The following is a 113941-nucleotide window of genomic DNA, read 5'->3' on the forward strand; positions in this document are numbered from 1 at the left end:
TTGTATTCCGATTTCGGACCCGCTGTGCACTTTTCTGACAGTGGTCTCGGCTGTGAGCTGATATCACTGGCGGAAGAGTTGTTCATGGAGAATTTCGGCCCCAAAGGGGTTGAATACAGTATTCGCATGGCCGGTAGACCTGCCTGATTCGACTGTAAGTGGGGGGCGACAGTGCCCGATGAGTACGATGCCATCCGGCGGCGATTGACCAACTATGAAAAGGGCCTGTACTTCGAACTGGGACGAGCGCAGATCCGGGGCGAGACTCGCGAACGCGGCTGGGTCCGTCAATTCGCAATCAGAATCGGAAAGAGTGTTCGCGTACTAGATTCCGCACGCACTCAGGGCAGGGGCGCAAACGGTGTCGAACGGAAATCGGGACGCGTCAACGAGCGAGAAACGCTCAGGCAACTGAAGACTGAACGCACGGCACTTCAGGCAGGAATACTTACCCAAAGCCGATGGGAGACTGTTTCTGGGGAACAGGTGCCACGCTCCGTCCTCGAATACATGCGCGAAATAGCCCAGGAGTTCCCGGGCAGGTTTCAGCACGAAGTAGTTTCGAGGTCGGATGCACTTCGCGCGATGCAGCTCGGGCAGTCGCTGGTATCTCAACAATTGGAACTGATCCGGCCGTACGAGCTGCAACGGGCCGATCGGGCGCGGGAACGGCTGGCGAAGATTCGCCAGATCGTGCGGGCGCAAGAACGAGCCGAAAAATTCCGGAAGATCCAGCAATTCCGCGAAGCTGCCGCGCGTGGCCGGGCGGATGCCCCGCATCAGGTCGAACGCGACCGGCAAGCCCGTGTAGAGGCCGAGCGATCCCGGCAGGCACGCCAGACGCCGGAAACCGAGCGGGCACGCATCGAACGAGAAGCCGCCGAACGGGTGGCGCAGGAATTCCCGGTACCCAGCCAGTACCAGGAACGCGAAACCGCCGACACCGCAGAACAAGCGGCCCGCGAAGCGGCCGACGCCGCCACGGTGGAGCGCGAAGCGGCCGAGGCACGCGCGGCAGCAGCCGAGAAGGAACGCGAAGCGGCGTTCAAGGCGCTGGACGAGGCGAGGAACGCCGCGTTCAAGGAGCTGGACGAGAAAGGCCGTCTGTCGGAGGTCGAACGACTTCTGTGGTTGGGACAGGCGCAGCACCCACAAGCGGCGGTGCGGCAGCCGCCCGGTCACGCGCCGGGCGTGGCGCGTGGCGGCACCGGACACGGACAAGACCGCGCACGCGGAATAACTCGTGACCGATAACGTGGGCAGACCGATGCCCGACGTGCGCCGAACCTGGCGGGGTACGCCTGACCACCGCCACGCCGACCCACGCACCCCGGCAGAACTCGGCCTGCTCTGGCGGCCCATCCGGAAAGCCATCATCGAATCAATGCGACGCGAACGGGTTCCCGCCCGTGACGGGGTTCGGTCCGGTCAGATCATTTCCCGGGAAATGGCCGCGACCAAACCGCCATCGATGATCAGATCCTGCCCGTTGACGTAGGACGCCTCGGCGGACGCGAGGAATGCCACGGCGTCGGCCACGTCCTCGGCGGTGCCGAGTCGGCGGCTCGCCACTTCGGCGAGCACGGCGGTGTGCGCGTCGGGGCTGACGTTGTCGTGGAACATCGGAGTCTCGATATAGCCGGGGCTCACCGAGTTCACCCGGATCCCTCGGGGGCCCAGCTCCGCCGCGAGGCTGCGGGCCAGGTTGTGCACGGCCGCCTTGGTGGCCGCGTACAGCGACGCGCCAGGCAGGCCGCGGTGCAGGGTCCACGACGCGTTGATGACGATCGCCGCGTGCACCGAAAGCAGCGGCAGCGCCTTCTGGACGGTGAAGAACACGCCCTTGAAGTTGATGTCCACGACGCGCGCGAACTCGTCTTCGCTGATCTCGGCGTTCGGCCGGAAGGACGCGACGCCCGCGTTGGCGAACACGACGTCCAATCGGCCGTGCCGGTCGCGGACGGCGGCGGTGAGCGCGTCGAGATCGGCCGAGCGCGCCGCGTCGGCCTGGACCGCGAGCACCCGGTCGCCGCCGCGCAGTGCGTCGACCGCCGCGTCCAGTCTGGCCTTGTCCCGGCCGGTGATGACCACCTGTGCGCCTTCGGCGAGCAGCCGTCGTGCGGTGGCCAGCCCCATGCCGCTCGAGCCGCCGGTGACGAGTGCGATCTTGCCGCCGAATCGGGAGATGTTGTGCGTCATGGGAATCAGCGTGCCGAAGGTCCGGGCGGGCGAACAGTGTCCAGTCCACCTAGGTGTGGCGCCACCAGGCTGCGGTCACCCTGGGGCGGTGAGCGCGACGCGCATCAGATCCTCCACCCGCTCCGCGCTCTCCGGCTGCGGGTTGTAGAGCACCAGGAACCAGCCGGGGTGGTCGGCCACCGCGAGGGTGGTCGTGTCGAACACCAGGTCGCCGGCGTCGGGATGGCGTACCGCCTTCACGGCCTGGACGGCGGCGTCCACGTCGTGGCGGGCCCACAACCGGGCGAATTCTGGGCTCGCGGCGCTGAGTTCGCCGACCACCCGGCCGAATTCCGGATCGTCGGGAGCGTAGGCGGCGTCGGCGCGGAAAGCGGCCACGACGGCGGGCGCGATCGCGGTCCAAGCCACGTGCATGCCGCGATACCGGGGGTTGCGGAAGAAGGAGACCAGGCAGTTGTGGTCGGCGGCGGTGAATCCGAAGACGGTGCGCGCCATGTCGTTGACCGCGAGCAGATTCCAGTAGCGGTCCCGCAGCACGGCGGGCCGCGCTCCCCAAGCGTCGAGCAGTCGGCGCAACTGTGGGGTGACCTCGGCGTCACGCGCCGGGCCCGGCGGCGGCGGATTGAGACCGGCGAGCAGATACAGATGCCGTCGCTCCGGGCCCGACAGGCGCAGCGCCGCGCCGACGGCGTCCAGCACCTCCGCCGACACCGTGATGTCGCGTCCCTGCTCCAGCCACGTGTACCAGGAGACGCCGACCCCGGCGAGCATCGCGACCTCCTCCCGCCGCAGGCCGGGCGTCCGCCGCTTGCCCACGGTCGGCAGACCGACGTCGCGCGGCGTGAGCCTGGCTCTGCGGGTGCGGAGGAAGTCGCGCAGCTGCGCGCGCCGGTGCGGCGCCGGGGAATCACTGGCCATGGGCACGGTAACAACCCGTGCGCCGAATCAGTTCCCCAGATACACCGGGAACGCTTCGAGGTCGTTCTGGGTGAGCACCGGCAGGTTGCGGATCTGTTCGACCGGCACGGCGAAGCGCAGGCCGGGGAAGCGGGCGAACAAGGCGGGCAGCGCGATGCCCGCTTCCATGCGGGCGAGCGCGGCGCCGGGGCAGATATGCGGGCCGTAGCCGAAAGCCAAGTGCCGGTTGGCCGTCGGGCGGGAGATGTCGAAGTCGTCGGCGTCGTCGCCGTGCACGGCGAAGTCCCGGCCGATCGCACGGTAGGACATGACCACACCCTCGCCCTTTTCGATGACGGTGTCGCCGACGGCGATGTCCTCGGTGGCGAAACGCATGAGCAGATGGGTCACCGGGCTGTCCCAGCGCAGGGTCTCCTCCACCGCGGCGTCCCAGGTGTGGTCACCGGCGTGGACGGCGCTCAACTGCTCCGGCCGCGCCAGCATGGCGCGCACGGTGTTGAGGATGAGGCCGATCGTGGTCTCGTGCCCGGCGGCCACCAGCGCCTTCAGGTTGCCGACCACTTCCTCTTCGGTCAACGGCTCGGTGTCGTCGCCGCCGACGATGAAGGCGCTGGTCAGGTCGTCGGTCGGGTCGGCGGTCTTCTTGCGCACCAATTCGGTGAAATACAGGTCCAATTCGTCGATCACCCGCAGCCGCTCGTCCTGCGGCGTCAGCAGCGAGAAGAACGCTTTGTACCAGTCGAGCAGCATCGGATGGTCGGCGCGGTCCACGCCCATCAGCTCACTGATGACCCGCATCGGCAGCGGATAGGCGAACACCGTCTTGAGGTCGACCGCCGCGCCGTCGCGTCCGGCCTCGGCCAGGTCGTCGAGCAGTTCGGCGGTCATCCGCTCGACCGCGGGACGCAGCGCGTCGAGCCTGCGCTTGGTCAGCGCCTGGGTGGTCTTGATCCGCAGCCTGCGGTGCTCGGGACCGTCGACGGTGAACATGGAACGGCCCGCGTCGACCATACCGATCAGCGGCCACTGCCTGGTCACCGCGCCGGACTGCCACAGCGACCAGGCGTTGATGTCCTTGACCAGCCTGGTGTCCACGAGCAGCTGCCTGGCCAGCGCGTGCCGGGTGACGGTCCAAGCGGGCACGCCGAGCAACTCGATCCGGGTGAGCGGACCCGCGGCGCGCAACCTGCTGGTCTCTCCGCCCAGGTCGCCGACCATCGGATCGATGACAAGGGCTGCTGCGTGTGGGCATTCTCTGCTCACGGGGTACCTCCGACGGCGCGAACGGGTGTGAAGCGGACGGGCAGGGATGTCATGCCGCGCAGGAAGGCCGACGGTCGCCGGACCAGGTTCTGGGCGGGCACCGCGAGATCGAGGTCGGGCAGCCGGTCGAGCAGCACCTCGATGCCGGTGCGCGCGACGACCTCGGCGATCTCCTGGGCGGGAAACGGGCAGCGGTATTCGCCGTAGCTGAACGCGAAGTGCGCGCTGTTGCCCGAGTGCGCCGGCTCGGCGCCGTCGGAAACATGCTGGCGCACATGGGGATCGGCGTTGGCCGCGGCCAGGCCGAGCAGCAGCATGTCACCGGCCCGGATGACCTTGTCGCCGAGCCGCGTGTCGCGGGCTGCCCACCGTCCGGCGAGGATCTGGGTCGGCGTGTCCTCCCACAGCACTTCGTTCATCGCCTGTCCCACGCTGTGTCGCCCGCCGCCGAGCGCCGCGGCGAACCGGTCGTCGGTGAGCATCAGCCGCACCGAGTTCCCGATCCAGTCGGCCGTGGGCAGGTATCCGGCGGCGGTGATCGCCATCAGGTCCAGGACGTATTCCTCGTCGGAGAACGGACCGGGATGCGCCAGCATCCAGGACACCAAATCGGCGCCTCGCGCGACTTTCTTGGTCGCGAGCAACCGCCCCATGTGCTCGGCGAACTGCTGATGCGCGGCTTGGGCGTCGGCCCCGCCGTCGGCGAGCGTCTTCATCGTCCACGCCAGCCGCGGTCCGTCCGCGTCGGGGAAGCCGAGGATCCGCGCCAGGGCCAGCACCGGCAGCGGTTCGGCGAAATCGGCGACCAGCTCCGCTTCGCCCCTGCCGCAGAACGCGTCGATCAGGCGGTCGGCCAGGTCCTCGCAGGTGCGGCGCAATTCGAAGGTGTCGACCGTCTCCAACGCCGGTTCCACCATCGCCACGTGCCTGCGGTGCTCCGCGCCCGCGGTGAAATAGATCGACGGCATCGGCTGCCCGACCATCGGCAGCAAGGGCCAGTCCGGCGGGATGTTCGGCCACTGGTTCCACCGCCCGACATCGCGGGGGAACAACTCGGGATCGTTGGTCACCTGATGCAATTCGCGGTAGCCGATGACCAGCCACGCGGGGACGCCGCCGGGCAGCTCCACGGCGACCACCGGTCCGTGCTCCCGGCGCATCTCGTGATAGAGCTGATGCGGGTCGGTATGGAAACGCGGGCCGCTCAACGTGACCGGTGCGGTGCCGACGGGGCAGCTGTCGGTGGAACTCGGCGCGGGCGTGGTCATGACGCGGCCTCCGGAGTCGGGAACAAGGGGCGCCGGGCCGCCGGGGACGGCGCGCGGGAATAGAGGTGCTCGACGAGGGTGATGAGGACGCCCTTGCCGGACTCGCGGGAGCGGGCGTCGCAGTCGATCACCGGCACGTACCGATCCAGGTCGAGCGCGTCGCGGACCTCGTCGGGGCGGTGGCCCTCGCCGAAGTCGTTGCAGGCGACGACGAACGGCGTCTTCTGGTGTTCCAGCCGGTCGACCGCGTACCAGGAATCCGCGATCCGGTGCGGGTCGACCAGCACGATCGCGCCGAGCGCGCCGGTGAACAGCCGATCCCAGAGGAACCGGAACCGCTGTTGTCCCGGTGCGCCGAACAGGTACAGCACGTGCTCGTCGTCGATGGTGATGCGCCCGAAGTCGAAGGCGACGGTCGTCGTCGATTTGCCCGGCGCGCCACTGGGATCGTCGATCTCCAGCCCCTCGTCGGTCATGATCGCCTCGGTATCGAGCGGCCGGATCTCGCTGACCGCGCGGACCATCGTCGTCTTGCCGACGCCGAAACCGCCGACGATGACGACCTTCAGTCCCCGCGTGGTCGCACGGTGCAGGGGCGCGTCCGCGCGGGCGGGACGCGGATCAGAGCTTGCGGAGTCCAACGAGCACCTTCTCGAGCGTCGTGGTGTCGGGCAGGCAGTGCCATGGCGAGTCGGACGGACCGGCCTGCGGAGGACGCACGGTGATCTTGCCCGCGTGCAGCAGGTCCGACAGCAGGATGGTCGCGATGCCGACCGGAATCCGCAGCTCGGCCGCGATTTCGACGACGGCGGTCGGAGCTCGGCACAGGTCGAGGATCGCCACGTGCTCGGACTGCATGCCCGGCGTCGGCGCGCACTCGCTGACCACCAGGGTGACCAGATCGAAGGTGTCGGAGTCCGGTTTGCTGCGCCCGCCGGTCAGCGTGTAGAGCCGATCGGGGTCGTCGTCGCGGCCTGGTCTGCTCACGACACGCCCGCTCCCGGGAAGCGCGGCGTGGCCGCCAAGTGTTCGCCGAGCTGTTCCACCAGCTCCCGCATATTGTGGCCGACCAGCCCGGCGTCCGCGTCCTCTGCGGCGACGACCGCGATGTGCGCGCCGAGCCCGGCTTCGACGATGAACAGGATGCCGCCGTAGAACTCCGTCATCGACTGGCGCACCCCGGGCCGGCCGTCGCCGAATTCCACCGACGCGCCGTGCGAGAGGCTCTGAATGCCCGCCGAGATGGCGGCGAGCTGGTCGGCCCCGTCCACGGTGAGTTCGGGCGTGTGGCAGATCTTCAACCCGTCGCTGGACAGCAGCAGAGCGTGCCTGGTGCGCGGTGTGCGGGTGAGCAGCTGTTCCAATAGCCAGCTCAGCTGGGCGGTCTCGGAGGTCGTCATCGTTCGTTCTCCATGGAGACGGAAGGGGCAGGGGGAGTGGTGGTGGCGCTGCCGGTGGTGGGCCCGGACACCGCGCGCTGGAACGCGCCGAGCGAGTCCGGTCGTGCCGGAGGAGGAGTCGGTGCGGCGGCCTCCGGCGCGCCGATGCCCTCGGGATGGACAGCGGCCAGGGTGCTGCCGCGACGCCGCTTGGGCAGCGCTCGGGGCGCGACGGCGGGAGCGTCCAGCGCGGGCGACGGACGCACGGCCTCCCGATCGGCGGATTCGTGGTCGAGCGGCGCGGCCGCGCGAGACCGCTCCCGCGCGACGGGCAGCGTGCCCGTGGTGGTGGACGGCTGCGGCCGTTCCGCGCGGGTGGTGAGGTCTCGCGGGATCACCACGACCACGGCGGTGCCGCCGATGGCGGAAGGCCGATAGGAGACGGTGAGCCCGTGCTTGCGCGCCAGATTGCCCACCACGGCGAGGCCGAGCCTGGTCCCGGTCAGCGAGGACAGGTCGGCTCCGGCCCCACGGGCGTCCGGCGTGCCTGCCGAGACCGCCGCCTCGGCCCGGCGCAGCGCCGACTCGCTCATGACCAATCCGCTGTCCTCGATGGTGATGATCACGCCCGCCGGAACCTCGGCGGCGTAGACGTGCACCTCGGTGGTTGGCGGGGAGAAGTTGCAGGCGTTGTCGAGGAGTTCCGCGAGCGCGTGCATGACGCCTTCCGCGGCGTGACCGGAGACCGCGATGTCGGCGATCGCGCGCAACCGGACTCGCTGATAGCCCGCCACACGTCCCATCGCGCCACGCAGAATCGATTCCATCGCAATGGGTTTGGCCCAGCGGCGGCCGGATCGCGCGCCGCTGAGCACGGCGATGCTGTCGGCGAGCCTGCCCGCCTGGGCGGTGCGGTGATCGAGCTGCAGCAGATCGGCGAGCACGGTGGGGTCGCCGTGGCGGTGCTCCATCTCGCGCAGCTCCGCGAGCATGCTGGTGGTCATCGCCTGCATGCGGCCCGCCGCGCCCGCGAAGGCCGCCATGGCCGCGGCGCGACGACTGTCACTGCTCTTCGCGCGCGCTTCGTATTCGGCGACCGCCGCGCTCGCGGCGGTGACCTCGGCCTCCGCGCCGCTGGCGACGAGCGCTCGGTCGTCCCTGGCCCGGGCCGCGTCCCGCCGGGCGTGCCGGGCCTGCCGACGGAAGTGGACGGCCGCCGTGGTGGCGGCGCACAGGGCGACGGCGGCGGCGGTGGCGCCTGCCGCGAGTGGGATCCGGAATTCGGCGGGCGCGTAGTACACCGCCGCCGTGACGACGGCAGCGGTCGCGACAACGCAGGCCCACAATGTCGCGTACGGCGGTTTCGGATGCCGGACGGCGTCTTCGCCGGGCTCATTCACCGCCGGATTCAACAACTCTGACAAGTTCCGTACTTCCGCACTCGCGCTTGCCGCCGGGAAACGGCACAGCTGCCCCCTTCTGCGTGCCTCGGCATCCCAAATATGCAGACCGACAAGCAGTTTCGAAATATCGCGGCCCGAGCATAGCGGGGTGTGCGGTGCGGCGCCACTCGGGCGTATTTCACGGGAAAGCGGCGCGGGCGGATATTCCGCTGCCGTGTCGATGCTCGGATTACGCTGACGACGCGCCGAAAAGTGCTACACGGCGACGCGCTCGGTGCGAAATGGGGAAATTAACGTTTGCCTAGAATTCACTATCGGTATGCCGGGGCGTCCTGTGTGCGGCCGTATTACCGATGCGATATTGCAAGCTTGGATTATCGACGCGTCATGCGATCGTGTCCGCGAGTGGCGGTGTGGCCGGCCCGCCGGGCTTCCCGGGGGCCGTAGCCGAGCCGCTGTCGTTCGATCAGAGTTGTGCGGTTTGCTCGCACGGGGGCAAGCCGTCGGCCTGGCGGAGCACTTCGGCGACGGACTCCAGGTACAGCAGGGTGCGCAGCGATACGCCGTTCACGGCCTGTCCGAGGCGGCGCAGGGCCGAATTGTCCAGGTGTGCGATCACTTCGGCGTCGCATGCCCGGTCGGGACCGGGATCGAACACGAAATAGTTGGGGTCGAGCCCGAACACGTGGGCCAGCCCGGCGCGGGTCTGCTCCGGGAGCGTGGCGACCTGACCGCGTCGAACTTTCGTCAGGTGACCTGGTTCCAGGTCGTACCCGGCTGCGGTCACCCATGTCTCGACCGTATCGTCGGCGAGCGGGCGCCCGTGCGCACGCTCCCACATCTCGAACGCTAGGTTCAGCCGGGCAGTGATATCGATTTCCACAACCGCCTCCACCTTCTGACGACATAGCCTCTTGACGGGTCACACATTGACTCGACCGTAGCGTGGTAGTAGTCGATCGCCGTGATTTCACGGCAAATGTCCGGTTGCATAGGGGGCGGAACATACTCGATCCCCGATTTCCGGGGACGGCGAGCTCGAGGAGGCGGGTGTGCGGCTGAGTTCCGAGGAGGCGCGCAAACGATTCGCGACCAGTCCGGTCGCACGGTTGGCAACGGTTTCGCCGCAACTGCGCCCGCATTTGGTGCCCATAGTCTTCGCAGTGGCGGGGGAGGTCGTCTACACCAGCGTCGACGCGAAACCGAAGACGACCACGGCGCTGCGCCGCCTGGACAATATCGCGGCCAACCCCGCGGTCGCCGTGCTCGTCGACCGCTACGGCGACGACTGGACCCAGCTGTGGTGGGCTCGCGCCGACGGTGCGGCCCGCATCGCGGACGGCGCCGAGGCGCAGGCGGCGATCGGTCACCTGACCGCGCGTTACTCCCAGTACGAACAGCAACCGCCACCGGGCCCGGTGATAGCCATCGATGTGGCGCGGTGGTCGGGGTGGTCCGCCCGCTGAGCGAGCCGCGCCGATTCGGGTACAGTCCGATTCGTGATCTCCCGTTGCGGGGGTCGTCGAGCCGAACCACCCGTCGAGCCGATCGTGAGGATCGTATGCCCTCGAATTTCGCGCTGAAGACCATGAATACGGCGCATCGCGTCCTACTGAAGATCAGCTTCGGGAAACTGGGCAACGACTTCTCCGGCATGCCGTCGCTCGAGCTCACCACCACCGGCCGCAAATCGGGCCGGCCGCACGCGGTGATGCTCACGGCGCCGATCGTCGACGGTGACACCTATGTCGTGGTCGCTTCGCGGGGCGGCGACCCCGTCCACCCGGCGTGGTTCCTGAACCTGCGCGACAACCCGGACGTCGTCGTGTCGGTGCGCAACGGGCCGAAGGTGCCGATGACGGCTCGGGTGGCCACCGGCGAGGAGCGGGCGGCGTTGTGGCCCCGGGTCACCTCCGCGCAGTCGGTCTACGCCGGTTATCAGACAAAGACCACGCGCGAGATTCCGCTCGTCCTGTTGACGCCGAAGGGTTGAGAGCGGCGCGGCGGATCGGTGACCGTCAGGCGCGATAGTCGCGCAGCACCGGGCCGAGGCATCCGGCCGCCGCGAGCGCGCCCGCACCGAACATCGCCGGATAGCCGAGACCGAACGTGTCGTGCAGGAACGAAAGCAGGGCCGGGGTCCCGAATCCCAGGTAGCTCGCGGAGTAGAACACGGCTGTCAGCCCGGCCAGATCGTCCGGGCGGGCGATGCGTTCGATCTCCTGCAGCCCGGCCACCAGACCGATGCCGTAACCGGCTCCCAGCACCACGGCGGCGGCCACCGTCGCCCACAGGGTCAACAGACCGGAAGCCGTCGCGGCGAGCGCCATCCCGATCGTGACCGCGATCAGTGCCACCGCCGCCGCCCGCGCTGTGCCGGGCCGGTCGATCCGGCGCGCGACGGACTGGACGGCGAACCCGCAGCCGAGGGTGATGACACAGATCATGGCGGAGAACGCGATCGGCGCCGCGCCGACCCGAGGCGCCATCAGCGCGGGCAGCACCGCGTAGGCCGCCGCCGCGGAGGTGAACAGCCACAACGCGGCAGGCAATGCCACCGTGCGGAAGCGCCGGTGCCCCGCCGCGGGAATGCGCAGGTCGTCGCGGAGGCTCCCCGGATTTCGCCGCCCGGAGACGGTTTCCGGGGTACGCCGGACCCACACGGCGGCGATCAGGCACAGGCCTACGTTGATCAGATACGCCAAGGTGTTCGGCCACGGCGCCCATTGCGCGAGTACACCGGCGCAGCAAGCGCCGATGGCGAAGCCCGCGGTGAGGCTCATCGCGGAGCGGCGCGCGCCCGTGCCCGCGGGTAGCTGCGGACTATAGGGCGGTTGTGCCAGCTCTTTGAGCCAGCTGCCGCCGACCGCCATCGCCAGCCCGAGCGCGATGCCGCACAGCACCCGTCCCGCCGACAGGAGCGGCACCGAAGCGGACCCGAACGCGAGCAGCAGTGAACCTGCCGCGGCGATCAGCGGCGCCGGCCGCAGCAGGGCCCGGCGGCCGTGGCGATCCGACAGCGGGCCGCCGATCAGCAACGCGGGCACGATGCCGAGCACGTAATAGAAAAGCAGCAGGTCGACGGTCGTGGCCGCCAGCCCGTCGCTCTTGTACATCACCAGCAGCGGTGTGAATTCATTTCCGCCCCAAGCGATCGCGAACATCGCGGCGGCGACGCCCGGCCATCGGCTCGAGACGACCCGGTCGCGGGGCGCGGTGACGGTGAGTGTCGCCATCACCGGCCTCGTAGTTCCAGTTGGTGCACGCCGGACAGGTGCTCGACCAGCGCGTCGGCGAACCCGTCGACGTCCGAGGACGCGACGAGGTCGGCCAGCCGCGCGTGCTGCTCGATGATCCGGGTGATGTCGACCGGGCCGCGGTGCAGGGCGACGCTGTTCATCCGGCGCTGGCGTTCCCGCAGCGAGTCGTAGAAACCCGACAGCAGCGGATTGCCACCGGCCAGGACGTAGGTGCGGTGGAAGTCGGTGTCGGCGACCGCGAATCCGTCGAGATCGCCCGCGGCGGCCAGCTCGCGCTGCCGCCGGATCGAGGAACGCAACGCCTCGACCAGCATGCCGGGGTCGTTCGCGGTGGCGCTGCGGACCGCGGCGGTCTCCACCACGTACCTGGCGTGCGCGACGTGCTCGGCCTCGTCGGGCGGGATCGGCGCCACCAGCGCGCCGCGCTTCGGGTACAGCTTCATCCACCCCTCGGTCTCCAGCCGCAGGAACGCCTCGCGCACCGGCGTGCGGGAGGTGCCCAGGTCGGCGGCGATCTCACCCTCGCTGATCAGCTCCCCGCCCGCGAGCGCGCCGGACAGGATGCGCTCCTTCACGGCGCGATAGGCCTGCTCAGCGGATGAATACGTCTTAGACACAAGTTGTATCTTAGCCTCGCGTTCGCCAGGAGTTCGCGAGGGGTGGACCGACCGGCCGCGTCCTACCAAGCAGCGATCGCGGAAGGTCCGTGGCGAGCATTGGCATGGCGTACCCGGGCACTGACCGCCCCACGTGCGGTCGGACGAGCAGGACGCGGCGGCCCCCGCGACAGGTGGCTCCGCTCACCGACCGGGGTGGTGCGGCGGATGTCACGTTCGGACCGGACCGCGCATTCGGGCGCGCCGACGCTGCTGCCGGGAACGGTGGGCCTTCCGGCTCTGGCGACGCCGTGCAGGCTAGCGGTGCGAAAGGGCGACCGGGCGGGGATGCGGGCGTGCCTGCTCGAGTTGCGCGGCGACCGGAAGAATCGTCGTCTCGCCGTTCGTGGGGCCCACCAGCTGCACCGACAGCGGAAGCCCGTCGTCGCCTACGCCCGCGGGCAGCGAGGCGGCGGGGTGACCGGTGACGTTCCACAGCTCGGTGTAGGCGACCATCGGAATCGAGGCGAGCTGGGCTCGTACCGTGTTCGCCCCGTCGAGCACGCCGAGCCGCGGCGGGCGGATAGCGATGGTGGGAGTCAGCAGCAGATCACATTCGGTGAAGACGCGGTCCATCTTGCGCGTCAACGCCTCACCGCGCCGGATCGCCCATTCGACGACCGGCCTGCGCGCCCAGGCGCCGACTGCCATCGTCTGCTTGGTGCGGCGTTCGAGCAGTTCCGGATGATCGATCTCGGCCAGTTCCGCGCGCACGCCGCCGAAGAACTGCGGGAAGAACGCGTGCATGGATTCGGGATAGTGCGGGTCGACCTCGGCCACCGTGTGGCCCAGTTCGGTGAGCAATTTCGCGGTGTCGCGGACGGCGCGCACATACTGCGGATCGAGTTTCACCATCAGGGCGTGCGGTTTGGTGCTGTAGCCGATGCGCAACGGACGGGCCGGTTCGCGCGCCGCCGCCTCGAACGAGGTCGGCGGTTCGGGAGCCCGGAATCGGTCGGTGGGGGTGCTGCCGCGGATGACGTCGTAGACGACGGCGGAGTCCAGCACGCCGCGGGTCAGCGGCCCGGCGGCACCCAACGCCCACCACAGGTGCTCGTTCGGGGACATCGGCACACGCCCGCGTTGCGGCTTGAGACCGAATAATCCGCAGCATGCCGCCGGGATCCGGATCGACCCGCCGCCGTCGCCTGCGAGTGCGACGGGCACCAGCCCGGCCGCCACCGCGGCGGCCGACCCGCCGCTCGATCCGCCTGGAGAGCGGCTCGGGTCCCACGGATTGCGGGTGACGCCGAACGTGCTGGACTCGGTGAACGGCCACTGCCCGAATTCCGGCATCGCGGTCTTGCCGACGATGATCGCCCCGGCCGCGCGCAGCCTGCGCACGGCTTCGGCGTCCGCCACGGCGGGCGTGGCATTCGCCCTGGTGCCGAAGGTGGTCACCACACCGGCGACATCGAACTCGTCTTTCACCGCGACCGGCACCCCGTGCAACGGGCCGACCGGCTCGCCCGCCGCGCGCTCGCGATCCCGCTCGACGGCCGCCGCCTTGGCCTCATCCCGCAGGACATGGGTGAACGCGCCGAGATCCGCCGCGGCATCGATTTCGTCGAGCGTCGCCTCGACCAGTTGCTCCGCCGAAAGCGCGCCCTGGGCCAGTAACTCGCGCTGTTCGAGCACACCCGCCGACACGGCCTCGCGCAGGTCCATCCGCCACCGCTCCTTCCGAGCCGCGCGACGTCGCGGCTGTCGCCGATGCCGACGTTTTCGACCGTAAGCAGTCGAGCGACCTTTCCGCAATGGTGTACCCGCCGACGGCCCGCGTGGTCAGGAAGTCGCCGGGCCTTCCGCCGCGGCGGGCCGGGGCCGCTCGAGCCTGGAATGGGTGCGCGAGTAGGTGAAGTAGACGATCAGGCCGACGACCAGCCAGATCACGAAACGCGCCCAGGTCTCCCACGGCAGCGACCAGATCAGATACACCGAGAACCCGATGCCGATCAGCGGCACGACCGGCATGAACGGCAGGCGGAACTCGCGCGGCTCGTCGGGGCGGGTGCGCCGCAGCACGATCACGGCTACGGACACCACGATGAACGCCATCAGGATGCCGATATTGGTCAGTTCGGCCACCACGGTGATGTCCAGCAGACCGGCCATCAGCGCGGCTCCGATCCCGACGATCCAGGTCACTCTGGTGGGCACCTTCCGGACCGGATGGGTCTTGGCGAACCATTCCGGCAGCAGGCCGTCGCGGCTCATGGCGAACCACACGCGGGTGACGCCGAGCATGAAGGTGAGCACCACGGTGACGATGCCGATGATGGCGCCGATCGCGATGATGTTCGCGACACCCGGCTGCCCGACCGATTCGAACGCGGTGGAGAACCCGCTGGTCGGGCTGATCTCGGTGTACTTCTGCATGCCGGTGAGCACCAGGGTTGCCAGGACGTAGAGGACCATGGCGATGGCCAGTGAATAGATGATCGCCTTCGGCAGATGCTTCTTGCCCTCGGTGGACTCCTCGGCGGCGGTGCTCATCGCGTCGTAGCCGAACACGGCGAAGAAGACGGTGGCCGCGCCCGTCCACACCGCGCCCGTGCCGAACGGGAAGTAGGGGGTGTAGTTCGAGCTGTCGATGTGGAACACGCCGAGCGCGATGATCAGCACGACGAGGGCCACCTTGATGCCGACGGCGACGGTCTCGAACCGGCCGACGCTGCGGATGCCGCGCGAGAGCAGCCAGGCCGTACCGAGGCAGAACAGCATGGCGAACACGTCGACGACGTGGCCGTCACCCGTTCCCGCCGCGCCCAGCATCCAATCCGGCACTGCGATGTCGACCTGTTCCAGCAGGAATTTGAAGTAGCCGGAGACGCCGATGGCCACCACCGCCGCGACCGCGACGTACTCCAGCAGCAGATCCCAGCCGATGAACCAGCCCGCGATCTCGCCGAGCGACACGTATCCGTAGGTGTAGGCGGACCCGGCCTTGGGCACCATCCCGGCGAACTCGGCGTAACACAGCGCGGCGGCGGCGCTGGCCACACCCGCGATGAGGAACGAGATCAACACCGAAGGCCCGGTGACCGAGTGCGCCACCGCGCCCGCCAAGGTGAAGATGCCCGCGCCGATGATGCCGCCGACACCGATCGCGGTGAGCTGCCACAGGCCGAGCGACCGCGACAACTGCTCGTCGGCCGCGGCGGCTTCGTCGTCGACCTCGCCGAGCGGCTTTCGGCGCGTCATCTGGGCGCGTAGGTGAGCGAGGACCATGCTGTTCCTTAAAGCTGTGTTCGTTTTCTCCAGCGCCGACGGCACGTACTCGGTCGAAACCGTGTGTTCCGCCAGTATGGTCGCGTGGCGCCGCAAGTGGCGGCGAAAAGCGTGCCAGTGCTGGTGACTCGGTTCAGTGGGCTTCGTCCGTCCGCGCTCCCGCTCAGCGGTCGCGGAAGGAGCGCAAAAAGAACGCGATGTTGGCGGGGCGCTCGGCCAGCCTGCGCATGAAGTAGCCGTACCACTGGTCTCCGTAGGGCACGTAGACGCGCAGTGTGTGGCCCACTCCGGCCAGGCGCCGCTGTTCGGTGTCGCGGATGCCGTGCAGCATCTGGAACTCGAAATCGCCTGATTTCCGGCCGCTTTCCCGCACGTGGCGCAGCGCGGTATCGATCAGCGCAGGGTCGTGCGTGGCGATCATCGGATAGCCCTTGCCTTCCATCAGAACCCGCAGGCACCGGAGATAGGACTCGTCCACGGCGGAACGGCTCTGATAGGCCACCGACGCGGGTTCGCGATAGGCGCCCTTGCACAAGCGGATCCGCGATCCCGGGCCCGCGAAGGTGCGGCAGTCCTCCTCGGTGCGTTTGAGATAGGCCTGCAAGACCGTGCCGAGCCATGGGAAGTCCAAACGCAGCTCGCGCACGATCGCCAGCGTCGCGTCGGTAGTGGTGTGGTCTTCGGCGTCGACGGTCACCCAGACCCCGGCGGACTTCGCCGCCGTGCAGATCTCGTAGGCGTGCTCCCGGGCGATCGCGTATCCGTTCTGCGGGAGCGCCTGGCCCAGCGCGGAAAGCTTGAGCGACACTTCCAGCTGCGGCACCGGAGCATCGTTCACGGCCCGCAGTTCCGCCAGCGCCGACAGCAGCCGCAGGTAGTGCACGACGGTGCCGCGGGCGCTGTCGAGATCGGTGGTGTCCTCGCCGAGGTAGTCGATGGTGACCGAGCGGCCGGAGCCGAGCAGCGCCGAGGTCGCGGCGACCGCGTCGCCCTCGGTCTCGCCCGCGATGAAACGGTCGACCACCTTCTTGGTGGCCGGGATGCGGGTGATCGCGCGCTCCACGCGCGGGGAGCGGGAGGCCGCCAGCACGGCGGGCCGCAGCAGTCCGGAGAAGGCCATCACAACTCCTGGTGCGGGTAGCGGTGGTCGGTCGCGGGGACGAAGGTTTCCTTGATCGTGCGAGCGGAGGTCCAGCGCAGCAGGTTCTGTGCCGAGCCTGCCTTGTCGTTGGTGCCGGACGCGCGCGACCCGCCGAACGGCTGCTGGCCGACGACCGCGCCGGTGGGTTTGTCGTTGATGTAGAAGTTGCCTGCCGCGAAGCGCAACCGGTCGGCGGCCGTGGCGATCGCCGTGCGATCCCGGGCGATGACCGAGCCGGTCAGGCCGTAGGGCGAACCACGGTCGATCAGGTCGAGCACGGACTCGAACGAGCCACGGACCGAATCGTCGTACACGTGCACGGCCAGGATCGGGCCGAAGTACTCGGTGCGGAACGCCTCGTCGGCCGGGTCGTCGCCGAGCAGGACGGTCGGCTCGACGAAATAGCCGATGCTGTCGTCGGCGTGGCCGCCCGCGGCGATGGTCAGGCTCGGGGTCGCCTTGGCGCGCGCGAGGGCTTCGGTGTTCTTGTCGAAAGCCCGCCGATCGATGAGGGCGCCGCCGAAGTGACCGAAATCGGTGATGTCGCCGTAGCTGAGCCCGGCCACCCGGTCGATGAACTCGCGGCCCATCCGGTCCCACACCGATCGTGGCAGGAAAGCGCGCGAGGCGGCCGAGCACTTCTGGCCCTGGTAGTCGAACGCGCCGCGGATCAGGGCCGTACTCAGTACGTCCGGATCGGCGGAGCTGTGCGCGACGACGAAGTCTTTGCCGCCGGTCTCGCCGACCATGCGCGGGTAGGAGTCGTAGCGGTCGAGATGCGCCGTGACGGTGCGCCAGAGGTGGCGGAAGGTCGCGGAGGATCCGGTGAAGTGGATGCCGGCGAGCCGGTGGTCGGCCAGTGCCACCTCCGACACCTCGGGGCCCGCGCCGTGCACCATGTTGATCACGCCTGGCGGCAGCCCCGCCGCCTCTAGCAGCTTCATCGTCCAGTACGCCGCCACCGATTGGGTGAGAGCCGGTTTCCACACCACGGTGTTGCCCATCAGCGCGGGTGCGGTGGGCAGGTTGCCCGCGATGGCGGAGAAGTTGAACGGCGTGATCGCGTAGACGAATCCCTCGAGCGGCCGGTAGTCCATCCGATTCCACACTCCGGGCGCCGAGATCGGCTGATCCGCCAGGATCCGTTGAGCGAAGTGCACATTGAAACGCCAGAAGTCCACCAGCTCGCAGGGGGTGTCGATCTCGGCCTGGTAGGCCGTCTTCGACTGGCCCAGCATCGTTGCGGCGGCGATGGTTTCGCGCCACGGCCCGGCCAGCAGGTCCGCGGCGCGCAGGAAGATCGCGGCGCGCTCGGCGAACGGCAGCGCACGCCACCCCGGTGCCGCGGCGGCGGCCGCCGCGATGGCGTCGCGAACCTCGCCGGGCCCGGCCGTGGTGAGCGTGCCGAGCACGGCGGCGTGCCGGTGCGGCTGCGTCACCGTGACGCGTTCGCCCGAGCCGTGCCGATGCACACCGCCGATGACGTGGGTGACCTCCGTCGGGGTCGCGGCCAGATCGGCCAGCTTCGTCCGCAGGCGCTCGCGTTCCGCCGTGCCCGGCGCGAAGCTGCCCACCGGCTCGTTGACCGGCGGGGGCGGGGACACGACGGCGTCCATGGAACCTCCAGTTGTCAGATGAATTTTTGGTAATGGGAAGTCAACACCGGAAAACTGTCCGGACAATGAGCCGATTGGACAAAGATGAGGCAAATGCGTTGTCGAGTTGGCCGAAGGACGGGAACGTGGGCGGGGATGGTGAGGAAGTCGCCGCGGACATCGACCTGTTCGCGCTGGCGCAGATGATCGCGGACCACGCGGGCGGGATGGTGTCGATCGAGGACCCGCAGTCGCATGTGCTCGCGTACTCGGCGTCCGACGAGACCGCCGACGAGTTGCGTGTGCGATCGATCCTCGGCCGGGAAGGACCGCCGGAGTACCTGAGCCTGCTGCGGCAGTGGGGCGTGCTCGATCGGCTGCGCGACACAGACGAGATCGTCGACGTGCCCGCCCACGACGAGTTGAACATCAAGCGCAGGCTGGCGATCGGGATACGCCGACCCACCGACGCGCGGGCACGCGCTCCGCGCGTGCTCGGCGCGATCTGGCTGCAGCAGGGGGATCGGCCGTTCCACCCGGACGCGGCGGAGATCCTGCGCGGCGCGGCGGCCGTCGCGGGACGCCTGATCTCCCGGAGCCTGGACGCGCCCACCACCGAGGCGCTGCTGATCCGCCGGCTGTTCGGCGCGGGTGCGGCGGTCGACGCCGCGGCAGTGGCGAACGCGCTGCATCTGCCGTCGACCGGTCCGGCCGCGGTGATCGGCTTCGCGCTCGCGTCGGGCGAGCACGCGTCCGGCGCCGACCGGGCCGCGCTGGGTGGCGTACTCCGGTTGCGTGCCAGTTCCTTTCGCGGTGACTCGGTGACCACCGCGATCGGTGACCGCGTCTACGTGCTGCTGCCGGGCTACCGATCCGAGCAGGCGGTGACGGCCTGGACACGTCAGTTGATCGAGCACTTCGACGCGAAGGGGTCGCTGTCGCTGCGGGCCGCGATCGCTTGCCCGGTGCCCGATCTCGGCCGGGTGGCCGACGCGCGCGCCGAGGTCGATCGGGTCCTCGACCGCACCGCCGCGTCGCCCGCGAGCCGGGTGACCACCCTCGCCGAGGCGCGCACCGCGGTGCTGCTCGGCGAGGTGCTCGATCTGGTGGCAGCGCGGGCGGAACTGCGCGATCCGCGGCTCGGCGCACTGTTCGACTACGACCGCAAGCATTCCGCGAACCTGCGCGACAGCGTCGAGACCTATCTGCGCGAACACGGCGACGTGCGCGACGCCGCCGCGGCACTGTGCGTGCATCCGAACACGCTGCGCTACCGGCTGCGCCGGGTCGAGGACATCCTCGGCATGAATCTCGACGACCCCGCCGACCGCCTGCTGCTGGAGATCCAGCTCGCCCTGCACCGCCGCCCGCGTAAGCCAGAGGCATCCGGTTGACGACGGCTGCCGGTGGCGACCACCGCGACGGGTTCGCGTCGTCGCGATGATCGCCACGACCGTGGCGGCAACCGGCATCGGTTCGCGGCATTGGAGGCCCCACCGCGCTGGGACCTGCGCTGATGGCTTCCGGCCGCTGACCGGCCCGCTGTGCGATACGTCCGCCGAAGGGGTTCGCCGGGCTCTACAGTTGAGCGCGGGAAGCCGGGGCACGACCCCCGGAAGTCCGGGTCCCCGTCACGGAGGACGAGATGACGACGCGACGTCAGACGCTCGAGGTGGGGTCGCGATTCGGGCCGTATCGCCTGGATCGCCTCATCGGTCGTGGCGGCATGGGGGAAGTGTTCGAGGCCTATGACACCGTCAAGGATCGCGTCATCGCGCTGAAGGTGTTGCCGGAGCGGTTGCACGACGACCCGGTGTTCCGGGAACGATTCCGGCGCGAATCGCACGTCGCGGCGCGGCTGCAGGAACCGCACATCATCCCGATCCACGACTACGGCGAGATCGACGGCCGGCTCTACATCGACATGCGCTTGGTCGGCGGCGACAGCTTGCGCGCGCTGTTGAAGGCGCAGGGGCCGCTGGAGCCGGAGCGGGCGGTCGCGATCATCCGGCAGATCGCCGCAGCGCTGGACGCCGCGCACGCCGACGGCCTGGTGCACCGCGACGTCAAACCGGACAACATCCTGCTCACCCCCGACGGCTTCGCCTATCTCGTGGACTTCGGGATCGCGCAGTCGGCGACCGGGGAAAGTCTCACCGGCACCGGCTCGGCGATCGGGTCGTTCCACTACATGGCGCCCGAGCGGTTCCACTCTCGCACGGTCACCCCCGCCGCCGACATCTATGCCCTGACCTGCGTGCTGTACGAGTGCCTGACCGGTTCGCGGCCGTACCCCCGCGACACCGAAGCGCAGATCATCTCCGCGCACCTGTTCGAGCCGCCGCCGCAGCCGCACTCGCACCGTCCCGGCCTGCCCCTCCGGCTGGACGACGTCGTCGCGCGCGGCATGGCCAAAGATCCGCAGGCGCGGTACGGCACCGCGGGTGATCTGGGGGCGGCGGCGCAGGCGGCGGTCGTGGCGGGCCCGGCTACGGGCCCGTCGGAGTCGCTGGAGACCGCGGACGCGCCTGCCGGTGCGGGTAGTCCGGAGGACCGGTCGAGCGCGGCGGGCCGCGGTCACCGCCCGAGGCGGCCACACCGCCGTCGGTTGTTGCGTGTGCTCGCCCTGCTGGGCGTCGTGCTGCTCGCCGCCACGCTCGGCTTCCTGGGCTGGGAGCTGGTCCGGCCTACCTCCGGCACCGCCGTGCCCGACGCGAGCGCGCCGAACGGCGCGGACGTCGAACTGCTCTCGCTGGTCGGCCCCTCCGGCTACAAACGCGCGAATTGTGTGCACGAGACTCCCGACGCTCCCACGGTCGCCGTCGTGTTCTGCGCCGCGAATCCGGCGGCGAGCGACCCCGTGGCGCGATTCCTGCGGTTTCGCACCGTCGACCAACTGCGCGGCTACACGTCGTCGTTGCTGACCGCGCTGCACGGACACAACTGCCCGGGAGATCCGCCGGGGCCGGACGGGCCGATGCTGCGCGACGGCGTGGAAGTCGGCCGCAAGTCGTGTTTCGAGAGCAAGATGGACGATCCCGCCGCGCCGCGGCCCGCGCTGCTGCTCACGGACGAGCGGGCTTCGGCGGCCGCGGTGTACATCTGGAACCCCGACGAGCAGCCGTACCGCGACTATGCCGCCGTGCGTAACCGCCTCGGGTTCCGCACCTCCGACGTCGCCCGCGATCCCGACTATTTCACGCAGGCCGATCATGCGGTGCTGAACCATCTGGCCGGTGATTTCGGGCCGGCCAACTGCCGCCACGCCGACCCGCCGCCCGGTCCGGTGGCCGCGGCGCTGGCCTGCGGGACGAAGGCCGGATTTCCGGCCGCGGAGTTCTTCGGCCTCTTGAACCCGGAGTCCGCGACGGCACTGTACGAGGCCGACCGCGCGCAGTTCTCCGGCCATGTCTGCGGTCGCGGCGACCAAGGTGACGATGTCTGGCGACAGGACGGCAAAGTCCTCGGCCGTTATTTCTGCTATCCGAACACCGACGCGGCGCTCGGCCCGAACTGTCTGCTGGTGATCCATCAGAAGTACGCGGTCATCGGGAATTTCTGCACGCTGCGCGCCGATCACCCGGAACCGGGGCCGAAGAGCGAAGCCGACCTGACGGCGTGGTTCCACCAGTATTTCGGCTAGTGCCCCGGCCCGCGCCGCGGTGGCAGCGCGGTTGCCCCACACCGAGTTTCCGTCTTTCGAGTTGCCCTCCGGCGGGGTTTCGGGGAAGCTGGATGGTCACGGGCGCGAGTAGCACACCCTCTCCTCCCTTCGGCGGCAGTTCACCGATCGGCTACGATTTCGGTGTCGTTCGTCCGATCTCGGTTCATCCTCGGTTACTTGGTGGCGCTACCGTTTCCGGTACGCGGAAAAAGGAGCCGGCGGCATGGAGTTCCGACATCTGGTTTCGTTCATCACGATTGCCGAAGAGCTGCATTTCGGCCGCGCAGCGCAGCGCTTGCATCTCACGCAGCCCAGTCTCAGTGCCCAGCTGCAGAAGCTGGAGAAATCGCTCGGCGTGCAACTGGTCGCACGCAACTCGCATGAGGTCAAACTGACCCCGGCGGGCCGGGAGTTCGAGAGTCAGGCCCGGCTCATCGTGGCGCAGATGGACCGCGCGGCCCAGGCCGCGAAGGCGACCGCCGAAGGGCGGGCGGGCACCCTCAACATCGGGTACAACCTTCCGGCCAGCAGACACGTGCTGCCGGAGGCGCTCACCAGGATGACGGAGCGACATCCCGACATCGTGGTGTCGCTGTGGGAGAAGCGCACGGGCCCGCAGTTGGCGGCGCTCTCCGACGGGTCGCTGGACCTCGCCCTCGTGTACGGCCATCCCAGTACGACCGACTTCCGGTACCGGCGGTTGCTGCACCGGGTGCCACTGGTCGCGGTGGTCGGGCGCAGGCATCGGTGGGCCGACCGGCCCGGCGTTCCCTTCGCCGAACTGGAGGGCCAGGAATGTGTGCTCTTCGCCAGGGAACAGTGTCCGGCCATGTACGACTCGATCTTCCGGGCGGCGGCGGATTCCAGGATCTCCCTCGCCGTGGCGCAGACCGCCGACGACCCGGGTGCGACGGCGCACATGGTCTCGGTGCGCCCGCTGGTGGGCTTCGCCTCGCTGCCGCGGGCGATTTCGATGGGCATGGGCGGACCGGGAACGGCTTCGGTCGCGGTGAAACTGTTCGATCCGGTGCCGACGCTCGATTTGTACGCGGTGTGGCGTGCGGACGAGCCGAATCCGGCGGTCGGCTTTTTCCTGGATTGCATCGATTCTCCGGAACCGGCGCAAATCGATATTGCCCGCGCGGTATCGGCCTGACCACGTCGATAGGTGATGACATTCGCGCGGTAGGAACCGCGATGTCGGCGGCGCGGTAATTCCGTGCCGCCGACCATAATTCGACATTGTGAACACAGTGTCTGTCATCGCAGTGTCGGTCGGTGAGAATGGTTTCGATCTGCCGGACTCGGCGAGTTTGTACTCGGTGATTTCCGGCGCGGCTGCCGAGCACCCGGACCGGCTTTCGCTGTGCGACGCCGACGGAACGCGGCTCACCAGCGCCGAGGTGGACCGCAGGGCCCGTGCCCTGGCCTCGGCTCTGGCCGAGCGCGGCGTCGCGGCGGGTGATCGGGTCGCGGTGCTCGGCCGCACGAATCTGTCCTGGGTGCTGCTGGATTGCGCGCTGCTGGCCCTGGGCGCGGTGGTGGTGCCGGTCTACCCCACCTCGTCACCGAGCCAGATCGAGCACATCCTGAGCGACAGCGGAAGCGCGTATTTCGCCGCCGAGAGCGCCGAGGACGCCGAGCGGCTGCGCGCGGCCGGCGCGGGTGAGGTCTGGGCCTTCGAGCAGATCGCGGACTGGACCACCGGCGCGGTCGATCCGGGCCTGGCCGCGCGCATCGCCGCGGTCCGGCCGGACGACCTGGCGATGATCGTCTACACCAGCGGCACCACCGGCGTGTCGAAGGGCTGCCTGATCACCCATCGCAACATGTTCGTGTCCTCGTCGAACACCGTGCGCCGCACCGGTGCCATGTTCGACGGGACCACCGTGCTGGCCCTGCCGCTGTCGCACGTCTTCGGCCAGACCATCCTGTTCGCCTGCCTGTTCGGCGGCAGCCGCACGCATCTGCTGCCCGGCATTCCGGACCTGGTGCCCACGTTGCCCGCCGTGCGGCCGACCTTCCTCGCGATGATTCCCTACGGCTTGGAGAAGATTCGGAAGTATTGCCGCACCCTGCTCACCGAGACCGAGGAGCGGGAGGCGGTGGAGCGCGGTCTCGACCTGATGCGGGCGCGAGCCACGCCGGAGCCGTCGACGCACCCGGTGGCGGCAGCGCTCGGCGGTGAGCTGCGCTACGTCATCTCCGGCGGCGCCTCGCTGGACGATTCGACGGTCGGGTTCTACGCGGCCTTCGGCGTGGAGCTGCTCAACTGCTACGGCCTCACCGAAGCCGCCACCGCCGTGACGGTGAGCGCCCCCGAGACCAACCGGCTCGGCACGGTCGGCAGGCCGATCCCGGGGACCTCGGTGGCCATCGCCGCAGACGACGGCGAGGTGCTGGTCGGCGGACCGCACGTGTCGCCGGGGTACTGGGGCGCGGCGGCGAGCCAGTCGCCGGTGGACCCGGAGGGCTGGCTGCACACCGGCGACCTCGGCGAAATCGACGACGACGGATTCCTGCGGATCACCGGGCGTAAGAAGGAGATCCTGGTGACCTCCGGCGGCAAGAACGTGGCGCCCACGCCGCTGGAAGACCGGATCCGGCTGCATCCGCTGGTGTCCAACTGCATGGTGCTCGGCGACGGCCGCGATTTCGTGACCGCCCTGGTGACTCTGGATCAGGCGCAGGTGCGGCGCTGGCGCGCCACCGCGCCGGACGGCGATCTCACCGCCTCCGTGCAATCGGCGGTCGACGACGCGAATTCGCTCGTCTCGCGCGCGGAATCGATTCGGGCATTTCGGATCGTGGACGGAGATTTCACCGTCGAGGACGGATTGTCGACTTCGTCACGAAAACTGCGCCGCGCCGCGATCGCCGAAGTCTACGCGGCGGATATCGAACTGCTGTATTCCGCGCCGCGGCCCACACGATAGCCGCGGCCGATCGGCCGATGAATCAGGGCCCGGCGCGGTGGTCGAGCGCCAGGCACGGCCACAGACTCGAATCGGAATTCGACTACCGGAAAGTGATGCGAAACATGTACGACGTCATCGTTGTCGGAACCCGGGTCGCGGGCGCCCCGCTGGCCATGTTGCTGGCCAGGAAGGGCTACCGGGTGCTCGCCGTCGACCGCGCGAGTTTCCCCAGCGACACCCCCTCGACCCACTACATCCACCAGGCCGGGCTCGGCTTCCTGAAGTCGTGGGGCCTGCTGGACGAGGTCGTCGCCACCGGCGTTCCGGCGATCCGCCACCTGAACTTCTCCTACACCGACATCGTGATCAAGGGCTTCGCCGATACCGCCGCCGACGGCATCGACGCCGTCTACTGCCCGCGCCGCACGGTGCTGGACAAGATCCTGGTCGAGGCCGCGGGCAACTCCGGCGTCGAGGTGATCCAGGGCTTCACCGTCTCCGAACTGGTCTTCGAAGGTGACCGCGTGGCCGGCATCCGCGGGGCGATCGGCGACGGCGCCGAGCAAGAGTTCCGCGCCGAGCTGGTGATCGGCGCCGACGGCTCGAACTCGCTGGTGGCCAAGGCCGTCGGCGCACAGGAGTACGAGGGCTCGCCGGCGGCGTGCTTCGTCTACTACTCCTACTACGAGGGCGTCGACTGGGGGATGCAGCACCGCACCGGATTCGGCGAGCAGCAGTTCGCGTCCTGGCCGACCAACGACGATCTGGCCTTGGTCGCGGTCATGCGCAAGCGGGACCGGTTCCGCGAGTTCCGCGCCGACCCCGACGCCGGCGTGCAGGAGATCGTCGACCAGGTCGACCCGGAGATCGGCGCTCGCCTGCGCGACACCGGCAAGCGGGTGGAGCAGTTCCGCCCGATGCTGTACCCGGACAACTACCGCCGCGCGTCGCACGGCCCCGGCTGGGCGTTGGTCGGCGACGCCGCCTACCACAAGGATCCGTTCACCGGCTGGGGCATCACCGACGCGTTCAAGTACGCGCAGTTGCTCGCCGACCACGTGGACGAAGGCCTGTCCGGTTCGCGTCCGATGGACGAGGCGCTGGCGGAGTATCAGCGCGAGCGCGACGCGCAGAGCGCCAGCACCTACGAACTGACGCTGAGCATCTCGGAGCTGTCGCTGACCCCGTACTACGACTCGGTGTTCCGCGCGACGTCGCTGGACGCGGACTACACCAAGCACTTCTTCGGGCTGATCGCGGGAATCTACTCGCCGGACAAGTACTTCGGCGAGCAGGAGCTGGCCGCACTGTACGAGAAGGTGGACTTCCCGGCGGCGGCCAGGCACGTCAGCAAGGACGGAGTGACCGCATGAGCGCGCCCGTGCTGACCGCGCTTGGTGACAGCTTCGTCGAAGGGCGCGGCGACGCCGCGCCCGGGGGCGGCTACCGTGGCTGGGTTCCGCGTCTCGGCGGCCAGCTCGGGCTGCGGCCCGCGGCGGTGCGCAATCTCGGCGAGCACGGCGCGACGACCGCTGTCGTGCTGGAACGTCAATTGCGCGTGGCGCTTTCGGGCCGTTCCGGCCTGTTCGGCGTCGTGGTCGGCGTGAACGACCTGGTAAGCGATTTCGCCGAAGACCGCTTCGCCCGCAACCTCGCCGAGCTGTTCGGCGGCCTGCGGGCAGGCGGCGCGACCGTGTTCACGGCCAGCTACCCGGACATCCCGGCCCGGCTGCCCGTGCCCGACGGCTTCCGCGCGCTGCTGCGCGAGCGGTTCGCCTTCGCCAACGCGGTGCTCGCGGACGTCACCGCCGACACCGGCACGCTGCTGCTGGACATCGCCACCCAACCCGAATGGGAGCGGCCGGAGATGTGGACCGCCGACGGTCTGCACCCCAGTTCGCTGGGCCACCACCGGTTCGCCGCGAGCGTCGCCGAACTCGTCGCGTCGCGCACCGCGACGACCGTGGCCGCCTGACCATCCACCCGGTTCGAGAGGAATTTCCGTGACAGACGACAGACGCCTGGCGCGCAACCCGATCGCCATCGTCGGGATGTCCGGGCTGCTGCCCAACGCCCACAATCATCGAGAGTACTGGCAGAACATCGTCGACGGCGTCGACTGCACCACCGAGGTCCCCGGGTCGCGCTGGAGCCTCGACGACTACTTCGATCCCGACCCCGCGACGCCGGACAAGACCTACTCGCGCCGGGGCGCGTTCCTGCCCGACATCGAGTTCGACCCCTTGGAATTCGGTCTGCCGCCCAACCAGCTCGAAGTGACCAGCACCATGCAGACCCTCAGCCTCGGCGTCGCGCGTGACCTGCTGCGCGACGCGGGCGCGGTGGACTCCGCCTGGTACGACGCCGGCCGCACCGGCGTGGTCCTCGGCACCACCGGCCCGGTGCCGCTGATGCACCCGCTGGCCGCGCGGCTGTCCACGCCGGTGCTGAAGGAGGCGGCGCGCTCGGTCGGTCTGTCCGACGCGGACGCCGACGCCATCGCCGATCGGTTCGTCGCGGCTTTCGCGCCGTGGGAGGCGAATTCGTTCCCCGGCCTGCTGGCCAACATCACCGCGGGCCGGGTGGCCAACCGGCTCGGCCTCGGCGGCATCAACTGCACCGTGGACGCGGCGTGCGCGGCCTCGCTGGCCGCCTTGCGCACCGCCATCGCCGAACTGCAGGACGGCCGCGCGGACATGATGATCACCGGCGGCGTGGACACCGAGAACACCATCTTCATCTACCTGTGCTTCAGCAAGGTCGGGGCGCTGTCGTCCAGCGGGCAGATCAGTCCCTTCTCCGCCGACGCCAACGGCACGCTGCTCGGCGAGGGCATCACCATGCTCGCGCTGCGCAGACTGGAGGACGCGCGCCGCGACGGCAACCGGATCTACGCCGTCATCCGCGGACTCGGCTCCTCCAGCGACGGCCGCGCCAAGAGCATCTACGCCCCGCGCGCGGGCGGCCAGCGCGTCGCGCTGGACCGGGCCTACGCCGACGCCGAGATCTCGCCCGCCGATGTCGCGCTCATCGAAGCGCACGCCACCGGCACGCCCGTCGGCGACAAGACCGAGCTCACCGCGCTGAAGGAGCTGCTGACCGACGCGACGCCGGAGCGGGCCTTCGCCGCCCTCGGCAGCGTGAAGTCGCAGATCGGGCACACCAAGGGCGCCGCGGGCACCGCCAGCGTGATGAAACTGGCGCTGGCGCTGCACCAGAAGGTGCTGCCCGGCACCATCAACGTCTCGGCGCCCAACGCCGAGATCGCCGCCGTCGACGCGCCGTACTACGTGAACACCCGCACGCGTCCGTGGATCCGTGACCCGCAGCGCCCGGTGCGCCGCGCGGCTGCTTCGGCATTCGGCTTCGGCGGCACCAACTTCCACGTCGTGCTCGAGGAGGCGGACGCCGACCGCGCCGCGCACCCGGTGCTGCACCGCACTGCCCGCGCGCACCTGTGGCACGCGCCCGACGTGTCCGGACTGATCGATGCGGTGCGCAGCGTCGCGCCGTCCGACGGGGGCGAGATCCCGGAGGATCACGCGCGCATCGGGTTCGTCTCGGTGGACGAGGAGAACGCCGCGCATCTGCGTTCGCTCGCGGTGGACGAACTGGTCCGCAACCCCGACGCCGCCGACTGGGAGCACCCCGAGGGCGTGTACTTCCGCGCCGCCGCACTGCCGGATCGCAAGGCGGGCGCGCTGTTCGCCGGGCAGGGCAGCCAGTACGTCGACATGGGGCTGGACGCGGCGGTGAACAATCCCGCGGTCGGCGCGGCGTTCGACGCGGCCAACGAGGTGTTCGCGGGCGCGCCGGTGCGGTTGTCGTCGGTGGTCTTCCCGCCGCCCGCGTTCGACGACGACGTGGCGGCGGAGCAGGAAAGCGTCTTGCGCGGAACGGAATTCGCGCAGCCAGCGATCGGCGCGCTGTCCGCAGGACAGTTCACGGCGCTGTCGGACTACGGCTTCCACGCCGACGGGTACCTCGGGCACAGCTTCGGTGAGCTGACCGCGCTGTGGGCCTCGGGTGCGCTCAGCACGGCCGATTTCTTCGCGCTGGCTCGCGCTCGCGGCGTGGCCATGACGCCTGAGCCGGGTGTCGAGGCGGGCACCATGGTGGCGCTCGGTGCGTCCCGGCAGACCGCCGAGGAACTGCTCGACGGTGTCGAGGACGTCTGGATCTGCAATCACAACGCGCCCGACCAGGTCGTGGTCGGCGGCGGTGCGGAGGGGATCGCGGCCGTCGTCGCGCGCTGCGGTGAGCGTGGCGTGGCGACCCGTTCGCTGCCGGTGTCCGGTGCGTTCCACACGCCCTATGTCGCTCACGCCACCGCGGCGTTCGCCGCCGCGATCACCGAGGTGCACATCGGCGCGCCGGACGCTCCGGTCTTCGCCAACACGCCGGACGCCCGCTACGGCGACGACGTGGCGGCCAACCGGGCCGTGCTGACCGAACAGCTCGGCAAGCCGGTCGAATTCGTGGCCGCGCTCACCGCGATGCGCGACGCGGGCTGCACCGTGTTCGTGGAGTTCGGGCCGAAGCAGGTGCTGACCTCGCTGGTGCGGCGCACCCTCGGCGACGACGTGGTCGTCATCGCGACCGACTCCGGCCCGATCGGCAACAGCGATCTCGCGCTGACCCGCGCGGCGGTGCGCCTGGCCGTGCTCGGGTTCGGCCTGCACGGCATCAACCGCCACACCGCGCCGGAGCCGGAGGCGGCGGTCACCGGTCGCACCATGACGGTGACGATGTCGGCGCCGGAATACGTGCCCGACACCCGGCGCAAGTCCTACGCCGCCGCGCTCGACGCCGAATACCGGCTCAGCGTGCTCGCGGCGGCTCCCGCTCCGGTCGACAGCGTGGTCGATCACCAGCCCGCCGAGCAGCGGGCCGTGCCCACCGCTTCCACCGCAGCAACGGAGACACCCGTGTACCCCACACCGCAGCCCGCCGACACCGGTTCGGACGCGCTGGAGAGCGCGCTCGTCCAGCACCTGCACACGCACCGCCAGTTCCTGGACGGCCAGCTGGACATGGCCCGCGATCTGGCCGGCGCGCTCGGTGACGGCAGGCTCGACGCCGCCACCGTCCGGGCCATCGAAGCGGTCAAGGAACACGGTGTCGCGATCAGCCACAGCCACGCGCGGGCCAGCGAGGTGCTCGCTCAGCTGGTCGAGCTGGGGAGCGGCTTCGCGCCGGTGTCACGGTCATCGACGCAGGTCACGCGCCCCGCGCCCGCCCCGCGCGCGGCGATCGAGCCCGCGCCGGTACGACGGCCGCTGGCCACCGCCATGGTCGTGGACGAACACCGCGCTCCCGCCCCGGAACCCGGCGCGGCGCCCGCTCCGGCGACGAACGGGCACGCTGCTCCCGCCGACCAGGTGACCGGCGACGCGTTGCGCAGCGCGCTGCGTGAGGTGGTCGCGGAGAAGACGGGCTATCCGGTGGAGATGGTGGATCCGTCGATGGATCTGGAAGCCGATCTGGGTGTGGATTCGATCAAGCGGGTGCAGGTGATCGGCGCTCTGCAGGAACGCTTCCCGCAACTGCCGAACCTCGGCCCCGAGCAATTGGGCACGGTGCGAACGCTGGATCAGATCGCCGAGCTGCTCGGCGCCACCGGCGCGCCGACCCCGGCCGCGCCGTCGGCGACATCGAACGGCACCGCTCACGTGGTCACCGACGACCAGGTCTCGGGTGCGGCGTTGCGGCGCGCGCTGCGTGAGGTGGTCGCGGAGAAGACCGGTTATCCGGTGGAGATGGTGGATCCGTCGATGGATCTGGAAGCCGATCTGGGTGTGGATTCGATCAAGCGGGTGCAGGTGATCGGCGCTCTGCAGGAACGCTTTCCGCAGTTGCCGAGTCTGGGCCCGGAGCAGTTGGGCACGCTTCGCACGCTGGATCAGATCGCCGAGCTGCTCGGAGCGCAGGACGCCGGAACGTCGGCGAACGGCACGGTCGCCCCGGCCGACGCTGAAGTGACGGACGAGGCGTTGCGGCGCGCGCTGCGCGAGGTGGTCGCGGAGAAGACCGGTTATCCGGTGGAGATGGTGGATCCGTCGATGGATCTGGAAGCCGATCTGGGTGTGGATTCGATCAAGCGGGTGCAGGTGATCGGCGCGTTGCAAGAACGGTTTCCGAATCTACCGAGTCTGGGCCCGGAGCAGTTGGGCACGCTCCGCACGCTGGATCAGATCGTGGTGGAACTCGCCGGGACGGCGGGAGGTGATGTCCACCCAAAAGCTGAGGCCGCGGCGGGAACGTCGCGGCACGCCGTCGAACTGGTCGCGCTGCCCGCTCCGGATCGGGCGGTAGCGCCCTACCGGGACGGGGCGCGGGCGGTGCTCGTCGACCTGACCGGCGAAGCGGACTCCGGATCGGACGCGCTCGCGGCAGCGTTGAGCGGGCTCGGTTGGACTGTGCGACAGACGGATTCGGCAGACGGGTTGGACGGCGAGCCGCTCGACCTCTGCCTCGTCCTGCTGGGCGGCACCGCCGACTGGGCGTCGGCGCAACGCCGCCTGACCGACGGCATCCTCCTGGCCGGCCGTACTGTGCCGCTGCTGCGCGGCGGATCGGACCGAGCGGCCTTCGTGACGGTGACGCGGCTGGACGGCGCACTCGGTTTCCACGGCACCGCGCAGCCCGAGCACGCGCTGCTCGGCGGCATCGGCGGCGTGGTGAAAACGTTGACCGCCGAACAGCCGGAGCTGTTCTGCCGGGCGCTCGACGTCGACCCGGCCTGCTCCGCAAGGCAACTGGCCGAGTTCGTGACCGCCGAGCTGTTCGATCCGGCTCGCGACACGCTCGAGGTCGGCATCGACACCACGGCGCGACGATGGACTCCGGTGCCGAGCGGGCACGCGCCCGCACGCACCGTTCTCCCGGTGCGCACGGGCACGGAGCAGGATGCCACCGTGCTCACCGCCGAGGACGTCCTGTTGGTCACCGGCGGCGCGCGCGGCGTCACGGCAACCTGCGTGCTGGCGCTGGCCGCGCGCAGCGAGGCACGCTTCGTGCTGCTCGGCCGTTCCGAACCGGCCGCCGAACCGGATTGGGCGGCAGGGGTTTCCGATGCCGATCTCAAGGCCGCCGCAGTACGCGCGCTGGCCGGTTCCGGCGCGAAGCCGCGCGATATCGAGCGTGCCGTGTCCGGAATCCGCGCAACACGCGAGATCCGGGAGACGCTGACCGCCCTCAGTTCCCGCGCCGAGTACCTCGCGGTCGACGCCACGGACGAGCAGGCGGTCGCCGCCGCGCTCGCGCCGTGGCGGGACTCGATCACCGGCGTCGTGCACGGAGCGGGAGTGCTGGCCGACTCCCTGATCACGGACAAGACCGCCGAATCGGTCGCGCGCGTGCTCGATCCCAAGATCGCCGGACTGGCGTCGGTGCTCGGCGCGCTCGGCGACCTGCGTCATCTGGTGCTGTTCACCTCCGTGGCCGGGCTGTTCGGCAATGCCGGTCAGGCCGATTACGCGGCAGCGAACGAGGCGCTCTCCCGATTCGCGGTGAGCCTGCGGGCGCATCGGCCGAATTGCCATGTCACCGCGATCGACTGGGGTGCGTGGGACGGCGGCATGGTGACTCCCGCCTTGCGGGAACACTTCCGGACGCGCGGTGTCGAATTGCTCGACCCGCAGGTGGGCGCGGCGGCGTTCACCGAGCAGTTCACCGAGGCGCGCTCCGCGGACACGGTCGTGCTCATCGGACCCGCGAAGTCGTTGTCGGACACCACGTCCGCCACCGGCACAGTCCGGGCGCGGCGGACGATCACCGGGATCACCGCGGACCCGATCATCGCGGCGCACCGGATCGGTGAGCACATCGTGCTGCCCGCGACCTTCGGGCTCGGCGCGATGATCAACTTCGCCGAACGCGGCCTGCCGGGCCGCGCGGTGGTCGGCGTCCGGGACTTCGAAGTGCTCAAAGGCATCGTCTTCGAACGGCCGCTCGACGAGTTGGAACTGGAAATCGCGCCGGAAGAGGGCGCGTCCACTGTGCGGGCGATGGTGCGCGGTGAGAATGCCGTCCACTTCCGCGCGACCCTCGTGCTCGCCGAAACGCCGGATCGGCCACCGCGCAAGCCGGTGCCGGGTGGTTCTGTCGGCGAGGCGACCATCTATCGCGACGCCGTCCAGTTCCACGCGCCCGCGTTGCAGGGACTGCGCCGGGTCCGGGCGGTCTCGGACGACGCGATCGTCTTCGACTGCGAACTGCCCCCCGCGACCGTGGCGGGCGGAGCCTACGCCGGGCGGCTGCACGATCCGGTCCTGGCCGACCTGATCCTGCAGGGGCCGCCCGTGCTGGGCCACCGGCTGCTCGGCAGCGCCTGTCTGCCGCTCGGCGCCGGGCGGATCGACTACTTCCGGCCACTGCCCGCGAGCGAGCCGTTCGTGCTCACCGTGGACAACCCGCGCGCCGGTCGTGTCGACGCCCGGATCGACGCCACCGCCACAACGGCGGATGGCACTGTACTGCAACGTTTCTCGGACGTCACCGTGGTGACGACACCCGATCTGACGGAGAAGTTCCAGACCTCGGTGAGGCGGTGGATGGCATGACAACCCTGGAATTCGACGGGATTCCGTTCGATCCGGTGACGGCGCTCGCGGAAACGGGGGAGGGCGTCGACGAGGCGCCGACGCTTCGGCCGGGCTCCGACGACACGGTCACGCCGGCGAGCCCGTTCGCCGGGTACGCGGAGACGGCCCCGGCCGCCGGTCTCGCGGTGACCGGAACACAACCCGAGGCGCGGGCGGCGCATGCCGACGGCTCCGCCTCGCGTGCGGCCGGTCCGCTCGCCGAAATCCGCACCGGCGTCGTCGCCGCGCACCGGGCGGCGTTGAGCGCGCAGCTGGCCATGCAACGGGCGGTGTGGCAGCGAGCGCTGCGCCGTTCGTCGGTCACGGCCGAGGCGGCCGGTCACGTCCACGAAGGACTGGAGGCGTCCGGCGTCCGGGGCGAATTCACCGCCGCCGAGTCCGCCTTCAAGCCGCCTGCTCGCACCGACCGCACGCGCCTGGATCGAGCGGACCTGCTCCGTCTCGCCGAAGGTGAGCTGAGCGTCTTCGGCTCCGCGTACCGGCGCCCCGGCACTGTGGCGGCGGCCCGGCTGGGCGGTTCGACCCGGCTCGCGCTCACCGAGGTGACCCGCATCGAGTTGTACGGCGGCTCCGGCAAGGGCAGCGTCGAAGCACGATTCGAGGGCGACCCGCACGCGGCGGCGACGCAGGTCGCGGAGGTGTTCGCGCTGTATCTGGGCCTGCCGCTGGTGCTGTCGGGCAGCTCCCTGGTCGCCGAACGCACGGGTACGGTCGCGGTTGCCGCGTCCGGCACGATCACGCTGACGGTGACCGCGCTCGACTTGGTGCCCCGGCCGTACGTCACCGGCACCGTCCGCGTCGCGGGCGCGGAAGGCGCGCTCGACGTCACGGTCACGGTGGTGGAGCGTCCGGGCAGCGGGGTCGGCCCCGGCCAGGTTTCGGAAAGCCTGCTGCTCAACGAGTTCCACATGGCCCACCTCGCCCGGGGTGACCAAGGAATCGCCATGGGACCGGAATTCGCGGAGTACACCGGGGTGCGGGCGACCCGTCTGCCGACCGGCGGCCTGCTGCTGGTCGACCGGGTGCTCGACTTCGACGGCAAGCGCGGGAACCTGGACGGCGCGTCCTACACCACCGAATACGACTCACCCGCCGACTCCTGGTACTACGGCGACACCGCGAACGACTCCATGCCGCACTTCGTCTACATGGAGACCTCGTTGCAGGCGGCGCTGCTGATGGGCTATTACGCGGGTCCCACGCTCACCCAGCCCGGCACCACCCTGAGCCTGCGCAACCTGGGCGGCACCGCCACCGTGCTGCGGCAGCTCGATTTGCGGGACAAGACGATCCGCCAGTCCTCTCGGCTGCTGTCCACCACCATCCTGCCCGGTTCGTCGCTGCAAACCTTCGACTACACGCTCAGCGTGGACGGCGAGCCGTTCTACACCGGCGAGACCATGTTCGGCTACTTCAGCGACGAGGCCTTGGCCAACCAGACCGGACTCGACGCGGGACGCCCCGCGCCGAGCTGGCTGGCGGAGAACCCGGGCGCACGGGTGCGCACCATCGATGTCGCCGCCCGCCGCGCGAACCCGGCCGCCCGCCTGTGCTCGAGGCGCACCCTGGCGCTGATCGACCGGGTCGAGGTGGTCGACGGCGGCGGCAGCTTCGACTCCGGATATCTGCATTCGCTGCGCGAGATCGATCCGTCCGACTGGTATTTCGCCCGGCACTTCCACCTCGACCCGGTGATCCCTGGCTCGCTCGGTGTGGAATCGGTGATCCACGCGATCCAAGAGTGGATGATCGACGCCGGATTCGCCGACACGATCGGCGATCCGGTCTTCCGCATCCCCGCAGGCCGGACGTTCAGCTGGCGCTACCGCGGGCAGTTCCTGCCCACCGACGGCACCGTAGAACTCGAGGCCCACATCAAGGAGATCCACCGCGGCCCGCGCGGGGTCACCGTCGTCGCCGACGGTTCGCTGTGGAAGCCGGGGCTGCGCATCTACGAGCTGACCGATCTCGCGGTCGAACTCGTCGAGCGGGAGGAGCGCTGATGACCACGTCCCGGGCCGGTACTCTCGCCGACACCGCCGACGGCATCACCGCCGTCCTGTCCGACCTGACGCGCCCGTGCTGGATCGTGCGCCACGACGGCCGGGTGGGCGCGACGTCCGACGAGCGCACCGCGGCACACGCGGAGGTGCTCGCGGCGGTGGCTCCGCTGCCGCCCGAGCAGCTCGGTGATCGGCGATTCGCCGCCGCCCACGGCGTGCGAGCGGCCTACGCGGCAGGCGCGATGGCGAACGGCATCGCCTCGCCCGCTCTGGTTTCGGCGATGGCGCGGGCGGGATACCTCGCCTCCTACGGCGCGGCGGGCGTTCCACCCGCCGCGGTGGACGCGGCACTGGCCGAGCTGAGCCGCACGCTGGTCGGAAAACCGTTCGCGTGCAATCTCATCCACAGCCCCTCCGAGCCCGCCTTGGAGCGCGCGATCGTCGACGCCTGCCTGCGGTACCAGGTTCGCTGCGTGGAGGCGTCGGCGTTCATGGGCCTCACCGGTGAGGTCGTGCGTTACCGGGCGGCGGGGCTGGCCGTCGACCGGCGAGGACGCGTCGAGGTGCGCCACCGCCTGATCGCGAAGGTCTCCCGGGTGGAGGTGGCCGAGCCGTTCCTGCGTCCGGCTCCCGCACGGCTGCTGCGCGCGCTGGTCGAAGCCGGTGACCTGACGCCCGAGCAGGCGCGGCTCGCCGAACAGGTGCCGATGGCCGACGACATCACGGCCGAAGCCGACTCCGGCGGTCACACCGACCGCAGACCACTGCTGGTACTGCTGCCCGAGCTCATCGCGGCACGGGATCGACTGGCCCGCACCGTGCCCGCCGCCGCGGCCGTCCGCGTCGGCGCGGCGGGCGGCATCGGCACCCCCGCAGCCGCGGCCGCCGCCTTCGCGCTGGGCGCCGCTTACGTGGTGACCGGTTCGGTGAATCAGGCCACCGTGGAAGCCGCCCAGTGCGACACCACCAAACAGCTGCTCACTCAGGCGGATTTCGCCGACTGCGCCATGGCGCCGTCCTCGGACATGTTCGAGCTCGGCGTCCAGGTGCAGGTGCTGCGCCGCGGCACCATGTTCGCCACCCGCGCGCAGCGGCTCTACGACACCTACCGCGCCTATGACGGCATCGACGCGTTCCCGGCCGAGCTGCGCCGCGAGCTCGAGGCCACGCTGTTCCAGCGGCCCCTCGACGCCGTGTGGGAGGACTGCGTCAGCTACTTCACCGAACGCGATCCGGCCCAGCTGGCCGGCGCGGACGCGGACCCGAAACGCAAGATGGCGCTGGTGTTCCGGTGGTATCTGGGGCTGTCGTCGGGGTGGAGCATTCGCGGCGAGGCCGGTCGCGTCGCCGATTACCAGATCTGGTGCGGGCCCGCGATGGGCGGGTTCAACAACTGGGCGGCCGGAAGTTATCTGGCGGCGCTGCGCAACCGGCACGTCGCCGACATCGCCGACCAGATGATGCTGGGCGCGGCCTACCTCACCCGCGTCGCCCAGCTGCGCACCGCGGGCGTGCGGCTACCCGCCGACTGCGCCCGCTTCGTACCCCGACCGAGGGAGGAACGATGACCGCACTGGAGACGGGTCCGGACACCCGGACCTCCTGGATGGTGTGCCCGTCCTGCGCCGCCATGCTCTACGCCAAACGCTACGAGCGCGCGGGCCGGGTCTGCCCGGATTGCGACGGGCACGGCATGCTGACCGCGGACCAGCGCATCGAGGCGCTGCTCGACCCGGGATCGGCGCGGCACATCCAGCCGTCCGCCACCGCGGTCGATCCGCTCGGCTTCACCGACTCCCGGCCCTATCCCGAGCGGCATGCCGAGGCGAGCCGTCGCACCGGGCTGCCCGACGCCATCCGTTGCGTGCGCGGCACGATCGGCGGCGCACCGCTGGTGCTGGCGGTCATGGACTTCCGCTTCCTCGGCGGCAGTCTCGGCGCGGCCGTCGGCGAAGCGGTCACCGGCGCTGCCGAGACCGCGCTCGCGGCGCGGGTGCCGCTGGTGCTGGTCACCGCGTCCGGCGGCGCCCGCATGCAGGAGGGCATCCTCGCGCTGATGCAGATGGCCAAGACCAGCCAGGCGCTGCGCGAACTCGACGACGAGGGCGTGCTGACCATCTCGGTGATCACCGATCCCACCTACGGGGGCGTGGCGGCGTCTTACGCCACGTCCACCGACATCATCATCGCCGAACCCGGCGCGCGTCTCGGCTTCGCCGGACCGCGGGTGATCCAGCAGACCATCGGCGAGACGCTGCCCGCGGGCTTCCAGACCGCGGAATTCCTGCTCGAACACGGTGTGGTGGACATGATCTGCCACCGCTCGGCCCTGCGGGACCGGCTGGCGCGCCTGCTCGCGCTGGCCGCCGACAGCAAGCGTCCCGTCGAGTTCGCCGACGACGAGAATCCGGTCCGCGCCGACGCGACCCAGCTCGCCCCGCGCGACGCCTGGCAGAGTGTGCGCGCCGCGCGCGAACTCGCCAGGCCGACCACGCTGGACTACTTGGCCGCGTCGTTCGACGAATTCGTGGAGCTACACGGCGACCGTTTGTCGGCCGACTGCCCGGCCATGATCACCGCGCTGGCCCGCCTCGACGGCGCGCCGGTCGTGGTTATCGGCACCCAAAAGGGTCACACCGCAACCGAATTGGCGCAGCGCAATTACGGCATGCCCACCCCGGCCGGATACCGGAAGTCGGCCCGCGTGCTGCGCCTGGCCGCCAAGCTGGGCATTCCGGTGATCACCCTGGTCGACACCGCAGGCGCCTACCCCGGTGTGACCGCCGAGGAACAGGGGCAGGCCGTCGCCATCGCGGAATCACTCAAACTGCTCGCCGGGCTACCCGTGCCGGTGGTCACCGTGGTCACCGGCGAGGGCGGCAGCGGGGGAGCGCTCGCGCTGGCGGTGGCCGATCGAGTGATCGTCTGCGAGAACGCGGTCTATTCGGTGATCAGCCCGGAAGGGTGCGCCTCAATCCTGTGGAAGGACGCTACCGCCGCACCCCGCGCCGCAGCCGCCTTGCGGGTGGACTCGACCTCCTTGCTCGAACTCGGCGTCGCGGACGGCGTACTGCCCGAGCCGCCGGGCGGCGCACACCGCGATCCCGCCGCGGCCGCCACCGCCCTGCGTCAGGCGCTGCGCCACGCCGTGTCCGATCTGGCGCGACTCCAGGCGGCGCAACTGCTCGACCGGCGCCACCACCGTTTCCGTGTCTTCGGACTGTCCACGAACGATCAGGAGAAGTGATGACCGAGTCCGTGACCACCGAGCCCGCGGGCCGCGCGCTGAATCCGGTCGACGCCGACCAGGCGCTGACCGTGCTGTCGCGGCACGCGCTGTCCGTGCGGGCCGAGACCGCGCCGACCTCGGTGACCGTCGCCAACGGCCCGCTGGTGCTGCGGATCAGCTGGGATGGGCACAACGGCACCAGTGGGCCGGTCGCCGTCGCACCCACGGCGGCCGCCCCGGTCCCCGCGGCGCCCGCAGAGTCCGCGCCGCAGGACACTCGTTCGGACGCGGATACTTTCACGCTGACGGCGGAAACCGTCGGCGTGTTCTATCGCGCGCCCGAACCCGGCGCGGCGCCGTTCGTCGCCGAGGGCGACCCGGTGCGGGCCGGTCAGCAGGTCGGCATCGTCGAGGCGATGAAGCTGATGATCCCGGTGACCGCGACCAGGGAGGGCCGGGTGGCGGAATTCCTGGTGGAGAACGGGGAAGCGGTCGAGCACGGCGCGCCGCTGCTGGTGCTCGAGGTGGTGCGATGACCGTGCGGCCGATCCGCAAGGTGCTCGTCGCCAATCGCGGCGAGATCGCCGTGCGGGTCATCCGCACCTGCGCCGAACTCGGGATCGCCACCGTCGCGGTGTATTCCGCGGCCGACGCCGACTCGGCCGCCGTCCGGCTCGCCGACCAGGCGTTCCGGATCGGTCCCGGGCCCGCGAAGCGCAGCTACTCCTACATTCCCGCGATCATCGAGGCCGCCAGGGCCACCGGCGCCGACGCCATCCACCCCGGATACGGATTCCTCTCCGAGGACCCGGATTTCGCCGAGGTGTGTGAGGCGGAGGGGTTCGTGTTCGTCGGCACCCCCGCCGCGATCATGGCCGATCTCGGCGACAAGTCGACGGCACGGTCACTGATGGCCGCGGCGGGGCTGCCGCTGCTGCCGGGCAGCCGTGAGCCGCTCGACACGGTGGACGAGGCGCACGCCCTCGCCGACGACATCGGCTACCCGGTGATCATCAAAGCGGTCGCGGGGGGCGGCGGCCGCGGGATGCGGGTCGTGCGTGACTCGGCGGACTTCGCCGCGGCCTGGCAGGAGACCCGCGCCAACGCCACCGCCGTGTTCGGCGACGGCCGCCTGTACGTGGAGCGCTACCTCGACTCGGCGCGGCACATCGAAGTCCAGATCCTGGCCGATCGGCACGGCACGGTGCGGCATCTCGGCGCGCGCGACTGCTCCTTGCAGCGGCGGCACCAGAAACTCGTCGAGGAGTCGCCCGCGCCGGGGTTGTCCGAGGAACTCGTCGCCCGGATCGGGGCAGCGGCCGTGCGCGGCGCCGAAGCCGTCGGCTACGTCGGGGCGGGAACCTTCGAATTCCTGTTGGATCAGCGGGGCGATTTCTACTTCATGGAGGTCAACTGCCGGCTACAGGTCGAGCATCCGGTCACCGAGATGGTCACCGGCATCGACCTCGTCGCCGAGCAGTTGCGCATCGCCTCCGGGCTGCCGCTGGCGTTGTCCGCCGACGTCGCCACGCCGCGCGGTGTGTCCATCGAATGCCGGATCAACGCCGAGGATCCGGAGCGCGAATTCGCGCCCGCCCCAGGCACGCTCACCGAATGCACGCTACCCGGCGGACCGTTCGTCCGGATCGACACCCATGTCGGCCCCGGCTATGCCATTCCGCCGCACTACGATTCGCTGCTCGCCAAGATCATCGTGTGGGCTCCCGACCGTCCCGCGGCCATCGCGCGGATGCGCCGGGCTCTGGCCGAGACCAGAATCCATGGCAGGGGCGTGGCCACCACGACCGAATTCCTGCACGACATCCTCGATCACCCCCGATTCCGCGCCGCGGATCACGACACCGCCCTCATCGGGACCCTCACCACGGTGTCGCGCGTCGCCTCATGAAGCCGCCGCCATCGGACGCGGTGACGGCCCGCGTCCGATGGCGGCGCACTTGCCTCCGTCGCGTGAGAAACAGACACGGCCGCTCGTTCGATGAGACCATTGTGCTGCTCGGTGGGCCCAGGAGGAGGCGAGCATGATCGACGGAATGGCGATTGCCGCTTATTTGGCCGCAGCGGTAGGGGGAGCGAGCGGAAGGTGGCTGAACACCCAACTGGACGAGGCGTTCAGTGCCCTGACCGCGACAGTGACGCGGAGGCTCGGACGTCAGCCCGTCGAGATCCTTTCCCAGAACCCGGACAGCATCCAGGCGCGCCGCCGCGTCGCCACCGCGATCGAGCGCGAAGCCCTGATCGACGAGCAATTCGCCCGGGAACTGTCCGAAATACGCGCTCGGCTGGATCAGCTGGACGCGCCGAGTGTGGTGGCGCAGCTCGAACAGGGCGGTCAGGTCGTGGTGAACAACCGGGGCCAGGTGGTCGGGCGCGACTACATCAGCACCAACACCAACATCGACGTTCCCCGCCCTGATGACCTCTCGAGAGCCCCTGCTTGGGCGAAAGCGTGCATCTGGATCGGCGGGGCGATCGCGGCCGTCGGTTTCGCGCTCTTCATGTCGGCGCTCTTCCAGCACAACGCGGAACCCGGGACAGAGTTCGCGATCTTCGCGATCGGAGGCGGTGTCATGGCCGTCGGCCAGCTCGGCGCGAACACATCGACTCCCCGGCCGCGGCGTTGATCGGCGACCACCACCAGCAGTGCCCGTCCGGATGATGGGAATACCCGGTCGACGGCGGCATCGCCGACCGGGGTTCTCGAAGTTATCCGACCTCGAAAACCCCGTCGACGATCTATTTCAACCCCGACCGCACGAACGCGTTGACGATGTGCCGTTGCAGCAGTAGGTACATCAGCAGCACCGGCAGGCAGGCGAGGCTGGCCACCGCCATCATCGGACCCCACTGATCGCCCTCGGTGCCCATGAAACTGCGCAGACCGAGCTGCAACACGCTGTTGGACTGGCGCAGCACCACCGCGGGCCAGAAGTACTCGTTCCACGCGTTGATGAAAAGCAGGATTCCCAAGGCCGCCAGCGCGGGGCGCAGATTCGGCACGACCACCGTCCACAGGATCGACCAGGAGGAGCGGCCGTCGATCTTCGCCGCCGCCACCAGCTCCTTCGGGAAGCTCGCCATGTGCTGGCGCAGCAGCAGCACCGCGAGCGCCGAGCACAACGTCGGCAGCACCACGCCGACCAGGGAGTTGATCAGCCCGAGTTTGGTCAGCAGGACGTAGTTGGGCAGCATCGTCACCTGGAACGGCACCAGCCAGGTGCCGACGAACGCCAGGTACAGCACCTTCTGGAACGGGAAGGTGTACATCGCGAACGCGTAGGACGCCAGCAGCGCGATGAGCAGTTGCCCCGCCGCCGAGAGCGCCGCGACGAAGAAGGTATTGCCGATCAGGGCCACCACGTCGACTTTGTCGGCCGCGTCGGCATAGTTGGCGAACGAGATCGGCCAGGGGATCGGCGACAGCGAGGTGACGTCCTCCGGCCGCCGCAGCGACGTCGCGAACAGCCAGTAGATCGGGAACGCGCACAGCACCGCGGTGACGGCCAGCAGCAGATGGCTGCCCGCGGTGCGCAATCGGTCAATCGTCATGGAAGGAACCCTTTTCCGAGACCCACACCAGCACACCCGCGATCACGCCGAATCCGGCGAACAGCAGCACACCGGCGGCGGCGCTGAGTCCGGCGTCGAAGCTGTGGAAGGCGTAGTCCCACAGAAGGTAGTAGATATTGGTGGTCGCTTGCGCCGGACCGCCCTGCGTCATCGAGTCGATGAGCGGGAAAGTCAATGTCGGACTGAGCAATACCGTGGTCAGCACCAGGAACAGCAGTGTGGGCGACAGCAGGGGCAGGGTGATCCACCGTCGGATCTGCCGGGCGCTCGCCCCGTCCACCCGGGCGGCCTCGTCGTAGTCACCGCTGATACCCGCCAGCCCGGCCCAGATCACCAGGACGGCGAAGCCGAGCAACTGCCATCCGGTGATCAGGATGATCACCCCGTGCGCGGTGTCCACGTCGTAGACCCAGTTGCGATTCGAGCGCAGAACCTGATCGACGAAGCCGCTGCCGGGATGCAGCAGCCAGCGCCACACCGCCGCCGCCGCGACCGGCGCGACGAGGAACGGCGCGAAGACGAACGCGTGGTAGACCGTCCGCGCCCGGCCGTGCACCCGTCGGCTGGCCAGCGCGATGAGCAGCGGGAGCAGCACCGTGAACGGCAGCATGCCCACGATCAGCACCCCGGTGCGGCCCACCGAATCCCAGAAGGCCGGGAGATCCAGCAGCCGTTCGTAATTGCCGGTGCCGACCGGCTTCATCGGTGAGGTCGGCAGCAGGTTCCACGAATACGTGGACAGCTCGACCGCCTGGACCAGCGGCCGGTAGATCCACACGACCAGCAACGCCAGCGCGGGCGCCAGATACAGGTACGGCACGGCGAACCGCCCCGCCCGGCGGAACCGGGCGGGGCGATGCGACGGGTTGACCGTTTCGGCCGCTTCCGTGGCAGGCAGCGGCGATTCGACGACGAACATCGAGTTACCCGGCCTCCGCGGCCAGCGCGGCGAGTTGATCGAGCACGTCCTGCTCGGGCCGGTCGTAGAGGGTCTCGGCGGGCGTCGCCTCGATCGCCGTGGCGACCATCGTCGAACCGAGCAGATCGATGCGGCTGTAGCCGAAGCCGATCAGTCCCCGATGACGTCCCGCCGGTGCGATCGTATCGATCCGGTAAGCCAGCGCCGGACCGATCCAGACCGGAATGCCCGCCAGCGCCGCCGCCCCGGTGAGATGGTTGTGCCCGCAGACGATCAACCGCACATCCGAACCGGCCAGCACCTCGGCCAGCAGCTCCGGCCGTTCCAGCCGCAGGTACTCGGTGGCCGCGACGGGCGAGGGGATCGGCGGGTGGTGCAGCACCAGCAGCGTGCCGCGCGCCGCCGGTTCGCGCAGTTGCTCGGCCAGCCAGTCCAGCTGGTGCTCCTCGAGCCGTCCGTCGTGCCGTCGCGGCGTCGTGCTGTCCAGCGCGATCACCCGCAGACCCGCCACGTCGGCCACCTGGTCGTGGGTGGTGTCCGGGTCCAGCGCGGCGGGGTCGGCCCCGAGCAATTCGGTGGCGAAGGCGGTGCGCTCGTCGTGATTGCCCATGACGTACACCGTCTGCGCGCCGAGTTCCTCGGCCACCGGCTCGACCGCGCCGCGCAGCCGCCGGTAGGCCTCGGGCGACCCGGTGTCGGTCAGATCGCCCGAGAGCACCAGCGCGTCGATGCGCTGCCGTGAGGCACGCAACTGCTGCAGCACGTGCGTGAGATTGGCGTAGGTGTCCACCATCCCGTGCACCCGTTCCCCGGCGGGCCGGATGTGGGTGTCGGTCAGCTGGACGATCGTCACCTCGCTCATGACGTCGGCAGGAGTTTGGCGCCCTGATCGCGGGCGGCGGTGAGAGTGGACTGCGGGTCCTTGCCCTGGAACACGATCGCCTCGACGGCGTCCATCATGCCGTCGCGGATCTGCAGGTAGTTGGTGCCGGGCATGGAGATCCACGGTTCCATGTTCGCCAGCTGGGCGACGTTCGGCCCCAGCAGCGGATTCTCCTTCGACCAGGTCTGCAACCCCTGTGGGTCGTCCATGAGGCCGGTGCGCAGCGGCAGGTAGCCGATGCCCTGCGAGATCTTGGTGTAGGCGGATTCGCTGGTGAGGAACTTGATCAGCTCCCACGCGGCGCGCTGCTTGGCCGGGTCGTTGGACAGGATGTGCAGCGAAGCGCCGGAATTCGTCGGCACGGTCGGCTTGCCCGCGAAGCTGGGCATCGGCGCCGAGCGCAGGTCCCACTTGTCCTTCGCGCCGGTCACGAAGGTGCCCTGGATCGCGCTCGTCTCCAGGATCATGCCGATCTCACCGCGGGCGAAGGCCTCGTAGCCCTGTTTCTGGTTGAGCTTCGGCATGCCGCCGGAGTTGACCAGTTGCCGGCTCATCGCGGCGACCTCGACCGCGGGAGCGTCGGCGAAGGTGAGCTTGGTGCGGTCCTCGGAGATCACCCGGCCGCCGTTGGAACGCACCATCGACTGGAAGCACCAGTCCTTGGCGGTCTTGGTCAGGCAGTCGACGTAGATGCCGCCCTTGCCGGTCTTCCCGGTGATCGCCGTCGCGGCCTCGGCGACCTGCTGCCAGGTGGCGGGCGGCTTCGCGGGATCCAGGCCGGCGTCGGCGAACAGCGAAGCGTTGTAATACAGCACGGGCGTGGAGAACACGAACGGCACGCCGTAGGTGTGACCGTCCCAGTCGGCGAGTGTGCGGGCCTTCGGCGCGAAGGGGTGCTGGGCCCCGTCGAAGTTGTGCTGCACTTCCTGCTTGCCGACCAACGTGTCCAGCGGCTTGGCGCCGAGCTGGTGGATGGTGAAGTCCAGGTCGCTGAAGCCGAGCTGGGCGACGTCCGGCGGCGAGCCCGCGACCATCTGATTCTGGATGCTGGAGATGGTGTCCGTGGCCGGGTTCGGGCTGTTGCCCTGCGGCTTCTGCGCGGTCACCGTGATGTTCGGGAACTTCTTGCGGAAATCGGCGATCAAGGAGTTGAAGGTGTCGGTCCAGGCGCCGGCCAGTCCGTAGTTGTAGGACTCGAACACGATCGACACCTGCTGGTCCGGCTTCAGTTCCGGGATCCGCGCGCTGTCGGCGTTCGAGTCGGTGGTGGTGCTCCCGAGTCCGCCGCAAGCGCTGAGCGCGACGGTGGTTGCGAACACCAGGCCCAGAATGGGCGCGGTGCGTTTCACGGTATTTCTCCTCATCGAGTAGGGGTGTTCGGGTTCAGGCGACGGCGACGGGTTCGCCCGCGCTGTCGGCGGCGGCGTCCTGCCGCGTCTCCTGCCAGGTCAGACGCAGCCCGGAGGTGGCATGGAACAGGTGGATGTGCGCCGGGTCGACGCGCAACGCGATGTTGTCGTCGACCGCGACGCCCGCGGGCCGCGGCGCTCGGGCGCACAGGACGCGATCACCGGTGGTGAAGTGGATCAGTTCCTCGCTGCCGAGGTTCTCCACCATCGTCACCCGGCCGCGGATGTCGGCGCCGGTCGGATCCAAGCGCAGCTGTTCGGGGCGGATGCCCGCGACCACTTCCAGGTCGTCATCGAAATCCGCGGCGCCGATCGCCAATTCGGTATCGATCCCATCGGCCACCACGCGCAGCGAGCCGTCGCGCTCGGTGACTACGGCGGGGAACAGGTTCATCGGCGGCGCGCCGAGGAATCCGGCGACGAAAGTGGAACGCGGACGATCGTAGAGTTCGGTCGGTGTGCCGACCTGCTCCACCCGTCCCTCGTTGAGTAGCGCGATCCGATCGGCCATGGTCATCGCCTCGACCTGGTCATGGGTCACGTACAGGAACGTCGCGCCCAGCCGCTGATGCAGCCCGATCAATTCGGCGCGCGTCGCGCTGCGCAGCTTCGCGTCCAGGTTCGACAGCGGCTCGTCCATCAGGAACGCGCCGGGATCGCGCACCATGGCGCGCGCCAGGGCCACGCGTTGCCGCTGCCCGCCCGACAGCGCGGACGGCCTGCGGCGCAGCAACTCGGTCAGCCCGAGCACCCCGGCGACCTCCGACACCCGCTCGGCGATCCTCGCGCGCGGTGTGCGCCGGGCGCGCAGCGGGAATCCGATGTTCTTGGCGACGGTCAGGTGCGGATAGAGCGCGTAACTCTGGAACACCATGGCCAAGTCCCGCTGTTGCGGCGCGTGATGGGTGATGTCCTTGTCGTCCAGCAGGATTCGCCCGTCGGACGGATCCTCCAGACCGGCGATCATGCGCAGCAGCGTGGATTTGCCGCAGCCGCTCGGGCCGAGCAGCACCATGAACTCGCCGTCGGCGATGTCGAGGCTCACCTCGCGCACCGCGTTGGCGGTGCCGAATCGCTTCGACACCGCTTCGATTCGCAGTCGTGCCACCGTCGCCCCTCAGCCCGGCAGCTCGCCCGCGACGATCCAGGTCGCCACCCGGGCCGCGATCGCGGGGGAGTCCTTGATCCACAGGAAGTGGTCGCGATTGGCCACCGGGGCGTTCTCGTCGATGTGCCAGTGGGTCACCCGGGCGTTCGGCATCCGGGAGACCAGGAAGTCGACGTTGGACTTCGGGCCGAGCACGTCGTCGGACAGCGAGATCGCCAGTACCGGCGCGGTCAGGTTCCGCAGCAGGGTGTTGTATCGGCGCTTGCTGCCCTTGGGGCGGTAGTAGCTGGTCAGCGAGTGCATCGACCAGTCACGCATGACGCCGCCCGGCATCGGGGCCGGGATGAGCACACCACCGGGCCAGTGACCCTTCCACCGCGAGACCAGGCCGATCCACTGGATCTGGCTCAGCGCCTCCCACCAGCGGCGCGCGCCGAAGGCCCACCAGAAGACCGTGCCGGTGCCGATGACGGTGACGCCCGCGATCCGCTCCGGCTCCGCTGCGGTGAACAGCAACGCGAGCTGGCCGCCCAGGCTGTGCCCGAACAGGTGGAGCGGCGCCTCGGGGAACCGCGCCCGCACCGCCGCGACGAGGGCGGGCAGGTCGGTCTCGATCATCTCGCGGTAGCCGAAGTCGCGGTGCAGCCCGAGTCCGGGCTCGGCCTCGCCGTGCGCCCGCAGGTCGGTCAACGCCACCGAAAGCCCTTGCGAATGCAGCTCTTTCGCGAGAAACAGATAGTTCTTCGCCTTCATCGCCATGGCGGGCAGGATCAGCACGACCGGTGCACCCGGCTTCTTCGACTCCAGGAAGCGGACGGTGAAGGTGACCCCGTCTCCGGTCGGCACCGTGGCCGATTCCAGGGTGGTGAACTCCGAACGGTTCTGCGGCGCCGCGGTGGTCATCGCTCGTCCTCCGCGAGGGTGATGTCGCAGACGTAGTCGAAGGTGAACTTCGCGACGACGACGTCGCCGTCATCGAGCAGGGCTGCCTTGCCGGACAGCTCGAAGCGCTGCGCGGCCGTCGCCGCGAGCACGTCGGCGAGTTCGCGCTGGTCGACGGTCGCGATGGCGCGGATGCGGCCGACGGCGGGTTTGCGGTAGGACGCGCTAGCGCCGCGCAGCACCAGCCGCTCGACGGTGCGCAGGCGGGTGGCCGCCGCGCCGACGAACGCGGCCGCTCCGCCGATGTCGGCGGCGGTGAACAGCGCCCCGGCGTGCACGGTGCCCATGTGGTTGCGGACCGAGCCGACGGCGGGAATCTCGACGACGGCGCGTTCCGGGCCGATCTCGGTGATCAGCGTGCCGACGTGGCGGCCGAACGGAACCATCTCCTGCGACACCGCCCGCAGGTACTCGTAATCGACGGCGTCGCAGTCGAGTTCGGGATAGGCCGCCGCGAAACCGGCGATTTCACGCGTGGTCATGACGTCTCCTTCAGCGTTTGGTGCGCAGGGCGCGGCGAGCGATGGACCAGCGCAGGACCTCCGAGGGTCCTTCGTAGATGCGGAAAGCCCTGGCCTCGACCAGGAATCGAGCGACGAGGTGGTCTTCGCAGACACCGAGCCCGCCGTGCAAACTGGACCGCCCGGTCGAGCACCCGCCAGACCGCCTCGGAGACGAACGTCTTGGCGATCGACGCCTCGTGCCGCGCCTGCGAGGAGGTCGGCCCCTGCGCGTCGATGGTCTCGGCGGCGGTGCGGATCACGCCGCGCGCGGCGGCGATGTCGATCTCGTTGTCCGCGACGAGGCCTTGGGCCATGCCGTGCTCGGCGATCGGGACGCCGAACGACGTGCGCGTGCCGATGTGCTCGATGGTCAGCTGGTGCGCCCGCACCGCGAGCCCGAGCCAGTTCATACAGAACACCAGCCGCGAGGGCGCGAGCCGGACCTGCGCGAGCGCCAGCCCCTGGCCGACCTGGCCCAGCACGGCGGAATCGGGCACCTCGCAGTCGTCGAAGGTCACCTCGCAGTGGCCGCCGGGCGCGCTGGTGTGGTCGAGCGTCGGCATCCGGCGACCCACCCGCAATCCGGGGTTGTCCTGGTCGACCAGGAACATGGTCGGGCCGTCACCCGTGCGCGCCACGCAGATGGTGAACGCCGCCCCCTGCGCGCCCGTGGTGAAATGCTTGGCGCCGTTGATGACCCAGCCGGACTCGGTCTCCTCGGCGACGGTCCGCAGCATCCCGGGGTCGGATCCGGCGCCGGGGGCGGGTTCGGTCATCGCGATCGCGGAACGGACGTCGCCCGCGGCCAGCGGCGCGAGGTAGCGCTGCTGCTGCTCCTCGTTCGCGACGTGCGCGAGCAGGTGGATGTTGCCGTCGTCGGGCGCCCACGCGTTCACCGCGATCGGGCCGAGCAGGCTCGCCCCCGCGGCTTCGAGCACCTGCGCCTGGGCTCGGGTGTCCAGGCCGAGGCCGCCGTATCGCGGATCCGACAGCGGTCCGAAGACGCCGGCCTCCTTGGCCTTCTTCTGCAACTCGAGCCGCAGCGCGTCGTCCATCACCCGCCCGTCCACGACAACCTCGCGTTCCACCGGAACGACCTGGTCCCGAATGAACTGGGTGGTCTTGTCCACCAATTGCGCCACAGTGGTCATGGCGTCAGTCTCGGCGCGCCGCGTGTGCGGGCGAGGGGGCGATAGTCAACGTCGATTGCGCGAATCGACTGCCCATTCGTCCGGTGCGTGGGCGGCACATCTCGGCGACGGTGATCGCGGAGACGTTGCCGGGCTAGGGGACGGATATGACTGACACAGCGGTGCGAGTATGGCGCCGCCGCGACGAGGCCGCGGGCGTGTTCGCGCTCGACCTGGCCCCGGTCGACGGCGGCGAACTGCCGTCGTGGACACCGGGCGCCCACATCGATGTCGCGGTCGGCGCGGCGGGCGTGCGGCAGTACTCACTGTGCGGCGACCCGGCCGACCGGGCGCGCTGGCGCATCGCGGTGCTGCACGAACCGGACGGGCGCGGCGGCTCGGCCTATCTGCACCGCGCCGCGCAACCCGGCTCGGTGCTGCGAGTGTCCGCGCCGCGCAACAACTTCGAACTCGTGAGCGGCGACAGCTATGTCTTCCTCGCCGGAGGCATCGGGATCACGCCGATCCTGCCCATGGTCGCCGCCGCGGAAGCCTCGGGTGCTCGCTGGTCGCTGTACTACGGCGGCCGCACCCGACGACACATGGCGTTCGCCGACGCCATCGCCGAGCGTTATCCGCTGGCGAACTTGCTGCCGCAGGACGAGCACGGCCTGCTGCCGCTGCGCGAGATCTTCGCCGATCTCTCCGACACCCCGGTGTACTGCTGCGGACCCGAGCCGCTGCTGGCGGCGGCGGAGGCCGAAGGCGCGCGCGCCGGGGTGCCGGTGCACGTGGAGCGCTTCGTGCCGCGGCAGTTGGAGTTCGCCCCGAACGAGCCTTTCGAGGTGCGCCTGGCGGCCAGCGGCAAGACCTTCCGGATCGGGACGAACCAATCCATCGCCGACGTCTTGGAATCCGCCGGAATCGGCATCGTCACCTCGTGCCGCGAAGGCACCTGCGGCAGCTGCGAGACCGCGGTGTTGTCCGGCGACATCGAGCATCGGGACGAGCTGCTCACCGACGAGGAACGGGCGCGCGGCGACACCATGATGCTGTGCGTCTCGCGAGCCAAATCGGGCCCGCTCGTCCTCGACCTCTGACCTGCCCGCCGCGTCCGCGGTCGGCATGCGGCGCGCTCGTCGCGACCGCTTCCTGTGAGAAACCGAGAGGAAAGAACCAAGGATGAGGAAAATCGTTGCGGTGGCCGCTGGTCTGGTCGCCGCAGTCGGGATCGCCGCCGGCTCGGCCGGTGCGCAGCCCGGCAGCGAGGACGCCGTCGACTTCACCGCCTACGCCACCGACACCCAGTCCATCGTCACGACCGATGCCGGTTCCATGGTCGTCGAGGACGGGCTGTTCAAGATCAAGGCCGCCAACGGCGCCGTGCTCACCGGCATGCCGCTGAAGTTCCGGGTCGATGACTTCGAGTTCCCGATCGTGGCCGACATCGCCGATCGCACCGCGACGCTGACCCCGCAGTTCGACATGGCGCACGCGGCCTACAAGCCGGTCGCCCTGCCGTTCGAGGACAAGGCTCCGTGGAAGAACGAATACGACCGTGAGCAGGCCGCCTGGTCCCGCATGACCAGCACCATCACCATGGGCGCCACCCTCGGCACCCTGATCGGCGGCATCGGCGGCGGCGCCGTGGGCTGCGTGCTCGGCGGCATCGCCGGCGCGACCGTCGCCTCCGCGGCGATCGTCGGCCTGTTCGGCGCGTTCATCCCGGCCGCGGCCATCGGCTGCCTCGGCGGCATCATCGCGATCGGCGCCCTGGGCACCATCGCGGGCCAGATCCTGGTCACCGCCCCGGTGGCGATCGGCGCCGCCATCCAGTACTTCTCCACTATCAACCAGCCTCCCGTCCAGGCGAAGTAGGTAGCGGCGAAGAACCCGACGTCTCGTTCGTTGGGGGACACCCGACCCCGTCCGGCTGCACCGCCGGGCGGGGTCTTTCCGTTCGGTGGGGGTCCGATCAGGGTGCGTCCCGAATCCGCCGCGGCGCACCGGCGCGGAGACGCCACCGGGGGTTCACCTCGGTGTGGCGCACGGACTCGGAAGCGCCGACCCGGTGGCCAGATCGCAGACGCCACTGGTGAATATCTGCAAGGGCGCGGTGACCAAGAGCACGAGAATCCCGATGACGTCGCCACGCTGGAGGAAGTACACGGCCGATTGGGCCGCCGCCGCCCCGGAATCGACCGCCGACGAGCCGGTTCCGGCCGCGACAGCGGTCGCCGGGGCGGAGCTGATCGGTTCGGCCGTCGCACCGGCCGCGGTGACGACGAGGGTCGCCGCCGCGACCGAGGCGGCGGCGAGGCGAAGGGGGGTACGCATCATTGCGCTCCTATGTTGAAGAATATTGGTTCACATAGTAGCTAGAGTGTGCACTGTTGTACGCGAGATCGCGGAGCAAGTTACGCTGCCTGCGGGCGATATCTTGCTGTGGACTCGCCGATTTGGCTTCGGGATAGGTACTTCCACCTGCGTATTTCATGCGCGGAAGTCCATATGGTGACAGGGGGAAGCCCTCCGGCCGCATCGCATCCGTTGAGTGGCGGTGGGCTCATGATATATGAATGCTGCATCACTTATTTGGCGGTTCCGCGTGCTCGTCGGGCTCGTCAGAGTGAGCGCGAACAAGCGGAACCCGCGCCGAGCTCCTGAGCGGCTGGGGCGGGGCACGAGTGTCCCCATGAAGTTCGTCGAGCTCGGCGAGGAGTTTCAGTTGAGACGGCCGGGTCGTTCGTCGAGGATGGCGTGATGTCGGGTGTGAAGTTCGTGCGGCGGGTGGACGGGTTGACCTATGAGTTCGCCCGCGAGGGGGAGATGCATGGATTCCCGTCGTACAAGCGTGTCGACCTCGACATCTGGTGCCGGCGACTGCCCGGCTTCGGATGGGTGGTGTGCTCGGAGTCGGGTGAGGTGTCCAGCCGCCCGTTCGACGACGCGGGGCGAGGCGACCTGCCGCCCGAGGGCGTGTGGGTGAGCCGGAAGGGCGACCGTTCGTATGTGTACGACCTGATTCGCGACGACGGCGACGCCACACCGACGCTCCCGACGCACGACTGGCATATCGAGGCCCGTGAGTACGCTCGCCACGAATCCCGCCGCGGACGCCGGTTCGCGTATCCGGACGTCGATCCCGAGCGCACCGCCTTGGCCGTGATCGACATGGTGCCGCTCCACGTCTCCGGCAATGCCTACTGCCGCGCGATCGTGCCCAACATCAACCGCCTGGCCGACGCGTTGCGGACAGCGGGCGGAACCGTCGCGTGGGTGGTGCCCGCGACTGGGGAACCGGCCGAGCGAGCGATCGAGTTCTTCGGCCCGAAGATCGCCGAAACCTACAGCGACGCGGGGACTTCCGGACCGCTACCCACTCGACTGTGGCCCGATCTGGCCACCCATGACGATGACCTGTTCGTCGACAAATCCGCGTTCAGCGCCTTCTTCCCTGGTCGTTGCGTCCTGCCGCAACTACTCGAACAGCGACACATAGATACCGTCCTGATCACGGGAACCGTCACCAACGTGTGCTGCGAGTCCTCGGCGCGCGACGCCGCCACCCTCGACTTCCGAGTGATCATGGTCGCCGACGCCAACGCCGCCCGCCGCGACCGCGACCACAACGCCGCACTCCACACCATCTACAGATCATTCGGCGACGTTCGTCCGGCCTCGGATGTGCTCACCATGCTCGACATCGCGACCCAGATCTGATGGATTGCCATGGCCCGCCGACATACGCTCGACATTGTCGCGGCGCCGAGGTTTTCGCTGGTGGAGGTCCGGGCCATCGATCTGCCCGGACGTCGCTATAGCTGGACCACTTCGTCCGCAGCCCCCGACCGTGTCCTCGCATTCACACCTGGACCGTCGGCCGCTTCGGAAGAAGGAAGACGACAACGCCCGCTACGACAGCGATGACGAACGTCCCGAAGGACGCGACCGCGAAGGCGTGGCCTGCGGCGGCGACCCTGCCGACTTCGGCCGGGTGGAACGAGCTGAAGTAGACCGCTCCGATGACGGCGACGCCCAGCGCTCCGCCACACTGCTGGGCCGTGGACAAGGCCCCTGACGCGACACCGGCCGACTCGGGCCGGACACGGCTCAGCACCGTGTTGAGCGCCTGCGTAATAACCAGTCCGCCACCGACACTCTGCAGAATCAGGGTGGGGATCACGAGCAGCGGAGTGATCCTGGGGCCGGACACCAGCAAGAGACCGGTCGCCAGGTAACCGGTCGCCAGTATGATCGCCCCGACCTCGAGGACACGTCGTCCATACTTCGGAACCATCCGGCTCGCCACCATGCTGAACACGAAAAACGTTATGGCGGCGGGCGTGTAGACCAGACCCGCGCCGAGCGCCGACATGTCGAGGCCTTGCTGCATCGTTACCGACAAGGCCAGATAATACGAGTAGATCAGCGCATACAGGGCGAGCACGAGAACGATCCCGAGCGAGAACGAGCGCTGTCCGAACAATGTCAGCGGTACCAGCGGATCCCCGCCGCGCCGTTCCAGGCGCCGCTCGATCGCGACGAACAGGCCGAACGCGATCGCGCTGCCAGTGAAACAAGCCCAGACCCACCCCGGCCAACCCGCCTCCTGCCCCTGGATGAGCGGCAGCACCAAGAGGAACAGTGCCGTGCTGAGCACCAGGACGCCGGACATGTCCAGCTTGCGGTCGGCGGCCGAGCCTGTCTCCGGCACGAATCGCACGGCGAGCAGGAGCATGACGATTCCGATCGGCGCGTTCACCCAGAACACCAGGCGCCAGCCGGAGTCGAACAGGTTGGCGCCGATCAGCAGTCCGCCGATGACCTGTCCGCCGATGGTGGCCATCCCCATGACGATGCCGAGCACGCCGTAGACGCTGTGCCGCTTCGCCGCGGGCACCAGCACCGTGACGTACGCGAACACCTGGGGAACCATGAGGGCGGCTCCCAGACCCTGGACGACACGCGCGGCGATCAGGCTGCCCGCGTTCGGTGACAGCGCGCAAGCGACCGACGACAGCGTGAACAGGACCACCCCGAGAAGGAAGATCCGCTTGCGGCCGTACATGTCGGCCAGGCGCGTAGCGGTGATGATGAAGACCGCGTAACTCAGCTGATAGCCCGCCAGCACCCACTGGACATCGCCGTCGGACGCGTGCAGGTCCGCCACGATCGAGGGGTCGGCGACCACGACGATGAACGAGTCGAGAACCGCCATGAACAGGGCGGTCAGAAGAATCGATACCGTCATCCACGGAATCGCGTCCGCTTCCGCGACTGCTACCGGCCGGCTGGCTGCTTGTTGACTACTTGCCACGATGAGAGACCTCTTCATTTGTCGGTGCCAAAGGATTCGGCCAGCTTCTTGACCATCTCGGCCGCCATGACGGCCTGACCCGAGGTCGAGAAGTGGATTCCGTCCGCGCTGAGCAGGTTGTCGCGGTCGTTGATCGGGTGGTCCCACATGTCCACCACGAGGGCGCCGTATTCCGCAGCCAGCCCCCGCACGATCTCGTTGACCGTGGCGATCCGCTCCGGCCAGTCCGGGAAGACCGGGACGACATACGCCCTGCCGAGCGTGAAAGTGGTCAGCAGGGCCCCGGTTCCCTTCGCCAGGTCGTACATCTGCCGCAGCGTTCGCTCTATCTCGCCGAAATTTGGCCTGCGCCGCACGATGTCGTTGGCCCCGCAGGGCAGGTGGAGCAGGTCCGGGGAGAACTCGAGCATGCGGGCCGCCTGCTTCTCGAGCGTCTTGGCGGTTGTCGCCCCGTTCTCGGAGACGTTGAGGTAATCCAGATCCGGCCGGACGGACCGCAAGACACCCGCAACTCGGTCCGACCAGCCCTGATCTCGGTAGCCCAGGGTGGGATCGCCGGTTCCCGCCGAAAGACTGTCGCCGACAACGGCATACCTGCCCCACGGGGCTCCGGCCAGCAAGGCCACGGCGTCCGCCTGGTCCAGGCAGAACGGGTCGGTCTCCTCGGTGAGGACGTTGTGCTCCATGCGGGAGAATATACGGTCGACCGTATGTTTTTATCAAGCCGTCTCCGTGCCGGCGCGCGGTCACGGTTGCAGATACAAGCGCTCGTTCGGCAGGCGCGGATAGGTAGAGGTATCGCGCAGATCGACGGTCACATCGTCGGCATAGCGGTGGGTCTGGTGCTCGTGCACGAAAACCAAAGCCGCCGAGAGACATACGGTGAAGTCGAACCGCATCCCCGCAGCGAGATCATCAGGTGGACGTCCGGCTCGTGCGGTCGCGGCTACCGGTTCGTAGCCCGGGTCGGGTGGGCCGAATCGTCGGCCGCGGTGACGAAAAGCTTCGGCGGCCAGAACCATGCAGGCGACGAGCCGGTTTCGGCACACCGATGTGGAGACCCGCTTATGCGGAGTCCCCTGGATGCCCCGACGCTTGCGCTCCTCCCCGAGAGGAGCGCAGCGTACGAGAGGCGGTCAGTTCCGTTCAGATACCGCCGACGTGCTGGCCGTTCCCTGACCCTGCGGATGCTGATGGACGAGATCGCCGGGTCGAGCAATGATGCAGTCTGAACCTACGCACAGGGAGCGCTCCGCGTGCTCTCGATGTGTCGCTTTCCGTTCGTAGGGTGCCATTGATGAAGCGGCACTTTCGGGAGAATCCGAAAGGGTCGTGGCCTCCGCACGTATTCGCTCTATCGTCCGTGGCCCGCGGTGAGGAGGTGGCCGGGTCCATCATTCGTAGGTGGGGCGATGGGCTGGCGTCACCGCCGTCGTCGAGGTGTCGACGTGCTCGCGCCGTATTGGCCCACCAGCGCGATGCCGACTCCGATCATGAAGACCACGAAACCGTTTGTGGCATCGTTCATGTGCCCCGGTGTGTGCTGAGCAATCGCGATCCCGGCGATGGCCCAGCCGATCACTCCGACAGTTGTGCCGATCCAGATCAGGACTCTGCTCCACAGAGGTGCCCCCGACAGATCCCCTGGGGCCGGGGAATCGTAGGTGGTGTTATGGATGTCGTCTCCAGCGGTCATGCCGTCCCCGCCGGTGACGATCCGGCTGCCGTGGGTCGCGGTGTTGATGATGGTCCGGCCGTTCATCCTGTCCAGTTGGTCTCGGAGTTCGGCGAGTTCGCGGGCGAATTCCGCGTCGGCGGATGCCGCGCGATCGATCTCGTCGGCGAGTTGGCGGCGTGCTGCCATGCTCGTCGGGTTTCGGTCGAGGTCGTCGAGTGCGCGTCGTCCGAGCCTGCGTGTGACCATGCCGGTCAGCGCGGTCAGTCCTTGATCCAGTGATCGGTCCACGGCCCGTCCGCCCGCCGCCCCCAGCGCCGCGGCCACATATGCGGCAACGACCATTCCGTCGATCATGTCAGTCTCCTCCACAGCCGCCCCGGCAGCATAACCATCTCATCGAACGAGCCACCGGCGTTGTTTCACACATTCCGACTGAAAATTCATCTCACTGATTTCTGGTACGACCCCCGAGGTAGCGGTCTGCATGCCAGGAGTTGGGCATGATCGCGCGGGTGGATATCGAAAACCCATAAACCGCAGCATGTTTTGATCCGACGGGCGGAAGAGGCCTTGATCCAGCTGTTTTCCAGTAAACCGCCGCACATCCGACAAGCTCTGAATTCTCCTGCGGATCTCACTAGTCGGGGTGACGACCTGGCTGTACCACCGCAAGGCGACCGAGCGGCGAACTGCTTCCGACCTACCGGCGGCGTCGAGGTGTCGACGTTCTCGCGCCGAGCTCGGCGAAGGTCATGAGGACACCGCCGATGAGGAAGAACGGCAGCAAGTTGAACTGCCCCGACACCGACGCGCCTCGAGACATGCCGATCAGGCCACCGACGAAGCCGATACCGACGAACACCAAGCCGATCCACAACAGTGCCTTCGTCCAGACCGGAGCTCGGGACAGATCCTCGTCCGACGCGATGTCGTATGTGGTGTTGTGAATGCTGCCACCAGCCGTGATGCCTTTGCTGCCGGTGACGATCCGGCTGCCGTGGGTCGCGGTGTTGATCACGGTTCCGCCGTTCAGCCTGCCGAGCGTGGCTTGCAGGGCGGCGAGTTCGCGGGCGAATTCCGTGTCGGCGGCTGCCGCGCGTTCGATCTCGGCGGCGAGTTGGCGGCGTGCTGCCATGCTGTGCGGGTTCTGGTCGAGGTCATCTAGTGCGCGTCGTCCGAGCCCGCGTGTGACCACACCGGTGAGCGCGGTCAATCCTTGATCCACCGATCGGTCCACGGGCCGTCCGCCCGTTGCCCCCAGTGCCACAGCCAGGTGAGTGGCAACGGCCATTCCGTCGATCATGTCAGCTTCCTCCGCGGCCGCCCCGGCAACATAATCGTCTCATCGAACGAACCACCTGTGGTGTTTCAAAATTCCGCGCCCAAAGTCGTTCGTAAGCAAAGCTAATGCGCTTGGGTGCCTTGCCAAAGCGTGGAGAATGCAACAGCGGCGAAGCTGGAGGCGGGTAGTACCGGGATCGCGTCTCTCAGTCGAGACAGAACTCGTTGCCCTCGATGTCTTGCATCACGATGCACGACTCGTTGTGGTCATCGGCGGAAAGTAGCCGCACGCGTATCGCGCCGAGGGCGATAAGTCGTGCGCACTCGGCTTCGAGTGTGGCGAGGCGCTGTTCACCCACGAGGCCGGTGCCGACCCGCACATCGAGATGCACTCGATTCTTGACGACCTTCCCTTCGGGAACGCGCTGGAAGTACAGCCGAGGGCCCACTCCCGAGGGATCGACGCAGGCGAACGACGAACCCTGAAGCTGAGGCGGCCGCGAGCGATCGAAATCCTCCCACGTAGCGAACCCCTCTGGTGGCGGCGGTACAACGTAGCCCAACACCTCGCACCAGAAGCGAGCGACGCGCTCGGGTTCTGCGCAGTCGAAGGTGACCTGGACCTGCTTGACCGATGCCATCGGTCCACCATAAGGGCGTATCCCTTGTCCACGCCTTCCATCAGCTGCCTCGCGGCGGTCGAGTGCAGGGCACGTTTCGTGAACGGACGCGGATCGACGTCGTCGGCCGTGAGCAACGCGGCGATGTATTGCGCGCACGCCGAATCTTCCTCGGCGCTTCCGTTGTCTCCGGTGATCACGAAGACGACGTGCTCGGGTGCCAGCTTCCGCAGGTGTCTCGCGGTCGCCTGCGCGACAACGAAACTCGCGCACAGAACCACGTCGGCGTCGGCGACGCCCAGCGCGCCCGCGGTACCCGCGGTGGTCTTCATCACCAGGGTGCGGCCTCGCAGATCCTGTGTGCTGAGCTGTCGGGGCGAGTTCGACAGATCGAACCCCGGCGCCGGTGCGCCGTCACGCACAGCGAGCCAATCCGGGTGGCGCGCCTTCAGTTGCAATGCCGCGTCGTCGGTGTCGGCGAAGACGATCCGGTCGGCGGAACCCGCAAGGGCGTACGCCGCTGTGGTGAACGCGCGCATCACATCGATGACGACAGCGACTCGGGGCACGGCACTCAACTGCGTCACGCCGGTGAAAGTGAAACGCACGCACACATCGTGCATGAGAAGGATCGGTCACCGACGTGAGCGCGCGTTGGCCAGGAACGACGTAACGCGTCATCGGCTGCCGGTAAACCGGTGGCGACGGGGTGGGCGAGCCTCGTAGCTTGTCCGTTCGTGACCGACGATCGGAAGACGGACCCGAATCGACACGACCTCGGCCGAGTGTTCAACGAGGTGCCGCAGCTCTATGACCGAGTCCGGCCGGGATACCCTGACGAGCTGTTCGCGGATTTCTGCGACATCACCGGCGTGACCGAAAGGTCGGCGGTGCTGGAGGTGGGCTGCGGTACCGGTCAGGCGACGCGCTCGCTGGCAGCGCTCGGCTGCTCGGTGACCGCGATCGAGCCGGGCCAGGACATGGCCGCATTCGCTCGGCGGCGGATCGCTGGTTTGCACAACATCGAAGTCGAGACGTCGACGTTCGAGGAGTGGGACGACCGTGGCCGACGCTTCGACGCCCTCGTGGCCGCGTCGTCGTGGCATTGGGTGGACCCGTCGATCGGCTGGCGGCGAGCCCACGACGTGCTCTGTCCCGGAGGCTGGATGGCGCTGCTCGGCAACGTCGTCGTCCGCAGGCCGGGCGAGCCGGAGGTCTACGCCGAGACCGCCGATCTGCACGAGCGGTTCTACCCCGGCAACCCCGGCTGGGGTCATCCGCCACTGGAGGATGACGTGCGCGCCACCGGCGAGGGTTGGGGCCTGGTGGAGGATCCGGGAGCATTGTTCGGCCCGACGATCGTGCGTTGGTACCCAACCGTTCAGTGGTTCGACGGGGACGGCTTCGCCGATCTCCTTCGCTCGACGTCGCTGTATCGCAGGCTTACCCGCGACGTCCGTGAGCCCCTGCTCGATGCCGTCGCCGAGCGCATCCGTACACGGATGGGCGACCGGGCGTCACGCCGTTATCTGAGTGTCCTGCGTGTCGGACAGCGCCTCGAGTGAGGTCGGGGACCGGTCGGGGGCGGTCCGGCCGGGGATGGCGCAGGCCGAGGCCGACCGATTGGATCGCTTGGACGTCAGTGCGATTCGGCGACGTCGAGCAGTATGCGCAGCAGGTCTTCGGGAGCGTCGCGCATCAGGTTGTGTCCGCCGTCGAGCGCGTGAGTCGTCCACCCGGCGTCGTCCCGCAATCGCTGGTAGGTGGCGGTGAACGGTGAGGGTGTTTCCCATCCGGCCGCGTAGACGTAATCCCTGCGCCGGATGTGGCCGAGATCCCCGGTGAGCGTGAGTGGTTGGAGAACCGACGCGAGCGGGTGCGCTGTGGCTCGCGGATCGAAGAAGGGCAGCGGGCGGACCGCGTCGCCGGTGTCGACCACGTCGAGGTACCACCGCCGCTCTTCCTCGGAAACCAGTGTGAAGCAGGAGTCCCCGTGCCCGGGAACCACGGCGTCGAGGTACACCAGCGCGCTCACCCGGGTCGCCGCGCGATCGGCGGCGCCGGTGATCACCATGCCGCCGTAGCTGTGTCCCACCAGGACGGCGTCGGTGATGTGCTCGGCCGCCAGCGCGGCGGTGACGTCCTGGATGTGAGTGTCCAGATTCACGCCGTGGCGCAGATGAACGCGCTCACCGACCCCGGTGAGGGTCAGCGGAAACACGCGATGGCCGCGCGTGCGCAGCTGCTCGGTGAGCTGCTCGAAGCACCAGCCGCCGTGGCACATGCCGGGGATCAGGACGAAATTCGTCATTGTCGTTCTCCTTCTGGTCGGGGGAGTGGGGGGGTGGGATGGCGGCGCTCGCCGACGCGGCGACGCATGCGATCGCTGTGAACGCGAGTGCGGCGTTGGTGGACGTGTGATCCGCGAGAGTCCCGGCGATCCACGGCCCTGCGGTTTGCCCGACGGCGAACACCGTCGTGAGGGCCGCCAGCGTCGCGGTCCAATCGACCGGCGCGGTGTTGTTCTTGACCGAGGCCGTGACCGCCGCGGGGACGCTCATGAAGGTCGCCCCGTAGACGACGGTGGAGGCGAGCAGGACCGGCGGTGCGGGAGTGACCAGCGCCAGTGCCGCGCCCGCGCCCAAGACGGCGAGCAGGACGCACAGCGCTCTGCTTCCGGGCCAGCGGCTGATGGGGCGGCTCCACAGAACAGGTGCCGCGATGACGGCGAGTCCCATCGCGGTCCAGGCCGACATCACCTCGAGCGTCGAGGCGTGCCGATCGGCCAGGTAGGCGGACAGGAAAGTGATGTAGGTGATGTATCCACCCGCGAACAGCAGATACGCGAGCGCTGTCGGCCACAGTGGCCGCAAGTGCGCGTGTCCGGCCACTTTCGGAGCCGGTGAGTCGACGCGGGTGGCGGTCCAACTCGCCAGGGCCGCAAGGCCTGCGGCGATACCCAGGCCGACCCACGCCATCCGCCAGTGATCCCCCGCCAGCGGTACGGTTGTGCCGCTGAGCACTATGCCGACCCCGGTGCCCGCGAAGTAGACGGCGATGGGCGTGCCGGATGACGCGTGCGTGGCGATATGCGAGGCGATGACGCCGCCGGTGATGAAGACGACCGCACCCGCCGCCCCGGCCACGGCTCTGGTCGCGAGCAGGAAGAGATGGTCGTTGCCGACGGCGGTGGACGTCAACGCCGTTGCGGTCAGCGTCATCCCGGTGCGGAACGCGGCTGCCGTGCCAAGGCGGCGAACCACTGCGGGTGTCGCCACGGCGCCGACGAGATAGCCCAGTCCGTTTGCGGTGCTGAGCATTCCGGCATCGGCCAGGTTCCAGCCGAGGTCGCTTCGCATGGCGGGTAACAGCAAGCCGTATGCGAACCGTCCGAAACCCAATGCCGACGCGGTGCCGAGGGCGAGGCGCGCGGCTTGCCATATCGGGGTCATGAACGCGGGCCTTTCCAAGGTCGAACCGATCGGTACGACCTTGGATGCTAGCAGGTGATCGAACCAGCCGTTACCATCTATGTATGCCCGTGGCCAAAGGCTCGACGATAGACCCGGCGCGCACCCGCGCCGCCATCCTCGAAGCGGCGGAACCGCTGCTGTACGAGCGCGGCCTCGACGGAATCGGTGTAGCCGAACTGTGCGCGCGGCTCGGGGTGTCCAAGGAGACCTTGTATCGCCACTTCGGCACCAAAGACGGGCTCGTGCGAGCGATGCTGGAGTCGCGCAGTGAAAAGGTGGGTGGGTGGCTGGCGAGTGCGGTGGAGTCGGCCGGCGACGACCCCGCCGAGCAGTTGGCCGCGGTCTTCGACGCGCTCGGCGAGTGGTACGCACAACCGGCCTTTCGCGGCTGCGCCATGGTGAACGCGTCGGCCCAGCACTACGACGACGAGGTGCGGACCATCACCGCGCGGCACCTGCAGCGCTATCTCGACCTCTTCACCGGCATCGCCGCCCGCGCCGGAGCAGAGGATCCCGCCGTGCTGGGCCGTCAGCTGCTCATGCTGGTGGAGGGCGCGACCGTCGTCGCGGCGATGCATGATCCGGCCGGTGTCGGCGGGCATGCTCGCGCGGCCGCGGTGGCCCTGCTCACCGCGGCTACCTGACCGAGCCCTGTTCTCGGCCTATAGCCGAAGACCGCAAGGCATTCCCGCAGTCGAGCGACATCCCGGCGGCCAACCGCGACATCGAAGCCGTATCTGCCCGTTTCCTCCCTTCTCGCGCCGGGTCCGGTCAGTCCGGGACGACGACGGCGCGGGTGCGCCCTTGATGCGCCCAGGCCTCGGCGACGCGGCTGAGTGGGTAGTCGGTGTACGGCGCGTCGAAGGTGCCGTCGGCGAACCTGGCGAGGACCTCGGGCAGCTCGGCGATCATCGCGGCCTTCGAAACCGAGCCCGCGCCGCTGCCGCTGATCCGGATCCGCCTGCTGCGCAACAGAGCCGCGGGCAACGCCGCCTCGGCTCCGGCGAGCGAGCCGATCTGCACGTAGTCGATCGCCGTGCCGTCGTCGTCCATGCCGCCCTTCGCCAGTGCGGCGAAGGTGGCCTCGGCGACGGGACCCCACACGAAGTCGAGCACCAGCGTGGGCTGCGCCTCGGCGACAACGGCGGCGAAGGCGGCCGCCCCGGCGTCGGGTGTGGCGGCCGCGAGCGGAACGGTGACGGCGCCGAGGCCGCGCAGTCGTTCCAGCGCCTCGTGATCGCGCCCGGCCGCGATGACCTGTTTCGCGCCGAGAGACATCGCCGCTCGCACGGCCAGGCTGCCGGACATGCCGGTGGCCCCGAGTACCAGCACGGTGCCGAGTTCGCCTGTCTTCTTGCGGTGGGTGGTCAGGGGCATCCAGCCCGACAAGGCGGGGTTCACGCCGGCGGCGGTCGCGAGCGGATCGGCCCCGGCGGGCAGCTCCACCTCGAACGGGGTGACCAGCCATTCGGCCATCGTTCCCCACGGCGACCGGGCGAGGCCCGTGTAGACCAGCCGCCCGTCGTCGGTCCTGGCCACGGCGTCGACGCCCGGCACGAGGGGGTAGGCATGGTCGCTGCCGTAATGCCGGCCGGATGCCAGCCCGCGGACGACGTGGTGCAGGCCCGCGCCGACGAGTCTCAGCGGCGCCCGGCCCGGCCGCTGTTCCGGGTCGGGGAAGTCCGCGCAGACCGGTGTCGCTCCTGCGGTGTCGACGACTGCAGCACGCATGACAAGCTCCTTAACTAAGTTAGATCAACCGCATTGCCCACCTTTCCTGAACTTTGTTAAGGTGTCAACCGTGGCAAAGGGCATCACCCGGGAACGGATCGTGGCGGCGGCACTCGAACTGCTCGACGAGAAGGGCATGGATGCGCTCACCGTCCGCGCGCTCGCTTCCCGGCTCCAGGTGAAGGCCCCAGCGCTGTACTGGCACGTCCGCGACAAGCAGGAACTGCTCGACGAGATGAGCACGTTCGTGATGCGCCGCGTCACCGACGCCCTCTCGGCGATCGCTTCCGGCGCCGACTGGCGCGACGACGTCGCCGCCTACGCCCGCGTCTTGCGCGCGGAATACCTGCGCCACCGGGACGGCGCGCGCATCTTCAGCGGCACGCGCTTCTCCGACCCCGAAGTGGTGCGGGCGAAGGAATCCTGGCTCGCGCGCTTGACAGCGGCTGGGTTCGCACTGGCGGAGGCGGACGATGCCCTCGACCTGGTCACCGCGTACGTCGTCGGCTTCGTTATCGAGGAACAGGAGCGCAGCCAGTCGGCCGACGTCGACCCGGCGCGGTACTCGCTCGCCGAACGCGATGAGTGGCTGGGTGAAGGCGCCGAACTGGTCAAGGCCGCCGGGCACCTCCGCGACGACGGTGACAGCAGGTTCGAACGGCAACTCGGCGTCGTCCTCGACGGGCTCGCGGCCCGACTGCGCTGACTGCCCCGGCCGGATCGCCACGCCGTGGCGGTAGGCGTGGACGCTGTCGCCCGACGCCGATTCGTGCTATCGAGAATCCATGACGCCGACGCGCTCTTCCTACGATGTCGTGATCGTCGGTGGCGGCCACAACGCGTTGGTGGCCGCCGCGTATCTGGCTCGGGCCGGGCGGTCGGTGCTGGTGCTCGAACGGCAGCCGCATACCGGCGGGGCGGCGGTATCGGAGCGGGTGTTCGCGGGCGTCGACGCGCGGTTGTCGCGGTACTCGTATTTGGTGAGCCTGTTGCCGTGGTCGATCGTGACGGACTTGGGCTTGCGGTTCGAGACGCGGCGGCGGGAGGTCTCGTCCTACACGCCGGTACGGGAGGGCGGTCTGCTGGTCTCGTCGGCGCAGGCCAGGACGGAGGCGAGTTTCACGCGGCTGACCGGCTCGGATACGGAATTCCGCGCATGGCAGCGGTTCTACGCGAATATGGGGGAGTTGGCCCGGCGGGTCTTTCCGACGCTGACCATGCCACTGGTGTCGAAGGAGGCGTTACGGCACATCGTGGACGACGCGGCCACCTGGGAAGCACTGTTCGAGCGGCCGCTCGGTGAGACGATCGAGTCGACCTTCGCCGACGACACGGTGCGCGGCGTGGTGCTCACCGATGCGCTGATCGGCACGTTCACCCATGCGCACGATCCGTCGCTGCGGCAGAATCGCTGCTTCCTGTACCACGTGATCGGCGGCGGCACCGGCGACTGGGACGTGCCGATCGGCGGCATGGGCGCGCTCACCGACGCACTGGCCACGGCCGCGCGGGAAGCGGGCGCGGAGATCGTCACCGACTGCACGGTGACGAGCATCGAAACCGACGGCGACACAGCGGAAGTTGGATACGAAGAAGGAAAGATCGGAGCGCGCCACGTCCTGGCGAACGTCGCGCCGTATACGCTCGCCGGGCTGCTCGGCGAGCCGCTGCCACCGAAGCCCGAGGGTGCGCAGTTGAAGATCAATATGCTGCTGCGCCGCCTCCCGCGATTGCGCGACGCCGAAGTCGAGCCACGGGAAGCATTCGCCGGTACTTTCCACATCGGCGAGTCGTACGCCCAACTCGACCGCGCCTACGGCGAGGCCGCGATCGGCCGCATTCCGTCCGCGCCGCCCGCCGAAATCTATTGCCACACATTGACCGATCCGACGATCCTGGCACCGGACCTGGCTGAGCAGGGTGCGCATACGCTCACCCTGTTCGGACTGCACGCTCGCGCGAGACTCTTCGCCGCCGACCACGGGTCGGCGAAAGAAGAGTTCGTGAAAGCGACCTTGGCGCAACTCGATTCGGTGCTCGCCGAACCGATCGCGGACTGCTTGGCGAGAGACGAGAACGGCGCGCCCTGCCTGGAGGCGAAGACGCCGATCGAACTCGAGGGTGAGGTCGGCCTGCCCGGTGGCCACATCTTCCACCGGGACCTGGCCTTCCCCTACCTCCCCGAGGACGCCGACCCGGCCGACCCCGGCGCCCGGTGGGGCGTGGCGACCGGCCACCGCAACGTGTTCCTGTGCGGTGCGGGCGCCATCCGGGGCGGCGGCGTCAGCGGCATTCCCGGGCACAATGCCGCGATGGCCGTGCTGAACGCCGGTCAGGCGGGCTGACCCCGCAGCGCGATCTTGGCGGCGCGGCCCGGCGTCTCGGTGGCGACGGCGGCGTCCGCCGCGGCCTCGAGCGGGTAGGCGGCTTCGATGTCCAGCCGCAGCTCACCGCGAGCGGCGAGATCGATCAGTTCGCTGATCAGCCGTCCGCGCTGGTCCGCGCCGATCTCCTCGATCCGCTTGGAGCCCCAGAAGCCCTTGACCACGGCCTGGCCGAAGATGAGACTGCCCGGATCGAGCGTCAGCGGCTTGCCCGAGAGCGCGCCGAAGGAGATCAGCTGACCGCCGGGCGCGAGCAATGCCAGTTCGTCGGCCGCGGCGCGACCGCCCACTTGATCGACGGCCCGGACGATCGGCGCACCGGAGGTGGCGGCGTCCACCTGGTCACGCCAGCCCGCGCTCTCGGTGTCGAGCACCGGCTCGTAGCCGAGTTCCCGCAGCGCCGCGACGGAGCCTGGGCCGCGAACGAGATTCAGCACGCGCAGACCGCGCTGCCGGGCGAAGACGTTGACGAGCCTGCCGACCGCGCCGTTGGCGGCGTTGATCGCCAGCCACTCGCCGGACCGCAGCCCGAGGTCCTCGATGAGCATCAGCGCGCTCAACGGCATGGCCAGCAGTTGGGCCGCGGTCTCGTCGGAGACCGTGTCGGGCAACGGGATGACCTGGCGGGCCGGGACCACGAAGTAGTCGGCCCACACATTGATCGCACCGGATACCGTCACGCGCCGTCCGACCGACATGTCGGTGACGCCGGGACCCACCGCGTCTACCCGCGCGACCGCCTCGCTGCCCGGGATGGCGGGCAACTCGGGCCGGTAGCCGTACACGCCACGCACGATGGCCAGATCGTGATTGTGGATCGGTGACAGGATCAGCGCGAGTCGCACCTCGCCCGGGCCGGGCTCGGGGACCGGGCGTTCGGCGGTGGTCAGTACATCCTTCGGTTCACCGAACCGTTCGATGACTACGGCACGCATATCCGCTCCTTCTCGATCAGTCCTCGGCTACGAGGACCTGGACGTCGATGTTGCCGCGGGTCGCGTTGGAATACGGGCAGACCTGGTGTGCTTTGTCAGCGAGCGCTTGCGCGTCCTCCCTGGACAGATGGGGGAGCGATACCTCCAGGGTAACCGCAAGGCCGAAGCCGCCCGCGTCGTTCGGCCCGATCCCGACCTTGGCGCCGACCGCGGAGTCGTCGATGTTCGCCTTCACCTGCTTGCCGACCAGGCGCAGCGCCGAATGGAAGCAGGCCGCGTACCCGGCCGCGAACAGCTGCTCGGGATTGGTGCCCTCGCCGTCGCCGCCCAGTTCCTTGGGAGCCGACAGATTCAGGTCGAGCTTGCCGTCGGTGGTGCGTGCGCGGCCGTTGCGTCCGTCGCCGCTGGCCAGGGCCTCGGCGGTGTAGAGGATCGGCATGTCTATTCTCCTTCGTTCAGCTGAGATTTCAGCGAATCGGTCAGTCGGCGCAGGATGTCGCGCAATGCGGCGATGTCGTCCATGGACAAGCCGCTGGCCTCGCCCATCTGGGCCGGGATGTCGCCCGCCTCGGCGCGCAGGGCGCGTCCTCGGTCGGTGAGCCGGATGTCGACGCGGCGTTCGTCGGACGCCGACCGCCGCCGCTCCACGAGGCCCCCGGCCTCCAGCCGCTTGAGCAGCGGGGAAAGCGTGCCGGAATCCAGGTCGAGCGCATGGCAGACGTCGCCGACGCTGCGTTCGTCGCGCTCCCACAGCGCGAGCATCACCAGGTACTGCGGGTAGGTGAGCCCGAGCCGTTCCAGCTTCGGGCGGTAGACCGCGGTCATCGCCCGGGACGCCGCGTAGAGCGGGAAGCAGAGCTGCTCGTCGAGGGTGAGGTGATCGGTCATGAGCAATAATGTAGTGAGCAATTCGGTTGTGCACAACATAAGTGTCCGTGGTGCTCGTCACACCGCGACCGTCGGCGAGGCTCAGCGGGCCGGGAAGCGAAGGGCGCGGTCGTCACCGCTGACCGGTTCGCCCCGACCGTCGGTGTTGGAGGTGGTGAGCCACAACGCTCCGTCCGGCGCGACCGCCACCGTGCGCAACCGGCCGTACCGGTCGCGCAATTCGGCACGGGGTGCACCGGTGCGGCCGTCCGCGAGCGGCACGGTCCACAGCCGACGGCCGCGCAGCGCGGCGACGTACAGGGTGTCCCCGGCGATGGCGATCCCCGACGGTGAGGCTTCCGCGGTGGTCCAGGTCAGCAGCGGATCGGTGAAGCCGCGGTCGGCGCCACCCGACCCCTCGACCTCGGGCCAGCCGTAGTTGTGGCCGGGCTCGATCAGATTGATCTCGTCGAACCGGTCTTGCCCGAATTCCGCCGCGAACAATCGCCCGTCGCGGTCCCATGCCAGACCCTGCACGTTGCGGTGGCCGAGACTGTAGACCGGCGAGCCCGGATACGGATTGCCCGGAGCCGGGCGGCCTTCGGGCGTCACACGGAGGATCTTCCCGTTGAGATTCGCCGGATCCTGCGATCGTCCGGATTGCCCGGCGTCGCCGGTCCCGGCGTAGAGCATGCCGTCCGGCCCGAACGCGATTCGCCCGCCGTTGTGATTCCCGGCCTTCGCGATCCCGGCCACCAGCACCTCCGGTGGGCCGTCGAGCCGGAACCGGACGATCCGGTTGTCCGTATCGGCGGTGAAATAGGCATAGACATAATGACTTTCGGCGTAGTCCGGCGCGACGGCGAGCCCCAGCAGTCCGCCTTCGCCCCGGGCGGTCACGCCGGGCACCTGATACACCTGTTGCGGCGCACTGCCGGTACCGATACGCAGGATCCGTCCGGAGTCCCGCTCGGCGACCAGCGCCGCGCCGTCGGGCAGGAAGGCCAGCCCCCACGGCACGTCGAGGTTACCGGCGATTTCCTCGGCGGCGTCGAGGTCGGGTCGTCCGGCGGGATTGCTCGGCGCGGCGGTGCGCGTCGCCGGAGGCGTGCTCCTCGGTGCGGTCGAGCTGTCGTTTCCGCAGGCAGTCAGCGCCGCGCCGAGCAGGAGTGCGGCGATGGTCGTGCGGGTATGGCACCGTCTCGGTGCCACAAGCCTCCTGTCGCAAGCGTGCGCGTGCCGGGCTGACCAGCGGAACCGCCGGTCGGAATCCGGGCCTGTGAAGAGGCTCCGGACGCCGAGAGAACGGCCCGATCCGGTTCGCATCAGCCGAGATACGTTCCGTACCAGTCCAACACGCGCCGCCAAGCCTCGGTGGCGGCCGTCGCGTTGTACCGCTGACCGGTGTCGTTGAAGAAGGCGTGGTCGGCATCGGGGGCGGTGAAGATCTGATGCGGGTTGCCCGAACGGGCCAGTGCCGCTTCCGCGGCGGCCCGGGAGGCGTTCACGCGGGCGTCGGCCGCCGCGTAGATGCCGAGCACCGCGGCTTTCGACGCGGTCAGATCGCCGTTGTCCGGGAACGGCCCGTAGAACGGTGTCGCCGCGGCCAACTGAGACGGGCCCGAGGCCAGCAGCAACCAGGTCAGGCCGCCGCCGAAGCAGAAACCGGTGGCGCCGAGCTTCTTTTCCTCGACCCGCCGCTGCAGTTCGTCCAGTCCGGCGCGCAAGTCGGCGACGAGCTGGTCCTGCGGGATCCGGCTCAGCTCGGCGGTCGCCTCGGCGGGATCGGCGAACGTCGCGGTTCCGCCTCGTGCGGACAGCAGGTCGACCGCGAGCGCGGAATATCCGGCCCCCGCGAAACGCCCTGTCACCGAACGGATGTGGTCGGTGAGACCTTTGTTCTCGTGGACCACCAGCACACCGCCCCGTGGTTGCGGCGCCGCCGCCCACGCGGCTTGCAGCGTCCCGCGGGGACCGGCGAAGGTGACGGCGCTCGTCGGAAGCGCGGTGGCGGATCCCGGTGGCGTCGGGGGCGACGTGGGCGAGGGCGAGTAATCGGTGATACCGGTGTCGGAGTTCGCGCAGGCGGCCAGCAGGGTGGCGGCGGCCGTGGCGCCGAGCCCGAGCAGCCCCAGCCTGCGCACCGCCTCTCGCCGGGTGAGCAGCCCGTCGGCGTGATCGGCCGCGATCTCCTCCGCGATGTAGCGCTGCAGCGGCGTCATGTGTCCCACCCTAAGCCGCATCGTCGGTGGCGACGCGGCATTCACCGTCTGTTCGCTCGCGACAAACCGGCCCGACCGCACCTCCCGCGTTATTCGCCGGAAGATTGCTACGTTGTCGCCCAATCGGGCGATCGATAGTCGGTCCGCACACCGGTCGAGGGAGCGAGATGGCAGCGGGGCGTGGCGTGAGACGAACGACGATCAGGGCGATCCGGACGATGGCCATGGTCGCGGTAACGGCGACCGCGGGATTCGTGTCGGTGCCCGCGGCCGCGGAGCCGTCGGTCGATGCCCACAGTGTGCGGTGGACGGCGTTGCACGACGGTCCCCAACCGTATGCCGACGTGCACATCGACTGGGATGTGCCGATCCGGATGAGCGACGGTGTCGTGTTGAAGGCCAACGTCTACCGGCCGGTGAAGGAGGGCGGCGAGGTAGAGCGGCAGCCGCTGCCGACCATCGTCAATCTCACGCCGTACACCAAGCTCATGACCAACCTGATCGACACGGCGCTCGCGGTGCCCGGGTTGCAGCCGTTGACCGTGCGGCTGGTCAATCGCGTGAATCTGTCACGCACGCCGGTCAGTGGTTTCGGCGATCTGCTGCACGCGGTCGACGGCGGCACCGTGCAGACGGTGCTCGGTCTGGATCGCGATCTGATCCGCGCCGGATACACGCAGGTCGTCGCCGACGTGCGAGGTACCGGTTTCTCCCAGGGAGCATGGGACACCCTCGGCGAGCGGGAACAGCTCGACACCCGCGAGGTGATCGAGTGGGCGGCGGCCCAGCCTTGGTCGAACGGCCGGGTCGGGATGAGCGGCGGCTCCTATTCGGGAATCAACCAGCTGCGCGCCGCCGAGAACGCCCCCGCGCCGTTGCGGGCGATCTTCCCGGTGGAGCCGGGCAGCGACCTCATGCGCGACGTCGTCGCGCCGGGCGGCGGCGTGGGGACGACGTTCCTTCCGATGTGGCTCAGCACGGTCAACCAGCTGAAGCTGATTCCCGACGTGCAGTCGATGTTGAAGGGCACCTTCGACTGGGGGTGGCTGCAGGAACGGATGTCCGATCCGGCCAGCAACGTGGACCTGCTGGCCCAGGCGCTGCTAACACCGTCGCTCGATCACGTGCCGCCCGCGCTGGCCGACGCGCTGGACGAGAACAGTTATTTCCGGCGCGGCATCGAGGGTCATCCCGAGCGCATCACGGTGCCCACCTTCGTCTACGGCGGCTGGCACGACATCTTCGCCAACAGCGCGACGAAGCTGTACAACGCGATTCCGCTGCCCGCGGGACAGAAACAATTGGTCGTCGGCGACACCTATCACGCGAATCCCGGTGCGGGAACCGGTATTCCGGGGGCGCCGCCGCGGCTGGACGTGTTGCAGCGCATCTGGTTCGACAAGTGGTTGAAGGACACCGACCACGGCTTGGGCGATTTCGGGCCGATCACCGTGTGGGAACAAGGCGGCGGCTGGATCTCCCTCGGCCAGTTCCCGCAGAAAGATCTGAACCACCGCCGCGTGTATCTGTCGGCCGAGCCGAGCGGCACCGCCGGAAAGGCCGTGTACGACGGATCGTTGACGATGACCGCTCCCGGCGAACGGCAGACGCTGACGGTGGCGCCGGGCGTCGCCTCGGCGTGTTCCCGCGATACCGCGCAGGGCTCGGCCGGGATGGCGGCGGTGCTGGACGTGTGCGCGAAGGACTCACGCATCGCCGAGCGCAACGCGCTGACCTTCACCAGCGCGCCGACGACCGAGCCCACCGTCATCTCGGGGCCGGTGAACGTGCATCTGAACGCGGTGCACGACGCCACCGACGGCTACTGGAGCGTCACCATGAACGACGTCGCGCCCGACGGGAGCTCGAAGGTGCTGTCCACCGGGCAGCTGACCGCATCGCTGCGCGCCGTCGACGAGCAGAAGAGCAGCCGCACACCGACCGGCGACCTGACCGAACCGTTCAATCCGATCACCTTGGACAGCGTGCGGCCGGTCGTGCCCGGTGAGCCGGTGGCGCTGGACATCGCGGTGATTCCCACCCAAGCGGTGCTGCAACCCGGCCACCGGCTGCGGATCGACGTCTTCGCGGGTAACTCGCCGAAGGCGCTGGCCTTCCGGCCGATGCTCAACAACACCGAGCTGAAGCCGCAACACCTGAAGCTCGACCCGTCGGCGCCGAGCTTCGTCGTGGTGCCGACCAACCGTCCGCTGGACTGAGCGCTACGACAACTGCGACTGCACCTGCGCGGAGATCAGCTCGAGGTGCTCGAGATCGCTCAGGTCCAGTACCTGCAAGTAGATGCGGCTGGTGCCGATCTCGGCGTACCGGCCGATTTTGTCCACCACCTCGGCGGGTGAGCCGGCCAAGCCGTTGGTCTTCAGCTCGTCCACCTCGCGGCCGATCGCCTCGGCCCGGCGCGCCACGTCGGCGTCGTTCGCGCCCACGCAGGCCACCAGCGCGTTGGAGTAGACCAGGTCGTCGGCGGCGCGGCCGTATGCCTCGGCGGCGGCGCGCACCCGGTCGAACTGCCGCGTGCTGTCCTCGATGGAGGAGAACGGCATGTTGAACTCGGAGGCGTATTGCGCGGCCAGCCGCGGGGTGCGGGTGGCGCCTTGCCCGCCGATCACCACCGGGATCGGGTCCTGCACCGGCTTGGGCAGGGCGGGGGAGTCGGTGAGCTGGAAGTGCTTTCCGTCATAGCTGAAGGTGTCGCCGGGTTTGGTCGCCCAGAGCCCGGTGATGATGGCCAGCTGTTCTTCCAGCCGGGCGAACTTGTCGGCGGGGAACGGGATGCCGTACGCGGCGTGCTCCTCGGCGAACCAGCCGCTGCCCAAACCGAATTCGACTCGGCCGCCGGACATTTGGTCCACCTGCGCCACTTGGATCGCCAGCGGGCCAGGCAGCCGGAAGGTGGCGGCGGTGACCAGTGTGCCCAGCCGGATCCGCTTGGTCTCCCTGGCCAGACCGGCAAGCGTGATCCAGGCGTCGGTGGGGCCGGGCAGCCCGTCGGCGCCGCCCATGCTCAGGTAGTGGTCGGAGCGGAAGAACGCGTCGAAGCCCAGGTCCTCGGTGGCCTTGGCGACGGTGAGCAAGGTGTCGTAGCTCGCACCCTGCTGCGGCTCGGTGAAGATGCGTAGTTCCATGTCGATGACCCTAGTCGGTCGGCCGGAATCCGAATCGGGGCGTTCGCGGCGCGGTCGGCCCGGTGATGCGGTCGCTGAGAGATCATCGCGCGGACCGTTCGGGCCCCGGCGGTTGCGTGTAGGTCCGTGCGATGAGCGCGGCGCGCAATCGGTAGAGCGCGTGCGGAACGGCGGTGTCCAAGCCGGTGAGGCGGCCGATGCGCTTGAGCCGATGGTCGACGGTATTCGGGTGCAGATACATCGTCCGGGAGGTGCGCCTGCGGTTGAAGTCGTTGCGGATGTGTTCGCGCAGGGTTTCGACCAACTCCGGATGCCCCTCCAGCGGATCGAGCAGGGCGGCCAGCCGGTCGCGTCCCGGGCCCGGCCGGGTGAGTTGGTATTCGAGGGCCAGATCCTCGAAGCGGTACAGGCCGGGTGGGCTCTGCAGGCGACGAACCATGTCGAGCAGTTCGTGCGCCTGGTCGGCGGCGCCGGGAATCTGCTCGGCCTCGGCGGCGATGGCGGCGGCGGTGAGCGGCGCGGGCACCACCGCGGCCAGCGCGGCGACCAAGTCGGTGAGGCGGTCCGCGGCGACCGGCGCCGCCGGTACCAGGATCGTTCCGCCGATCGCGCTGAGCAGGCTGGGCACGTGCCTGCCGCAGTGCACCGCGAGGCAGAGTTGCATGCGTTGCCGGATGCTGTGCCCTTCCGCGGGGCGGCCCGGATTCTCCTCGGTGGGCCGGTCGACCGCCACGGCGAGCACGGTGTAGCGGTCGGCGACCGGAATGCCGTACTCCCGGTAGACCTTCGCAGGGTGGTGCCCGCGCAGCAGTGCGGCGGCGACGGCGTGCGGAGCGGTCTGCTCGTCGGCGGGGGCGACGGACAGGTAGGCGAGCGAGACGGTCGTGGTGACCGCGTGGAGGGCGTCGAAGAGCCTGCGTATGTCGTTGTGCCGCGGCGTGTTCGAATCACGCAGGTACTCGTCGAGATACAGGCGGAAACCTTCGTGGACCAGATGCTGGACGGTGTCCATGCGCACCCCGACGCCCGCCCACCGGGTGGCGGCCGCGAAGATGCCGACCGTGCGGGCCGGTTGTGCGGGGGCGAGGGAAGTGGCCAGGTCGAGGCAGTGGGCGACGGTGGCGCGGATCTCCTCCCGCAGCAGATTCCCCTGTTCGACGTGCCGGCGGGGAATGATGCCGAGCAGGTGTCGCACGATGTGTTCGGTGGCCGGGACGGGCTCGGCGGTGCCGCGTGTGGGTGGCATGCCGGTCCCTCAGCGACCGCCTCCGCCGCCGACCATGTGTGGGTCGAGCGCGCGGTCGCGGTTCGGATGTCGGACCAGGCCGGTGCCTTGCGTCGTCGCAAACATTCGGTACTTCCCATCCAGTCGTCCGCGCGTTTCACGAAATAGCGTGATACGAAGTCGAATTCGAATTCACAGAAGGTCGTGACATCGCACAGTCTCGGTCCTTGAAATGTATCGGCGGCGGCGCGAATCGTCACTGCACGGGCCGACGAAGCAATCAGCCGCTACGTTGTTGCGGATGACAATGCCGCACGAAGATCCGTCACCATCAGGGAAGAAGGTTCGAGTGCGCGATGTGCCGATGATTGTCGTGATGGGGGTGTCGGGTTCGGGAAAGACAACGGTCGGTACCCGCTTGGCCGACGTATTGGGGGTCGAGTACGCCGACGGCGACGACTTCCACCCGCTCGCGAACGTCGCGAAAATGGCGGCGGGGACGCCGCTGGACGATGCCGACCGCGCACCCTGGCTCGATGCCTTGGCCGCCTGGATGGCCGGGCGATCAGGGAAGGGAGCAGTCGTCACGTGTTCCGCGCTGAAACGGATCTATCGCGACCGGCTTCGCGTCTCGGCCCCCCACGCGTTCTTCCTGCATCTGGACGTGCCACGGCAGGAACTCGAGCGCCGTATGGCGGGCCGCGGTGGGCACTTCATGCCACCGAGCCTGCTGGATTCCCAGCTGGCCACGCTGGAGCGGCTCGCGGCCGACGAACGCGGCGACACCCTCGACGCGACACGACCGCCCGAGGACGTGATCCGGGACGCCGTGGCGGCGCTGAAGAGGTAGTCAGAGGCCGCCGAGGCCGGACAGGAGATCGAAACCGAGATCGAGCCCGCGCCACAAAGCGTCGATCTCGGCGGTGACGGCGGGTGCCGCCGCCGGGTCCTGCAAGGCGATCCCGTTCGCGAAGATGACGACGTTGGCGCCCGCGTCGGCCAGCCGGAGCAACGGACCGGTCGCCACGCCTCGGCCGAGCACCGCGTCCAAGCCCTCCCCGACGAAGTAGAAGCGCCACAGCGGTCCCAGGTCACCGCCGTAGAACGCCTTGGTCTCGTCGACGATCAGCGCGCCCTGCTGGGCGATCGAGTCGACGATGCGGAAATAGTCGCGCGCGTTGGCGGCGGTGCCGCCGACCGCCGCGACGGAATAGGACAGGTCGACGGTCAGATGCGCGTCGTAACCGGCCATCGCCACTCGGGCCGGGGGCAACTCGCAGCGACGGGTCAACTCGAAGTAGTGCGCCCAGTGCGGTTCGGCGGGTGCGCCGGTGAATTCCGCGTGCAACGCGCGCAGGAAACGCGACAGCAGCTCGAGACTGATCCGGTGCGCCCATTCGGGGTCGTCGAACGACGCGGGATCGCGCTGGAGCGGCAGGACGGCGGCCTGCTCGACCGCGTCGAGCCCCAAGGCGAACACACCGCGCAGGTCGCGGTGGCGGACCAGGATTTCGGTGATCTGCCGGTGGCGGTCGATGGCCTGCTCCAGCTGCCACAACGAGGAACCAGCCGGTGCCTCGGTATCGGACAGCCGCGCGATCGCGGCTGTCTCCTCTGGTGTCAACGGTGTGCCGCAGGCGGTGTCGGCCGTCGCGGCGAGGCCTGTGGCCGGATGGAACGCAATCGTGGCGAGCAGCGCGGTGACGGCCATGGCCAGTATCGGAAATCGTTGTCGCGCAGTGCTGATCGGTGTGCGCGCGAGGAGGCTCGCCATGCTGGCTCCGGAGGTCGTGAATCGCGAACTTGCGTCGGACGGCCGAAGCGGGTGCGCATCGGCGATGCGCCATCGCCGTAGGTAAGGCGTTGGCACAGGGCGAGTTCGAAGCCTAACCGAGCCGACCGGACCGCGCAGCGCCGCGATCAGTGAGCGGCGAAGCAGGACCCGGAGGGCGCGCCCGGCAGGCAGACTTCGGCGATGGCGGAGACGAGCAGCCACGCGCCGAGCGACAACGCACCCACGGCGATCGCGCCGAACACGAAAACCCACAGCAGGCCGGGCAGCCGGGTGAGCCTGGCGAGTTGATCGGCGTCGGAGTCGACCTCGTGATAGCGGGCACGTTGCTGCCGGGAGCGGCTTCGTTGCAGCTCCAGCACCGGCCGTGCCCCGGCGAACAGCAGGAACCAGGCCCCCAGGTAGGCGAACCCCGCTTGCAGCGTGTCGGTGCCGAACCAGGAGACCACGAAGACCACCGCGCCGAGGCCGAGCACGGTGATGGCGCCGTAGACGTTCCTGATCTTGATCAGCAGCGCGGCGAGCAGAACGATGGCGGTCCAGAGCATCAGCGTGATCCGGCTCGCGCCCAGCAGCGCGGCGAATCCGAGACCGAGCAGCGGCGGTGCGGGGTAACCGGCCATGGTGGTGAGGATCATCCCGAGGCCGTAGGGTTTCCCGCTCGACACGGTGAGCCCCGAAGTGTCGGAATGCAGTCGGATGCTGTTGAGCTTGCGGCCGGTCAGCAGGGCGACCAGGGCGTGCCCGCCTTCGTGCGCGATGGTGACGATATTGCGGGTCAACCGCCAGATCGGGGTGTAACCCACCAGCACGAGCGCCGCCACCGCGGCCGCCACCACCAGCCACCACGGCGGCTGCGCTTGCGTCGTCGTCAGACGATCGGCGATGGAAGCGCCGCGCTCGAAGAATTCCGCTCTTTCCACCGCCGCACCTTAACCGCCCGCGGACGACAGCGCTCGGGGCATGGGTTCGACGCTGGGACGTCGGAGCCGAACGCGTGCGGCTCGCCTCGCCGCGTCCTCTCGTGGAGGGCCGGTGCGCCGCTCGTCGCCCCTGAATCAGTCGCCCGCGCCGTTCAGCCGGTGCGATCGAGGGTGCCGGTCATATCCCCTGCCACACCCTGGGTTCGGTACGAGAGCGTCCCGTCAGGTCGCAACTCCAACCGGGACGTCGCGCCGTCATCGTTGCAGCCGCCGGGATCCTTGGTGAGTCTGGCGGTCAGCACCACACCGTTGGCCGTGGCGGACGTGAGCGTTTCGGACCGGCCGCATTGCAGATGCGCGAATCTGCCGGTATTGGTCGATTCTCCGACCTGCTCGCCGACGTTCCCAGGATTGATCCGCACGACGATGTCGTAGCTGCCCAGAATGTCCCGCGCGACACCCTGCCATTCGCCGACAAGTGCGTTCGGAACGCTCGTGCCCGACGGGCCTGCGCTGGTCGGCGTCCCGTCACCGGCTTGCGTGGCGGTAGCCGTCGGAGCGTCGCCGCCGCCTCGGGTGGTGGACGTCGGAGAATCACTGTCGGTCGGCGTCGCGGTCTGCGCGATCGAGTTCGCGGTATCGCGCCGTAGTTGCGCGCCGACCACGAACGCCGCCACGGCGACCGCGATGCCGACGACGAGGGCTCCCGCGACCAGCAGGACGCGGTTCGGACTGTGTGCGCGAGGTGCCGGGGTGGTGACCGGACCACCGGGCGAATCGTATTGCGCGGGTGGTTGAATCCGTTGCCCCATGGACGTGGCGGCCGCCTGCGGCGAGCCGGGATAGTGCGTCGGTCTGTGTGCCGACCGTCCGGGATCGCCCTGCGCGTACCGCGGATAGGTAGGTGGCGCGGGGCGGACCACGGTGTCGGCCGTACGCGCCCTATCCGCGGGCGCGGAGAACTGGCTGCGGTCGAATGCGCCGGAGTCCAGGTCCAATAGCTCGACCGCGCGTCGGCCGACCTCCTCGAGCACCGGCGCGGGCAGCCAGCCGCCGCGGTCGGGGATGCCCAGTGCGGTGAGCTGGGCGAACAGCTCGTCCGGAGTCGGGCGAGCCGCGGCGTCCTTGATCAGGCAGGCGGCCACCAGCGGGCGCAGCCGCTCCGGCACGTCATCCAGCTGCGGCTGCTCGTACACCACCCGCCACAGCATCTGCACCGTCTCGCCGACGCCGAACGGTCCGTGGCCGGTCGCCGCGAACACCAGGACGCCGCCCAGCGCGAAGACGTCCGCGGGTGGGCCGACCGGATCGCCGGTCACCTGCTCCGGGCACATGAATCCCGGTGAGCCGATGACTTTTCCGGTCGTGGTGAGCTTGCTGTCGTCGACGGCGCGGGCGATGCCGAAATCGATCACCTTGGGACCGTCGAGGGCCAGCAGAACGTTGGACGGTTTGAGGTCGCGGTGCACCACACCGGCCCGGTGGACGGCGGTCACTGCCTCGATCAGCCCGTGCGCCAGCACGAGCAGCGCGTTCTCGGTGAACGGTCCGTACCGGTCGACCGCGTCGGCCAGCGAGAATCCCGCCACGTAACCGGTGGCCAGCCACGGGGGATCGGCGTCGACGTCCGCGTCGAGCACCGGCGCGGTGAACTGTCCGCCGACCCGGCGCGCGGCGGCCACCTCGCGCCGGAAGCGCTGCCGGAATTCGGCGTCGATCATGTCCGGGCGGATGACTTTGACCGCGACGGTGCGCCCTCCTGGGTTCCGGCCGAGGTAGACCCGGCCCATACCACCCGCACCGAGGACGCCGAGCAGGCGATAGTCCCCGATCCGGGCCGGATCGTTCGTGCCGAGCGGTTGCATCGCGCAGCTGGCTCCCTTCGTGGCGTCGACCCTCCGAGAGGCTACCCACCGGGACCGCCCATGTCCGCGCGGCGAACTGCCCGGGCTAACCCGCCATGCTCGGCGCGGGCGCGGGCTGCTCTCGTCGCGCCCGCCTGGCCAGCAGATACGCGGCGATCGCCGCCGGGATGTTCATCAGAACCCCGTACACCGCGCCCGGAACGGCCATGGTGTCGTTGTCCAATACCGAAGCGGCGACGGCGATCGCGAGCGCCGCGTTGTGCACGCCGATCTCCATGGCCGAGGCGATCGCCTGATCGGCTTCCACCCGCAACAGCCGGGGCAGGAAATAGCCCACGGCCAGACTGATCACGGCGAAGGTCAGGCAGATCGCGGACAGCTCTCCGATGTGCTCGGTCAGGATGTCCAGGTTCGAGCCCACTCCGGCCGCGATCACCAGCGCGAGGACCACGACGGACAGGATCTTGACCGCACCGCGCATCCGCCGCGACCACTCCGGGAACCGCCGGTGCACCACCATGCCGATCGCGACCGGCACCAGCACGATGGCGAAGACCTGCGCGAATTTGTCCGGCCGCAGTCCGACCGAACCCTCGCCGTCCAGGAACAAGGCGTAGGACAGCGCCACTACCACGGGCAGGGTGAATACCGCGAGCACCGAATTGATCGCGGTGAGTGTGATGTTCAGCGCCACGTTCCCCCCGGCGACGTGACTGAACAGGTTGGCCGACGCTCCGCCCGGCGACGCCGCGAGCAGCAGCATGCCCGCCGCGAGCGCGCCTTCCAGTCCGAACAGGCGGATCAGGCCGAGGCACACCGCGGGCAGCAGGACCATCTGGCACGCCAGCGCGATCACCGCCGCTTTCGGATACCGCAGCACGCGCGCGAAATCGTCGGTCGTCAAGGTCAATCCGAGCCCGAACATCACCAAGGCCAGCGCCAACGGCAGCAGCACGGCGAAAACCGTTGTACCCATTCGGGTCTCCTCTCACAGGGCGGCCCGGACCGGCCGATCCCGGGGACCGACGTTATCGAGTCGCGGCGAAGGTGGCCAGCCCCGATCAAGCGGTGACGGTCACACCCAGCGCCGCCGACTCGCGTGCTTTCGTCAGCAGGCGCAGGGTGGTGACGGCGTCGCGCGGGTCGACGGGCACCGGAGCGCCGTCGAGCAGCGCGGCGGCCATGGCGGAGTAGAAATCGGGGTATGCGCCGGGTGCGGTCGGCACGGGGGCGAAGTCCGGTTCCGCGCCGAGCACGCCCCAGTGCTCGGCATCGACTGTGCCCCAAGGGGAATCGTTTCCCGGGCGGCGACCGGATCGGAGTGCTTCCTCCTGCGGGTCCAGCCCGTAGGTCACATACCCGGCTTCCGATCCGAGCACCCGGAAACGCGGGCCGAGTTGCGCGGCGACGGCGCTCATCCAGAGGTGGGAGCGGACACCGCCGGTGTGGGTGAGCGCGACGAACGCGTCGTCGTCGGTGGTGATCCCTTCCCGCCGCCGGTCCAGCTCGCAGTACACCGAAGCCACCGGGCCGAACAGGGTCACGGCTTGGTCCACCAAGTGGCTGCCGAGGTCGAGCAGGATGCCCGCGCCCTCCTCGTCCGTGCCGACCTCCCGCCAGCCGCCCTTCGGCACCGGACGCCACCGTTCGAACCGGGACTCGAAACGCCGCACCCGGCCCAGTCTTCCGGTCTCGACGAGTTCACGCACCGTCCGGAAGTCGCCGTCCCAGCGCCGGTTCTGGAAGACCGACAACGCGAGGCCGGACCGCTCCGCGCGCCGGACCAGATCTTCGGCGTCGTCCACCGCGACCGCGAACGGTTTGTCGACCACGACGGGCAGCCCGGCCTCCAGCGCCTGCCCGGCCAGCGGCGCGTGCGTGTGGTTCGGTGTCGCGATCACAGCCAGATCGATGCCGTCCGGCGTGGCGAACAACTCCTCGGCGTGCGGCACCACACGCACACCGGGATGTTCGGCGCGCGCCCGCTCGGCACGCTCCTCCGAGGAGGTCACCACGGCAGCGACCCGCATCCGCGGTTGCGCGGCGATCAGCGGAGCGTGAAAAACCGATCCGGCCAGGCCGTAGCCGACAACGGCGACCTCGATGATGCTCATAACCCGACGCTACCGCCGCTGAAGACCGCATCAGGCTTCACCACGTAGGCGCTGGTCGGCCGAGGAGCGCCACCTCGAGCGGCGCGCCACCGAAGTGGATCGGACCGTTCGCTCTTGTGCTGCCGCAACCGGTGGTCCGGTGACGATCGGATCGTATGTCCGGCAGACGGAGACGCATCGGCCCGGCCGTGTAGGTGCCGCGTCGTGCGCCGGTCGAGCGGATGTCGGCCGCCGATGGTCCGGCTGTCGACCTGCGACGTTCTGGCGCGTGCGGCGATGGTGGCCGGTGGACACTGCGCGAGGTTCGGGACGACCCGCCGGACCGGCCGCGCGCGGGCCGGTTCTTCCCGCCCAGCGCGGGGCTCAATGCGGCGGCGCGGCGGAGTACTCCTGTTCGGGCCGCCCGGTGCTGCCGTAGCGCAGGCTCATGCGCACCGCGCCGCCGGCGACGAGTGCGGCGAGATAGCGCTGGGCGGTGGCCCTGGAGATGCCGATGGCGCTCGCTACCTCTCCTGCGGACAGGGGCGTGCCCGCATCGAGAATTGCTTGCAGGACAGCGTCTTTGGTGGGGGAGACCACGGTCGCCGCCGGGCTCGCGGTGACCGAAGGACGCAGCGCGTGCAGCGCCGCGGCGACCCGGGCGTTGTCGACCTGTGGCACGGCGAGAATGCGCCGGTAGCGGGCGTAGGCGGCGAGCCGGGCGGCGAGTTCGGTATGCGGGAAGGGCTTGACGAGGTAGGACACCGCACCCGCCGCGACGGCGGCGCGCACCGACTCGCTCTCGGTCGACGCGGTGAGCACCATGGCGTCGCAGCGCAGCTCGCGGACGAAATCGATACCGGATCCGTCGGGCAGGTAGACGTCCACCAGCGCCAGGTCGATCGGCCGCGCCGCGACGAGTTGCCGCGCGGCGGCGAGGGTATTGGCGGTGCCCGCCACCGTGAAACCCGGGATTGCCTGCACGATCCCGGCGTGCAGATTCGCCACCCGGAAGTCGTCGTCGACGATCAGGACGGTCAGGGACGGCGGGGCCATGACACCTCGCTCTGCGCGAGCACCCCGGGGATGCGTGCGATGAACTCCGCGCCGGTCAGTGGCGGCTCGCCGCCGCCGGGACTCGACAGGCGCACCTCGCCGCCGTGGGCGCGGACGATCTGGCGGATCAGGGCGAGGCCCACCCCGCGCCCACCGGGGACGCCGAGGTCGTCGCGGGTCGAGATCCCTTCGGTGAACAGCGTGTCCACCAGGTCGGGCGCGACACCGTCGCCGCTGTCGGCGACGGTGATGTGCAGCGTCGAATCCTCTTGCACCAGTTCCACTTCCACCTGCCGCACCGGCCGCTCCCGAGCGCGCACGGCCTCCATGGCGTTGTCCAGCAGATTGCCGAGCACGGTGGTCACGTCCACCGGATCGGCGAGATCGCCCTCGACCCAGGTGTTGGGCCCGAGCACGAGTTCCACCCCGTTCTCCCTGGCGTGCGCGGCCTTGGCGGCCAGGAATGCCTGTAGATACGTGTCGTGGATGGCATCGATGCCCGGCGTCGCCGGACCGAGCGGACCCGCCCCGATCAGCTCGTCGACCGACCGCGCGGCCTCCTCGACATGCCCGCTGTGCAGCAGCCCGCTGACCAGGTGCATCTTGTTGGAGAACTCGTGGCGCTGCGCGCGCAGCACCGTGCTCATCGACTGCACCGCGTCCAGCTGCCTGGTCAGCGATTCCACGTCGGTGCGGTCGCGCACGGTGAGCACCGCGCCGAGATCACGGCCGTCCCGGCTGACTCGCCGCGCCGAGACGATGACGACGTTCGCACCGACCGTCGCCGAGGCGGGTTGCCGATCGAGGTCGCGGAACACCTCCAGCACTCGCGGGGTGAGCCCGATCTCGTCGACCGGGCGCCCGATGTCCGGCGCGATGCCGAGCAGCCTGCGCGCCTCGTCGCTGACGAAGGTCGTGCGCCACGACGCGTCGACGGCGAGCACGCCGCCGCCGATGCCGTGCAGCACCGCGGCCTGCCCCCGGACCAGTTCGGCCAGCTCGTCGGGTTCCAGCCCGAGCGTCAGCCCGCGCCAGCGGCGGGCGAGCAGGATCGATCCGGCGATGCCGACCGCGAGCGCCACCGCGACCAGGCCGCCCGCTGTGCGCAGGTCGCCGAGCAGTTGCTCGTGCACCGCGTCGGTGGCGATGCCGACGCTGACCGCGCCGACCACACGATCGGAGCCGGGCGCCGTGACGGGGACCTTCGCGCGCACCGAGTCGCCGAGCGTGCCGCGTTCCTCGGTGATCGACTCGCGGCCCGCGAGCGCCTCGGATGGATCGGTGCTGACGTGCTCGGCGAGCCGTGCGGCGTCCGGATGCGCCAGGCGGATGCCCGCGTCATCGGTGATCACCACGAACAGGGCGTTGTTGCGCTGGGTCGCGTCCACCGCGAGCCGCTCCAGCGGGCCGGTGGCCAGCTCCTGGCGCACGCCCGGATCGACCGCGCCCGGCGCGTACCTGGCCACCTCGGCGCGCACCACCGGGTCGGCGGCGACGGTGCGCGCGACGGCAAGCGCGCGCTGACCGTAGGCGTCGCGCAGCCGCTGATCACTGAGATAGCCGAACACCGCGAACGCGACACCGAGCGTCAGCGCGACGACCAGGATCTGCGACAGCAGAACCTGGGTCCGCAACCGCACGGCCCGCGCGCCCTCAGTGGCCATGGCCGCAGCATAGGCGCAGACCACCGCGCGCCGCGCATGAGCAGAATGCGCAAAACCCGCATATCCCGCGTTTGTGGCGGTTGTGCGCACAAGCTCCGGCGTGTGACCGGGGCCACGTACGTTCGCCCTACCCGATCTCGCAGAAGTAGGAAGCAATGACGCAATCCCTCATCGAGCTGCGGAACGCGACCAAGCGTTTCCCCGGCACCGGCGGTGGCATCCACACCGCCATGCGCAATCTGAACCTCACGGTGCGCCCCGGCGAATTCGTCGCCGTCGTCGGCCCCACCGGATGCGGTAAGTCCACCACGTTGTCGCTGGTATCCGGGCTGGAACCGGCCTCGGCCGGGCGAACGCTGGTGCGCGGCAAGGACGTCGACGGCATCCCCGAAGGCATCGGCTACATGTTCCAGCAGGACGCGGTGCTGCCGTGGAAGAGCGTGCTGGACAACGTCGCGCTCGGCCCGCGCCTGCGCGGCGCGTCGAAGGCCGAGGCGCGGGCGAAGGCGTCCGGATGGGTGCGCAAGGTCGGTCTGGCCGGGTTCGAGAGCTACTACCCGCACCAGTTGTCCGGCGGCATGCGCAAGCGCGTGGCGCTGGCACAGACACTGGTCAACGAGCCGGAGATCCTGCTGATGGATGAGCCGTTCAGCGCGCTGGACGTGCAGACCCGGCAGCTCATGCAGGACGAGCTGCTGCGCGTCTGGGCGGGCACCAACGCGGCGGTCGTCTTCGTCACCCACGATCTGGAGGAGGCGATCGTGCTCGCCGACCGGGTGGTCGTGATGACCGCGAGCCCGGCCACCGTCTGCGGAGACTTCACGGTGGGCCTGACACGGCCGCGCAGTGTCGAGGACGTGCGGCTGACCGCCGAGTTCCGCGACATCTACAAGGAGATCTGGGAGACGCTGCGCGATCAGGTCGAGGCCGCTCGGGCGAAGGGAGCCTCCCGTGTCGCATGACGTGCTGGTGCAGGACGCCGTCGACGAGCCCGCGGTGGAGAACGAGACCGAGGCACAGATCCTGGCCCGGGTGCGTACCGCCGCGCGGCGCGCCCGGATCCGGACTTGGGGCCTACGCGTCGCGCTGGTAGCGCTGTGGCTGGGTGCGTGGGAGCTCACCGCCACGGTGTGGATCGATCCGTTCTTCTACTCGAAGCCGTCGCTGATCTGGGCACGGTTGGTCGAATGGTTCACCGAGGGGACGCAATTCGGCTCGATCTGGCTGCAGATCTACACCACCGTGCAGGAGGCCGTGCTCGGTTTCGTGATCGGCACGGTGGCCGGCGTCGTGCTGGGCGTGCTGCTCGGCCGCAGCCGGTACTGGGCCGAGGTGCTCGCGCCGTTCATCAAGGCGCTCAACGCGGTTCCGCGCATCGTGCTGGCGTCGCTGTTCATCATCTGGTTCGGTCTCGGCCTGAGTTCGAAGGTCGCGACCGTGGTGGTGCTGGTGTTCTTCGCGGTGTTCTTCAACGCGTTCACCGGTGCGCGGGAAGTGGACGGCAATGTGATCGACAACGCCCGTATCCTGGGCGCGAGCCGCAGGCAAGTGCTGGTGTCGATCGTGCTGCCGAGCGCGACCACTTGGATCCTCTCCAGCCTGCACACCGCCTTCGGTTTCGCGCTGATCGGCGCGGTGGTGGGCGAGTACGCGGGCGCGAGCAAGGGCCTGGGTCTGCTGATCAGCAACGCGCAGGGCACCTTCGACTCGGCGGGCATCTACGCGGGCATGATCATCGTCACCGTGGCCGCGCTGATCGCCGAGTGGGGGATCGGCATGGCGGAGAACCGGTTGCTGAAATGGCGGCCATCGCAGGCGACCTCGAACCACGGGATCTGACCATGAGGCATCGCAAGCAACTCGCGCTCGTCGCCGTCGTGATCGCGGCACTGTTGGCGGCCACCGGATGCCGGGACTCCCGCGCCATTCCGACGGCCGACGGCCGACCGCAGATCACCATCATGGTGGGCGGGATGGAGAAGGTGATCTACCTGCCCGCCGTGCTGACCCGGCAACTCGGCTTCTTCGAGCGCAACGACATCGACGTGAAACTGCTCGGCGAGCAGTCCGGAGCCACGGCCGAGACGGCGTTGCTCACCGGCGACGTGCAGGGCGTGGTCGGCTTCTACGACCACACCATCGATCTGCAGGCCAAGGACCAATGCATCCGCTCGGTGGTGCAGATGTCCGACGTGCCCGGTGAGGTCGAACTGGTGTCGAAGGCGGACGCGGACATCACCTCGGTCGCCGATCTGCGCGGCAAGAAGCTCGGCGTGACCTCGCTCGGCTCGTCGACCGACTTCCTCACCCAGGCGCTCACCGGCCAGGCCGGGATGAGCACCGCCGATTACACCCGGGTGAAAGTGGGTGCGGGGCAGACGTTCATCGCGGGCATGAACCACGACGGCATCGACGCGGGCATGACCACCGATCCCACGGTGGCGCAGATGGTGAACTCCGGCGATGCGCGCGTCCTCGTCGACCTGCGCACCGAGGCGGGCACCAGGGCCGCGCTCGGCGGGCTGTATCCGGCGACGTCGCTCTACATGAGCTGCGCGACGATCGATGCCCACCCGGACATCGTGCGCAAGCTCGCCGCCGCGTTCGTGCAGACGCTGCAGTGGATCCGGACGCACACGCCCGAGGAGATCGCCGAGAAGATGCCGCCGCAGTACGCGAGCGCGGGCAAGGACCTCTACGTCCAGTCGATCCGCGATTCCATCGGCATGTTCAACGGCGACGGGTTGATGAAACCCGAAGGCGCGCAGAACGTTCTGGAGATCCTCGGCAAGTACTCGAAGAACGTGCGTCCCGTGCGCGATCGGATCGACCTGTCCGAGACCTACACCACGCAGTTCGTGGAGGAGGCGTTGCGCGCGCCGCGACCGTAGCGGCCGGTGAACCATGCCCGGACGCCCGGAATCGTCCCGGGCGGCCGGTCGGCGGCCGGTGCGCCGACAGCCGCGCCGAGCTTCTCAACTGTGGAGACACCGCACCATAAACCGACATGAGAGGTGCTCCCATAAGCCGAAGTACGTCACGGCAGCCGAGGTGCGCGTGCATCATCTGATCGGATTCGCCGGGCTGATGTGCTTCCTGCTGCTGGCCTGGCTGCCCAGTACCGACCGCCGCGCCGCCGCCGCTCGGCTGCCGCGGATCGCCGTCCTTTTGATCGTGCAACTCGCGCTCGGTTTCCTGTTGCTGAAGACCGGGATCGGAGGCACGGTGATCCGCGCGGTCAGCGACGCCTTCGCCCACATCCTCGGCTACGCCGCCCAGGGCACCGCGTTCGTATTCGGCGACCTGCCCGCCGTCGGCAGCGGCGGGCCCGCGTTCCTGTTCGCGGTGCTGATGCCGATCGTGCTCGTGTCCGCGCTGATCGGCATCCTGCAACACCTGCGGGTCCTGCCGTTGATCATCAAGTACCTCGGCCTGCTGCTGGCCTGGGTGAGCGGCTTCGGCAGGATCGAATCGTTCAACGCGGTCGCCTCCGCCATCCTCGGCCAATCAGAGGTGTTCATCTCGCTGCGGGCCATGCTCGACGACATTCCGCCGCAGCGGATGTACACCCTGGCGGCCTCGGCGATGTCGACGGTCTCGGCGGGCATCCTCGGCGCCTATATGGTGCTCATCGACCCGAAGTACGTGATCGCGGCCATCGTGCTGAATATGCTGGGCGCCTTCGTGGTGTGCTCGCTGATCAACCCCTACAAGGTCGGCGCCGCCGACGACGCCCGGCTGATCGGCGAGGAGATCGCCGACAGCCGTAAGCGGCAATCGTTCTTCGAGATGCTCACCGAATACATCCTGGTCGGCTTCAAGGTCGCGTTCACCGTCGCGGCCATGCTGATCGGATTCATCGCCTTGCTCGCCATGGTCAACGGAATCTTCGCGGCGCTGTTCCACGGCACCACGTTCCAGGACGTGATGGGCCACGTCTTCGCCCCGCTGGCCTGGTTGACCGGCATCCCGTGGGACGAGGCGGCGGCCGCGGGCCGGTTCATGGGCACCAAGCTGGTGTCCAACGAAGTGGTCGCCATGCAGGAACTGAACCGGCAACACGCCGGACTGTCGGACCACACCGTCGCGATCGTCTCCACCTATCTGGTGTCGTTCGCGAACTTCTCCACCATCGCCATCGTCACCGGCGCGGTCCGCAGCCTCAGCGAGAAACAAGGCACCGTCATCGCCCGCAACGGGCTTCGCCTGCTCTACGGCGCCACCTTGGTCAGCTTCCTGTCCGCCACCATCGTCGGACTGCTGAGTTGACGGTTCAGCCGTTGGCCCCCTCGACCGCCCGCAGTTCGGCCTTCCACTCCCGGAAGCCCTCCTCGGTGCGGCCGCGGCGCCAATATCCGGAGATCGACGCCGCCCACTCGGCGGAAACGCCGCGATCCTTGCGGATGTAGCGGCGCAGGTCTTTCATGACCGCTTCGGCTTCGCCGTGGATGAACACCTGGACCTGCCCCGGCGTCCACGGCGCGGAGCGAACGGTCTCGGCGAGCACCTCGCCAGGGGGCCGCGCGCCGCGGTGCAGCCAGGTCAGATCGATGCCGTCCGGCTTCTTCACCGGCAGTTCGTCGTCCGGACCTGCGACTTCGACGAACGCCAGCCCCGTCGCCTCGCCGGGCATCGCCTCGAGCGCGGCGGCGATGGCGGGCAGCGCCGCCTCGTCACCGGCCAGCAGATACCAGTCGGCGTCCGGGCGCGGGGCGTAGGCGCCGTTGGGGCCATGGAAATCGATGGTCTCGCCGGGCTGGACCGCGGCAGCCCACGGTCCCGCGATGCCCTCCGCGCCGTGGTAGACGAAGTCGACCGCGATCTCTCCGGCGACGGGGTCGACGGACCGGACGGTGTAGGTGCGCAGCACCTCGTTCCCGTCCTGCGGGAAAATGAATTTCACGTACGAGTCGGTGAACTCGCTGGGACGGAACGCGGCGAAGCCGGGACCGCCGAGGTACACCCGGATCAAGTGCGGGGTGAGCCATTCGGTGCGCTGCACCGTGAGGGTGGTGCGGGGACGTGCCAAGAGAACCTCCGATATAAACAATTAGGATTGCCTTACTTACCCTACCTGTGTTCCGCTCAGGCTGCGGCCAACCGCTGACGGCGCGCCGTCCTGGCGAAAGGATGATGCCCATGACGCAGTCCGTGCCGACCCCGACCCACGCCGTGCAACAGCGCTACCGCGACCCGCAACCGGTCGAACCCGCGCAGTGGAACCAGGTCCTGCAGGTGCTGCACGAGCATCGCTCGGTGCGCCGCTACCTGTCCGACCCGGTGCCGGACGCCACACTGCGGCTGCTGATCTCCGCGGCGCAGTCCGCGCCGACCTCGTCGAATCTGCAGGTCTGGAGCGTCATCGCGGTGCGTGACCCGCAACGCAAGGCGCGCCTGGCCGCGCTCGCGGGCGATCAGGCCCACATCGTGCAAGCGCCGGTGCTGCTGGTCTGGACGGCCGATTTCGCGCGCCTGCGCCAGCTCGCCGAAGACCGGAGCGCGCCGCTGGAGGGCGCGGACTACCTGGAATCGAGCTACGTCGGATTCATCGACGCCGCGCTCGCGGCGCAGAACGCGGTGGTGGCGGCGGAATCGCTCGGGCTCGGCACCGTCTACATCGGCGCGCTGCGCAACAAGCCGGAGGAAGTCGCCGCCGAGCTGGGATTGCCGCCGCAGGTCTTCGCCGTCTTCGGCTTGCTGGTCGGTCACCCGGATCCCGCCGAGGACGCGCGGGTGAAGCCGCGCCTGCCGCAGGACGCCGTCCTGCATCGGGAGACCTACGATTTGGACGCGCAGCGGGTGCACGTGGCCGAGTACGAGACCCGGATCGCGGAATTCTATGCCGAACAACGGCTCTCGCATTCCTGGACCGAACGTGTGCTGGCCCGGCTCGCCTCCGCGGCGGCACTCAACGGCAGACATCGGCTGCGGGAATCGCTGGCCAACCACGGCTTCCGCTTGCACTGACCCGCCTCAGGCCGCGACCTTCTCGGTGAGCAGTTCGAACGATCGGGCGCGGTCGTCGATGTCGTAGACCAGCGTGTTGATCATCAGCTCGTCGGCCTGGGTGCGGCGCAGCAGATCCTCGAGCTGACCGCGCACCGTCTCCGGGGAGCCGAGCAACTGCCCGGCCCGGCGCTGCCGGATGAACGTGCGCTCCTGTTCCGACGGACGGAACGCGGCCGCTTCCTCCGGCGTGGCCAGTGCCTGCGGTGTGCCGCGCACCAGGTTCAGGAAGGCCAGGTCGCGCGGGCCGGCCAGGATTTCGGCGCGCTCGTCGGTGTCCGCGCAGATCGCCGCGACCGCGACCATCGCATGCGGGCGCTCCAGGCGCTCCGAAGGCCGGAAGTGCTCGCGGTAGAGCGCGAGCGCGGGCTCGGTGTTGTCGGGGGCGATGTGGTGTGCGAAGGCGAACGGGACCCCGAGCAGCGCCGCGACCTGGGCGCTGTAGCCGCTGGAGCCGAGCAGCCAGACCTCCGGTTCCTCACCGCGCCCGGGCGTGGCGGCGATGCCGCCGGGGTCGGACCCGCGGAAGTAGCCCAGCAACGCGGCCAGTTCCTGGGGGAACGACTCCGCCGACAGTCCGTCCGCGGTCCGCCGCAGCGCCCGTGCGGTCGCCTGGTCGGTGCCCGGCGCGCGTCCGATGCCCAGGTCGATCCGTCCGGGATGCAGCGCGTGCAAGGTGCCGAACTGCTCGGCGACCACCAGCGGCGCGTGGTTGGGCAACATCACCCCGCCGGAGCCGACGCGGATGGTCGAGGTGGCCGCGGCCAGGTGGGCCAGCAGCACGCTCGGCGCCGAACTGGCGATGCCGGGCATGTTGTGATGCTCGGCGACCCAGAAGCGGTGGTAGCCCAAAGCCTCGGTGCGCCGGGCCAATTCGGTGGTCGCGTCGAGCCCCTCGCCGACGGTGCGGCCGGACTGCACCGGCGCGAGATCCAGTACGGACAGCGGGACGTCGATCATGGGTCTCCTCACAGTGGCGATCTCCACTGCCAACGTCGCGGGTCCCCGGTGTATTTCGCCGGCCGGCTCAGCCGCGCGCGATCGCGCGGAACACCTCGATGGTCTCCTGCTCGTCCTGGGTGGTGCCGTAGTCGCTGAGTTTGACGATGACGGTGCCGCTGGGCGGGTCGACGTAGACGTACTGGCCGTAGACGCCGACGGCGGTGAGATCGGCGCCGTCCCCACCGGTCGGGTGCCACCACTGCGCGCCGTAGGGCCAGTCGCCCACCCGGTGGACCGGGGTGCGGATGCGTTCGATCCAGGCCGGCGGCACGATCTGCGCGTCGCCGACGCGGCCGCCGTCCAAGACGATCTGGCCTATCTTGGCGAAGTCGCGGGCCGTCGCGTTCAGGCAGCAGAACGCCTTCTCCTGACCGCCCGCGCGATCGAGATTCCACAGCGCGGCGTCCTCGGCGCCGATCGGAGCCCACAGGTCGCGTTCCAGCAGTTCACTCAGCGGCAGGCCCTCGGCCCGCGCCAGCGCCATGCCCAGCAGCTGGGTGTCCACGCTGCGGTACTCGCCCGCGCTGCCCGGCGGAAACCGCAGGCCCTGATGCTCGCGGACGAACCCGGCGAGGTCCTCGGTGAGGTACATCCGGGCGGTGCCGGTCAGCGGCATGTACTTGTTGTAGTTCTCGTCGACGTCGACGCCGGAGGCCATGTCCAGCAAGTCGCGGATGGTCACGGTGTCGTACGGGCCGCCGGTGGTCAGCTCGGGCAGGATTCGCACCAGGCGGTCGTCTTCGTTGAGCCGCCCCGCCGCGATGGCGCGGCCGGTCAGCAGTGACACGACGGACTTCGCTACCGACCACGAGGACTGGCGGGTGGTGGCCGTGACGCCGTCGCGATACCACTCGTGGGTGAGAGCGCCGCCGCGCAGAACGAGGAACGAATTGGTGTGCGTGGCGCCGAGGAAGTCGGCGACCGAGATCTGCGAGCCCTTCCACGGCACCCCGTCGGGCAGCGGCCGCGGTGCGACCGGCAGCGGACGCGGCGTGGGGGAGGCGGCCACCGTGCGGCTCTCGAACAGTTCGCCCTGTGTCGAAGGCGGGTCGGTCAGCAGTCGCAGCAGCGTCGGCGGGGCCGGGATGTGCAGGACCGCGGTCGTCGCGAACGCCGCGCCGGCCAAGACGGCGACGACAGCGAGCAGGACGACGGCGGTGCGGAGCGCGTAGCGGCGCGTTCGCGTGCGCCGGGACGGCGATTCGGTCATGACGGGAACCCATCGTCGGGGAATCCGATGATGGCATGCCGGACGCCCGTCCGGTAACCGCGCACGACCGCCGCGGTCGGCCCGGAGACGACGCGCGCGCGGGCGGGGCGGTAGCGTGACCACGTGCTCCGGACCGGACGTGCGATGATCCGACGTCGCGTGTTCGGCGACCGGATCGTCGCATCGCTGCCCAGCGAAAGGACCGCAGTATGACAGCCTCCGACCGTCACCTCCAGGACGCGGGACCATCGGTTCCGGCGGACACCGGCGACTCGGAGGGTTATGCCCGGGGCCTGAGCCCGCGCACCATCCAGATGATCGCCATCGGCGGCGCGATCGGCACGGGCCTGTTCTACGGCGCGGGCGGCGCGATCGAGCAGGCCGGGCCCGGCCTGATCCTGGCCTACCTGGCGGCGGGCCTGGCCATCTTCGTGATCATGCGGGCGCTCGGCGAACTGCTGACCTACCGGCCGATCTCGGGGAGTTTCGCCGAGTACGCGCACGAGTTCCTCGGCCGCTTCGCCGGCTTCGTCACCGGCTGGTCGTACTGGGCGGTGTGGGTGGCCACCTGCATGGCCGAGATCACCGTGGCGGGCAAGTACGTGGAGTACTGGTTCGACATCGCCCCGTGGGTCACCGCGCTGGTCGTGCTCGCGGTGATGTTCTGCGCGAATCTGATCTCGGTGCGGCTGTTCGGCGAGGGCGAGTTCTGGTTCTCCACCATCAAGGTCACCGCGATCGTCGGCATGATCCTGCTCGGCATCGGCGTGCTGCTGTTCGGCTTCGGGCACGCGACGAACCCCACCGTCACCAATCTGTGGGCCGACGGGGGCGTGTTCCCCAACGGCATCGGTCAGTCGCTGCTCGTTTTGCAGATCGTGCTGTTCGCCTACGTCGGCGTGGAGTTGGTCGGCGTCACCGCCGGGGAGGCGCGCGAGCCGCGCAAGACTCTGCGCAAGGCGATCAACACGCTCCCCTTCCGGATCGGCCTGTTCTATGTCGGTGCGCTCGTTGTGATCATGTCGGTGTCCAGCTGGCGCAATTTCCACGCGGGCAAGAGCCCGTTCGTGGAGGTCTTCGAGCTGATCGGCATCCCGGGCGCGGCGGGCATCGTCAACTTCGTGCTGCTCACCGCGGCGCTGTCATCGTGTAACTCGGGGATCTACTCCACCGGCCGGATGCTGCGCACCTTGTCGCTGCACGGCGAGGCGCCCGCCCGGCTGAACAAACTGAGCGCGAACGCGGTGCCTTATGTGGGGATCTCCGTGTCGGCGGCGGCGATGGTGATCGGCGTGATCGTCAATGTCATCTCCCCGGACAAGGCCTTCGCCTACATCACCTCGGTGTCGACCATCGGCATCATCTTCGTCTGGGGCGTCATCCTGGTCTGTCACCTGCTCTACCGGGCCAAGGTCGCCCGCGGCGAACTGCCCGCCAGCGACTACCGGCTGCCCGCCGCGCCCTACACCACCGTGCTCGCGCTGGCGTTCCTCGGTTTGGTGGTCGTGCTGCTGTTGTTCACCGACAGCGGGCGCACGGCCCTCGTCGTCGGCGCGGTGTGGGCGGTGCTGGTGTCGGCCGGATACTTCGTGCTGCGCAAACTCGGCAGTTCCAGCACGCCGACCGACGTTACGCACACCAGCTGACGGCCCGTTTTCCGCTAGACGGCGAGGAAGAGCGCGGCGGCGCCGATCGCCTCCACCGCGCCGTAGAACCAGGTGGGATAGAACGCGGTTCGCTCATCGAGCACGGCCGAGAGCACCCGGCCGAGGGCCATGCCCGCCAGTGCCGCGCCGATCGCGACCATGATCCCGCCGCGCAGCCCTGCGAGGTCGATGGCGGCCACCGCGAGCACGGCCGCCATCGCCAGTCCGAAGCCGCCGTAGACGGCGCGCACCTCGTAGCGCGCGCTCGGTTCGGTGAGCCGGATGCCGAACGGTTGAATCAGAGCGGCGGGCGCGGCGAGCGCGTAGATACCCATACCCAGGAAGAACACGCCGACTATTACGCATACGGCCTGCGCCACTGCGACCTCCAGAATCTCGTTCGGCTGGAACGCCAGCTTGCGCCGGCCGCGGTTCGAACGCTTCCGAAAACCCGCTGTCTCCGCCTCAGGCGTTCGCCGAACGCCGGGGCATCATGGCCGAGGCGACGAGCAGGACGACGGCCATCGCCGCGATCGTGACGAAGACCAGATGCACCGCCGAGGCCAGTGTGGCGGGCTCCGGATGATCGGTGTGGCCGACGCGCGAGTTCACGATGGCGCCGAACACCGCGACGCCCACCGCACTGCCGATCGAGCGTGCGAACATGTTGGCCGAGGTGACCACACCCCGCTCGGTCCATTCGGCGCTGGTCTGCGCGGCGATCAAGGTGGGGGTGGCGACCAGTCCCATCCCGGTGCCGATCACGAAGCAGGACGCCGCGACCTGCCACAGGGTGGAATGCTGCGTGATGAACAACGTGCTGGTGGCGCCGAGGGCGGCCAATCCGCTACCGATCAAGGCAGTAGTGCGAAAGCCGAAGCGCAGGTACACCTTTCCCGCTTGGGACGCGGCCAGCGGCCACCCCAGCGTGAGTGCGCCCACCGTCAGACCCGCGACCAGCGCCCCGGTGCCCAGCACGCCCTGGGTGAAGGTGGGGACATAGGAGGTCGCGCCGAGCACGACGGCGCCGACCAGCACCGACGCCAAGCTGCTGGCGATCACGACGCGCCGGGTGAACACCCACAGCGGCAGGATCGGATTCCGCGCTCCGCGTTCCACCAGCCCGAACAGCACGAGCACGACCGCGCCGCCCGCGAAGATCCCGATGCTCGACGGAGACGACCACGCCCAGGCTTGCCCGCCTTCGAGCAGTCCGAGGATCAACGCGCCCGCGCCGAACGTCAGCAGTGCCGCGCCCAGATAGTCGACGCTCTGCCGCTGCCGGGGCGCGCTCTCGGCGAAATTACGCACCAGCATCCATCCGGCGAGCGCGGAGAGCGGAAGGTTGATCAGGAAGATCCAGCGCCAGCTGACGTACTCGGCGAACAGGCCGCCCAGCAGCGGGCCTGCCACACTCGACATGGCCCACACGCTGGCCAGATAGCCCTGGACCTTGGCACGCTCGGACAGCGTGTACAAGTCGCCCGCGATCGTCATCGTCATCGGCTGGATCGCTCCCGCGCCGATACCCTGGACGGCGCGGAAGACGATCAGTCCGAGCATGCTGGTCGCGACGCCGCACAGCAGCGAACCCAGCGCGAACATCGCGATGCCGAACAGGATCACCGGTTTACGGCCCACGGTGTCGGCGAGTTTGCCGTAGATCGGCACCGTCACCGCCTGCGCCAGCAGATAGATGGAGAACAACCAGGGGAACTGCGCGAAGCCGCCGAGACTGTCGGTGATGGTGAGCACCGCCGTGGCGATGACCGTCGAGTCGAGCGCGACCAGCGCGGTCGCCAGCATCAGCGAGCCGAGAATGGCACCGCGCTCGGATCGGAAACCCACGGACACCGTCGCGGTCTCGGTCGCCACCCCGCGGCCCCTCTCGTTCGCCTGTCTAACCACCTCGAACGACCGTATCCGGTTGCCGACTATTCCCGCATGGAATTTTTGTCCGCCCTGTGAACCGGGAAGGGCTGCTCACCGGAGCATCGGTGAGCAGCCCGTGCTCCGATTTCAGTGGGACAGATCCGCCCCGGTGGGTGGCGGTTCGGCTTCGAGTACGGCGAGTTCCTCGTCGGTGAGCAGCCGCGAGCGGATCAGGAAGCGCACGCCTTCGGGCGCTTCGAGAGAGAACCCGCTACCTCGGCCGGGCACCACGTCCACGGTGAGATGGGTGTGCCGCCAGTAGTCGTACTGGTCGGCGCTCATCCAGAACGGGGTGTCCGCCGCCGGATACCCGAGCAGCACGTCCGACCCGCCGACCCGGAACTCGCCGCGCGGGTAGCACATCGGTGCGCTGCCGTCGCAGCAGCCGCCGGACTGATGGAACATCACCGGACCGTGCTGTTCGATCAGTCGGCGCAGCAGCGCTTCCGCGGGTCCGGTGAACTCGACGCGGCGGGCCGGCTGCGGCATCAGAAGAACCCGAGCTTGTCCGGCGAGTAGCTGACCAGCAGGTTCTTGGTCTGCTGGTAGTGGTCGAGCATCATGCGGTGGTTCTCGCGTCCGATGCCGGACTTCTTGTACCCGCCGAAGGCCGCGTGCGCGGGGTAGGCGTGGTAGCAGTTGGTCCACACCCGGCCCGCCTTGATCTGGCGGCCCAAGCGGTAGGCGGCGTTGATGTCGCGGGTCCACACACCCGCGCCGAGTCCGTAGAGGGTGTCGTTGGCGATCTTCAGCGCCTCGTCCACGGAGTCGAACGTGGTCACCGACACGACCGGTCCGAAGATCTCTTCTTGGAAGATCCGCATGTCATTGCGGCCGGAGAAGATCGTGGGCTCGACGTAGAAGCCGCCGGGGAACTCGTCGACCTTGCGCGGGCCGCCGCCGGTGAGCACCTCGGCGCCTTCCTGGCGGCCGATGTCGATGTAGGACAGGATCTTCTCGAACTGGTCGTTGCTGGCCTGCGCGCCGATCATGGTGGCCTCGTCGAGCGGATTGCCGCTGCGGATGGCCTTGGTCCGCTCGATGCACCGGGCGATGAACTCGTCGTAGATCGAGGAGTGGATCAGCGCGCGGGACGGACAAGTGCACACCTCACCCTGATTGAGCGCGAACATCACGAAGCCCTCCACGGCCTTGTCCAGGAAGGCGTCGTCGGCGGCCATGATGTCGGGCAGGAAGATGTTGGGGCTCTTGCCGCCCAGTTCGAGCGTGACCGGGATGATGTTCTCGCTGGCGTACTGCATGATCAGCCTGCCGGTGGTGGTCTCGCCGGTGAAGGCGACCTTGGCCACGCGCGGGCTGGCTGCCAGCGGCTTGCCCGCTTCGACGCCGAAGCCGTTGACCACGTTGAGGACTCCCGGCGGCAGCAGATCGGCGATCAGTTCGACGACCTTCAGGATCGAGGCCGGGGTCTGCTCGGCGGGCTTGAGCACCACCGCGTTGCCCGCGGCGAGGGCGGGCGCGAGCTTCCAGGTGGCCATGAGGATCGGGAAGTTCCAGGGGATGATCTGGCCGACGACGCCGAGCGGCTCGTGGAAGTGGTAGGCGATGGTGTCGGCGTCGATTTCGCTGATCCCGCCTTCCTGGGCGCGGACCGCCCCGGCGAAGTAGCGGAAGTGGTCGACCGCCAGCGGCAGGTCGGCGGCCAGCGTCTCCCGTACCGGTTTGCCGTTCTCCCACGTTTCGGCCACCGCCAGCGCCTCGAGGTTGTCCTCGATCCGGTCGGCGATCTTGTTGAGGATATTGGCCCGTTCGGTCGTCGACGTCGCGCCCCACGCGTCGGCCGCCTGATGCGCGGCGTCCAGGGCCAGGTCGATGTCGGCGGCCGAGGACCGCGCGACCTCGCAGAACGTCTGGCCGTCCACCGGCGACGGGTTCTCGAAGTAGCGGCCTTCGACCGGCGCGGTCCACTCACCGCCGATGAAGTTGTCGTAGCGCGTGGCGAATTCGACGACGCTGCCCTCGGTTCCCGGCTTCGCGTAGCTCATGGCGGGTGACTCCTCGCTGGTTGCGGACGTGATGCACACGGCGGGTCGGCCGTGATGCGGGTCACTATGCCCCGCGAGGGTTGACGAAACGTTGAGGCGCGCGAGCTCAGTCGCGCAGCGCGCCGTGCAAACGGGCGACCGCGAGCGCCCGGCGCCCGTCGCCCCGGGGAAGCAAGCGCAACGCGTGTTCGTGGATCTCTATGTCGTGCGGTGCGCGCTCCCCGTAGCGCAGTGCGTGCTCGACGTTTCCGCTGGACAGCACCGCGGTGCGCACACCGACTTCCAGGTACTCGCGCCACTGCACGATGCCCGGCGTGTCCGAATCCGGCAGCAAGGGGCCGCGATACAACTCGACCGCCGTCGCGGTGTCGCCCGCTTCGAGCGCCGCGAGCACGTCCACGGCGTCACAGGACAGGGGGCTCACCAGCCGATAGACCCGGCTGGCGATGTCTCCGCCGGTGGCGCGACGCAGATAGGACATCTCCGATTTGAGCGTGCTCGTGCCGACCGGCCGGTCGCCGTACACCGCGAAGTGCAGGCGTTCGTGGGTGAAGCCCTCGGGCTCGAGCGCCAACAGCGTCAGTAGCTCCAGGTGCCTCGGGCGTAGCCGGACGGGTGCGCCGTCCCGGATCAAGCGGGCCGCGCCGAGGCAGGTCAGTCGGACCCCGGGCGCGGCCATCCGGTGGTGCAGCTTGGTCTCGATGGCGGTGACCAGGGTGCGGGCGGTGGACATGGCCAGCGGGTGGGCGCGGTCCCAGGTGGTGGACAGGTCGAGTACGCCGAGCTGGCGACCGTCCGCGCCACGGATGGGTGCGCAGTAGCAGACCCAGCCGTGCAGTGCGGCGACCAAGTGCTCGGCGGAGAACACCGTGTGCGGCTGTTCGGTGCGCAGCGCCAGCGAGAGCGCGTTCGTGCCCATGTGCGCCTCGTCCCAGCGACCGCCCGGCGCGAAGTTCACCTGTTCGGCGCGGCGGCGCATCACCGGACCACCGTGCGACCAGAGGATGGTTCCGGTCTCGTCGGTGATCGCCGCGACGTAGCCCGCGCCCTCGGTGATGTCGCGCAACTGATCGGTCAACTCGGATACCGGTGTGCGCAAAGAAGACGCGGCCCAGCGCGCGGTCACGTCGGCGTCGGCGACTGGCGCGTGCTCGCAGGACGGATCGACGGTGCGCAGCGACCGCAGCCATGATTGCGCCACCTCGCTGCGCAGCGCGGAATCACCCTGCGGTGTCCCGGCCGGTATCCATCGGGACCACTCTTGTTCCAGTGCAGCGCGCCGCTGCGAGAGGGAACTGCGCTGTGCCATCTCGCGGATCCTGTGTCTCGCTCCGATCGTCTCCGTGCCATCCCATCATGCCCCAGCGCACGGCCGGGCATTTGGTTTTGGCTCGCGGTCCACGGGGCTGGACGGCAACCATCGACGGTCGGATCGCCGCGTCCCCCTCGGCGAGTGGCGCGCGAGCGCACGCGCCAGGGAATCCCGGCGGTTCGACCGGCGATCGGTGTGCGGTCGCCCTGCGGCGGCCGCACACCGAACCGGCCGACTACGGCGTGGAGAAACCGATCAGCGCACCGATGCCCGCGCCGATCGGGATGGTGACCAGCGCGCCGACCCCGCCGAGGAAGAAGCCGAGCACGGCGCCGATCCCCGCGCCGATGAGGGCGCCGATCCCGGCGTTGTACTGCTTGCGGGCGAGCGTCTCGTCCTCACCGACGAACTGGTTGAGGCGCTCGGTGGTGGCGGGCGAACCCACCGGCGTCACCGTGAGGGTGCGGCCCGCGTCGGTGATCGCGGGGGCCAGCCCGTGGGTCGCGCCGGAGGCCTGGAACGCCAGCGGCAGCGTCGCGACGACCTGTCCCGTTTCGCTCCGCAGCTCGACCGCCGCGGCGTCGGCCGTCAACGCGAAGGTGCCCGCGTCGAGGGTGGTGACCACCCCTGTCCCGTCGGCGGCGGGAGCCGAGGTGAAACCGAGGCCCTGCTCGACACCGTGCACACTGACCTGCGCGGGCGTGGCGGGCTGGGCGTGCGCGACGCCCGTCGCAATTCCGGTGGCCCCGACCGCGAGTAGGGCGGTTGCGGCGAATCTATTGACTCTCATCGTATTTCCCCACTTAGTCGTGTCGGCCACGAGTGCCGACGAATCCCCAAGATGCCGGTTCTCGGCCCCACCATTCTGGCCGCAGTGGATTCCCGAAGCAATCGTTCTGCGAATTCCGTGGAAAAATCCGTGCAGCGCTCGCGACGAATGCGCGCATGAATTATGCGGGGACACTGGTGGTTTCGTCGATACGATGCTGCCGATTGCCGAATATGTGCTATTGGCCTGCGGCGCAGCAAAATTGGTCAAGCGCGTGGGGCGATTTCAGCAAAAAGTCCTGGTTCCGAGAGCGATTCAGTCAATAGCGACAGCTGGGCGCTGCGGGGATGCTGCGTCAATGCCCCCACTGCACTCAGGTGAGCGGTGGCCGCGGCGCCGGTAGTGCGTGGTCGCGGTCGTCGCGGCGGCGCTCATCCCGCGGGCCATCGCTGATGCCTCGAGCGTAGGGGTGCCGGCAGCGAAGTGGGATCGGCGATCGTCTCGCCCCCGGCGGCAGATGATTCCGGTTCCGCACGCGCGATGCCGCGCGGAGCCGGGATCACCTGGCCGACTGTGCGGATCGTTGGTCTCAGAACGCGCTACCGGAGCCGGGCAGCAGCCACGCGATGCCGGGCCAGACGCCGAACGGGCTGCCCCAGTAGCCGAACGGGCTACCCCAGTAGCCGCCGTAGCCGCCCCATCCGCCGTAGCCACCCCAGCCGCCGTAGCCGCCGTGGCCCCACCCTCCGTGGCGGTGCCAGCCGCCGTGGATCTCGTCGGCCTGGGCCACCTGTGTAACGGTCGGCTGCGCCACAGCGGGTGCGGCGACCGCGGGCACGGCGGCCGCGGCAACGGGGGTCAGTGCGAGCGCGGCGACCATCGCCACGCGGACAACCGCTCGCCGGGCGCGTCCGGTCTCGACGTCGTGAATCATCGGTACTTCCTCACTTCGGTACGTCATCGTCCGGTCGGTGACCGATTCGGAGGTCATCGACCCAATCTCACCACCACGCATCGTACCGTTGAATAACGGTACGTTCAATGTGGTTCGGTCGTGCGAAAATTCGCGGCACGTATGTCGGCGCTCGTGCCGGGCGGTCACGCTGGGTACCGTCGGGTCAGCGGACACTCGAGAGGAGTCGACTGATGGCGACCAGTGCCGACGTGCTGACCGACGCTTACGAGCGGATCAGGGAGGTGGTGCACGAAGCGGTCGACGGACTAGGGGAGGACATCCTCGCTCACCGCATCGATGCCGGCGCCAACTCGATCGCGTGGTTGATCTGGCATCTGACTCGTGTGCAGGACGACCACATCGCGGATGTGGCCGGTATCGAGCAGGTCTGGACCGCCCATGGCTGGTACGACCGCTTCGGGCTACCCATCGACAAGGGCGCGACCGGCTACGGCGACCAGCCCGCCGACGTGGCGGCGGTCCGAGCGCCCGCCGAGTTGCTCACGGGGTATTACGACGCGGTGCACGAACAGACGCTGCGCTTCGTCCGGGGACTGGTGGACGGCGATCTGGACCGCGTCGTGGACACCCGATGGGATCCGCCGGTGACCCTGGGTGTGCGGCTGGTCAGCGTGATCTCGGACGATCTGCAGCATGCGGGTCAAGCGGCATTTCTGCGCGGCGTGCTGGAACGAACGAGATAACCGGCACCGGGAAGTCGCCGGCCCTGCGCGGCCCGCGCTGTGACGTAAGTTGATGCCGCGCAAGCCGAATGTTCACAGAGAGTGCCGCCGTGGTCGTGAAGAGTGTTCTGGTCGGTGTCGCCGTGCTCGTTCTCGTGGGAGTCGTCGTGCTCACGGTGGTCGGCGCGCACTGGTATATATGGCGGCGACTCGTGCGGGACACGACCACAGCGGGGTCCCGCACGCGTCGCGTCGGCACCGCCGTTGTTTTGGCAGGACCCTTGCTGCTGTTGGGCACGACGGTGGCGGAGTTGGCGTCCGCTCCGTTCGCGTTGATCCGGATCATCGCCTGGCCCGGCTACCTGTGGGGCGCGTTGTTCATATACCTGCTGCTCGCGCTGGTGGCCGGCGAGCCGATTCGAGCTTTGGCGCTGCGCTGGTCTGATCGAGGCCGGGTGCCACGCGAACCGAAGACACATGCGGAAACCGGGTTCGCGTCGGAGTCCGTGGCGGGAGCCGGGTTGGGACCGGGTTCCTCGGCGGGAGCCGTGCAGGAGTCGTTGGCGGGGGCCAGGTCTGAGCTGGAGTTCCCAGCGGGAGCCGGGCTGGGGCCCGAGTCGTCGGCGAGGCCGGAGTCGCTGGCGAGGGCCGGGTCTGAGCTGGAGTCTTCAGCGGAAAGCGGTTCCACCTCGGCGAGAACCGTCTCCGCTCCGGAGTCCCCGCGGGGCACGACCGCTCCGGCCGAGTCCCCGCTGACCCGGGTGCCGCGCCGTGTCTTCGTCGCGCGGGTGATGGGTGGCGCCGCCGTCGCGGCGGCCGCGACCACGGTCGGCATCGGCGCCCATGGCGTGCTGGACGGACCCAGTGTGAAGCGGGTCGCCGTGCCGCTGGCGAAGTTGCCGCGCCGAGCGGACGGGTTCCGCATCGCGGTGGTGAGCGACGTGCATCTCGGCCCGACCCTGGGACGCGGCTTCGCCGAACGCGTGGTGCGCACCGTCAACGACACCCGGCCCGACCTCATCGCGGTCGTCGGCGACCTGGTGGACGGCAGCGTCGAACACCTCCGCTCGGCCGTCGAGCCGCTGGCCGGACTGCGTGCCCGCCACGGTGCGTTCTTCGTGACCGGGAACCACGAGTACTTCTCCGGCGCCGAGCAGTGGGTGGAGCATGTTCAGGAACTCGGCATGCACCTGCTCGCGAACGCCCGTACCGAACTGCCCGGCTTCGACCTGGCGGGCGTGAACGACGTGCAGGGCGAGCGAACCGGACAGGGCCCGGACTTCGGCAAGGCGCTCGGCGACCGCGACCGCACGCGCACCGCCGTGCTGCTGGCGCACCAGCCCGTGCTGATCGAGGACGCGGTGGCGCACGGCGTCGACCTGCAGCTGTCCGGCCACACCCACGGCGGCCAGCTCTGGCCGGGCAATTACCTTGCGGGCCTGGCGAATCCGACCGTCGCCGGGCTGGAACGGTACGGCGACACCCAGCTGTACGTCACGAGAGGGGCCGGGGCGTGGGGCCCGCCGGTGCGGGTCGGCGCACCGTCGGACATCACCGTCGTGGAACTCGTATCGCTCCAGGCTTGAACGCCGCACTCGCGGGTCAGCCGAACAGGCCGCCCAGCACACCGCCGCTCTGGCCGGCCTCCTGCCCGCCGCCGGTGCCTCCGACGAAACCGCCCGGCGGCAGCTCCGACGGCTGCACGATGACGAAGCCGCGTCCGGAGAACGACAGCGTCATCCCCTCGCCGGTGCTGCGGCCCATCAGCCTGCCCAGCCCGAACGAATCATTGCGTTTGATGCCGGTCTGCAGGCTCGACGACCACGCCACCGCCGCCTGCGGATCGGCGTAGGTCGGCTGGTCGACGTTGAGCACCACGGGCGTACCGTGCGTGGTGATGGCGATGCGGCCGCGGCCGGTGAAGACGCAGTTGAACAACCCGGCGTTGCTCGCGAATCCGGCGGCGCCCTGCACCATCCGGATGTCGTAGCGCAGGCCGGAATCGAAGGCGAGCACATTGGCGCCGTTGATGGTGAGGCCGTCGGTGCCGTCCAAATCAATGGTGTGCACGTCGGCGGCGCCGTTGGCGACGAACAGGTCGCCGCGCCCGGACACCTTCATCAGCGGAACGCCCTCACCGGTCAACCGCTGCTGGATCGCCCGGCCGATCCCGCCCGCGCCGAGCGCCTGGAACTGCAGATCGCCCTGGTAGGCGACCATCGATCCGGCCCGAGCCATGACCTCGCCGTTGACGGCCACCTTGATCATCTTGCCGCCCTGCTTCTGGATGCCCGCGCCGGTGACTTCGGCGTGGCTGGGGGCGAACAGTTCGCTCTGCATCGGCAGCGCTCCTTGCTGAGGTGAGGGCATCGGTGGTGGCGGCACCGCGGCGGCCGGCGCGGAATAGGCCGGTTGCGGTGGATAGGCGGGCGGGGGCGCGGGTTGGTACGCGGGAGGTGGCGCAGGTTGTTGTGCCGGGGGCGGCGCAGGTCGGTATGCCGGTGCGGGAGCGGGTGACGAGGTCGGCTGGGCCGGTTCATCATCGATGTTCACACCGAAAGCCGTTGCGATACCAGCCAAACCGTTGTCGTACCCCTGGCCGACCGCACGCACTTTCCATCCGCCGCCGCGGCGGTAGATCTCGACGCACACCACGGCGGTCTCGGTGCTCAAACCCGTCATGGGAAAGGCGAGTGTGCTCGACGAAGACGCGATTGTCGCGCGCAGTGAGCCCGCGGCGGCGAAAGTCGGTGGCCCGCTGCCGTCGAGGCTCGCGGTGACCACGACGCGGTCCACGTCGCTGGGCAGCGCGCCGGTCTGGATGTCCACCACGTCGCCCGCGCCCTGGCCGTGCCGGTAGGTGACGCCCGGGGCGACCGGTTGATTGAAGAACACGAAATCGGCGTCGGAGCGCACGCGCCCCGCCGAGTTCAGCAACAGCGCCGATACGTCGACGGGAGCCGAGCAGGTGACGGTGACCGCCAGCCGGTCGCCGGGCGCGGGGCGGTTCTCACCGCGGGCGAGATCGGTCACGGCAGGCCGTCCGATCCGCGGCGGTGCCGGGTTGACATGCGATTCACGGGCTCCAGTGTGTCGTGCGCCCGCAACCCGCGCCACACGCGTACCCGGAATGGGCAGCCACCAGGCGTTTTCTTGCCACGCAGCCCCATTCGCTCGGGCCGGGCTTGCTGGTCGGGTGCGGTACCGGCAACTGCTGCCGACCGGACCGAACAGGGACAACAGCGTCGCATGGCGCCCGCGTCGACGTGAGCCGGCGCGAGGTCGCCACGACGCGGGCGGATCGCCATCTGTGCGCGAGCGGCAGGGAACGTATCCGCGCCTTCATCGCGTGATGGGGGAGCGCGCGGTAGCGATCGAGCGGAGGTGCCGAATCCGCCTGGCTGCTACGGCGAATCCCCGTGACCCGGAAGAGCCCGGCCGGGTCTGCCGGGCTCGAGGCTGGTCAGAGGACTTCGGCGTACATGGTGCCGTCGAGGATGCCGAACTCGACCTGTCCGGGGAACAGGGGCAGCGCGCCGGTGGCGTGCTTGGTGTGGTTGAGGGCGATAGTTTCGGTGGCCCACCGGTGCAACGGCTCGGGTAGCCGCAGAACCCGGTGGTCGGTGCAGCGAACATAGGGATAGGTGATCTCGCCCGGCCGGGCGAGCGGGTTGTGGATGTCGAGCGCGGCGATGTCCAGGACCAGGCCGGTCTGCTTGGCGGAGGCGACGGTCGGTGGCTGCAGTTCGATGTCGTCCATGACCGAAGACGGTAGCTCGAAGGATGCCCAATGCGGGTGATTCCCACTGAATGTCCTTCGGATTTCATCGAAAATGGGGGACGGCGAGGTTCATCTATTCGGGTGAACCCCACCGCTACCACCAGCGATCGCGGCACGCTTGGGCGTGCGGTGCCGCGCCGGATGTCCCGGAGCCACCGGGACGGTGACGAGCCTAAGCGACGCTGAAGATTCGCGGAGGCGTTTCCGCGGATTCGGCAGGAGTTGCCGACCGGCCCGCATCCGGGGGCAACCGGTCGGTAACCGCCGTCGGAATGTCCGGTTTCCGGCAGCCGGGCTTACTATGCCAGCGGCGTGAAACAAGCTGTGCGCGTTGCTTATCCGGCACGGCTGCGTGCTGTTCGGTCTATTTTCAGGAGGGTGGAAGACGTGCTCTATGTAGTCATCGCGGCCATTGTCGTGACCTTGTTGGCCGTGTCGGCCGTGGCGATGGTGTGGGATCCGCGCCGCCGTGCGGAGTCGGACGAATACGACTACGAGTACGACATGAACGAGGACGACGCCCTGGCGGACGAGTACGCCCGCCCGCGCAATGTCGAATGGCCGCGCAAGGAGAGCGTCTGATCGGCGGCAGCGGCCGCCCCGCAGGCGGTGGCAACCCTGGCGCCCAGCCGAGTGTGGCTGGGCGCCATTCTTTTTCGGCGAACTCCGCGCGAAGGTTGGGATCCGGTCACGCCACGGTGAAGTCGCGCCACGACGCGTGCAGTCCCTGCCCGCGCAGCGACGTGCTGCGCCCGTCTTCGATCGGATGCAGGGTGATGATGCCGAAACCGATCTGCACCGTCTCCGGCAACTGCGGCGCGCGCGTGGTGTACACCGGGATGTCGTCGACGTACCAGCCTGCGGTGCCCGCGGCACGGTCGATGGTGACGCTGTAGCGGTGGAACTCGCCGGGTTTGATGTCGACCCCTGCCAAGGGAGCGTGCACGACGTGGGTGAACGCCTCCTCCGCGGGGACGACGCCCGGCACGAACAGCCGCTCGTGAATGGCGTACGCGTGCCTGCTCGTCGCGATGAGGTCGAAGACCTGGGCGCTGCTCATGTCGAGGACGTTGAACGCGGCGAAGCCGTCCCGGTAGTCCTCGCCGGTGACGCCGATGTTCTCCGCCGCCAGCTCGACCGCGAAGGTCCGCGGTCCGCCGGTGAGATCGAATGTTTCGGTCGACACCAGCAGATGCTTCGGGTTGTCCAGAATCTGGACCTCGGCGTGGGATCGGGTGAAGGCGTCGATCCGGACCGATACCGCGCCCTCGCCGACCTCGGTGCGGGCGGCCGGGTCGGCGTAGCGCCACGTCTGGTCCGGTCCGAGGGGGACTTCGAGGAAGCGCCACCGGTCTTCGCGTAGATCCGGTCCGCTCAGGTCGTCGTATATCATCGCGGCAGTTACCTTTCAGCCGATTCGTTCGGGGGGATCCGATAGGTCGTCCTCGGTCGCCCGGCGGCGCAGGGGGGTCACGACGCCGTTCGACGATCCGGACTTGTAGCCGACGCCGCCGAGCAGCAGACGTTCCTCCGTCAGCCGCGGCCGCAGCGCGGGCCCCATCGGCCACCAGTCGTCGAGTTCGACCAGACCGGGCTCGATCAGTTCCAGATCGCCGAAGTACGAGGCGATCTGCTCCCGGGTGCGGTACCACCCGGAGCCCAGGCCCATTTCGGTGAAACGCCGTTGCAGCTCGATGGCCATCTCGTGCGCCTCGCCGCCGTCGGCGGGATCGTAGAAATGCGTGATCGCAACGTAGGAGCCGGCGGGCAGCGCATCGATGTACTGACGCATGATCCCCGCCGGATCGAGATCGTCGTCGACGTGGTGCAGGATGCCGCACAGGATCAGCGCCAGCGGTCGGGTGAGGTCGAGGTGCTGGGTCACCTCGGAGTTCGCCAGCAGGGTTTGCGGGGCGGTCAGATCCGCGGGCACGAAATGGGTGAACTCGTTGCGCTCGAGCAGTACGCGGCCGTGGATGTTGCACACCGGATCGTTGTCGACGTACACCACGCGCGCCGCGGGATTCTGCTGTTGCGCGATCTCGTGTGTGTTGCCGACGGTGGGCAGACCCGCGCCGATGTCGAGGAATTGACCGATGCCGACGGTCCCGGCCAGATAGCGCACGACGCGGTGCAGCCAGCGGCGATTCATGCGGGCCACGTCGCTCTGCCGCGGTGCGACTTCGGCGACTCGGTCGCGTACGTAGCGGTCTACTTCGTAGTTGTCCTTGCCACCGAGGGTGGCGTCGTAGACGCGGGCGATGCTCGCGCGAGTCGTGTCCACGCCTACCGGCGCGCGGACACCGGTCTGGGGAGCGGGATCGGACATGGAGACCTCTCTCTAGTTTCCGTCGCCTGGCTCACCAGCCTAGGGACCGCCGAATCGGGGAGCAATCCGTGCGGATGCATTCGGCCAGTGCTGCTTTCGTGAACCCATGGTGGTCTTGCCGAGCGCGACCGAGCATGGGAACCGGTCGGTATTCATCGGTTGCGGGCGATGACTCAGGACGCGCCGGGCCGGTACAGCACCCGTCCGGGCAGCCACCCGCCCTGGACATGCGTCACGCGCCACCAGTCGATGTGCACCTCCACCGCCTCGATGGGCGTGGACAAGAACGGTTCGATCTGTGGCTCCTTCCGTAACAGCGTCCGGAACGTCTCCTCCCGTTCGCTCGCGCCGGTGCGGACCACGGCCGTGCCGAGGCCTTGTGCGAACGGGTTGAGGAATCCGTCGGGGACGACCTTGACTCCGATGCTGGGATTGGCGCGCAAGCAGTCCAACGTCCGTCCGCCCGACTCGAGCACGAGCGTCAAGCGGAACGGATCGCCGTTCAGCTCGGCGAAGAACGCGTTCGAGCACCAGTTCACGCCCGCTTTCGACGTGGCGAGGTCGATGCTGGTGAAGCCGAGGACACCGGTCAGCTTGTCCTGGATGTCCTGATCGGTGATCCGCACGTCGTTCGATGTCATGTCGGGCTCCGTGGTGGGGGACGGGTTCAGGTTTTGCGGCCGACGCCGCCGAGCATGAGACGTTCATCCGGCCACGGCGTGCGCAGCGCTGGGCCGCCGGGCCACCATTCGTGCAACTCCACCAATCCCGGTGGAACCATCTCCAATCCGTCGAAGAAAGCCTGGATCTCCGCGCGGGTGCGCCAGCGTCCGGTGCCGAGGCCCCCGTCGTGCAGTGCTCGTTCGGCCAGTCTGGCCAGCGCGTGCAGTTGTTCGCTCTCGGCGGCCGGATCGAAGAAGTGGCTGATCATCACATAGGAACCAGGGGCGAGGCGATCGATATACCGCCGCATGATGCCCGCGGGGTCCCGATCGTCGTCGACGTGGTGCAAGGTGCCGCACTGCATCAGCAGCACCGGTCGGGTCAGATCGAGGTAGCCGTTGACCGCGGGGTCGTCGAGCACGTCGTCCGGCCGGGTCAGGTCCAGGTCGAGAAAGTGCGTGCGTTCGTTGGCTTCCAGCAGCTTGCGCCCGCGCGCGGCGCAGATCGGGTCGTTGTCCACGTAGACCACCGCGACCTCGGCGCCGAGTTCCTGGGCGACCTCGTGGGTGTTCTTCTGCGTGGGCAGCCCACTGCCCAGATCGAGAACCTGGTCGACGCCCGCCGACCGCGTGACGTACCGGACCACCCGCTCGAGCCAGCGCCGATTCGCGGCGCCGACGTCGTCCTGGTGCGGCACCGCCTTCTTCAAGCGCTGGTACACCTGCCGGTCGGACTCGAACCAGTCCGTCCCGCCGAGGGCATAGTCGTACACCCGCGCGATACTGGGTATCTCCGGGTCCACACCCGCTAGTCGGGTCGATCCCTCTGCCGACGTCATGGCGCTCCTCCTCCGCGTGGCCACCGTCGGGGGCGACTCTACGCACAGCCGTCTCGGCGCGCCGGGGAATCCGGCCCGGATATTGCGTTGGCGCTCTTGCGAATCCATTCGTGCGTATCCGATTCGCGGCGCGCGCTCGCGTCCGGGCCGGCGTTTGCGTGCGGCCGAGTAGGATCGTCAGCCGACGTTCCGACAGCTGTGATGGTGGAGGCACTACGCCGCGCGGTCTAACCCCCGATCGGCCGGAGGCATGCATGACCAACGACGAGGACAGTGGTGACAACGCCGAATTCCCTGCGGCAGAACGTGGTCCGACGGTACTGCGGATCGCGCTCGGCAGCCGGTTGCGTCAGCTGCGCGAGGGCTGCGGAATCAGCAGGGAGGCGGCGGGCGACGCGATCCGTGGATCGCATGCCAAGATCAGCAGGCTGGAGCTGGGCCGGACCGGGTTCAAGGAACGCGATCTGCACGACCTGCTGAACCTCTACGGAGTTGTCGAGCCCGCTGAACGCGAAACGTACTTCGAACTGGCTCGGCGGGCCAACGACCCGGGGTGGTGGCAGCACTACAGCGATCTGCTCCCGGCGTGGTTCGAGACCTACATCGGCCTCGAACAGGCCGCCACCACGATCCGCACCTACGAGGCGCAGTTCGTCCCCGGGCTGCTGCAGACCGCCGATTACGCACGGGCGGTGATCCAGCTGGGCAATACCGACGAGACCGAACGCCGCGTCGCCATCCGCATGCGCCGCCAGCAGATCCTCTACCGTGCCGCCGCTCCCACGCTATGGGCTGTCATCGACGAGAACGCGCTGCGCAGGCCGGTCGGCGGAGTGGAGGTGCTGCGCGAGCAGATCGAGCATCTGGTCGCGATGGCCGACCGTCCCAGCATCCGGATCCAGGTGCTGCCGTATGCGGCGGGTGGGCACTCCGCCGCGGGCGGCCCGTTCAGCATCCTCCGGTTTCCCGAGCCCGAGCTGCCCGACATCGTCTACACCGAGCAGCTCACCAGTTCCCTGTATTTCGACAAACAGCGCGATGTCGAGCTGTACATGTCGGTCATGAACCGGATCAGCGTGGAGGCGCTTTCCCCGGCCGAGAGCGTGCGCTTCCTGCGCGAGCTGCTCACCGAGCCGCAATCCGGCGAATAGGACTGACTCGATCGTCGTTTCCGAGTGCGGTATCCGTGCTCCACGTGTGTGCGCCGGCTCGGCGCGGGAAGTTTGCCAAAAGGGTCGCGGGCGACCGAGGAGTCGCCGCGGCGTGCTGTCGATGGCGGGACGGCGTCGTGCGTTCGGAAACCGGTCGGTCGGCGCGGAGCGGCGGAGAGCAAAGGCTCCGAATCGAATCCTCGCTGCGTGAGGTGAAATCCGTTGTCGTCGGCGAGAACTCGGTGAAATGCGATCGGCGGAAGGTAACAGTTCGATATCGGCGCATTGCATCCGATACTGATTTGTTATCGATCAGCCTGCGTTCACCTCGATTTTCGAGGTTTTCGAGACCGGTGGCGCCAATGCACATGCACGCGCGCATGTACGTACCGATGGACGATCACCGATGCGACGCGGCCGCCGTGGTGTGGCAGTATCCCTGTCGAGGTCGGGGTCTGAGGATCGGCTCGGGCACTGGCTGGTTCGGCCACGGCGACCCCAACGCGAGTTGGGGTCGCCGGCGGAGCCGTCGCGAACCGCTCCGATGTCCGGATTGCCGATAGTTCACGGCGTCAGCACGATCCGGATCGGATTGCCCTCCTTGCTTTCCAACGCGTGTACCGCTTTGTCCGCTTCGGACAGGGGGAGCACGGCACTCACCGACTTGGCGAAATCGAGCCGATGCGCGCGGCGCAGGCGCACGAGTTCGAGCACATGGTCGGGCTCGGAGCCGTAATGCCCGCGCAGCTGTTGCTGCCGAAAACTGAAGATGGTGCCGTTGGTGATCGTGATCGGCTTGTCGGTGAGCCCGACCAGCACCAAGCGTCCCTCGTCGGCGAGACATCCGACGGCTTGTTCGCGCACGGGCGCGAAGCCGGCGAAGTCGAACGCGGCATCGAGTCCCGCTCCCGCGGTGGCGGCGTACACCTTTTTCGCCAGTTCCGGGTCGGACGGATCGAGTGCGAGGTCCGCCCCGAATTCGAGCGCGCGCTGCCGGGCGGCGGGCAAGGGATCGACCGCGATGATCGGCGCGGCGCCGATCAGCCGGAGCAACTGCACCCCGTGCGCGCCGAGCCCGCCCACGCCCCACACGCCGGCCGACTCCGCGGCCCGCACCTGACCGGTACGGGTGATGGCGGCCCACGGCGTCGATACCGCGTCGGGGATGAAACAGGCCTGCTCGAACGGTAGGTCGTCGGGAATCGGCACCAGGGTGTCCGCGGTGGCCAGCGCGTATTCCGCCCAGCCGCCGTCGTAGTCCACGCCGCGGGTGTAGGTTTTGCCGTCCCGGATCTCGCCCGCCTGCAACAATACCCGGTCGCCCGGCTGGGGACCCTGCACCTCGGGCCCGAGGGTGTGCACCGTACCCGCGACCTCGTGCCCGAGGGTGACCGCGTCGCCGGCCAGGTACATCGGCGACAGCACGCCCTCGATGAGGTGGACATCCGACAGGCAGACACCGGCGGCCGCCACCTCGATCAGTACCTGACCCCGGCCCGGGGTCGGCACCGGGACGTCCTCCAGGCGGAACCGATGCCCGTCGGCGGCACGCGGGAACAGTCGTCCAGCAAGCATGTTCAACTCCTCAGCAGGCCGATCGGTTGATGTGCGCCGCGCGTTCCGGGGCGATCGATCAGGGCGTCCATGTGAGGCGGCCGCCCTCGAAGTCCTGGGCTTTCCCGTTCTCGAAGTCGTACTCGTCGCTGGTGGGGTAGCCGTAACGCCCGGCTTCGCCCCCCGCGGCCTCCCAGTTCTCGCGGATGGATCCCCAGACGACATGGGCGCCGGTGCGCGGGGCGTAATAGATGGCGCCGCCGCCGAACAGGTTGTAGCGGCCGTTGCCCGCGCGGGCGGGGGATTCGTCGGTGATGGGGAACCCGAGCGGGCTGCTCTCCCAGCCGAAGGAACCCCACTTGTCGCGGATCACGCCGCCGATCTGATGCGCGGCGGTGCCGAGCGACCAATAGATCGACCCGTTCTGAAAGACGCTGTAGCTTCCCGGCTTCGATGGTGTCGCCACCTCCCGCGCCACGGGGTAGCCGAGCGCTCCGCCCTCGTAACCGAGATTGCCCCATTTGTCGCGGATGGCGCCACCGACCTGACGGGCGCCGGTGTCGGGGTGCCAGTAGATGGACGAGCCGCGCTCGAACGCTTGGTAGCGGCCGCCGCGCGCGGCGGAGTCCTCGGGTGTGACGGGGTCGCCGAAAAACGCGGGCCCACCGGCCTCGTCGTACTCCGCTTCGATCGCCCCGCCCACGTCGTAGGGGCCGATCGGGCGCGCCGCCGCATCGGGGAGGATGCCTGCGAGCAGAATGCCGAGCGCGGCGACGATGGCGAGCGCGCCGCGGGTGCGCGAGTGGTTCGGGCGACGGTGCCGTGCCAAAGTGAACTCCTGTGCATCTCGGGTGGGTGCGGGATGGAGCTGAAGCTTTCGGTCGGCGTGCGGAGATCAAGTTACCTCGCCGGGTCGCGATGCGGAGCGATACGAGGTACTCGAATGCCCTGGTGTCGTGCGGTGCGGTGGACGGCGGCCATCCAACTCATCCTGGGCTCCGAACAAACTGGCGGTGCTACCGTGCCCACGGTCGCGCCTTCTCGGATACGGTGCCGCCGGGGCAGGGTGCCCGCACCCTGCCCCGGCGGTGTCATGAACGGAACATGTTGCCGGGCAAGGGGTAAGTCCGATTTCAGCGGAGGACGTTCGCCGCCTCGGCGGCGATGGTCGCGGCGACCGCACCGAGGGCGGGGGAGTCCAGACGCCACTGCTGCCAGTACAGCGGGACATCGATGACGACGCCGGGATCGATCGAGACCAAGCGGCCGTCGGCTCGGCCGTCGCGGGTCTGCAGATCGGGGAGCATCCCCCAGCCGAGCCCGAGCCGGACCGCCTCGGCGAATCCGGTGGACGACGGCACATAGTGGCGTGGCGGATTCAGCGGTTTGCGACCGCGCCTGCGCAGCAGGCGATCCTGCAGGTCGTCTTTGCGGTCGAACAGCACGACCGGAGCCGCGGCGTAGGACTTCGCCGTCGCCCCGTCGGCGAACCAGCTGGCGGCGAATTCCGGACTCGCCATCGGCCGGTAGCGAATCGCTCCGAGTCGATCGACCTTGCAGCCCTGCACCGGCTGGGCGGTCGAGGTGATCGCCGCCATCACGGTGCCGTCGCGCAGCAGACGCGTGGTGTGTTCCTCGTCCTCGCGATGGATCTCGAAGCACACGCCGCGCGGTGCGCGGGCCAGCGCGGGCAGCACCCAGGTCTCCAGGGAATCGGCGTTGACCGCGATGGGCACCCGGATCGGGCCGTCGGAGGGTTCGCCGCCGAGTTCGCGTGCGGTATCGCCCGTCAACAACTGGATCTGCCTGGCCAAGCGCAGGACGGCCAGCCCCGATTCGGTGGCGCGCACCGGTTTCGTGCGCTGCACGAGGATCCGGCCCGCGGCGTCCTCCAGCGCCTTGATCCGCTGACTGATCGCCGACGGCGTGACACTCAGCCGTCGGGCCGCGGCGTCGAAGGTCCCCTCGGTGATCACGGCGTCGAGTGCGCGGAGCTGGTCGAGCTGGAGATCCATATTAAGGAAGCGTAATGATAGATAAGAATCTTTAGCTTGTCTGGGTATGATCCGCGGCCTTAGCGTCGCTGGACGTGAGCGTTTCCTCGGCGGTGGTGGCGGCCGTGTCAGGTTTGGGCTTCGGCCTGTCGTTGATCGTGGCGATCGGTGCGCAGAATGCGTTCGTGCTGCGGCAAGGGATCAGTGGCAGGCACGTACTCGCGGTGGTGACGGTGTGCGCGGTGTCCGACATCGTGCTGATCGCGGCCGGGGTCGGCGGGTTCGGCGTGGTCGTGCAGTCGGCCCCGGGGGTGCTCGTGGTGGCGCGTTACGCCGGGGCGGCGTTCCTGATCGGCTATGCGGTGCTGGCGGCACGGCGGGCGTTCGGCTCCGCCGCGCTGAGCGCCGAATCCGGGCGGACCACCGCGGCGCTCGGCGCGACGGTGGTCACCTCCCTCGCGCTGACCTGGCTCAACCCGCACGTCTACCTGGACACCGTGGTGCTGCTCGGCTCCCTCGCCAGCACGTACGCGAGCCCGGATCGCTGGTTCCTCGGCGCGGGGGCGATGCTGGCCAGCGTGCTGTGGTTCACCGCACTGGGCTTCGGCGCGCGCCTG

General features: G+C 69.1%; 102 protein-coding genes and 2 pseudogenes (2 of these 104 running past the window's edge). 37 read left to right on the forward strand and 67 right to left on the reverse strand.

Features of this window, described 5'->3' with window-relative positions:
- On the forward strand, positions 1–147 hold the end of the coding sequence (locus ACL03I_RS16010) for a hypothetical protein (RefSeq protein ID WP_355076493.1). Its footprint begins 333 nt before the window's first position; 147 of the gene's 480 nt are visible here — the last part of the coding sequence; the start codon falls outside the window, past its left edge; its stop codon occupies positions 145–147.
- Positions 148–171: 24 nt separating this feature from the next.
- The gene (locus tag ACL03I_RS16015; protein WP_412806322.1) at positions 172–1254 is read left to right on the forward strand and encodes a hypothetical protein; all 1083 of its coding nucleotides are present in this window, start codon (positions 172–174) and stop codon (positions 1252–1254) included.
- A gap of 174 nt (positions 1255–1428) precedes the next feature.
- Here ACL03I_RS16015 and ACL03I_RS16020 read toward each other — a convergent pair whose 3' ends face one another.
- From ACL03I_RS16020 to ACL03I_RS16060, 9 genes are all read right to left on the reverse strand, one after another.
- Positions 1429–2199 carry a glucose 1-dehydrogenase gene (locus ACL03I_RS16020; RefSeq protein WP_379252726.1) on the reverse strand — a complete coding sequence of 257 codons (771 nt, stop codon included), beginning with the start codon at positions 2197–2199 and terminating at the stop codon, positions 1429–1431.
- A 75-nt stretch (positions 2200–2274) separates the two neighbouring features.
- Positions 2275–3117, reverse strand: coding sequence for a helix-turn-helix transcriptional regulator (locus ACL03I_RS16025; RefSeq protein ID WP_412806323.1), 843 nt, complete (start codon positions 3115–3117; stop codon positions 2275–2277).
- A gap of 27 nt (positions 3118–3144) precedes the next feature.
- Entirely contained in the window at positions 3145–4380 is a 1236-nt protein-coding gene (locus ACL03I_RS16030) for a cytochrome P450 family protein (RefSeq protein ID WP_412806324.1), read from the reverse strand.
- The gene (locus ACL03I_RS16035) at positions 4377–5648 is read right to left on the reverse strand and encodes a cytochrome P450 family protein (RefSeq protein WP_412806325.1); all 1272 of its coding nucleotides are present in this window, start codon (positions 5646–5648) and stop codon (positions 4377–4379) included. The genes ACL03I_RS16030 and ACL03I_RS16035 overlap by 4 nt, the downstream gene beginning before the upstream one ends.
- The gene (locus ACL03I_RS16040; RefSeq protein ID WP_412806326.1) at positions 5645–6289 is read right to left on the reverse strand and encodes a GTP-binding protein; all 645 of its coding nucleotides are present in this window, start codon (positions 6287–6289) and stop codon (positions 5645–5647) included. Before ACL03I_RS16040 ends, ACL03I_RS16035 begins: the two co-directional genes overlap by 4 nt.
- Positions 6270–6635 (reverse strand): DUF742 domain-containing protein, encoded by a 366-nt coding sequence (locus ACL03I_RS16045; protein WP_355076479.1) that lies wholly within the window; start codon positions 6633–6635, stop codon positions 6270–6272. The genes ACL03I_RS16040 and ACL03I_RS16045 overlap by 20 nt, the downstream gene beginning before the upstream one ends.
- Positions 6632–7048, reverse strand: a complete 417-nt coding sequence (locus tag ACL03I_RS16050; protein ID WP_355076477.1) for a roadblock/LC7 domain-containing protein — start codon at positions 7046–7048, stop codon at positions 6632–6634. The genes ACL03I_RS16045 and ACL03I_RS16050 overlap by 4 nt, the downstream gene beginning before the upstream one ends.
- On the reverse strand, positions 7045–8427 hold the full coding sequence (locus ACL03I_RS16055) for a sensor histidine kinase (protein WP_412806327.1): 1383 nt from the start codon (positions 8425–8427) through the stop codon (positions 7045–7047). Before ACL03I_RS16055 ends, ACL03I_RS16050 begins: the two co-directional genes overlap by 4 nt.
- 469 nt (positions 8428–8896) lie before the next feature.
- Positions 8897–9313, reverse strand: coding sequence for a hypothetical protein (locus tag ACL03I_RS16060; RefSeq protein ID WP_355076474.1), 417 nt, complete (start codon positions 9311–9313; stop codon positions 8897–8899).
- A 175-nt stretch (positions 9314–9488) separates the two neighbouring features.
- Between ACL03I_RS16060 and ACL03I_RS16065 the strand changes: the two genes are divergently transcribed.
- Both ACL03I_RS16065 and ACL03I_RS16070 read left to right on the forward strand, forming a co-directional pair.
- A complete protein-coding gene (locus ACL03I_RS16065; protein ID WP_355076705.1) occupies positions 9489–9896 on the forward strand; it encodes a TIGR03668 family PPOX class F420-dependent oxidoreductase in 408 nt (135 codons plus the stop codon).
- Between the two features lie 95 nt (positions 9897–9991).
- A complete protein-coding gene (locus ACL03I_RS16070) occupies positions 9992–10423 on the forward strand; it encodes a nitroreductase/quinone reductase family protein (RefSeq protein WP_412806328.1) in 432 nt (143 codons plus the stop codon).
- Between the two features lie 25 nt (positions 10424–10448).
- On the opposite strand, the gene ACL03I_RS16075 is transcribed toward ACL03I_RS16070, so the two are convergent.
- The 6 genes from ACL03I_RS16075 to pruA form a co-directional block, all read right to left on the reverse strand.
- Positions 10449–11666, reverse strand: a complete 1218-nt coding sequence (locus tag ACL03I_RS16075; protein ID WP_355076471.1) for an MFS transporter — start codon at positions 11664–11666, stop codon at positions 10449–10451.
- Positions 11666–12307, reverse strand: coding sequence for a GntR family transcriptional regulator (locus ACL03I_RS16080; RefSeq protein WP_355076469.1), 642 nt, complete (start codon positions 12305–12307; stop codon positions 11666–11668). Before ACL03I_RS16080 ends, ACL03I_RS16075 begins: the two co-directional genes overlap by 1 nt.
- Positions 12308–12604: 297 nt before the next feature.
- Positions 12605–14014, reverse strand: coding sequence for an amidase (locus ACL03I_RS16085; protein ID WP_355076468.1), 1410 nt, complete (start codon positions 14012–14014; stop codon positions 12605–12607).
- A 117-nt stretch (positions 14015–14131) separates the two neighbouring features.
- The gene (locus tag ACL03I_RS16090; RefSeq protein ID WP_355076466.1) at positions 14132–15577 is read right to left on the reverse strand and encodes an amino acid permease; all 1446 of its coding nucleotides are present in this window, start codon (positions 15575–15577) and stop codon (positions 14132–14134) included.
- Between the two features lie 163 nt (positions 15578–15740).
- Entirely contained in the window at positions 15741–16697 is a 957-nt protein-coding gene (locus ACL03I_RS16095) for a proline dehydrogenase family protein (protein ID WP_412806329.1), read from the reverse strand.
- Positions 16697–18334, reverse strand: coding sequence for an L-glutamate gamma-semialdehyde dehydrogenase (gene pruA / locus ACL03I_RS16100; RefSeq protein ID WP_412806330.1), 1638 nt, complete (start codon positions 18332–18334; stop codon positions 16697–16699). The genes ACL03I_RS16095 and pruA overlap by 1 nt, the downstream gene beginning before the upstream one ends.
- 125 nt (positions 18335–18459) lie before the next feature.
- On the opposite strand from pruA, the gene ACL03I_RS16105 reads away from it, so the two are divergent.
- The 13 genes from ACL03I_RS16105 to ACL03I_RS16165 all read left to right on the forward strand — a co-directional run bounded on the left by ACL03I_RS16105 (position 18460) and on the right by ACL03I_RS16165 (position 41378).
- On the forward strand, positions 18460–19707 hold the full coding sequence (locus ACL03I_RS16105; RefSeq protein ID WP_356965367.1) for a PucR family transcriptional regulator: 1248 nt from the start codon (positions 18460–18462) through the stop codon (positions 19705–19707).
- 251 nt (positions 19708–19958) lie between these two features.
- A complete protein-coding gene (locus ACL03I_RS16110; RefSeq protein WP_412806331.1) occupies positions 19959–21956 on the forward strand; it encodes a serine/threonine-protein kinase in 1998 nt (665 codons plus the stop codon).
- Positions 21957–22200: 244 nt separating this feature from the next.
- Positions 22201–23133: a LysR family transcriptional regulator gene (locus tag ACL03I_RS16115; RefSeq protein WP_355076459.1), complete on the forward strand. Its 933-nt coding sequence runs from the start codon at positions 22201–22203 to the stop codon at positions 23131–23133.
- A 97-nt stretch (positions 23134–23230) separates the two neighbouring features.
- On the forward strand, positions 23231–24913 hold the full coding sequence (locus ACL03I_RS16120; protein ID WP_412806332.1) for an AMP-dependent synthetase/ligase: 1683 nt from the start codon (positions 23231–23233) through the stop codon (positions 24911–24913).
- A gap of 95 nt (positions 24914–25008) precedes the next feature.
- Complete coding sequence (locus tag ACL03I_RS16125; protein WP_412806333.1) at positions 25009–26268, forward strand: NAD(P)/FAD-dependent oxidoreductase; 1260 nt, start codon at positions 25009–25011, stop codon at positions 26266–26268.
- Complete coding sequence (locus tag ACL03I_RS16130; protein ID WP_412806334.1) at positions 26265–26870, forward strand: SGNH/GDSL hydrolase family protein; 606 nt, start codon at positions 26265–26267, stop codon at positions 26868–26870. The genes ACL03I_RS16125 and ACL03I_RS16130 overlap by 4 nt, the downstream gene beginning before the upstream one ends.
- A 28-nt stretch (positions 26871–26898) precedes the next feature.
- Positions 26899–33459: a beta-ketoacyl synthase N-terminal-like domain-containing protein gene (locus ACL03I_RS16135; protein ID WP_412806335.1), complete on the forward strand. Its 6561-nt coding sequence runs from the start codon at positions 26899–26901 to the stop codon at positions 33457–33459.
- The gene (locus ACL03I_RS16140) at positions 33456–35504 is read left to right on the forward strand and encodes a beta-hydroxydecanoyl-ACP dehydratase (RefSeq protein WP_412806336.1); all 2049 of its coding nucleotides are present in this window, start codon (positions 33456–33458) and stop codon (positions 35502–35504) included. The genes ACL03I_RS16135 and ACL03I_RS16140 overlap by 4 nt, the downstream gene beginning before the upstream one ends.
- Positions 35504–37072 (forward strand): PfaD family polyunsaturated fatty acid/polyketide biosynthesis protein, encoded by a 1569-nt coding sequence (locus ACL03I_RS16145; RefSeq protein WP_412806337.1) that lies wholly within the window; start codon positions 35504–35506, stop codon positions 37070–37072. Before ACL03I_RS16140 ends, ACL03I_RS16145 begins: the two co-directional genes overlap by 1 nt.
- On the forward strand, positions 37069–38751 hold the full coding sequence (accD, locus tag ACL03I_RS16150) for an acetyl-CoA carboxylase, carboxyltransferase subunit beta (protein WP_412806338.1): 1683 nt from the start codon (positions 37069–37071) through the stop codon (positions 38749–38751). The genes ACL03I_RS16145 and accD overlap by 4 nt, the downstream gene beginning before the upstream one ends.
- Positions 38751–39269 carry an acetyl-CoA carboxylase biotin carboxyl carrier protein gene (locus ACL03I_RS16155; RefSeq protein ID WP_355076446.1) on the forward strand — a complete coding sequence of 173 codons (519 nt, stop codon included), beginning with the start codon at positions 38751–38753 and terminating at the stop codon, positions 39267–39269. The genes accD and ACL03I_RS16155 overlap by 1 nt, the downstream gene beginning before the upstream one ends.
- Positions 39266–40642 (forward strand): acetyl-CoA carboxylase biotin carboxylase subunit, encoded by a 1377-nt coding sequence (locus ACL03I_RS16160; RefSeq protein WP_412806339.1) that lies wholly within the window; start codon positions 39266–39268, stop codon positions 40640–40642. The genes ACL03I_RS16155 and ACL03I_RS16160 overlap by 4 nt, the downstream gene beginning before the upstream one ends.
- A gap of 133 nt (positions 40643–40775) precedes the next feature.
- Positions 40776–41378 (forward strand): hypothetical protein, encoded by a 603-nt coding sequence (locus ACL03I_RS16165; protein ID WP_355076442.1) that lies wholly within the window; start codon positions 40776–40778, stop codon positions 41376–41378.
- 112 nt (positions 41379–41490) lie between these two features.
- Here ACL03I_RS16165 and ACL03I_RS16170 read toward each other — a convergent pair whose 3' ends face one another.
- The 8 genes and pseudogenes from ACL03I_RS16170 to ACL03I_RS16205 form a co-directional block, all read right to left on the reverse strand.
- Positions 41491–42303, reverse strand: a complete 813-nt coding sequence (locus ACL03I_RS16170; RefSeq protein ID WP_355076440.1) for a carbohydrate ABC transporter permease — start codon at positions 42301–42303, stop codon at positions 41491–41493.
- Positions 42293–43243, reverse strand: a complete 951-nt coding sequence (locus ACL03I_RS16175) for a carbohydrate ABC transporter permease (RefSeq protein ID WP_412806340.1) — start codon at positions 43241–43243, stop codon at positions 42293–42295. The genes ACL03I_RS16170 and ACL03I_RS16175 overlap by 11 nt, the downstream gene beginning before the upstream one ends.
- Before the next feature lie 4 nt (positions 43244–43247).
- On the reverse strand, positions 43248–44105 hold the full coding sequence (locus ACL03I_RS16180; RefSeq protein ID WP_355076437.1) for a metallophosphoesterase: 858 nt from the start codon (positions 44103–44105) through the stop codon (positions 43248–43250).
- On the reverse strand, positions 44102–45475 hold the full coding sequence (locus tag ACL03I_RS16185) for an ABC transporter substrate-binding protein (RefSeq protein WP_412806341.1): 1374 nt from the start codon (positions 45473–45475) through the stop codon (positions 44102–44104). The genes ACL03I_RS16180 and ACL03I_RS16185 overlap by 4 nt, the downstream gene beginning before the upstream one ends.
- 34 nt (positions 45476–45509) lie before the next feature.
- Positions 45510–46643 (reverse strand): ABC transporter ATP-binding protein, encoded by a 1134-nt coding sequence (locus ACL03I_RS16190; protein ID WP_412806342.1) that lies wholly within the window; start codon positions 46641–46643, stop codon positions 45510–45512.
- A gap of 9 nt (positions 46644–46652) precedes the next feature.
- Positions 46653–47546: an alpha/beta hydrolase family protein gene (locus ACL03I_RS16195; protein WP_412806343.1), complete on the reverse strand. Its 894-nt coding sequence runs from the start codon at positions 47544–47546 to the stop codon at positions 46653–46655.
- Complete coding sequence (locus ACL03I_RS16200) at positions 47543–48067, reverse strand: YiiD C-terminal domain-containing protein (RefSeq protein ID WP_412806344.1); 525 nt, start codon at positions 48065–48067, stop codon at positions 47543–47545. Before ACL03I_RS16200 ends, ACL03I_RS16195 begins: the two co-directional genes overlap by 4 nt.
- A gap of 10 nt (positions 48068–48077) precedes the next feature.
- Positions 48078–49239: pseudogene (locus ACL03I_RS16205) on the reverse strand (acyl-CoA dehydrogenase family protein).
- 146 nt (positions 49240–49385) lie between these two features.
- Here ACL03I_RS16205 and ACL03I_RS16210 point away from each other — a divergent pair.
- Positions 49386–50318 (forward strand): PDR/VanB family oxidoreductase, encoded by a 933-nt coding sequence (locus ACL03I_RS16210; protein ID WP_412806345.1) that lies wholly within the window; start codon positions 49386–49388, stop codon positions 50316–50318.
- An 82-nt stretch (positions 50319–50400) separates the two neighbouring features.
- On the forward strand, positions 50401–51096 hold the full coding sequence (locus tag ACL03I_RS16215; RefSeq protein WP_364433571.1) for a hypothetical protein: 696 nt from the start codon (positions 50401–50403) through the stop codon (positions 51094–51096).
- A gap of 153 nt (positions 51097–51249) precedes the next feature.
- Here ACL03I_RS16215 and ACL03I_RS16220 read toward each other — a convergent pair whose 3' ends face one another.
- On the reverse strand, positions 51250–51555 hold the full coding sequence (locus ACL03I_RS16220) for a hypothetical protein (RefSeq protein WP_397279874.1): 306 nt from the start codon (positions 51553–51555) through the stop codon (positions 51250–51252).
- Positions 51556–51981: 426 nt separating this feature from the next.
- On the opposite strand from ACL03I_RS16220, the gene ACL03I_RS16225 reads away from it, so the two are divergent.
- Positions 51982–52941, forward strand: coding sequence for an isochorismatase family protein (locus ACL03I_RS16225; protein WP_412806346.1), 960 nt, complete (start codon positions 51982–51984; stop codon positions 52939–52941).
- 142 nt (positions 52942–53083) lie between these two features.
- Here the strand turns inward: ACL03I_RS16225 and ACL03I_RS16230 are convergent, their stop codons facing one another.
- The 7 genes and pseudogenes from ACL03I_RS16230 to ACL03I_RS16260 all read right to left on the reverse strand — a co-directional run.
- Positions 53084–54472, reverse strand: coding sequence for an MFS transporter (locus tag ACL03I_RS16230; protein WP_412806347.1), 1389 nt, complete (start codon positions 54470–54472; stop codon positions 53084–53086).
- Between the two features lie 80 nt (positions 54473–54552).
- Entirely contained in the window at positions 54553–55224 is a 672-nt protein-coding gene (locus ACL03I_RS16235; protein WP_412806348.1) for an SGNH/GDSL hydrolase family protein, read from the reverse strand.
- Between the two features lie 60 nt (positions 55225–55284).
- A complete protein-coding gene (locus ACL03I_RS16240; RefSeq protein WP_412806349.1) occupies positions 55285–55437 on the reverse strand; it encodes a hypothetical protein in 153 nt (50 codons plus the stop codon).
- A gap of 524 nt (positions 55438–55961) precedes the next feature.
- Positions 55962–56570: a hypothetical protein gene (locus tag ACL03I_RS16245; protein ID WP_412806350.1), complete on the reverse strand. Its 609-nt coding sequence runs from the start codon at positions 56568–56570 to the stop codon at positions 55962–55964.
- A 346-nt stretch (positions 56571–56916) separates the two neighbouring features.
- Complete coding sequence (locus tag ACL03I_RS16250) at positions 56917–57519, reverse strand: hypothetical protein (RefSeq protein ID WP_355076408.1); 603 nt, start codon at positions 57517–57519, stop codon at positions 56917–56919.
- Between the two features lie 184 nt (positions 57520–57703).
- The gene (locus tag ACL03I_RS16255) at positions 57704–58138 is read right to left on the reverse strand and encodes a VOC family protein (RefSeq protein ID WP_355076703.1); all 435 of its coding nucleotides are present in this window, start codon (positions 58136–58138) and stop codon (positions 57704–57706) included.
- 161 nt (positions 58139–58299) lie between these two features.
- A pseudogene (locus ACL03I_RS16260) lies at positions 58300–58740 on the reverse strand (2-phosphosulfolactate phosphatase); the annotation flags it as partial.
- 114 nt (positions 58741–58854) lie between these two features.
- Here ACL03I_RS16260 and ACL03I_RS16265 point away from each other — a divergent pair.
- The gene (locus tag ACL03I_RS16265) at positions 58855–59682 is read left to right on the forward strand and encodes a class I SAM-dependent methyltransferase (protein WP_412806351.1); all 828 of its coding nucleotides are present in this window, start codon (positions 58855–58857) and stop codon (positions 59680–59682) included.
- 74 nt (positions 59683–59756) lie between these two features.
- On the opposite strand, the gene ACL03I_RS16270 is transcribed toward ACL03I_RS16265, so the two are convergent.
- Positions 59757–60401, reverse strand: coding sequence for an alpha/beta fold hydrolase (locus ACL03I_RS16270; RefSeq protein WP_355076702.1), 645 nt, complete (start codon positions 60399–60401; stop codon positions 59757–59759).
- Positions 60307–61569: a YbfB/YjiJ family MFS transporter gene (locus tag ACL03I_RS16275; protein ID WP_412806352.1), complete on the reverse strand. Its 1263-nt coding sequence runs from the start codon at positions 61567–61569 to the stop codon at positions 60307–60309. The genes ACL03I_RS16270 and ACL03I_RS16275 overlap by 95 nt, the downstream gene beginning before the upstream one ends.
- Before the next feature lie 83 nt (positions 61570–61652).
- On the opposite strand from ACL03I_RS16275, the gene ACL03I_RS16280 reads away from it, so the two are divergent.
- A complete protein-coding gene (locus ACL03I_RS16280) occupies positions 61653–62234 on the forward strand; it encodes a TetR/AcrR family transcriptional regulator (RefSeq protein WP_355076402.1) in 582 nt (193 codons plus the stop codon).
- A 127-nt stretch (positions 62235–62361) separates the two neighbouring features.
- Here the strand turns inward: ACL03I_RS16280 and ACL03I_RS16285 are convergent, their stop codons facing one another.
- Entirely contained in the window at positions 62362–63321 is a 960-nt protein-coding gene (locus ACL03I_RS16285) for a zinc-binding alcohol dehydrogenase family protein (protein WP_412806353.1), read from the reverse strand.
- Positions 63322–63391: 70 nt separating this feature from the next.
- Between ACL03I_RS16285 and ACL03I_RS16290 the strand changes: the two genes are divergently transcribed.
- Entirely contained in the window at positions 63392–64027 is a 636-nt protein-coding gene (locus ACL03I_RS16290) for a TetR/AcrR family transcriptional regulator C-terminal domain-containing protein (protein WP_355076399.1), read from the forward strand.
- 79 nt (positions 64028–64106) lie between these two features.
- Positions 64107–65666, forward strand: a complete 1560-nt coding sequence (locus tag ACL03I_RS16295; RefSeq protein WP_412806354.1) for a phytoene desaturase family protein — start codon at positions 64107–64109, stop codon at positions 65664–65666.
- Here the strand turns inward: ACL03I_RS16295 and ACL03I_RS16300 are convergent.
- From ACL03I_RS16300 to ACL03I_RS16320, 5 genes are all read right to left on the reverse strand, one after another.
- Positions 65654–66640 (reverse strand): zinc-binding dehydrogenase, encoded by a 987-nt coding sequence (locus tag ACL03I_RS16300; RefSeq protein ID WP_355076395.1) that lies wholly within the window; start codon positions 66638–66640, stop codon positions 65654–65656. The genes ACL03I_RS16295 and ACL03I_RS16300 overlap by 13 nt on opposite strands.
- Before the next feature lie 16 nt (positions 66641–66656).
- Positions 66657–67079 (reverse strand): organic hydroperoxide resistance protein, encoded by a 423-nt coding sequence (locus tag ACL03I_RS16305; protein WP_355076393.1) that lies wholly within the window; start codon positions 67077–67079, stop codon positions 66657–66659.
- A 2-nt stretch (positions 67080–67081) separates the two neighbouring features.
- Positions 67082–67528, reverse strand: a complete 447-nt coding sequence (locus ACL03I_RS16310; RefSeq protein ID WP_355076391.1) for a MarR family winged helix-turn-helix transcriptional regulator — start codon at positions 67526–67528, stop codon at positions 67082–67084.
- An 81-nt stretch (positions 67529–67609) separates the two neighbouring features.
- Complete coding sequence (locus ACL03I_RS16315) at positions 67610–68719, reverse strand: PQQ-dependent sugar dehydrogenase (protein ID WP_412806355.1); 1110 nt, start codon at positions 68717–68719, stop codon at positions 67610–67612.
- 113 nt (positions 68720–68832) lie between these two features.
- A complete protein-coding gene (locus ACL03I_RS16320) occupies positions 68833–69729 on the reverse strand; it encodes a dienelactone hydrolase family protein (protein ID WP_355076388.1) in 897 nt (298 codons plus the stop codon).
- A 218-nt stretch (positions 69730–69947) separates the two neighbouring features.
- Between ACL03I_RS16320 and ACL03I_RS16325 the strand changes: the two genes are divergently transcribed.
- Positions 69948–71948, forward strand: a complete 2001-nt coding sequence (locus ACL03I_RS16325; protein WP_412806431.1) for a CocE/NonD family hydrolase — start codon at positions 69948–69950, stop codon at positions 71946–71948.
- Positions 71949–71951: 3 nt separating this feature from the next.
- On the opposite strand, the gene ACL03I_RS16330 is transcribed toward ACL03I_RS16325, so the two are convergent.
- Together ACL03I_RS16330 and ACL03I_RS16335 are read right to left on the reverse strand one after the other, a co-directional pair.
- A complete protein-coding gene (locus ACL03I_RS16330; RefSeq protein ID WP_355076384.1) occupies positions 71952–72875 on the reverse strand; it encodes an LLM class F420-dependent oxidoreductase in 924 nt (307 codons plus the stop codon).
- Positions 72876–72957: 82 nt separating this feature from the next.
- Positions 72958–74121 (reverse strand): PucR family transcriptional regulator, encoded by a 1164-nt coding sequence (locus tag ACL03I_RS16335; protein WP_355076383.1) that lies wholly within the window; start codon positions 74119–74121, stop codon positions 72958–72960.
- A gap of 343 nt (positions 74122–74464) precedes the next feature.
- On the opposite strand from ACL03I_RS16335, the gene ACL03I_RS16340 reads away from it, so the two are divergent.
- The gene (locus ACL03I_RS16340) at positions 74465–74950 is read left to right on the forward strand and encodes a gluconokinase (protein ID WP_412806356.1); all 486 of its coding nucleotides are present in this window, start codon (positions 74465–74467) and stop codon (positions 74948–74950) included.
- On the opposite strand, the gene ACL03I_RS16345 is transcribed toward ACL03I_RS16340, so the two are convergent.
- From ACL03I_RS16345 to ACL03I_RS16375, 7 genes are all read right to left on the reverse strand, one after another.
- Positions 74951–75874 carry a DUF5995 family protein gene (locus ACL03I_RS16345; protein WP_412806357.1) on the reverse strand — a complete coding sequence of 308 codons (924 nt, stop codon included), beginning with the start codon at positions 75872–75874 and terminating at the stop codon, positions 74951–74953. It lies immediately after the preceding gene.
- A gap of 146 nt (positions 75875–76020) precedes the next feature.
- Positions 76021–76815: a M50 family metallopeptidase gene (locus ACL03I_RS16350; RefSeq protein WP_355076378.1), complete on the reverse strand. Its 795-nt coding sequence runs from the start codon at positions 76813–76815 to the stop codon at positions 76021–76023.
- A 152-nt stretch (positions 76816–76967) separates the two neighbouring features.
- Complete coding sequence (locus ACL03I_RS16355) at positions 76968–78680, reverse strand: serine/threonine protein kinase (protein ID WP_412806358.1); 1713 nt, start codon at positions 78678–78680, stop codon at positions 76968–76970.
- 85 nt (positions 78681–78765) lie between these two features.
- The gene (locus ACL03I_RS16360) at positions 78766–79656 is read right to left on the reverse strand and encodes a bile acid:sodium symporter family protein (RefSeq protein WP_364433495.1); all 891 of its coding nucleotides are present in this window, start codon (positions 79654–79656) and stop codon (positions 78766–78768) included.
- Positions 79657–79741: 85 nt separating this feature from the next.
- Positions 79742–80794: a Gfo/Idh/MocA family protein gene (locus tag ACL03I_RS16365; protein ID WP_412806359.1), complete on the reverse strand. Its 1053-nt coding sequence runs from the start codon at positions 80792–80794 to the stop codon at positions 79742–79744.
- A gap of 363 nt (positions 80795–81157) precedes the next feature.
- Positions 81158–81829 (reverse strand): response regulator transcription factor, encoded by a 672-nt coding sequence (locus ACL03I_RS16370; RefSeq protein ID WP_412806360.1) that lies wholly within the window; start codon positions 81827–81829, stop codon positions 81158–81160.
- Positions 81811–83493, reverse strand: a complete 1683-nt coding sequence (locus ACL03I_RS16375; RefSeq protein WP_412806361.1) for an ATP-binding protein — start codon at positions 83491–83493, stop codon at positions 81811–81813. The genes ACL03I_RS16370 and ACL03I_RS16375 overlap by 19 nt, the downstream gene beginning before the upstream one ends.
- 155 nt (positions 83494–83648) lie before the next feature.
- Between ACL03I_RS16375 and ACL03I_RS16380 the strand changes: the two genes are divergently transcribed.
- The 4 genes from ACL03I_RS16380 to ACL03I_RS16395 all read left to right on the forward strand — a co-directional run bounded on the left by ACL03I_RS16380 (position 83649) and on the right by ACL03I_RS16395 (position 87762).
- Positions 83649–84455 (forward strand): ABC transporter ATP-binding protein, encoded by an 807-nt coding sequence (locus ACL03I_RS16380; protein WP_412806362.1) that lies wholly within the window; start codon positions 83649–83651, stop codon positions 84453–84455.
- Positions 84445–85332 (forward strand): ABC transporter permease, encoded by an 888-nt coding sequence (locus ACL03I_RS16385; RefSeq protein ID WP_356965336.1) that lies wholly within the window; start codon positions 84445–84447, stop codon positions 85330–85332. The genes ACL03I_RS16380 and ACL03I_RS16385 overlap by 11 nt, the downstream gene beginning before the upstream one ends.
- A gap of 2 nt (positions 85333–85334) precedes the next feature.
- Positions 85335–86384 (forward strand): ABC transporter substrate-binding protein, encoded by a 1050-nt coding sequence (locus ACL03I_RS16390; RefSeq protein ID WP_412806363.1) that lies wholly within the window; start codon positions 85335–85337, stop codon positions 86382–86384.
- Between the two features lie 166 nt (positions 86385–86550).
- Positions 86551–87762, forward strand: a complete 1212-nt coding sequence (locus ACL03I_RS16395) for a NupC/NupG family nucleoside CNT transporter (RefSeq protein WP_412806364.1) — start codon at positions 86551–86553, stop codon at positions 87760–87762.
- 4 nt (positions 87763–87766) lie between these two features.
- Here the strand turns inward: ACL03I_RS16395 and ACL03I_RS16400 are convergent, their stop codons facing one another.
- Positions 87767–88522, reverse strand: a complete 756-nt coding sequence (locus ACL03I_RS16400; RefSeq protein WP_412806365.1) for a siderophore-interacting protein — start codon at positions 88520–88522, stop codon at positions 87767–87769.
- Positions 88523–88632: 110 nt separating this feature from the next.
- Here ACL03I_RS16400 and ACL03I_RS16405 point away from each other — a divergent pair, with 110 nt between their 5' ends.
- Positions 88633–89460, forward strand: a complete 828-nt coding sequence (locus tag ACL03I_RS16405; protein WP_356965330.1) for an NADPH-dependent oxidoreductase — start codon at positions 88633–88635, stop codon at positions 89458–89460.
- A 6-nt stretch (positions 89461–89466) separates the two neighbouring features.
- On the opposite strand, the gene ACL03I_RS16410 is transcribed toward ACL03I_RS16405, so the two are convergent.
- Both ACL03I_RS16410 and ACL03I_RS16415 read right to left on the reverse strand, forming a co-directional pair.
- On the reverse strand, positions 89467–90459 hold the full coding sequence (locus tag ACL03I_RS16410) for an LLM class flavin-dependent oxidoreductase (RefSeq protein WP_356965329.1): 993 nt from the start codon (positions 90457–90459) through the stop codon (positions 89467–89469).
- Between the two features lie 67 nt (positions 90460–90526).
- Positions 90527–91711: a serine hydrolase domain-containing protein gene (locus ACL03I_RS16415; RefSeq protein WP_364433472.1), complete on the reverse strand. Its 1185-nt coding sequence runs from the start codon at positions 91709–91711 to the stop codon at positions 90527–90529.
- Between the two features lie 209 nt (positions 91712–91920).
- Here ACL03I_RS16415 and ACL03I_RS16420 point away from each other — a divergent pair, with 209 nt between their 5' ends.
- Complete coding sequence (locus ACL03I_RS16420) at positions 91921–93357, forward strand: amino acid permease (RefSeq protein WP_355076354.1); 1437 nt, start codon at positions 91921–91923, stop codon at positions 93355–93357.
- A 14-nt stretch (positions 93358–93371) separates the two neighbouring features.
- Here the strand turns inward: ACL03I_RS16420 and ACL03I_RS16425 are convergent, their stop codons facing one another.
- From ACL03I_RS16425 to ACL03I_RS16455, 7 genes are all read right to left on the reverse strand, one after another.
- On the reverse strand, positions 93372–93737 hold the full coding sequence (locus ACL03I_RS16425; protein WP_355076352.1) for a DUF4345 family protein: 366 nt from the start codon (positions 93735–93737) through the stop codon (positions 93372–93374).
- Between the two features lie 85 nt (positions 93738–93822).
- Positions 93823–95232: an MDR family MFS transporter gene (locus tag ACL03I_RS16430; RefSeq protein WP_355076351.1), complete on the reverse strand. Its 1410-nt coding sequence runs from the start codon at positions 95230–95232 to the stop codon at positions 93823–93825.
- A 144-nt stretch (positions 95233–95376) separates the two neighbouring features.
- The gene (locus ACL03I_RS16435) at positions 95377–95778 is read right to left on the reverse strand and encodes a DUF779 domain-containing protein (RefSeq protein WP_412806366.1); all 402 of its coding nucleotides are present in this window, start codon (positions 95776–95778) and stop codon (positions 95377–95379) included.
- Complete coding sequence (exaC, locus tag ACL03I_RS16440; protein ID WP_355076347.1) at positions 95778–97295, reverse strand: acetaldehyde dehydrogenase ExaC; 1518 nt, start codon at positions 97293–97295, stop codon at positions 95778–95780. The genes ACL03I_RS16435 and exaC overlap by 1 nt, the downstream gene beginning before the upstream one ends.
- A 106-nt stretch (positions 97296–97401) precedes the next feature.
- Positions 97402–98604: a transcriptional regulator gene (locus ACL03I_RS16445; RefSeq protein ID WP_412806367.1), complete on the reverse strand. Its 1203-nt coding sequence runs from the start codon at positions 98602–98604 to the stop codon at positions 97402–97404.
- 238 nt (positions 98605–98842) lie between these two features.
- Positions 98843–99397 (reverse strand): hypothetical protein, encoded by a 555-nt coding sequence (locus ACL03I_RS16450; protein WP_364433457.1) that lies wholly within the window; start codon positions 99395–99397, stop codon positions 98843–98845.
- A 568-nt stretch (positions 99398–99965) separates the two neighbouring features.
- Positions 99966–100367 carry a hypothetical protein gene (locus ACL03I_RS16455; RefSeq protein WP_412806368.1) on the reverse strand — a complete coding sequence of 134 codons (402 nt, stop codon included), beginning with the start codon at positions 100365–100367 and terminating at the stop codon, positions 99966–99968.
- A gap of 155 nt (positions 100368–100522) precedes the next feature.
- On the opposite strand from ACL03I_RS16455, the gene ACL03I_RS16460 reads away from it, so the two are divergent.
- The gene (locus ACL03I_RS16460; RefSeq protein WP_355076339.1) at positions 100523–101035 is read left to right on the forward strand and encodes a mycothiol transferase; all 513 of its coding nucleotides are present in this window, start codon (positions 100523–100525) and stop codon (positions 101033–101035) included.
- Positions 101036–101124: 89 nt separating this feature from the next.
- Entirely contained in the window at positions 101125–102600 is a 1476-nt protein-coding gene (locus ACL03I_RS16465) for a metallophosphoesterase (RefSeq protein ID WP_412806369.1), read from the forward strand.
- Positions 102601–102616: 16 nt separating this feature from the next.
- Here the strand turns inward: ACL03I_RS16465 and ACL03I_RS16470 are convergent, their stop codons facing one another.
- A complete protein-coding gene (locus ACL03I_RS16470; protein WP_355076335.1) occupies positions 102617–104047 on the reverse strand; it encodes an AIM24 family protein in 1431 nt (476 codons plus the stop codon).
- Positions 104048–104477: 430 nt separating this feature from the next.
- Positions 104478–104774: a hypothetical protein gene (locus ACL03I_RS16475; protein ID WP_355076333.1), complete on the reverse strand. Its 297-nt coding sequence runs from the start codon at positions 104772–104774 to the stop codon at positions 104478–104480.
- A 399-nt stretch (positions 104775–105173) separates the two neighbouring features.
- On the opposite strand from ACL03I_RS16475, the gene ACL03I_RS16480 reads away from it, so the two are divergent.
- Positions 105174–105377: a hypothetical protein gene (locus ACL03I_RS16480; RefSeq protein WP_412806370.1), complete on the forward strand. Its 204-nt coding sequence runs from the start codon at positions 105174–105176 to the stop codon at positions 105375–105377.
- 106 nt (positions 105378–105483) lie between these two features.
- On the opposite strand, the gene ACL03I_RS16485 is transcribed toward ACL03I_RS16480, so the two are convergent.
- From ACL03I_RS16485 to ACL03I_RS16500, 4 genes are all read right to left on the reverse strand, one after another.
- Positions 105484–106188 (reverse strand): DUF6081 family protein, encoded by a 705-nt coding sequence (locus tag ACL03I_RS16485; RefSeq protein WP_412806371.1) that lies wholly within the window; start codon positions 106186–106188, stop codon positions 105484–105486.
- Positions 106189–106203: 15 nt separating this feature from the next.
- A complete protein-coding gene (locus tag ACL03I_RS16490; RefSeq protein WP_356965310.1) occupies positions 106204–107124 on the reverse strand; it encodes an SAM-dependent methyltransferase in 921 nt (306 codons plus the stop codon).
- A 173-nt stretch (positions 107125–107297) separates the two neighbouring features.
- A complete protein-coding gene (locus ACL03I_RS16495) occupies positions 107298–107765 on the reverse strand; it encodes a hypothetical protein (protein WP_355080515.1) in 468 nt (155 codons plus the stop codon).
- 26 nt (positions 107766–107791) lie between these two features.
- A complete protein-coding gene (locus ACL03I_RS16500; protein ID WP_355080513.1) occupies positions 107792–108625 on the reverse strand; it encodes an SAM-dependent methyltransferase in 834 nt (277 codons plus the stop codon).
- A gap of 254 nt (positions 108626–108879) precedes the next feature.
- Here ACL03I_RS16500 and ACL03I_RS16505 point away from each other — a divergent pair, with 254 nt between their 5' ends.
- On the forward strand, positions 108880–109776 hold the full coding sequence (locus tag ACL03I_RS16505; protein ID WP_355080511.1) for a helix-turn-helix domain-containing protein: 897 nt from the start codon (positions 108880–108882) through the stop codon (positions 109774–109776).
- Positions 109777–110340: 564 nt separating this feature from the next.
- On the opposite strand, the gene ACL03I_RS16510 is transcribed toward ACL03I_RS16505, so the two are convergent.
- The 3 genes from ACL03I_RS16510 to ACL03I_RS16520 form a co-directional block, all read right to left on the reverse strand.
- Positions 110341–111351 (reverse strand): zinc-binding dehydrogenase, encoded by a 1011-nt coding sequence (locus ACL03I_RS16510; protein WP_355080509.1) that lies wholly within the window; start codon positions 111349–111351, stop codon positions 110341–110343.
- Between the two features lie 58 nt (positions 111352–111409).
- The gene (locus ACL03I_RS16515) at positions 111410–112159 is read right to left on the reverse strand and encodes an LGFP repeat-containing protein (protein WP_355080507.1); all 750 of its coding nucleotides are present in this window, start codon (positions 112157–112159) and stop codon (positions 111410–111412) included.
- A 304-nt stretch (positions 112160–112463) separates the two neighbouring features.
- The gene (locus ACL03I_RS16520) at positions 112464–113345 is read right to left on the reverse strand and encodes a LysR family transcriptional regulator ArgP (protein ID WP_355080505.1); all 882 of its coding nucleotides are present in this window, start codon (positions 113343–113345) and stop codon (positions 112464–112466) included.
- A gap of 74 nt (positions 113346–113419) precedes the next feature.
- Between ACL03I_RS16520 and ACL03I_RS16525 the strand changes: the two genes are divergently transcribed.
- Positions 113420–113941 carry the 5' portion of a LysE/ArgO family amino acid transporter gene (locus ACL03I_RS16525; protein ID WP_355080503.1) on the forward strand. Its footprint extends 102 nt past the window's final position, so the window shows 522 of its 624 coding nt (coding positions 1–522); its start codon is at positions 113420–113422; its stop codon lies off the right edge, out of view.

The organism is Nocardia sichangensis (genome assembly GCF_047200615.1).
In the GTDB taxonomy this organism is placed as follows: domain Bacteria; phylum Actinomycetota; class Actinomycetes; order Mycobacteriales; family Mycobacteriaceae; genus Nocardia; species Nocardia sichangensis.

Bases quoted from the DNA above. Each gene is read 5' to 3' on its own strand.
- ACL03I_RS16020 (WP_379252726.1), bottom strand. From the start codon at position 2,199: ATGACGCACAACATCTCCCGATTCGGCGGCAAGATCGCACTCGTCACC.
- ACL03I_RS16025 (WP_412806323.1), bottom strand. From the start codon at position 3,117: ATGGCCAGTGATTCCCCGGCGCCGCACCGGCGCGCGCAGCTGCGCGAC.
- ACL03I_RS16035 (WP_412806325.1), bottom strand. From the start codon at position 5,648: ATGACCACGCCCGCGCCGAGTTCCACCGACAGCTGCCCCGTCGGCACC.
- ACL03I_RS16050 (WP_355076477.1), bottom strand. From the start codon at position 7,048: ATGACGACCTCCGAGACCGCCCAGCTGAGCTGGCTATTGGAACAGCTG.
- ACL03I_RS16070 (WP_412806328.1), top strand. From the start codon at position 9,992: ATGCCCTCGAATTTCGCGCTGAAGACCATGAATACGGCGCATCGCGTC.
- ACL03I_RS16075 (WP_355076471.1), bottom strand. From the start codon at position 11,666: ATGGCGACACTCACCGTCACCGCGCCCCGCGACCGGGTCGTCTCGAGC.
- ACL03I_RS16085 (WP_355076468.1), bottom strand. From the start codon at position 14,014: ATGGACCTGCGCGAGGCCGTGTCGGCGGGTGTGCTCGAACAGCGCGAG.
- ACL03I_RS16090 (WP_355076466.1), bottom strand. From the start codon at position 15,577: ATGGTCCTCGCTCACCTACGCGCCCAGATGACGCGCCGAAAGCCGCTC.
- ACL03I_RS16095 (WP_412806329.1), bottom strand. From the start codon at position 16,697: ATGGCCTTCTCCGGACTGCTGCGGCCCGCCGTGCTGGCGGCCTCCCGC.
- pruA (WP_412806330.1), bottom strand. From the start codon at position 18,334: ATGGACGCCGTCGTGTCCCCGCCCCCGCCGGTCAACGAGCCGGTGGGC.
- ACL03I_RS16110 (WP_412806331.1), top strand. From the start codon at position 19,959: ATGACGACGCGACGTCAGACGCTCGAGGTGGGGTCGCGATTCGGGCCG.
- ACL03I_RS16115 (WP_355076459.1), top strand. From the start codon at position 22,201: ATGGAGTTCCGACATCTGGTTTCGTTCATCACGATTGCCGAAGAGCTG.
- ACL03I_RS16125 (WP_412806333.1), top strand. From the start codon at position 25,009: ATGCGAAACATGTACGACGTCATCGTTGTCGGAACCCGGGTCGCGGGC.
- ACL03I_RS16130 (WP_412806334.1), top strand. From the start codon at position 26,265: ATGAGCGCGCCCGTGCTGACCGCGCTTGGTGACAGCTTCGTCGAAGGG.
- ACL03I_RS16140 (WP_412806336.1), top strand. From the start codon at position 33,456: ATGACAACCCTGGAATTCGACGGGATTCCGTTCGATCCGGTGACGGCG.
- ACL03I_RS16145 (WP_412806337.1), top strand. From the start codon at position 35,504: ATGACCACGTCCCGGGCCGGTACTCTCGCCGACACCGCCGACGGCATC.
- accD (WP_412806338.1), top strand. From the start codon at position 37,069: ATGACCGCACTGGAGACGGGTCCGGACACCCGGACCTCCTGGATGGTG.
- ACL03I_RS16155 (WP_355076446.1), top strand. From the start codon at position 38,751: ATGACCGAGTCCGTGACCACCGAGCCCGCGGGCCGCGCGCTGAATCCG.
- ACL03I_RS16160 (WP_412806339.1), top strand. From the start codon at position 39,266: ATGACCGTGCGGCCGATCCGCAAGGTGCTCGTCGCCAATCGCGGCGAG.
- ACL03I_RS16165 (WP_355076442.1), top strand. From the start codon at position 40,776: ATGATCGACGGAATGGCGATTGCCGCTTATTTGGCCGCAGCGGTAGGG.
- ACL03I_RS16170 (WP_355076440.1), bottom strand. From the start codon at position 42,303: ATGACGATTGACCGATTGCGCACCGCGGGCAGCCATCTGCTGCTGGCC.
- ACL03I_RS16175 (WP_412806340.1), bottom strand. From the start codon at position 43,243: ATGTTCGTCGTCGAATCGCCGCTGCCTGCCACGGAAGCGGCCGAAACG.
- ACL03I_RS16180 (WP_355076437.1), bottom strand. From the start codon at position 44,105: ATGAGCGAGGTGACGATCGTCCAGCTGACCGACACCCACATCCGGCCC.
- ACL03I_RS16195 (WP_412806343.1), bottom strand. From the start codon at position 47,546: ATGACCACCGCGGCGCCGCAGAACCGTTCGGAGTTCACCACCCTGGAA.
- ACL03I_RS16200 (WP_412806344.1), bottom strand. From the start codon at position 48,067: ATGACCACGCGTGAAATCGCCGGTTTCGCGGCGGCCTATCCCGAACTC.
- ACL03I_RS16210 (WP_412806345.1), top strand. From the start codon at position 49,386: ATGACTGACACAGCGGTGCGAGTATGGCGCCGCCGCGACGAGGCCGCG.
- ACL03I_RS16215 (WP_364433571.1), top strand. From the start codon at position 50,401: ATGAGGAAAATCGTTGCGGTGGCCGCTGGTCTGGTCGCCGCAGTCGGG.
- ACL03I_RS16220 (WP_397279874.1), bottom strand. From the start codon at position 51,555: ATGCGTACCCCCCTTCGCCTCGCCGCCGCCTCGGTCGCGGCGGCGACC.
- ACL03I_RS16225 (WP_412806346.1), top strand. From the start codon at position 51,982: ATGTCGGGTGTGAAGTTCGTGCGGCGGGTGGACGGGTTGACCTATGAG.
- ACL03I_RS16230 (WP_412806347.1), bottom strand. From the start codon at position 54,472: ATGACGGTATCGATTCTTCTGACCGCCCTGTTCATGGCGGTTCTCGAC.
- ACL03I_RS16235 (WP_412806348.1), bottom strand. From the start codon at position 55,224: ATGGAGCACAACGTCCTCACCGAGGAGACCGACCCGTTCTGCCTGGAC.
- ACL03I_RS16240 (WP_412806349.1), bottom strand. From the start codon at position 55,437: ATGCGGTTCGACTTCACCGTATGTCTCTCGGCGGCTTTGGTTTTCGTG.
- ACL03I_RS16245 (WP_412806350.1), bottom strand. From the start codon at position 56,570: ATGATCGACGGAATGGTCGTTGCCGCATATGTGGCCGCGGCGCTGGGG.
- ACL03I_RS16250 (WP_355076408.1), bottom strand. From the start codon at position 57,519: ATGATCGACGGAATGGCCGTTGCCACTCACCTGGCTGTGGCACTGGGG.
- ACL03I_RS16255 (WP_355076703.1), bottom strand. From the start codon at position 58,138: ATGGCATCGGTCAAGCAGGTCCAGGTCACCTTCGACTGCGCAGAACCC.
- ACL03I_RS16270 (WP_355076702.1), bottom strand. From the start codon at position 60,401: ATGTGCCACGGCGGCTGGTGCTTCGAGCAGCTCACCGAGCAGCTGCGC.
- ACL03I_RS16275 (WP_412806352.1), bottom strand. From the start codon at position 61,569: ATGACCCCGATATGGCAAGCCGCGCGCCTCGCCCTCGGCACCGCGTCG.
- ACL03I_RS16280 (WP_355076402.1), top strand. From the start codon at position 61,653: ATGCCCGTGGCCAAAGGCTCGACGATAGACCCGGCGCGCACCCGCGCC.
- ACL03I_RS16285 (WP_412806353.1), bottom strand. From the start codon at position 63,321: ATGCGTGCTGCAGTCGTCGACACCGCAGGAGCGACACCGGTCTGCGCG.
- ACL03I_RS16295 (WP_412806354.1), top strand. From the start codon at position 64,107: ATGACGCCGACGCGCTCTTCCTACGATGTCGTGATCGTCGGTGGCGGC.
- ACL03I_RS16300 (WP_355076395.1), bottom strand. From the start codon at position 66,640: ATGCGTGCCGTAGTCATCGAACGGTTCGGTGAACCGAAGGATGTACTG.
- ACL03I_RS16305 (WP_355076393.1), bottom strand. From the start codon at position 67,079: ATGCCGATCCTCTACACCGCCGAGGCCCTGGCCAGCGGCGACGGACGC.
- ACL03I_RS16310 (WP_355076391.1), bottom strand. From the start codon at position 67,528: ATGACCGATCACCTCACCCTCGACGAGCAGCTCTGCTTCCCGCTCTAC.
- ACL03I_RS16320 (WP_355076388.1), bottom strand. From the start codon at position 69,729: ATGACGCCGCTGCAGCGCTACATCGCGGAGGAGATCGCGGCCGATCAC.
- ACL03I_RS16325 (WP_412806431.1), top strand. From the start codon at position 69,948: ATGGCCATGGTCGCGGTAACGGCGACCGCGGGATTCGTGTCGGTGCCC.
- ACL03I_RS16330 (WP_355076384.1), bottom strand. From the start codon at position 72,875: ATGGAACTACGCATCTTCACCGAGCCGCAGCAGGGTGCGAGCTACGAC.
- ACL03I_RS16335 (WP_355076383.1), bottom strand. From the start codon at position 74,121: ATGCCACCCACACGCGGCACCGCCGAGCCCGTCCCGGCCACCGAACAC.
- ACL03I_RS16340 (WP_412806356.1), top strand. From the start codon at position 74,465: ATGATTGTCGTGATGGGGGTGTCGGGTTCGGGAAAGACAACGGTCGGT.
- ACL03I_RS16345 (WP_412806357.1), bottom strand. From the start codon at position 75,874: ATGGCGAGCCTCCTCGCGCGCACACCGATCAGCACTGCGCGACAACGA.
- ACL03I_RS16355 (WP_412806358.1), bottom strand. From the start codon at position 78,680: ATGCAACCGCTCGGCACGAACGATCCGGCCCGGATCGGGGACTATCGC.
- ACL03I_RS16360 (WP_364433495.1), bottom strand. From the start codon at position 79,656: ATGGGTACAACGGTTTTCGCCGTGCTGCTGCCGTTGGCGCTGGCCTTG.
- ACL03I_RS16365 (WP_412806359.1), bottom strand. From the start codon at position 80,794: ATGAGCATCATCGAGGTCGCCGTTGTCGGCTACGGCCTGGCCGGATCG.
- ACL03I_RS16370 (WP_412806360.1), bottom strand. From the start codon at position 81,829: ATGGCCCCGCCGTCCCTGACCGTCCTGATCGTCGACGACGACTTCCGG.
- ACL03I_RS16375 (WP_412806361.1), bottom strand. From the start codon at position 83,493: ATGGCCACTGAGGGCGCGCGGGCCGTGCGGTTGCGGACCCAGGTTCTG.
- ACL03I_RS16380 (WP_412806362.1), top strand. From the start codon at position 83,649: ATGACGCAATCCCTCATCGAGCTGCGGAACGCGACCAAGCGTTTCCCC.
- ACL03I_RS16390 (WP_412806363.1), top strand. From the start codon at position 85,335: ATGAGGCATCGCAAGCAACTCGCGCTCGTCGCCGTCGTGATCGCGGCA.
- ACL03I_RS16405 (WP_356965330.1), top strand. From the start codon at position 88,633: ATGACGCAGTCCGTGCCGACCCCGACCCACGCCGTGCAACAGCGCTAC.
- ACL03I_RS16410 (WP_356965329.1), bottom strand. From the start codon at position 90,459: ATGATCGACGTCCCGCTGTCCGTACTGGATCTCGCGCCGGTGCAGTCC.
- ACL03I_RS16415 (WP_364433472.1), bottom strand. From the start codon at position 91,711: ATGACCGAATCGCCGTCCCGGCGCACGCGAACGCGCCGCTACGCGCTC.
- ACL03I_RS16420 (WP_355076354.1), top strand. From the start codon at position 91,921: ATGACAGCCTCCGACCGTCACCTCCAGGACGCGGGACCATCGGTTCCG.
- ACL03I_RS16435 (WP_412806366.1), bottom strand. From the start codon at position 95,778: ATGCCGCAGCCGGCCCGCCGCGTCGAGTTCACCGGACCCGCGGAAGCG.
- exaC (WP_355076347.1), bottom strand. From the start codon at position 97,295: ATGAGCTACGCGAAGCCGGGAACCGAGGGCAGCGTCGTCGAATTCGCC.
- ACL03I_RS16445 (WP_412806367.1), bottom strand. From the start codon at position 98,604: ATGGCACAGCGCAGTTCCCTCTCGCAGCGGCGCGCTGCACTGGAACAA.
- ACL03I_RS16450 (WP_364433457.1), bottom strand. From the start codon at position 99,397: ATGAGAGTCAATAGATTCGCCGCAACCGCCCTACTCGCGGTCGGGGCC.
- ACL03I_RS16455 (WP_412806368.1), bottom strand. From the start codon at position 100,367: ATGACCTCCGAATCGGTCACCGACCGGACGATGACGTACCGAAGTGAG.
- ACL03I_RS16460 (WP_355076339.1), top strand. From the start codon at position 100,523: ATGGCGACCAGTGCCGACGTGCTGACCGACGCTTACGAGCGGATCAGG.
- ACL03I_RS16475 (WP_355076333.1), bottom strand. From the start codon at position 104,774: ATGGACGACATCGAACTGCAGCCACCGACCGTCGCCTCCGCCAAGCAG.
- ACL03I_RS16485 (WP_412806371.1), bottom strand. From the start codon at position 106,188: ATGATATACGACGACCTGAGCGGACCGGATCTACGCGAAGACCGGTGG.
- ACL03I_RS16490 (WP_356965310.1), bottom strand. From the start codon at position 107,124: ATGTCCGATCCCGCTCCCCAGACCGGTGTCCGCGCGCCGGTAGGCGTG.
- ACL03I_RS16495 (WP_355080515.1), bottom strand. From the start codon at position 107,765: ATGACATCGAACGACGTGCGGATCACCGATCAGGACATCCAGGACAAG.
- ACL03I_RS16500 (WP_355080513.1), bottom strand. From the start codon at position 108,625: ATGACGTCGGCAGAGGGATCGACCCGACTAGCGGGTGTGGACCCGGAG.
- ACL03I_RS16505 (WP_355080511.1), top strand. From the start codon at position 108,880: ATGACCAACGACGAGGACAGTGGTGACAACGCCGAATTCCCTGCGGCA.
- ACL03I_RS16510 (WP_355080509.1), bottom strand. From the start codon at position 111,351: ATGCTTGCTGGACGACTGTTCCCGCGTGCCGCCGACGGGCATCGGTTC.
- ACL03I_RS16520 (WP_355080505.1), bottom strand. From the start codon at position 113,345: ATGGATCTCCAGCTCGACCAGCTCCGCGCACTCGACGCCGTGATCACC.